We start from the raw sequence: 115,343 nt of genomic DNA, 5'->3' as shown, positions 1-115,343 counted from the left end.
GCAAGATCATCAACATCTGCTCGATGATGAGTGAGCTGGGCCGCGAGACCATCGCCGGCTATGCCGCGGCCAAGGGCGGCCTGAAGATGCTCACCAAGAACATCTGCTCCGAGTTTGGCGAGGCCAACATCCAGTGCAACGGCATTGGGCCCGGCTACATCGCCACGCCGCAGACCGCGCCGCTGCGCGAGACGCAGCCCGACGGCAGCCGTCACCCGTTTGACCAGTTCATCATTGCCAAGACGCCGGCCGCCCGTTGGGGCACGCCCGAGGACCTGAAGGGCCCCGCCGTGTTCTTGGCTTCCGATGCATCGAACTTCGTCAACGGCCACATCCTCTACGTCGACGGCGGCATTCTGGCTTACATCGGCAAGCAACCTGCTTAGGCGCTGCGCGGGCTTGAGACGGGCATCTTGCCTTTCAATCGTCGGTCGCGTACCCAAGTACGCTTCCCTCCTCTTTCAAGGCAACCTGCTCCGCCTCAAGCCCGCTCGCTCACCGCACGCCCACATTAAGGCCAATGTAATAGTTGCGGTGAAATAGTTCCTGTATAGGCCATCTATCAGGATAAATAGGAACTATTCCACCGCAAGTTAGAAATAGGAAGGTAATTCGCAATGAAAATCGCTCTGATCAATGAGAACTCTCAGAACTCCAAGAACCCTATGATCGAGGCTGCCCTTAAGAAGGTTGTCGAGCCCATGGGCCACACCGTCTTTAACTATGGCATGTATGCCGACGCCGACTCCAAGCCCCTCACCTATGTGCAGAACGGCATCCTGGCCGCCGTGCTGCTCAACTCCGGCGCTGCCGACTACGTCGTGACCGGCTGCGGCACCGGCGAGGGCGCCATGCTCGCCTGCAACTCCTTCCCCGGCGTGCTGTGCGGCCACGTTGCCGACCCGCTCGACGCCTACACCTTTGCCCAGGTCAACGATGGCAACGCCGTCGCCATGCCCTTCGCCCTCAAGAACGGCTGGGGCCAGGAGCTCAATCTCGAGTACACCTTCGAGAAGCTCTTTGGCTTTGGTTCGGGCAACGGCTATCCTGCCGAGCGTGTTGAGCCCGAGCAGCGCAACAAGAAGATCCTCGACGGCGTCCGCGCTGTGACCATGCGTCCGCTCGTCGACATCCTGGACGAGCTCGACCAGGACCTGGTGAAGGGCGCACTTGCCGGCGAGCACTTCCAGGAGTACTTCTTTGCCAACGCAACCGACGAGGCCATCATCGCCAAGGTCAAGGAGATCCTAGGCCTCTAATCGCACAACTCATTGCAGCTAACGCAAGCGGCGGTCGTCCCACGTACGGGACGACCGCCGCTTTTTACTATCTACCGACTGACGCCGCGGGGACAGGCCCCATGCACCAAGGGATTAACTAGAGCTCGCAGGCAACCTTATAGCCATCGCCGATGGCATCGCGGATGTTGCCACACTTGTTGGCATCGCCCAGCACGTGGGTGGCAACGCCGGCAGCGGCAAGGTCGTCGGCCAACTTGGTATTGGGACGGTAGCCCATCGCCAGCACCAGCGTATCGGCACCGGTGATGGTGTGGACCTCGCCGTCCTTTTCGTAGCTGATGGTGTCCTCGGTGATCTCGGTCACCTTGGCCTCGGTCAGCACGTGGACGCCCTTGGAGAGCATGCGCGTGATGAGCACCGCGCGACCGGCACCGCCCTCGTTGGCAGCGAGCGTCTTGGTCATCTCGATGACGGTGACATCGCGATTGGCCGGCGACAGGTCGTTGACCAGCGGGGCCAGGTAATCTGCTGTCTCGCAACCGACGGTGCCGCCGCCCACGATGACGATCTTCTTGCCCGGGAAAGCCTTGCCACCCAGCAGGTCGTCAGCCGTCATAACCTGCTTAAAGCCCTGCATGAAGGCCGGGGCGATGGGCTCAGCGCCATAAGCCAGGACAACCTCGTAGCCCGCGTAGTCGCGCTGAATGTCCTCGGCCGAGAGCTCGGTACCAAAGACGCACTTCACGCCCGCCTCGGCCAGACGACGATACTGATACTTGATCACACGGGTGAGTTCCTGCTTTGCCGGCGGAACGGCTGCGATACGCATCTCGCCGCCCGGTTCGTCCTGCTTGTCCACGAGCACCACGTTGTGGCCGCGCTTGGCGGCAATGAACGCCGCCTCCATGCCCGCAGGACCAGCGCCCACAACGAGCACGTTCTTGGCCTCGGCGGCAGGCTCGTAGCCAGCCTCGTCGCGCTCCACGTCCGGATTAACGGTGCAGGAGATGCGTTTGCCAAACATAATGCCGTTCAGGCAGCGCAGGCAGCCAATGCAGGGGCGAATATCGTCGGCGTTGCCGGCAGCGGCCTTGTTGCAGAACTCGGCATCACACAGATTGGCGCGGCCCATCATGCAGATGTCGGCGGCACCGTCCTCGATCAGCTCCTCGGCGATCCAAGCCTCGTTAATGCGTCCGACGGTGGCAACGGGAATGTTGACGTGCTTTTTGATCTCGCGCGAGCAGGCGGCATGCGAGGCCTGCTGAGTACCGGCGGCGGGAATTGCGGAACCGCGCTTGATGGTGGTACCGCCCGACACGTGAATCATGTCGACGCCGGCCTTCTCCAAGCGACGCGAGACATAGATCATGTCGTTGAGGGTCAGGCCGCCATCGGTGTACTCATCGCCCGAGATGCGGACGTCGATGATAAAGTCCTTGCCGCAGCGCTCGCGAATCTCGGCGATGACCTCGAGCAAAAAGCGCATGCGGGCGTCGAGCGAGCCGCCGTACTCATCGGTACGCTTGTTATAGAGCGGGGTCAAGAAACCGCCGAGCATGCCGTGGGCGTGCGCCGCATGGACCTCGACGCCATCGACACCGGCCTTCTGCATACGCACGGCAGCGTCGCCAAACTGATGCGTGAGCTCGTGAATCTCATCGACCGTAATGGGGCGCGGCGCCTCGCGGGCATAGGACGGGCCCACAAAGGACGGAGCGATCAGGCGCGGCGTACCCGGAATGTTAAAGGCCATGTAGGCGGGGTGGAAGAGCTGCGGCATGATCTTGCAGCCATACTCGTGGACGGCCGCGGCGAGCTTTTCCCAGCCAGGGATAAACGTGTCGTCGTAGCAGCACATGTCACCCGGCAGATAGGTATAGGTAGGCTCGACCGTCACGACCTCGGTGATGATGAGGCCCACGCCGCCCTTGGCGCGGGCACGGTAATGATCGACCAAGTCGTCGGTCACATAGCCATGATCGGCCAGGTTGGTGGACACCGGCGGCATAAAGACGCGGTTCTTGACCTCGGTCGTACCGACCTTGATCGGGCTAAAGAGCATTGGATAGGCAGAGGACTCCATACAGGGTTCCTTTCATTTGAGCCGCTCGGCGGCAGTTGCTGACGTACCTATCGTACCAGCAACCGTGCAGCACCCGACCGCACGCGCTCCCCCAGTCTCTGCTCAACCCCCAAAAAGTTGCGGTGGAATACGGAGTAGATAAGGCTTTTGACAGCCAAAACAGTCCGTATTTCACCGCAGCTGATGGGTGGGATGGAGTTAGAGGCCCAGATAGGTAGTCATGCCTTCGACGGCGAGCTTGGCGCCGGCTACGGCGTGAACAACCGTCAGCGGGCCGTTAACCACGTCGCCGGCGGCAAAGACGCCAGGCACGGTGGTCATACCGTTCTCATCGACCGAAAGCAGGCCACGATGGTCGGTCTCTAGGCCGCCCGTTGTAAGCACAAGCTTGTCTTTGGGCACCTGCGAAGCTGCAATCACAACTGTGTCGGCAGACGCATGGTCGAGCTCCTCCTCGTAGCCCACCACGTTGTTGTCCTCGTCAAAGATAGCCGTCTCGAACACCGGACCGTTATCGTCGATGGCGCAGATCGCCTTGCCGCACACAATCTCGGCACCGTCAAGCTCGGTCAGCTCGACCTCGTCGTCGATGGCCGAGATATGGCGCGAGCGTGCATACACAGTGACCTTGCGAGCACCCGAACGCAGCGCCGTGCGGGCCACATCCATGGCCACATTACCGGCACCGATGACCGCCACGTTCTGCCCGATCGCCACGCTCGAGGGATCGACCAGGTAATCGATACCAAACAGCACGTTGCCGCGCGACTCGCCGGGAATGCCCAGTTTGCGGGCACGCCAGGTACCGGTACCAACAAAGACCGCATCGTAGCCGTCGCGCAGCAGGTCGTCGATATGCAGCGCGCCACCGATGGTGGTCGAGGGGCGCACGCGCACGCCAAGCGAGCACATCACATGACGGTACTTTTGCACGAGCGCACGGGGCAGGCGGAACTCGGGGATACCGTATTCCAGCACACCGCCGATCTCGGGCCGCTGCTCAAAAACAGTGACGGCGCAACCCAGCTGCGCCATCTTAATTGCCACGGTAATGCCGGCTGGGCCGGAGCCGACCACGGCGACCTGCTTGCCGCGCGACGGCGCGGGTCTCCACCCTTTGCGGTCCAAATACGCCGTGGAGATATAGTTCTCGATGCTCGAGAAATGTACGGGTGTGCCCTTGCGGCCCTGGATGCAAGCACCCTCGCACTGGCCCGAATGGTTGCACACCATGGAGCAGACCGCACTCATGGGATTGTTCTGGAACAGCAGCTCGCCTGCCTCTTCTAGACGACGCTGTTTGAACAGGTCAATGACCTGCGGAATAGGCGTCTGAACCGGGCAGCCCTTAAGCTGACAGAATGCCCTTTTGCAACCTAGGCAACGATTCGCCTCTTCGACAATGTGGATAGCCACGCAACTCCCTTTTTTGATTCAATCCAATGGGGCGACGATAAAGACCCTTCACCGCCGCCCCCATACAGGTAATCTCAATCTGCCGACACGGCAAAAGCCAATGCTATAACTCGCGATGCGAAGCCCCGCAGCGAGCGGACATGTGCTCGAGTGTCGCCAGGCAGTCAGCCGCCGTCGCCGGCACGCTGTTCTCGACCACGCAGGGAATCCCAGGGCAGGCGGCAGCCGCCCAGGCCACCACGGGCTCAAAGTCATAGCGACCCGTCTCGCCCACGCCGTGGCACACCAGGCGTGAACCCGTACCGTCGCACCAACCTGCTTCGTCCTCGTTATCAACGACCTCAAAATCCTTGGCGTGCAGCACGCGGATCTTACTGCCGCATAAGTAGAGCATGCGCGCTGTGATTTCCTGCGCTTCGTCAACGACACTGGGATGCAGCAGCGACACTGGGTCATAGATCACGCCGAGCGACGGGCTCGAGACGCGCTCCAGTACCTCACGGCAGCGATCTGGCGTATTAACCGTCTCGTTCCAACCGGGCTCGATCAGTATTTGCCCACCCACGGCCTCGGCCCGATCGCAGACGCGTGCAAGCCCGTCTGCAAACGTATCGAGTGCCTCGTCGGTCATGCGGTCGTCCGCGACGCGGTTCTGCGCATTGGGGCGACCGGTCTCGGTGCCAACCGGGCATCCGCCGAGCATCTGGGCAAAGTTCAAGCATGCCTCGTACTCGGCAAAGTTATCCATGAGCTGTTGGCGATCGGGCATCGCCAAATTCTTATAGCAGCCGAGCACGGCGACCGAAACGCCCGCCTCGTCGAGCACCGCGCGCAAATGGTCGGCAAGCTCGCGGGTCAGGCCGCCTCGATCGATCCCCATCGATGCGTAGAGCACCTTGCTCGGCAGCTGAATGCACGAAAATCCCAGCTCTCCTGCCATGCGAATGCGTTCCTCTACGGTCCCCTGCGGAAGGTCGTGTAAACGTACGCCCGGAGTAATGGCCTCCATGCTATTCACACCCCTTACGGGCATTGATGCCCGGAGTGTATCCGCCAAACGGGTCCTCGATGGAGCACACGCCCGAGGGAGCAAGCGGGTCGTGCCTGCCGGCCAGTTTGTCGTGATGCATGGTCTCGATATAGGCAAGCACCAGCGGCGCCACACCCTTTGCATCGTTTTTGACGATAGGCTCGCTCATGTAGTAACCAAACGTGCCCTCGCGGTGCGCGGTGTTTCCCAAGCCCGCGACCAGGCAGATGTTGTCGAGCGCCAGCTGGCCATCGTGCTCGGAAAGGCAGGTCTCGCAGATGCCGTCGAAGGCGCGACGGCCGTACTGGTAGTAGCGCTCACCCAACACGCCCAGACGCACGCCCTTCATGATGGCGTTGGCAAAGATCGCGCTGCCCGACTCCTCCAGGTAGTTGGGGGCGATATTGGGCAGGTTGATGACCTGGTGCCACATGCCGGTCTTCTCGTCCTGATACGGCAGCATGGCGTCGATCAGATCGTGGAACATCTTGCGGATCTCGTCCTTCTCGGCCGACATCGAAGGCGGCATAAGCTCCCAGGTGTCGATGAGCGCCATGGCAAACCAGCCCTCGGCGCGCAGCCAGAAGTTAGCCGAAAGGCCGGTGACCGGGTCGCACCAGAACTGTTTGCGGCTCGCGTCGTAAGCGTGATAGTACAGACCGTTGAGGGGGTTGCGCATCAGGTCATGCACAACCTGGAACATATGGAAGCTGTCCGAGCAGGCACGACGGTTGTGGAAGCTCAGCTCATACTGCATGTAGAACGGCTGCGCCATATACATGCCGTCGAGCCAGATCTGGTTGGGATAGACGGCCTTGTGCCAAAACACGCCCTCTTTGGTACGCGGCTGGGTTTCGAGCTGACGATAGATGGTATCCATGGCGGCGCGATACTTGGGCTTGCCCACCAGGTCATAGAGCTTGTAGAGGGTCTTGCCCGCATTGACGTTATCGAGGTTGTACTCCTGCGGGTTGTAATGCTTGATGGTGCCGTCGTCCTGGACAAAGAAATCGATGTAGTCGTCGGCAAAGGTCAGGTAGCGCTGCTCGCCCGTGATCTCGTACAGTTCGATGAGCGCCTTGATCATGCAGCCGTCGATATAGTTCCAGGTGTTCTCCTTACCGGCACGAATCTTTTCGATATTCCAAGCCGGCGCCTGCGGCGTAGAGGTTTCGATCAACTGCTCGATATAACGGTCCAGGATTTGATTGCAACCCATTGCTGTCCCCTCTGACGTTAATGATAGGTGAACGTTACCCCTAGTGTAACGCGAACGGGGAATATAGGGTGAACGTTAACCCTATATTCCCCGCAAACGGCAGACTTTTAGCGGCAAACGGCGGTGAGACCCGCGGCGATGCGATGCGCCAGGCGCTCATAGCCGGCAGGACTGTAATGCAGACCGTCCGGCATATAGAGCTCGCGGTGCTCCGGCAAAAACGGGCTGATGCCGCTTTGCGCATACAGGTCAATCACCGGCACGGAGTAGCGGTCGCAGACTTCAAGCATCGCTCGCACGTAGGCGGCCTGCGTCAACCCCAGGTGGTTGAGCTCGTCGCTTGCCGGGATATCCTTCTCGTGCTTACCACTCGTCTTGCATGGCGTCATAAACACGAGCTTTGCCTGAGGTGAGCGCGCCGTGATGGTTCGGATCAGATAGTCGACCGCACCATAGAACTCATGCACATCGGTGCTGCCCAACTCGCCAAGCGGCACGTTGCGGCTAAAGTCGTTAACGCCGCCAAAGACAACATAGACATCGGCCGCATCGTCGATGCCGTCCAAGCGCTCGACAAATGAATCGCTGCGGTCGGCCTTGATGGCGATACGCGAACCCTTGATGCCAAAGTTCTCGACGACTGCACCTCCCAGCAACGCGCCCAGATGCGAAGTCCAAGAGATGTCGTTGCCGCCTGCGCCGCATCCGTTATCCCCCCATGTGGTCGAATCGCCAAAGCAGCAAATGGTCGATTCACTCAAGTTCTTCGTTTCCATAATCTTCTCCTCATCCGCCCATTGGCGGCCATACAGGTACGTACCGTTTATTTGCAGCATGCCGAGGGGCTATGCACGGTCGCATTTCGCAACGTGCGAATCGAGCCATTCGATATCCTCGACAAGATGTGTCACTCCCAGATGGTGTTCACCCGGACACACCTCGTGCCGCAGGCCATCTCTGCGACTCAGCAACTTGTAGGCATCGAGCACGATCTCGAGCTGTTCATCGACATTTTTCAGCCCGCGCGAACCGTTCAGATGATCTTCTTCGCAGCTCTGCACTAACAACGGGCGCGGCGCAATAAGCGAGGCAATATCGCCCATGTCGAGCAAGCGCCAAAGTCCGGGTGTGTAGTTGCAGCTGCAATTGCCGTTGAGGTGCAGCAGCGAATCATCGACACCGTACAGGTAGCCCGAGACAAACGTCTTACATACGCGTGGGTCGAGCGCCGCCAGATACAGCGTCATGTATCCGCCGCCCGAAAAGCCAAAACAGCCCAGGTCGTCCATGGCAATGTCGCCGCGCGCCTCTAGGTAATCGATCAGACGCATGTTGTCCCAGACGTTGAGGCCCGCGACCGTAAGACCCAGTGGCTCGGCCATACGTGCCTGGTTTAGGCACGTCCCTCGCAAGTAACTGTTCTCGTCATCGCCCTGACCCTTCCAGTCACGACGGTATCCCCAACCGCGTGCGTCGGGGCAGACGGTCACGTAACCCATACGCGCCAAACGTAGACCGTAGTCGTAATTGAACTTACGCACGGCATCATCGACCGCCGGCACGCCCGTCACGCCCGCAACACTTGCGGCGCCTGCTCCCTGATGGCCATGCGGGCAGATATAGCAACACTTGCGGCCGCGCGCATCGAGCTTAGGCGACTGCGGCTCGAGCAGGTAGAACGGCATCCAAACGTCGCGCTCCACCTGCAGCATCGCATGGGTGCGCACGATGCCGCCGGCAACCCGCACACGGCTGAGTTCACGAATCTCAATCGGGGCGCGGTCCATAAGCGAAAGGCCCAAAACATCGCACAGGCGAGTCCTGGTCGCAATCTTCCATGCCTCAAAATCTGCAGGAGTCTGGCCCGCAAATGCGGCAGAGCGCCCCTCGCGCTTCAGCCGGGCACGCAGCGCAGGCTCGTCTTCGCAGTACGTCTCGATGTGCACGGTGCGACCATTGGCAGATAGCCCAGCCGTCTCAACCGCATCACCGTCGCCGCCCTCGGGATCCCAGCCGTCCCCACCGGCAAGCACCTGCTCGCGAGCGTACCCGGCGGCAGCCATCACATCGAGTTCATTCGCCCACGGCACCCAGCCGGTAGTATCACCCGCCGGCCCATGCAGAATCGCGCCAGCATACTGCACGCAGTTGTGTGCCGCCGGCTTATTCCAATCCCACCAGCCTTCGCGCTTGATATGTCGCCCCAGCCAGCAATCGATCAGCACAGTTTGCGCCCATTCGCGCCAAGGACGACCCAGGTAGACCGAATCCGGCGCCACGCCATCCGGAGCTGTAAACGAACAGCCGTGGAACACAAAGCCGTGCGGCTCGCCTTCGGGCGTCGACGCCGCCGTCACGTAGCCGTTCACGTCCATATCGCGGTTGAGCGAGCGAATCTCGCACCCCTCAAAGTAGGCACGCGCGCCGCCAAAGATAAAGTCGACATCGCCCTCGATCCGGCAACGTCGAAAATACTGGCGCCCCACCCGGCGCGGCGCATACTGTTTGGGTCCTATAAACCCGCCCGGTTTGGCCTCATGCGGCGGCAGCGGACCCAAAAACAGCGTGTCTTGGTGTCCCTTAATGCAGCAGGCATCGACAACCAGACGGTCGCCATCAGCATACAGGGCAATCGCTTGACCGACCTCGCGCCCATCGCCCGCATCGTTTTCGATCGTGAGGTTCTCGAGCCGTACGTCGTCGGCATCGACAAAAACGGTATAGGTCCTAAACGTGCCGAGCGTGCCGTCGACGCCCGAGCCGTCCTCCGAAGGCATCTTGGCACCCAGACTGCCCACGATACGCACGCTGTCGGCCGTCTCTCCCTCAATCGTCACATGCGAGCGATGAATCTCGACCCGCTCGCAATACTCGCCCGGATCGACGCGAATCATCACCGGTTGCTCGGCATCCGGATAGAGCTGATCGGCTGCCGCCAAGGCATCGGAAATCGTTGGATACGCTCCTGCCGCAGCCCTCGAAACGCGCAGCGTATAGATACTTTCGCTCATCGTCCATCACGCTCCCATGCAACGAACTGCTCGGGCCAGCCCTGAACCTGTGGCTGAATATGCTCGGCGCAGCCCTTAAATGCCGTTTGGGCCGTGGCGAGCGATGCCCCATGCTTTCCATGCGGAAAGACATGTAGGCTAAAGCCAATCCCGTGGTCGGCAAGAGCCTGCGCAAGAAGGAGGCTATTTTGAACTGGTACCGATGCATCCTCGGCGGTATGCCACAAGAACGTACGGGGGAAGCCATCGCCCACCATATTCTCGATCGACAACTTTTGAGCCAAAGCGCCATCGGCACCCGTTAGGTGTTCAAACGAACCACGATGAGCATAGGCCCCCGAGCTTACGACCGGATAGCCCAAGCAAAGTGTGTCAGGCCGAATCGACTCAGGCGATGCCGAAATCGACTCTGCAAGCCAGGGTTGGTCCCAAAGCGCCCCGAGCAAGCCAACTAGATGCCCACCGGCCGAAAAACCCATGACCGTAATCCGATCAGGATCGACACAGTACTCTGCCGCATGGCTTCGGACGGTATCGACCGCCCGCGCGAGTTCTTGCAATGCCAGCGGATAGACAGCCGGAGCAACCGAATAGTTCAGTACAAACGCTTGGTAGCCCATCGCCAACAAACGGAGCGCTACCGGCTCGCCTTCGCGCGGCGAAACGTGATCGTAGCCGCCTCCTGGCACGACCACAACTGCAGGCAGCGGTTTTAAAGCATAAGCATCTTCGGTCGGGGCAAAAACAAAAGACGTAATCGTGGCAGACGAGCCATCGACCCCGACAGGAATCGTTTTATTGAGCATGTATTCCCTTTCACCATGATGCGTAGCGCAGCGCACACGGCCGTATCGCACAAGGGCTGCATTGCCGATTTATCCGACAATGCAGCCCTGGTCATCAACCCGAGTTAGGAACGGACAACCTTGTCGACGTTCTGGAGCTGCAGTTCCTCGCCGTCCTGGCCCTCGATCACCACATTTTGCAGGTCGAGTACCTTGACGTTTTGCGCGATGATGCCCTGGCGCACCATGGGCTCAACGCCGCAGGCCATGGCCGGGACAAAGGGCTCGGCATCCGGCGCGAAGGTCGCGTGGACATCCTGGAACGTCAGGCGCGTCACTTTGCTCTCGGGCAGGCCCGTGATGTAAGCAGCAGCCGCGTGGCAGTTAGTAGCCTCGATATCACAAAACGTCGTGGCACCAAAGCCAGGTGTGCGGTCGTCGACGGGCAGTGCCTCGCGAGACTGCACGTAGTCGGTCTTGCCGTCCTTGTCGCAGAAGTAGAACGAGTTGACCACGAAGGGCGTAAGCACCTCGTCCATACGAATGTGCTCGAAGGTGATGCCCTCGTTAACGGCGTCCTTGCCGCGACCGCGGCGGGTCTTGACGCGCAGGCCGCGGTCGGTGCGCTCAAAGAGGCACTTGCTCACGGTAAGGTCCTTGATGCCGCCGGCAGCCTCTGAACCCAGGACCACGGCGCCGTGACCATCGTGCATGTAGCAGTGAGAGATCAGCACGTCGTGCGTGGCGGGACGAAGCTCGGGCTCAATGCCCAGCTTGCCGCTCTTGACGGCGATGCAGTCGTCACCCACCGAGAACTGGCAGCCCAAGATGCGGACAAAGCCGCAGCTCTCAGGATCGAAGCCGTCGGTGTTGTGGGAGTTCTTGGGACCCTCGATGGACAGGCAGAGCGCATCGACGTGCTCGCACAGGATGGGGTGGATGTTCCACGCCGGGCTGTTGCGGACGGTGAAGCCAGCCAAGCTCACGTTTTGGCACTCGGACAGGAAGATCATGCGCGGACGGGCGACCTCGCGGCCCTCCTCCGGGCGAAAGATGTTCTTAAAGTCCTTGTTCCACCAGTTGTCCTCGGCAAAATCGGTCTGACCGTCAATCGCGCCGCGACCATAGATGCACACGTCGTGCACGCCCAGACCCGTAAAGGTAGAACAGTAGGTCGAGAAGCTCTCCCCCTCCCAGCGGCCCAGGGGCAGCATATCGGTACCGGCATAACCGGCGCCCTCGTTGCCCGTGACCGTTCCCGGAATGTAGGCAAGCGCGGCACGATCGTGGCGGGCCAGCAGCACCGCTCCCTCGGCGAGCTCGATGTTGATATTGCTCTTAAGGAAGAGAGACTTGATGCGATAACTACCGGCGGGGATCAGCACGCGGCCACCCTTGGGGCAGGCCATGATGGCAGCCTGGATGTTGGTGGTGTCATCATGCTCGGCATCGCCCTTGGCGCCACAGTCGCGAACGTTGATGGTAAAGGGCTCAGCCGGCGTGGTGACACCTACGCTCAGCTCACGCTCGCCACAGACAAAACGGACCAGGTTGCGCTTGCCGGGGGTCAGGCCGTCGACATAGGTCTCGACCGTATTCGTGGTACCGGCGGGCTCGTCGTTGACAAAGATCTCCCACGTATCGGCGCAGGTAAAGTAACCGCCGTCGTCAAGCTCGATAACCGCCGCGCGCGCGTTGCGCCAGATAACGTTCGTCTCCATGGGTTTCTCCCTCAAAATGATGCTCTAAAGGCAAATTGTACGCTGTTGAAAAAGGGCCGTGCCTGCCGGCGGAATTCCGGTGGCACGGCCCTGTGATTTGGACGATATGTCGGCCTTACTCGGCGGGAGTTACGCTACCGTCCTGGAAGCCAACGTTGTTGTGGGCAAAGCAGTCCTCGTACTTAAAGCCGGAGAGCTCCTCGCAAAGCGCCTTGACCTCGGGCTTGACGTCGGCCATCTTGCCACCCTCCTTGACTCGGTGAATCTCGTCGCAAAGGACGTCGCACTGCTCCTTGTCGATCTTGATGCCGCGGGCAAGGACGGCCGCAAGCAGGAAGAAGCCGGCGCAGCCGATGATCATGTAGCCGCAGATATACAGAGGCACGGTAGCGGGCTGGGTCACGGCGTCGCTATTGCCGGCGGTCTGAATGAAGCCGGAGGCAGCAAGGACGATAGCCCACACGTTGACGGCGATAGCCTGGGCGATCTGCTGGCAGAGCTGCTGCGCGGAGCTGTAGATGCCCTCGCGACGACGCAGGGTGATGAGCTCATCGACATCGGGGATGTAGTTGAGCAGAACATCGGGCAGGTACTGGAAGCCGACGTAGAAGAACTTCCAGATGGCGAAGATGATGGGGTAGGCGATCATGGCGATGGCGACCGTGGAGGTGCCATTGATCTGACCAAAGGCGAAGTAGTTGTAGGCGATGATGCACGCAGCGCAACCGACGTTGGCCAGGTACCAAGACTTGTGGAAGCCCTTCTTGGCCATGAGAGCGACCCAGATGGCGGTGCAGACGATAGCGACGACCTTGCCAGGCATCTCCATCACGGACTCGTAGGACTTAGGAATCTGCAGGCAGTAGACGATGAAGAAGGACAGGCAGGCAGACCAGCAGGCAGCAGCGAGCTTCGTGGAGACCTGTGCGTACAGGACCTTGCGGAAGGACTTGTTGCGGAAGGTGGAGATTACGTCGATGAAGAACTTCTTGATACCCTCGCCGACGCTCTCGATCTTCTCCTGAGCGACCTCCTCGGGGGTGTGCTCCCACGTGGACAGGTACACGCAGAGCAGCGAGATTGCCATGACCGAAGCGTTGATCGTAGCGATGATGAAGTAGCTGAACGGGTTGGTCTCGCCGAAGGTGCCAAAGCCGAAGCCCACAAGTGCAGCCATCAGGAAGCCGGCGGCGTTACCAAAGAGATGCTTGTAGCCGGTGAGGTACGTACGCTCCTTGAAGTCGTCGGTCATCTCGATGGTAAGCGGCGACAGGTTGGCGGTGCAGAACGTATACGCGACGTTGTAGATCAGGTACAGCACAAAGTAGTACGGGAAGCCAAACGGCGTAGCCACGAAGATGAGCGGCTCGGCGATCATCATCGGGATGGCCAGCAAGATCCAGAAACGACGACGACCAAAGATGCGGCCAATCTTGGTGGCATAGAAGTTATCGGCCACAAAGCCCATCAGCGGGCAAAGAATAGCGTTGACATAGATGGCAAACGAGCTGATCAGTGCAGCCTCGCCTGCGGACAGGCCACACTCCGTGGACAGGAACAGCACCATGTAGCTGTGCGTAAAGGTCAGGGCACCGGAATTGAGCATACCGCCCATACCAAAGCCCAAGCGCGTCCAGAATGTGATCTTACGCTTTTTTCCGATCTTATTAGTCATCGAGCTCCCTCTCTTTTCTCGATTGTCTTGCAGCAAGACATTGGAGTCCACACTGACATCTGTCTGCCCAGCGTTCAGGGTGAACGTTTAGTTAGATTATGCGCGATTGCTTATGACAGGTGAACGTTCACTTGAATAATATCCTTGAACGGTCGATTTTTACCGCTGAACGGACACAATTGAGATCCTCACACCTATTTTCTGCTGGTAAGGGTGCCATGCTGGACAGCCATGAGATAGGTGAACGTTTATCAGATTTTCCAACATATTCACTTAACCACGAAACGAAAAAGCCCCGCCGGGAACACTCCCGATGGGGCCGGTGACATCTCGCTATGCTTGGGCGCACTTGCCGCTACAAGCAGACGCCGTCCTTCCAGATACTGATCTCGTGACAGCCACGGCGCTCAGCACTCGTGAGCTTACCGCTCGCCGTCTCCAGCACCAGCTGGTACAGATCGTGGGCAGCCTCGTCGAGCGTACGCTCACCCGTGGCAATCACGCCAGCGTTAAAGTCCATCCAGTTGGCCTTGTGGTCGCACAAACGCTGATTGGTGAACACCTTGAGGGTAGGCGCCGGCGCGCCAAACGGTGTGCCGCGGCCGGTCGAGAACAGAATCACGTGGCAGCCGGCAGCCGTCAACGCCGTGGTGGATACCATGTCGTTGCCCGGACCGCACAGCATGTTCAGGCCGTGTTTATTTGCCTGGCCGGCATACGGCAGCACGTCGACGATGGGGGCAGATCCGCCCTTTTGCACGCAGCCGCAGCTCTTGTCCTCGAGCGTGGTAATACCGCCGTCCTTGTTGCCGGGACTCGGGTTCTCATAAACGACCTCGCCGTGGCTAATAAAGTAGTCCTTAAATCCATTGAGCATGTCGGAGGCAGCGTTAAAGACCTGCTCGTTCTCGCAACGGTCGAGCAGGATGCTCTCCGCGCCAAACATCTCGGGCACCTCGGTAAGCACCGACGTGCCGCCACGGGCGACGACCATATCGCTCACGCGACCGATCGTGGGGTTGGCGGTAATGCCCGAAAGACCGTCGGAGCCGCCACACTTAAGACCAATGACCAGCTCGGAGGCCAAAATGGGCTCACGCTTGGCTTGCTTGGCCAGGTCAGCCAGCTCGGCCAGAATCTTGTGGCCCTCGATTTGCTCGTCGGCTACATCCTGGCAGCTGAGAAAGCGAACGCGCTCGTGATCGAAGTCACCGAGCTCGTCGAGCACCTGCTGGTGCGTGCAGTTCTCGCAACCGAGCGACAGGAATAGCACGCCGGCCGCATTAGGATGACGCGAGAGCGCCACCAGCAGACGACGCGTCTGGGCATGGTCGGCGCCGGTCTGCGAGCAGCCAAAGGGATGCGGGAAGTAGTAAACACCCTCCAGCGAGCCATCGACCAGATCCTGGGCCTTCTCACACATGGCACGGGCGACTTCGTTGACACAGCCGACCGTGGGGATGATCCACAGCTCGTTGCGCGTCGCGGCACGACCGTCGGCGCGGCGGAACCCCATAAAGGTCTCAGGCTCAACGGGATCCACGACCGGATGCGTGGGGTTGTAGGTGTACTCGACCTCGCCCGAAAGGTTGGTCTTCACATTGTGCGTGTGGAGCCACTGACCGGGCTGGACATCGCCCGTCACGTGTCCGATAGGAAGGCCGTACTTAATGACGTCCTCGCCGGCGGCAATCGAGCGCACAGCCATCTTGTGGCCTTGCGGAATATCCTCCGCGGCCACGACCTCGCCCACCCCGGGAACCGCGACGGCGGTGCCCTTGGCAAGCGGCGACAGCGCGACGATCACGTTGTCGGCCGGATTGATCTGGATAGTGTTCATTGCAAATGGTCCTAACCCTACAGGTTGAGCAGAAGTCGAGACGCGGGCACGCCGTCCCGCGCCCGCGTCTGCGCCGGAAATTTACGCCTGAGCGTTGGCGAAGGCCTGCTTGGCACCCTCGGCACGCACGACAGCGAGCGCGCTGACGACAAACTCCTCAAGACCTGCGATCTGCGTAAGGTCCTCGCCCCACATCTGCTCGTTGGTGAGCACGTCGTGCACCAGCTGGGCATCGTCGGCACCGGCGTGGGCGGCGTAGAAATCGAGTACGAAGGCGTCGTCCTGAGCGGTGTACTCGGTGCCGTCGGAGCGACGCAGGTGCAGGCCGTCGCCCTCGCGGGACACGAGCTCCTGCGTGTAGAAGGAGATGAGCGTAGCGAGGCTCGTCGCCAGGCACTTGGGCAGGTTGCCGGTCTCGGCAACGTAGTCCTTGAGCGTGGGCAGGTCGCGAGCGCGCCACTTAGCCGTGGAGTTGAGGCAGATGGAGAGCAGCGCATGATCAATAAACGGGTTGTCGAAGCGGTTTTCGACGGCGGCGGCAAAGGCCTTGCAGTCCTCGACATCCAAGTCGGCGGCAAGCGTCGGAATGACCTCGTCGTAGAGCATGGTGTTCATGAAGCCGCGAATGGTCTCGTCATGCATGCAGTCGCGCACGATATCAAAGCCGGCAACCCAGGAACCCGGAACGAAGGCGGTGTGGGCACCGTTGAGGATGCGGACCTTGCGCTTTTTGTACGGGGTGACGTCGGGAGTCACAAAGACACCCGGAAGACCAGCCTTCACAAAGGGAAGCTTCTCGGCAAGCGACTCGTCACCCTGGATGCCCCACATCTGAAAGGGCTCGCGCACGGCCAGGAAGGGATCCTCGTAGCCCAGACGCTCAGCCACCGCGGCGGCCTCGGATGCGTCGCGGATACGGCCCGGTACGATGGTGTCGACGAGCGTGGTGCAGACGGTGCAGTCGTTGGCCATCCACTGCGCAAACTCGTCCTCCCAGCCCCAGTCGCTCACATACTGGTTCATGATGCGCAGCAACTCCTCGCCGTTGTGATCGATGAGCTCGCAGGCGAGGACGATGACGCCCGGTTTACCGGCAGCCCAGCGGGTGTGGAGCACCTGGGCAAGCTTGGCGGGGAAGCTCGCGGGTGGCATGTCGTCGGCCTTGCAGGACGGGTCATAGGCGATACCGGCCTCGGTGGTGTTGGAGACGATAATCTCCAGGTCGTCAGAGACGGCGACCTCCATCATGGCGCGGTAGTCGTCCTCGCGGTACGGGTTGATGCAGCGGCTGCAAGCGCTAATCACGCGGGACTCGTCGACCGTGTTGCCGTCCTCCTTGCCGCGCACCAGCACGGTATACAGGTCGTCCTGGGCATTGATACCGTCGGCAAAGCCAAAGGCGCCGCTGATGGGCTGGACCATGACGATCTTGCCATTCCAGCCGGTCGCCTCGTTACCCATGTCAAAGAAGCGGTCAACGAAAGCGCGTAGGAAGTTGCCCTCGCCAAACTGCAGGACCTTCTCCGGCGCGTCCTTGGGAAGAAGATAGCCCTCGTAGCCGATCTTCTCGAGCGTATCGTAACTGATGTTCTCCATCTATGTGTCTCCTTAGATAGCCGTTAGCGTGTAAGCAAAACGGGGGCGCCGCGTGTGGCGACGGCGCTCCCGGAACCAGGTTTGGATTTAGGCCTCGACGGTGTCCAGGTCAAAGCCAAAGTAGCGAACGGAGTTGTTGTAGCTGATGTCGCGCACGATGGTGCCCAGCAGCTCCATGTCGGCCGGGTACTTGCCCTGCTCGACCCACTCGCCGATCACGCTGCACAGCACGCGACGGAAGTACTCGTGGCGCGGATAGGACAGGAAGGAACGGGAGTCGGTGAGCATGCCGACGAAGTTGCCCAGAACGCCCTCGTTGGCAAGGGCGGTGAGCTGCTCGCGCATGCCGACTTCGTTGTCGTTGAACCACCAGGCGGAACCGTTCTGGATCTTGCCGGCGGTCGGGGCCTCCTGGAAACAGCCCATGACGGTATCGATCATGGTGTTGTCGATGGGGTTCAGGCTGTACAGGATGGTCTTGGGCAGACCGCAGGTCTCCTGAATGGAGTTGAGGAAATCAGCGAGCTGGTCGGACGGCGTGTAATTGGAGATGCAGTCGTAGCCGGTATCGGGACCGAGCTTGGCAAACATGGCACGGTTGTTGTCGCGCTTGCAACCAAAGTGCAGCTGCATGGCCCAGCCAAGGCGCACATACTCGCCGGCGACAAACTGCATGAAGGCCGTCTTGTACTTGAGGACCTCGTCCTCGGTAAGCGGCTCGGCGGCAAGGCCCTTGGCAAAGATAGCCTCAATTTCCTCGGCGGTAGCCGGGGCGTACATAACGTAGTCGAGCGCGTGGTCGGAAGCGCGGCAGCCCAGCTCGTGGGCGACATCGTAGCGCTTGGAGATGGCGGCCTTCATGCCCTCGAAGTCGCTGACCTCAACGCCGGCAACCTCGGAAAGGTGCTTGCAGTAGTCGGCGAACTCCTGGCCACGCTCGATGCGCAGGGCGGCATCGGGGCGCATGGCGGGAACGACCTGGACGTCAAAGCTGTCGTCGGCGGCAATCTTCTTGTGCCACTCAAAGCTGTCGGCGGGGTCGTCGGTAGTGCAGATCATGCGGACGTTGGACTGCTTGATCAGGTTACGGCAGGTAAAGCTAGCCTCAGCGAGCTTGGCGTTGGCAAGGTCCCAGACCTCCTGGGCAGTCTTGCCGTTGAGGACGCCCTCGTAGCCAAAGTAGCGCTTAAGCTCCAGGTGGCTCCACTCAAAGACGGGGTTGCCAACGCAGCGACCCAGGGTCTCGGCCCACTTTTGGAACTTCTCGCGAGCAGGGGCGTCGCCAGTGATAAAACGCTCGTCGACGCCGTTGGCACGCATCAAGCGCCACTTGTAGTGGTCGCCGCCCAGCCAAACCTCGGTGATGTTCTCGAAACGCTTGTCCTCCCAAATCTCCTTAGGAGAAATGTGGCAGTGATAGTCGACGATGGGCATGCCCTCGGCAAAGTTGTGGAACAGCTCCTCGCCGGTCTTGGTGCTCAGCAGGAAATCCTGATCGTCCATAAAGTTTTTCATCAAACAGCCCCTTTGCTGGCAAGGCGGGCGCACGGCGCGCTCGTTATCCTTTAGGTGAACGTTCACTATACTAATCCATTGCAACTCAAAAGGTGAACGTTCACCTAACCACCATGGGGTGAACGGTAGGTTTTGCCCGTTCAACGGTTGCCGGAGCCGTGGCTTGCATGTATTGCGGACTGGTTGGCGTCCCCGAACACCGAACTTGAGCGCTTTTGCTCAGGTGGGTCATGTCCCGACGTACATTTTTGGGAGTATTCAGCATTGGAGCGCGCCGTGCGCCATCCTCAGCGTCCTATTTGGAACGCAGATAGCGCCCGATCGGCATAAAAAGTGCCCCCGATGGCAAATTACGCCATCGGGGGCACTTAAAACAGTCGTTCTGCACCTCATTCAGGGCATGCCAATGCTGAATACTCCCAAAAATGCACGTCGCAAGAGGGGGTACCTGCTCAATCGGCTAAATACCCGCAAGTTCGCAGTAGCGGTCGACATTGCTGGCAAATACCATCTCGACGGCGCCCTTCTGGACGGGCACCGTCGGGGTCCTTCCCCACAGCAGATAATCGCCCAGCGTCTTAGCGCCGCGATACGCCAGGCTCGTCGGGTCCTTATAGACAATATTGGTAAAGATACCGCGGCGCAAGGCCAGAGCACTTTCGGGAAACAGGTCGTTGCCGATCACCATGACCTGACCGGCCTTGCCGGTCGAGACGAGCGCGTCGGCAACCACTTCGGAACCAACGGCAAAAACGCTACAGATAAGTTCGGGGGCGTCCGGCGCACTCAAGCGCTTTTCGAGCTCATGCTCGAGTTGTTTGACTTGCGCATGAGCACCTGCAAGATCCTCAACCTGCCATGGAATATCACGTTCGCGCAGGTAATTGTGGAAGGCGCGGGCGGTTAGATAGTGCGAATCGGTATATGGGTCGCCTGCCAAAAGGAGCACGCGGGCGTCGGCCCCAGAAGCATGGACCAGGTTTGCCGCCTGCTCGGCCATAAGGCTGCCTGCCGTCGAATAATCGGCCAAGCTCGCACCCAAACGATTCAAATGCGGACGGTCGCCATCGACAAGCTCAATCGTCACGCCCGCCTCGGCGATCTGCCCCAAAAGCTCAGTCGCACGATCGTCGCCCGGCGCATAGGCGAGCAAGCCATCAATCTTCTCGCCCACCTGCAGACGCTCGTCGATTTGCTCGAGTGCATCAGCGTAGCCGCCCACGCCAAATTCAACGCGCTCAACCGTAATGCCCCGGTCGATGACCTCCTGTTCAAAGCGATTGCAGCCTTCCCACAGGTAACGGAAAAAGTACGCTCCCTCGCGCGATGCGCGGGGCAGGCAAAACACCAGATTGATATCCTTGCGGCGCAGGCTTGAGGCACTTGTGTTGCGGTGATAGCCCATGGCCTCGGCCTTAGCGTTCACCTTGGCGCGCACGGATTCGCTCACGCCGGCCTTTCCCGTCAGAGCCTTGTGCACGGTATTGATGGAAACGCCAAGCTCGGCGGCTATGTCCTTCATGGTTACGCGAGCGCTCATGCGGTTACTCCGTTATAGATAAGTTGCCAATTAATAGTCCAGTTAACGATACCCCAAAAATACTCTTCGACTCGCCGTGCTCTCCCTCAAATGCACAAAGCGCCCCGCGAACGGATGCTCGCGAGGCGCTTAGATGTCTGGGCCTTACTTGATTCCGCGGCCCAAGTCTTCGGCGATTTTGTCTACGCCCTTAAGCGCGGCGCAGGTCTTTTTGTTGGAGCAATGCCCCGTGCAAACGCCACCCTGAGCGCAGTCGGCGCAGGTGCCCTTGCGGTAGATGCGCACGCACACGGCGACAAACGCAATACCGATTACGGCCAATACAACAATATCGATAGGTGCCATAGCAAGCCTCCTCTAGTTAACCACCACTTACTTTACCTCAATCTCCACCTACCAAAAAGGGACAGGTTTATTTTGGTCGGTTTTATCTGCGGAAACGTCACATCTCCCCCACCAAAAAGCCCGAGTGTCGCTGGGACACCCGGGCTCGTGGAAAGGGGTTAATCCTTATTCGGACTTAAGCGGAAACTGCGGCGGAGGCAGCGTTGGTCTCGTCCTCGTCGGTCCATGCATGCTTGGGCATGGGACGGAAGATCTGGAAGAGCATCGCAACCAGCAGCACGATGGCCACAATCGTCCAGATACCAAACTGTCCCAACACAAACAGGTTGTAGAACTGGTTGATGAACAGGCCGATTACCCAAGCAAAGGCGCACTCATAGCCGATGGCAATCGCAGTCCACTTGCCGGAATCCATCTGGTTGCGGATGGTGCCAATGGCGGCAAAGCACGGAGCGCACAGCAGGTTGAAGGCGCCAAAGGCAACGCAAGCGCCCATGGTGGGGAACATGCCGGCAAACGCGGTCCACAGGCTCGGGTCGGTCTCGCCCGCGTCGGCGACGGACAGCAGCGAGCCGGCGGTGGCGACGACGTTCTCCTTGGCGACGAGGCCAGAGACAGTCAGCGCGGTGGCCTGCCAGGTGCTAAAGCCGAGCGGGGCGAAGATCCAGGCAACCAGGTTGCCCAGCATGGCAAGCACGGAGTAGTCCATAAACTCCTCGGGGATGCCGTCCATCGCAGGCAGGAAGCCAAAGGAACCGTTGTAGCTACCAAAGTTGGACAGGAACCAAACAACGACGGTGGACGCGAAGATGACCGTGCCGGCCTTCTTGATAAAGGCCCAGCAGCGCTCCCACACGTGCAGCGCCCAAGAGCGGATCGCCGGGAAGTGGTAGGCAGGAAGCTCCATAACGAACGGCGTCGGGCGACCGGCGAAGAGCTTGGTCTTCTTGAGCATCAGACCCGAGCCGATGACGGCGAAAACGCCCAGGAAGTAGAAGAGCGGGCTGATCCACGCGGCGGTGGTGGAAGAATCGCCGATGATGGAACCCATGAGCAGGGCGATGATCGGCAGCTTAGCGCCACAGGGAATGAACGTGGTGGTCATGACCGTCATGCGGCGGTCCTTCTCGTTCTCGATGGTCTTGGTAGCCATGACGCCGGGGACGCCGCAGCCCGAGGACACGAGCATGGGGATGAATGACTTACCGGACAGGCCAAAGCGGCGGAACACGCGGTCCATGATGAAGGCGACGCGGGCCATATAGCCGCAGTCCTCCAGGAAGGACAGCATGACGAACAGCAGGAACATCTGCGGCACAAAGCCGAAGATGGCACCCAAACCACCGACGATACCGTCACAGACGAGCGAATCGACCAGGCCACCGTCCTCGGTGCCGCCCGCCACAAGGGCGTCGTGCACCATGGTGGTGATACCCGGGACATAGGGGCCGTACTGTGCCGGGTCGACCGAGTCGGCGTCGTCACCCGCGGCCTCGACAGCCTCATCGTAAGCATCGCGGCCCTGACCGAGCACATACCAACCGTCGGTGCCAAAGAGCTGATCGTTGGTGAAGTCGGTCACCGTTCCGCCCAGGGTGGAAACGGCGATGTAGTACACGCAGAACATGATGACCACAAAGATCGGCAGGCCCAGGATACGGTTGGTAACCACACGGTCGATCTTCTCGGAGGTGCTCATCTTGGCCGGGGCCTTGGTGAGGCACTCGTCGATGATGTGTGCGATCACGCCGTAGCGCTCACCGGTGATGATGGACTCGGCGTCATCGTCGCAGTCCTGCTCGCACTGAGCGACCAGCTCTTCGACGCGAGCGGCCTTCTCCTTGGTGAGGTTGATGAGCTTGCAGGCGTCCGCATCACGCTCGAACAGCTTGACGGCGTAATAGCGGCGCTTGTTAGCGGGAACGCTCGCAGGCAGATTGTTTTCGATGTGGTCAAGAACGTCCTCGATGGAGGAATCGAACTTGTGCTCCGGCACCTGGCCCTTGGAAGCAGCAGACTTCTTAACCTGCTCGAACAGCTCCTTGATACCCTTATTCTTAAGGGCCGAGATCATCATGACCGGGCAGCCGAGCTTCTTGGAGAGCTTGTCCGTGTCGATCTTGTCGCCGTTCTTCTCGACCAAGTCGGCCATGTTGAGGGCGACAACCACGGGCAGGCCGGTCTCGATGACCTGAAGCGCCAGGTACAGGTTGCGCTCGAGGTTGGTGGCGTCGACCACCTGAACGACAACATCGGGCTCGCCGCTCATGAGATAATCGCGCGAGCATTGCTCCTCGGGGCTGTAGGGGGAAAGCGAGTAGATGCCGGGGAGGTCCGTGATGGTAACGTTCTTGTCGCTTAGGAGCTTGGCCTCCTTTTTCTCAACCGTGACGCCGGGCCAGTTGCCAACGTAGCCGTTGGCGCCGGTGATCAGGTTGAAAAGCGTGGTCTTGCCGCAGTTGGGGTTACCCGCCAGCGCGACATGGATCTGAGAATCCGCCATTCAATCCTTCTTCCTTGTGTGCCCGCGCTGCTTTCTCCGCACGGGCTGGATAATGTGCTTCAAAAATGCTGCATTAAGTTAGAAAAACCTAACTTTATCTGCAGAAATATACGTCGCAAGCCCTTACTGGACCTCGACGACGGCCGCCTCCTCCTTGCGGATGGAAAGCTCGTAGCCGCGCACGTTGATCTCGACCGGATCACCGAGCGGCGCGACCTTCACGACCTTGAACGAAGTGCCCTTGATGAGCCCCAAGTCCATAAGGTGGCGGCGAAGCGCACCCTCACCGTGAAGCTTGACGATGGTAGAGCTCTCGCCCACCTTAACGTCACCCAACGTCTTCATTTACTTGTCCCCCTTTCAGTACTTGCAAAAATACCGTCATCTAGCCGACGGTCATGATGTGCATGGCCACTTTGGAATCGATACCAAAGCGGGCACCCAGCACGGTAACGATGATGTTGGCGCCACTCGAGCTCACTACGTGAATCTCATTGCCTTCGACAAAGCCGAGGTCCTTGAGATGGTGCTTCATGTCCTCGTTGCCCTTTACACGAGACACGCGCACGGTTTCGCCCGCCTTCACCATCGAAAGCGGCATGGCCGGCATCTGCGGTCCGCAAGACATGACTTGGCTCCTAACATCGATTCGTTCTCCACATCGGCGCAGTAAAAGTTAACCACGTCTATGTTCGCTCTAGTAAACTAACACGTGGTTAACTTTTTGGAAAGGGTTCCGATTCAGTTTTCGGAAAAGTTTCCTATACGAAACAAAAGGGCGCGGCAAAGGACCATCCTTTACCACGCCTTGTCATACCAATCTACGAGACAAAGGGACTGTCCCCTTGTCACATTGTTGAAGTTAGAGCGAGAGGTTTCTGATCGATGTGACGCAGGAGGCCTCATCCACGCCCGAAACGCGGAACACGATGTCTTCGCCACATTCGCCGCAGAGTGCCATGAGCCCTATAACGTCGCGGCCATCGGTGTGGCGGTCACCAATCGAAACCGACACGTCACTACGGTGCTTGGCAATGATGTCATAGAGCAGCGCGACCGGGCGGGCGTGAAGTCCCAACGGATCTTTAATCGTCTTCGTAAACTCGACCATGTCCCCTCCCGCGGCATCGCACATTCGGCCGGCAAACCCAGCCACGTGGTAGTTATTGTAGCGTTAGATGCTTGTTGAGGGCGGGACGGAAATCGCATCCCATTTCGAGCGTCAATGATGGGACACAGTTTCCGCCAGAAGGCTCAACCGGAAAGTGCGACCCGTTATTTGGCTGGATTCTGGGACGCAGTTTCCCAAAGGGGCCTGTTTGGGAAACTGCGACCCGTTCTGGACGCAAATTCCGGGTCGTAGTTTCCGCGACGCCCAGTCAACCTATGCCCTCGCAACGCCCGCGCATAAAAAACGAGGGAAGGCACGCGTCCTTCCCTCGTTACGGGCAATATGTAGCCGCTCGCCTACATCAGGCGCAGGCTGACGTCCTTGAGCTGGGCGCCGCTAACGGCACTCGGAGCGCCCGACATGAGGTCGGAGCCGCTGGCCGTCTTGGGGAACGCCATGACGTCGCGGATGGAGTCGGAACCGGTGAGCAGCATGCACACGCGGTCCAGGCCCAGAGCGAAACCGCCCATCGGGGGCGCACCAAACTTGAGGGCCTCCATGAGGAAGCCAAACTGAGACTCGGCGCGCTCCTCGGTAAAGCCCAGGAGCTTGAGCATGGACATCTGCATCTCGGCGTTGTGGATACGCATACCGCCGCCGCCGGCCTCAAAGCCGTCCATGACAAAGTCGTAGGTGCACGAACCGGCTGCCAGCGGATCGGCCTCGATCTTGGCGATGTCGGTCTCGGTCGGCAGGGTAAAGGGCTGGTGCTCGGCAGCATAGGCCTTGCGGTCCTCGTCCCAGTGGAACAGCGGGAAGTTGACGACCCACAGGAAGTCGTGGCCCTCGCGCTTGATCTCGAGTGCGTTGGCCATGTGAGAACGCATGCCGCCCAAGATCTCGTCAGAGAGCAGACGCGGGCCGGCGGCGAACATCACAAGGTCGCCGGGCTCGACGTCCATGCGCTCGCGCAGAGCCGCCATCTCCTCGTCCGAGAAGAACTTGACGATGGGGCTGTTGATGGAGCCGTCCTCGCGGAAGGCGATCCAAGCCAGACCCTTGGCGCCAAACGTGGAGGCCACGCCGGCGAGCTTATCGATCTTGGCACGTGCCCAGGCACCGGCGCCCTTGGCGTTGATGGCCTTGACGACAGAGCCCTCCTCGTTCGCAGCGGTCGCGAAGACCTTAAATTTGGAGTTGGCAAAGATGTCGGTCAGGTCGACCAGGTGCATGCCATAGCGGGTATCGGGCTTGTCGGAGCCATAGGTGTCCATGGCATCCCAGTAGTTCATGCGACGCAGCGGCGTAGGCATCTCGACACCCATGCGACCGAAGGCATCGGCCAGGACCTCTTCGAGCGCGCTCATAACGTCATTCTGGTCCACGAAGGACATCTCGATATCGACCTGAGTGAACTCGGGCTGACGGTCGGCACGCAGGTCCTCGTCGCGGAAGCACTTGGCAACCTGGTAGTAGCGCTCGACGCCACCGACCATAAGCAGCTGCTTCAGAAGCTGCGGGGACTGCGGCAGGGCGTAGAAGTTACCCGGCTGAATACGGCTGGGAACGATGAAGTCGCGAGCGCCCTCGGGCGTGGACTTAAACAGGGAGGGCGTCTCGACCTCCATGAACTCACGGTTGTGCAGCGCCTCGCGAATGGCAAAGGTAAAGTCGGAGCGCAGCTTGAGGTTGGCCATCATCTCGGGACGGCGGAGGTCCAGATAGCGATAGCGCAGGCGGGTGTCCTCGCTGGTCTCGATGCCGTCCTCGATCTGGAACGGCGGGGTGACGGACGTGTTGAGCACCTCGGCGTGGTCGGTCAGGACCTCGATCTCGCCGGTCGCGAGCTTGGTGTTGGTGGTCTCCTCGCCACGAGCGCGCACGACGCCGTGAATCTTGATGGGCCACTCGGGACGCATGGTCTCGGCGATCTTAAAGGCATCGCCGTCGGAGTGCTCGGGGTCGAAAGTGAGCTGCGTGATGCCCTCGCGGTCGCGAAGGTCGCAGAAGATAAGGCCGCCGTGGTCGCGGCGACGGCTCACCCAACCGGTGAGGGTGACCTCTTCGCCCACGTTCTCGAAGCGAAGCTCGCCGCAGGTACGGGTGTGCATGGAATGCTCGTCAATGGGACGGGTCTGGCTCATACCAGTGATCCTCCTTTATGGATCTGTGCCGCCCCGTGTCGTTCCGGGCGGCGTCGTACAGATTTGCCCAGCCTGCGTAAACCGCGCAGCCAGACATGGCGTTCTATCTTATCGCACCTGTGTCGATGTGCCGCGAAAAAGTAACTCTTGCCCAAAGACTTGACGGAGACGAAACAATTGACGCACCGTGGCCGTCGCCAAGGCGCGCCACGTGCGACAATGTGCCCCAATACAACTGCACTCGGAAAGGCCCGCCATGACTGCACGCCTCATCGTTATGGATATCGACTCCACACTCATCAACCAGGAGGTCATCGACCTGTTGGGCGAGGAGGCCGGCGTAGGCGAGCAAGTGGCGAAGATCACTGAGCGTGCCATGCGCGGCGAACTGGACTTTAAGCAGGCGCTCGAGGAGCGCGTGGGGCTGCTTGCCGGCTTGGACGAGAGTGTGTTCGAGCGCACCTTTGAGCGCGTGACGTTTACCCCCGGCGCGCTGGAGCTTGTGCGCTCGGCGCACAGCAAGGGCTGGAAGGTCGGCGTCGTGAGTGGCGGCTTCCACGAGGTCGCCGACAAGATCGTGGCCGCCGCGGGCATCGATTTTTGCCTGGCCAACCGCCTGGAGGTCGTGGACGGCAAGCTCACCGGTAAGCTGGCGGCAGACATTGTGACCAAAGAGTCCAAGCTCATCCAGCTGCTGGACTGGGCAGTTGAGTGCGGTGTCGACATGGCCCATACCGTGGCAATCGGCGACGGCGCCAACGACATCCCCATGATTCAGGCTGCGGGCACGGGCATCGCGTTTTGCGCCAAGCCCAAGACGCGCGAAGCCGCCCCGTTTGCCATCGACGAGCGCAACCTGATGCTCGCCATGGACATCATCCTGCGTGACTAGCCGATCCGTCTAACAATTGAATCAGTCTGTCCTATAGTTTCCGAACAATTTTGTCTTAGTGTTCGGAAACTTGCCCTTGAGTGCTAGACTTTGCGCCGTCGAAGGGAACATAGATGGATAAGCAAGATCTTGAGCAATTGCTGAGCGATGTTGCCGGCGGAGCAGTCACTCCGGCAGTCGCCCTCACGCGCATCCAGACGGCGCCAACCGCCGATTTGGGCTTTGCACAGCTCGATCTTTCACGCGGGGTACGCCAGGGAGCCGGCGAGGTTGTCTACGGTGCCGGTAAAACCGCCGAGCAGATCGCCGCCATTATCGAAGCGCTGCGCGATGCCGGTCAGGAGCGCATCCTGGTCACGCGCCTGGATGCCGAAAAAGCCACGCACACCGCTGAGCTTCTCGGCAACGACATCGACCTGGGGTATGTCCCGGACGCCCAGCTCGCCCTCGTGGGCGGCAAGCCCTCCCCTACCGGCAACGGACGCATCGTCGTCGCCTGCGCCGGCACGAGCGACCTGCCCGTCGCCGAGGAAGCCGCGTTGACGGCCGAGTTCTATGGCAACGAGGTCGACCGCCTCTACGACGTAGGCGTCGCCGGCCTGCACCGCCTACTCGCGCATGCCGAGGAACTTGCCCAGGCACAGGTGGTCATCGCCATCGCCGGCATGGAGGGCGCGTTGGCGAGCGTTATCGGCGGTCTGGTGAGCTGTCCGGTCATCGCCGTTCCCACCAGCGTGGGCTACGGCGCAAGTTTTGGTGGCGTAGCCGCACTGCTCGCCATGCTCAACTCCTGTGCCAGCGGCGTATCGGTCGTCAATATCGACAACGGCTTTGGCGCCGCTTACCAGGCAAGTCTTATCAATCATCTGAGCGCCGGCACACCCCGCGCCCGCTAAGGAGCATTCCATGTCCAATCATCAGCACACGCTTATCATCGACGGCACCTCGGGCATCAGCGGCGATATGACCGTCGCGGCCCTGCTCGACCTGGGCGCCAGCGAGGAGCACCTGCGCGAACAGCTCGCCACGCTGCCGGTCGACGGCTTTTCGATCGCCGTGACGCGCGTAAACAAGCATGGCATCGACGCCTGCGATTTCGACGTCCAGCTTGCAGAGGAGCTCGAGAACCACGATCACGATATGGCCTGGCTCTACGGCAACGAAGCAGCTGCCGAGCACACGCACGAGCACGAGCACCACCATCATGACCATGGCGAGCACGAACACGAGCACACACACGAGCGTGACCATGAGGCCCACGGCCATGGTCACGAGGGTCACCATCACGCCCACCACCATCACCACCGTTCTTTGGCGGACGTCACCGCCATCATCGATGGCTCGCAGCTAAGCGATGGCGCCAAGCGTCGCGCCCTCGCCATTTTTTCCGTACTCGCCGCGGCCGAGGCCAAGGCTCACGGCAAAACGCCCGAGACCGTCATGTTCCACGAGGTGGGCGCCGTCGACTCCATCGTCGACGTCTGCTCTGTCGCCATCTGCCTCGATGACCTGGGCATCGAGGATATTGTCGTCGAGTCGCTCTCCGAGGGCCACGGCACCATCCACTGTGCCCACGGCCTTATGCCCATTCCCGTCCCCGCTGTCATCAACCTGTGCCAGGCAGGCAATATCGCCCTCATGCCTGCACCGGTCGCTGGCGAGCTCGTGACGCCCACGGGCGCTGCCATCGTCACCGCGCTGCGCACGTCCGAGCACCTGCCGGCACGCTACCACATCGAAGCCGTCGGCTACGGCGCCGGCAAGCGCCCCTACGAGGGTTGCTCCGGCACGCTCCGTTGTCTGCTCGTTCACGTGGATGCATAGCCATGGATGCCCGCAAAGAAAAAAGCCGCGCTGCCATCGTTGCGGCGTTCTCTGAGCTGCTACGCGAAGAGGACTACGGCAAGATTACCGTCGGCGACATCATCGCTCGCGCCCATGTGGGTCGGGCCACGTTCTACGGCCTCTTCAAGAGCAAAGACGACCTGCTGGCCGAGCTCGTGAGCGACATCTGCACCCACGCCCTCGACGACGATGGCACACCGCTCGACGACCCACTCGTGCAGGTCAAGCATATCCTCAACAACCTCTGGGAGCGCCGTCAGGGCGTACGCGCCCTCGTAGCCGGCGCCGGCTCCCGCGTCTTCGCCGACTGTCTCCGCAAGACCATCATGTCACGAGCAGCCGAAACCGTCCCCGCCGACCCCACAGGCCCCGCCGGCACCATGGACCGCAGCTTCTTACTACACCACATAGCCTCAAGCTTCGTAGCCACCGTCCAATGGTGGGCCTGGCACAACTTCCAAGCAGACAAAGCCGACGTAGCCAAAGACTACCTCTCAGCCATAAAGCCCCTCTTCATATAGACGCTTCCTCCCAAGGCGTCATCCCTTCCCAAAGTATCGCCCTCATCTCAGCGCCCCCAACAGCCAAGCGCCCACCACATCCAAATTCAGACATATATGTTGGGCTGCTTGCTCGAGCGTAGCAAAGACCCCGCAGCTGGCCGCATGGGGTAACTTCCCAGCGCATTCCGCAGGACGAAAGAGCCCCCGCCGCACGAAGTGCGCAGCGGGGGCTCTTTCATGTCCGAGGACGCGCTGGGAAGTTACCCCATGCGGCCAGCGGACAACTATGTAGCCTTGGACTAGAACATGCCCAAGAAACCGTGCACAAACAGTGCGGCCAGAGCGGCACCGACAAACGGCGCGATGCCAGGAACGAGCAGGCCGTACTTCCAGTTGTTGTCGGCCTTGTTCTTGATCGGCAGCACCTGATAGGCCATGCGAGGACCAAGGTCACGAGCCTGGTTCATGGCGAAGCCGGTGATGCCGCCCATGCCCATGCCAACGGCCCAAACGATCAGGCCGACGCAGATGGCGAGCATCAGGACGTTCTCGCCAGCACGGTTAGCAGCAGCAAGGATGGCGCTGATGAACACAAAGGTGCAGATAGCCTCGCAGAAGAAATTACGGGCATAGTTCGTACCCTCGGTGGTGGGGTTGGTCGAGAAGATGTTGCGCTGGGCAATGGGATCGATGACACCATCGGAAGCCTTGAACTCATCGGCATACATCAACCACGCGATCACGGCACCCGCAAAGCCGCCGAGCATATCGGCAATCATGAAGGGGATGCAGCTGCTCCACGGCACCAGGCCTACGATGCACTGGGCAAGCACCATGGCGGGGTTCATGCACACGGCGCCGCCAAAGACAAACAGGCAAACCGAGATGCCAAAAGACCAAGTGGTGATGGCAAACATATGGCCGGAGCCCTGATACTTGGTACCCTTAAGCACGGTATCGCAGTGCACGCCCACGCCAAAGATGATCATGAGGGCCGTTGCGCCGAATTCGCAGAGGAGTTTGGTAAGCATAAAAACCTTATCTTTCTTGTCGGTTATAAACGATTCGTTTAGGCCGCGTACTAGTGCTGTGCGACGACAACGCCCAGGCCATCGGGAATGACGGCCACCTTGGCATCGGCACCCTTCATCTCAAAGGCGAGCTTGAGCGCCTCATCGAGGGTGTTGACCGGCGTCATGTGCATATCCTTGATCATCTGGTGATCGCACAGGTCGGTGACCATGATCACAGGGTGATGCGCCAGGATGCGGGCAAAGATCTGGCTCGTCCACTGGTCGGGCAGGGTCTCGTCCTTAGGACGGTCGATGCAGGCACGCTCAAACTCCGCCGGATCGTTGTCGGCGATGTTGTGATAGAAGCCCTCGCCACCGTGACCGTCGGCACAGCCGGCGACGTCGATGATCACGCCGCCCTCGGGAAGCGTAGCCTCGGCAGAGCACATGCCCTTCACGGCCTGATAGATGTTCTGGTCGAGCGGGTAGCCGCCGTTGGTGGTAATGGCAATCTCGCACTCGACGGGCTCAACGCCGGCAAGGCTCTTCACGAACTCGCAGCCAGCCTCGTGCGCCTTGTGGATGTCGCCGGCAAAGGAGCCGATGACCTCGTGCTTGCCGTTGAGCACCACGTTGAGCACAAAGGCAAGGTGAGCCATCTCGGCAGCGGCAAACATGTCCTCGCTCACGTGGTTGTGGCACAGGTTGCCGGCACGCGAATGGGAATCGTTCACAAACTGACCGTTGTGGTTGTACATGATGGTCTTGTAGCTGGCGATACCAGGCAGGACGGACTTGCGGCTGCCAGAGAAACCGGCAAAGAAGTGCGGCTCAATAAAGCCCTCGGCAAGCAGCAGATCGCAATCGGCAGCAATCTTGTTGATGATGCACTCGCCGCCAGAAGGCAGGGTGCCGATCTTTTTCATCATGCTGTCATCGGTCGCGACGTGCATAACGATTTCCTCGTTGGCAACGATCTCCTCGCCGTACTTGTTGACGAGCTCCTCGTGCGTCGACGGACGATGCATACCCGTAGCAACCAGAATACGCACGCGAGCCTCGGGCGCAGCAGAATGGATGTGATGCAGCAGAATAGGCATCGTCACACGCGAGGGAACGGGACGCGTATGATCGGAGCTAATGATGACAATATCCTTCTTGCCAGCACAAAGCTCCTCGAGCGAAGGCGAGCCATAAGGGTTGGCAAGCGACTCCTCCACCAGCTCTTCCTGCGATTTTGTAGTCTTAAACTCGTTTTGATGACCTTCCATCACACCCGCAAAGTTCTTATCCTCGAGCTCCAGATGCAACGTCTTGTGGTCAAACGGCAGTTCACATTCAAACAATGACGAGCGCCCTCTTCCTTTTCAACTGACACACTAGATAAACCGTTGGAAGGATACGCCGCTCACCGAAAAACACCACCGTCCACCGACTCATTAACACAACGTTCATATTTGCCCCACAGCAAAACGGCCACGACCCCAAACGGGACCGCGGCCGCTACAGTCGTAAGGCCAGAAGCGCCAAATGCATCTCAATCCCGATCGATAAGACGCGAGGCGCGAAGCGCCAAACGCGCCGCCGGGACAGACCCCATCCAAAACGCGCGTAGCGCGCCATTATTCCCTTCAGCTTTAATCCCCGAAGACCGGACATCGTAGGGCCCGCCATCAGTTTACTTTTAGGCACACTCCGCAGGACGCAAGAAGCCCTCGCCGCACGAAGTGCGCAGCGAGGGCTTCTTGCATGTCCGAGGACGTGCCTAAAAGTAAACTGATGGCGGGCCCGGACGACTACAGGGCTATCGATTACCCCGTGTTCTGCAATCCTGCCGAGACGCCGGTCACAGTCGAAAGAATCAGGCTCATGTATTCGGCCTTCTTCTCCTCGGCCATCTCGTCCTGGTTCATACGCACCTCGCGAAGGGCGCGGACCTGGGCGATGGACAGAGCGTCGACGTAGGGGTTACGCACGCGAACGGCGCAGCCGAGCACGCGACGACGCTGCAGCGGCCACTCATCACCGACGATGGCAAGGACCCACTTACGCGTGAGCTGCATCTCGGTGAAGACCTTCTCGGACAAATCATCGCGGTCGCCCAGGTGCAGATACATCTTGGCGATGCGCTGGTCGGTCTTGGCGATCGACATCTCGATGTTGTCGATAAAGGTGCGGAAGAACGGCCACTCCTGGTAGGCAGCCTTGAGCTGGTCAAGATCGCCAAGCTGCTCGCAGGCGGTGCCCAGACCGTACCAAGCGGCCAGGTTAATGCGCGCCTGGCTCCAGCTGAAGATCCACGGGATGGTACGCAGGTCGTCGAGCGACTTGGCACCCAAGCCGCGCTTGGCGGGACGCGAGCCGATCGGCAGCAAGCCGACCTCGGTCAGCGGCGTCACGGTCGAGAACCACGGTGTAAAGTCCTTGGTGTTCAGCAGGTCCAGATAGCGCTCGTGGCTTGCGGCGTTGAGCTTCTCGGCCATATCCCAGAACTTCTGCGTGGTCTCGGTGTTGGTCTTCTCGACACTCGGGGCCGACTGCAAAAGCGTTGCGGCGGCAACGGACTCAACATGACGCTGAGCCAGCGTGCGGTTGCCGTAACGGGCAAAGATGACTTCGCCCTGCTCGGTGAGCTTAAAGAAGCAGTTGACCGAACCCTTGGGCTGCGCCAGCACGGCCTTGTTGGCCGGGCCGCCGCCACGGCCCACGGCACCGCCGCGGCCGTGCATGAGCACCAGGTCGATATCGTTCTTCTCGGCCCACTTGGCGATGCGCTCCTGCGCGGAGTGCAGTGCGAGCATGGCCGTGGTAGGACCGGCATCCTTGGAGGAGTCGGAGTAGCCCAGCATGACCTCCATGCGGCGGTTGGTCTGGGCAAGGCGCTTCTGCACCACGGGCAGCGTGAGCATCTGGTCGAGCACGTCGACGCAGCCCTCGAGGTCCTCGAGCTGCTCGAACAGCGGGATCACGTCGAGCTCGGGGACATCCTCCTCGTGTGCAAAGGACAGGTGGGCGAGCTCAAAGACGTCGGCCACATGCTGGGCGCTCTTGGTAAACGAGATGATGTAGCGGTGCGCCATCTTCTTGCCGTAACGCTTTTGGATGGAGCCGATAGCGCGGAAGGTATCGATGACCTCGCGCGTCATGGGCTGCAGATCGCCATGGATACCGTTCTCGTGGATATCCTTGAGGGCGCGGGCATGCACCACGGAGTGCTGACGGAACTCCATCTCGACCATATGGAAGCCGAAGGACTCGACCTGCCAGATGATGGTCTGGACCGGGCCGTAGGCGGCACGGACGGCACCGCAGGCAGCCAGCGAACGCTGGACGACGCGCAGGTCATCCAGGAATTCGTCGGCACTGTGATACATGGTGTCGGTGATGCGGCGCACGGTGGCGTTCAGACGGTCGGCCATGACGAGCATGACGGCGCGATGCGGCTCGTGCTCGGAGATCAGCTCGGCGCGAGCCGTGTACCGAGGGCTCATCTCGACCTGATGGTTCCACAGGTTAATGAGCTCGGCAGAAGGCTTACTGTAGGTGGCCTCGAGCGTGAGGTTGCGGCCGATGCGGCGGCACTTGTCCTCGAGCTTGAGCACCATGTGGGTGAAGTACTTGGCGGCGACCTCACGGCTCACCTTGGCGGTGACGTTGGGGTTACCGTCGCGGTCGGAACCGATCCAGCTGCCGGGATGGAAGAACGCCGGGCACAGCGGCGGCACGGTACCGGCCTTGTCGCCCAGCACCCAGTCGTCAAAACGACGGTAGATGACGGGGATAACGTCGAACAGCGTGTTATCGAAGATGTCGATGATGGTATCGGCTTCCTCGACCGGCGTGGGCTTCTTGAGCGCGATGGGGCTCGTACGCACCAGGGCGTCGATCTCCTGCAGCATATGGCGCTCGTTCTCCACCAGGTCGGAGCCGCCCAGACGCGGACGCTCCTCCAGCAGGTTGGAGATACGGCGAATCTTGCCCTCGACGGCCTTACGACGGGCCTCGGTGGGATGTGCGGTAAAGACAGGGTGGAACTCGAGCTTGCCGAGCAGCTCATTGGCACCCTCGACGCCCATCTCGTTTACCAACTGGTGATAGGCGACGGTGAGTTCGTTGGCGGGATCGACCTCGGTATCGGTCGATGCGCCGGCCTCGCGCTCGCGCAGCTGCGCCACACGGTAGTTCTCCTCCGACAGGTTTGCCAAGTGGAAGAAGCTCGTAAAGGCGCGAACGATGACCTGCTGCTTATCAAGCGGCAGGCTGTCAATCAGATCGACGACTTCGCGAAACGCCACGGCGGTGGGCTCGTCGGCAGTGGGCACGCCCTGTTCGTCAACGGACTCGTCGGCAGCGCGGCTGCCGGGGTTGCCAGCATTGGCCACAATCTCGGCTGTCAAAATCTTGTCGAACAGGTCCGCGATCTCGGGATCATACTCGCTAAGCACACGACGTTCCAGGCGCAGGAACAGCGCCAGATTATCGCGCAGCTCCTCGGGGATCTCGATCTCGGCGAGACGCTCCCTGGACTCGGCATTCGAGCCGATTCGGTTAACGAGGCGGTTGACCACGGCAGCGACGCGCGCCGCGGCTTCGGGTACAGACTGGTTGCTTAGGTTCTCAGCCACGTTTCCTCCCATTCCTCCTTCTATGCACGTAACATGCGGTATTCATTATAGGCGCTTGAGAAATACTTTCGACACTGATTGCGCTTTACCACACAAAAGTATTTTCTGCATTGCAAGGGTTTTTGCTCTAAATGGTCGTATTTCTCGGTGGACGGCATACACAAACGGGGGCATTCCGCATAAATGCGAAACACCCCCGTAACAATCGCTCGTCGCGAGCGGGACATGTTAGCGGGTCCGCAGCTCAAAAATCATGCGCTACAGACGCTCGCGAACCGCCTCGACGACGTTGGCCAAATCGACCAGTACCTCGTCATGGCTCTGCATGTCGCGCACCTTGACCTTGCCGGCGGCAAGCTCGTCGCCACCCAGGACTAGGATGAGCTTAGCGCCCACCTTGTCGGCCTGCTTAAACTGGGCCTTGAGCGAACGGCCCTGATAGTCGGCCTCGGTCACAATCCCTGCGGCGCGAAGCTGCTGCGTAATGGTAAAGACGTTCTGACGCAGCTCCTTGCCGGCGTTGGCGACGTAGACGCACGGGACCTCCTCGGCACCCAGGTCGCTGCCAAAGGCCTGCAGGGCCAGCAGGGCGCGCTCAAAACCGACAGCGAAGCCGACGCCTGCCGTGGGCTTGCCGCCCTCGAGCTCGACCAAGCCGTCATAGCGACCGCCGCCACCGATGGAGCCGACGCCGGCACCGGGAGCCTCGACCTCAAAGACGGTACGGGTGTAGTAGTCCAGGCCACGCACCAAGGTGGGATCCTCGACATACTCGATACCCGCCGCATCCAGATAGCGCTTGACTTGCTCGTAGTGCTCGCGGCACTCGTCGCACAGGTTGTCGCCCATCAGCGGAGCCTCGGCCATGATCTCGCGGCAATGGTCGTTCTTGCAGTCGAAGGCGCGCAGCGGGTTGAGCTCGGCGCGCTCGCGGCACTCGTCGCACATCTCGTCGGCGTGGTCGAGAATGAACTGCTTAACCTGCTCGCGATAGGCCGGACGGCACTGCGCATCGCCCATCGAGTTAATGAGCAGACGGAGCTTGGAAAGATCGAAGCCCAGGCGCTTGTAGAACTCCATGAGCATGATGATGCACTCGGCGTCTGCCGCCGGATCGGGAGCGCCGAGCCACTCGATGCCCACCTGGTGAAACTGGCGCAGGCGACCCTTCTGGGGACGCTCGCCACGGAACATGGCCTCGGCATAGTACGCCTTAAACGGCGTGGAGCCCTGGGGCACTAGGTTGTTCTCCACGACGGCGCGCACCACACCGGCCGTGCCCTCGGGACGAAGGGCCAGGCGCTGCTTGGGCTTAAGCTTGGTATCGGTGCCCTCGGTAAAGACGCGCTCCAGGTTGGCGCCGCTAAACACGCGGAACATCTCCTTGCGAACGACGTCGGTCGACTGGCCGATGCCGTGGACAAACACGTCCACCTGCTCGATGGCGGGCGTCTCGATGGGCTTAAAGCCAAACGGCTCGAACACGCCGGCAGCGATCTGCTGCATCTTTTGCCAGGCGCGCATCTCGGCGCCGATAAGGTCGCGGGTTCCCTCCGCCTTCTGTGCCTGCATGGGCAAACACCTTTCTTTTGTATCGCGTCATAGGTAGTGGTCATTATACGGCACAAACACAAACAGCGGCGGCGCGTCTGACCGAACGAGGGTATGGGGACTCGTTCGGCCAGATGCGCCGCCGCTGTTTGCGATCCGTTTTCCTCCGTCCCCTTCGGATCACGCGACCCCTTGGGGACGGAGGAAAACTGATCATTTCGTAGGCCCGTGGCCGCCTTGGAAACCGAATGATGGTACGAGCATCCATTCGGCTTCCAAGGCGGCCACGGATAGAACGGGGCGAACAGAAAAGAGCGACGGACGTCTACTCCCCCGCCACGCTCGCGCGCAGCTTGACGGCGATGGGCTCCGAGGCCAGCAGGAACACGAGCATGACCACAGAACACACCAGACACACGATCCAGGTGCTCGCAAAGGAGCCCGAGACGGCAAAGAGCACGTAGACCTGCCACAGCTCACCGACAAAGCTCATGCCAGCAAGCACCGCCGAGGTAGCGATAACGGTGAGCGAGCCCAATACGCGGCCACTCACCTTATCGGCAACATGACCGATAACGAGCGAACCCACGACACTCACCACGGTGGAGATGGCATTGGAGACGTTGTACTGCGCAAGGGAAATACCCAGGTCGCTGACGATCAGCGGCTGGAACAGGCTCATGCAATTGACAAAAATCGTGTAACACGTGGCCATGATCACGAAGCCGGAGGCCACCACGAGCCAGCCGGGGAAGAACTTACGCTGCTGGGGCATACTGCTCCTTATTTAACAAACGAATAGCCGGCGCCGGGCGCCGGTAGTGCCCAAGATTGCCTTGAAAGACAAGGGCATAGGCCTTACGGCCATGCCCGCAGGCTTGAAAGGCAAGGTTGGATGCTACCGGTGGTCAGCGATATAGCCCAAAGCGACGGCGGTATAGGCCGCGGCACCGAGCGGCAGCTCGGCATCGTTAAAACGTGCCTTGGGATGGTGCTGGGCAAAGTGTTCGTCCGTGTCGGTTACGGCCGCGCCCACGGTAAAGTACGCACTCGGAATCTCGCTCGAGATAAGCGCGAAGTCCTCACTCGCCATGGCATGGAGAAGCGGCAAGAAAGCCGCCTTGGGCAGCACTGCGCCCACGTAGCCAAGCGACGCCTGAGTCATATCGCTGTCGAGTACAAGCGGCGGAACATCCGAAAGTGTCTCGATGGTCGCCGGCGTACGATAGGTCGTGGCAACGCCGTTAACGACCTCCGCGATGCGGGTCTTTAGGTGAGCCATGAGCTCAACATCAAAGCCGCGCAGCGTTCCCTCGAGCACGCAGGTGTCGGGGATGACGTTGGCCGCTTGGCCACCGGCAAACTTACCCACGGTAAGCGCGACCTCCTTGGCCGCCGGCACTTCGCGAGCGATAAGCTCCTGAAGCGCCAGATGCACATGCACGCCGGCCGTGATGGGGTCGATGCAAATCTCGGGGCTCGAGCCATGGCCGCCCTTGCCCTGAAGCGTGATACGAAAACCGTACACGCCCGAGAGCGCCGGGCTGCCGTAGAGCACCAGGCCGAGCGGCGACTGGCTATTGACATGCATGGCAAAGGCGACCTGAGGACGCGGGTTTTGCAGCAGACCGTCGGCGATGGCGGCGCGGGCACCCTCAAAGGTTTCCTCGCCCGGCTGGAACAGCAACTTAACCGTAGCGTTGGCATCAACAAGCTCTGCCTCGCGCGCTTTGAGCATACGAGCCGCACCAAGCAGCGCCGTCGCGTGCATATCGTGACCGCAAGCGTGCATGCAGCCGTTGGTGGATGCAAAGGGCTCGCCGGATTCCTCGGCAACGGGCAGGGCGTCCATGTCGCCACGAAGCATGATGACCGTACCGGCCTGCTCATTCGTGCAGACGCCATTGCCTTGGGCCGCGGCGGCACCGGCGCCGACAAGGCCCACAACGCAGGAACCATCGACGAGCGTAGCAAATGGGATGTCCATCTCGGTCAGGCGCGCTTGGATATACGTAGAGGTCTGTGGGAGGCTATTACCCAGCTCGGGCATCTGATGTAAATCGTGTCGCCACGCAGCGAGCTCGTCTGCAAAAGCCTGAGCTTCTGCGACAAGACCGTCGCCAATGGCGGATTGCGCCGCCGCGGTGGCCTTGGGCGCTGATTGCGGTTGAAGATCGGACAGTGCTGGTGCCATAGATGCCCTCCAGTAACGTTTTTGCAGCAAGCACTTTGATAGCGTAAAGTGCAAGGTACTACTTTAAGGGCGACGCATAAAAAATGCCGCCCCGGGAGGCGGCACAACAAATTGTTTACAATTGCGGACGCGGCTTTCGACGCAAAAAATCGAAATGCGTCTCGCTCAAGATAATCGAAAGAAAGATGAGCGCGAAGCCGGCGAGCAGGCGCGAGGTGAGCGCCTCCCCCATCAGCAGCACCGAGAACAGCACACCCGAAGGCGACTCCATCGAAAGGAGCAGCGAGCCCGTTGAGGCCGGGACATGCGCCAGGCCAACGTTTTGGATGAGCAGAGCCACACACGTACAGCCCACCGATAGAAACGCCATCACACCGATAAAGCTCGGCGTCCACACGGACAGCGGCGCTTGGGTCTCGAATAACAGCGACGAGATCAGGCTCAGCACGCCGTTGCCCACAAACATCCAAAACGTGATGACGTTGATGTCCATCTTGCGGCCATACTTGGCGGTCACCGCCATCTGGATGGCAAAGAAGACCGCACCGCCCAGTGTGATGACATCGCCGACATTGAACTCGACGCTATCGAGCGCCACCAGACCAATGCCCGCCAGGCACAGCAACGCGGCGCCCAAGTTGTAACGGGTAAGCTTTTCGCCGCTTAGGACGTAGCTCGCAAACGGCACGAGGATGCAATAGGTACCCGTCAAAAATGCACTCTTGCCCGCCGTGGTCTGTGCCAGGCCAATCGTCTGCAAACCGTACGCGCCCCACATAAGTGCGCCCATACCAAGTCCGACGATAAGGTTGCGGGCATTAAAGTGCGCGATGATGCGTTTGTGGAAGATGGCGAACATAACCAGCGAAGCCGGAAGAAAACGAATATAGAGCAGTTCGAACACCGGAATGGTGTCGAGCGCATCTTTCATGGTGGTAAAGGAATAGCCCCAGATGACCGCCACCGATAGCAGCAAGACCTTCCAGAAGAACGGGGAACGCGCGCCGGCGCCGCGGGAGGTGCCGCCGGCGCCCAGGTCCTCCCGTGCGACAGGGCTATCGGGCATGTTTTCGATTTCGTTGGCAGCGTATTGGGCCATGGAACATCCTCACACTCAATCTGGGCGTGGTGTCCGCACGCGTATGGCTGCGTGCCGCCTCATGGTCAAATAAAAACGGGGCGCACCGGACCCCCGGCACGCCCCGCTACTGTAGCAACAACCGGCGTTGCATCGCAATCCAGCCCACTAAAGCGTTTTGTTCCGCCGTTCTACCGAACGGCGGACCGGCCGACGCTGCGCGAGCCGCATTCACACCAATCTGACGTTCAATTTCAAGGGCGCGACCAGAAGGTCAGCGCCCTTTCATTTCACGTCACCTTGGCGCAAATGCGGCTCGCTCGCTGACATTGCCGCAGTATCAGCGTTTACATTGTTGCACTAGATTAATTTAGTACTCTCCAGCTTTTCGATAATCCAGTCGTTGGCTTTGATGACCGGACGGCGGAAGACGACGCCCAGGGCCAGCGACGGAATCAGATAGCTCGCCAGAATGCCCAGCTCAACCCAGTACTCCATATGGTAGGCGCCAGCCATGGCGGCATGCATGGCGTTAATGCCATGGGTAAACGGCAGGAACGGATAGATCGCCTGGAACACAGGGCCGGTCATCTCGATGGGGAACGTACCGCCCGAACCGCCGACCTGCATGACCAGCAGCACAACGGCCAAAGCCTTGCCGATATCGCCAAACGACACCGTAAGCGTGTAGACGATATTGGAGAACACGAGACTCGCGACCCAGCCCGCCAGCACAAACTGCAGCGGGTTGTCGCACTGGATGCCAAAGAACAGGATGTCGCCCGCGCACACGAGCGTTGCCTGCAGCAGAGCCAAACCGCCAAAGAACAAGTAACGACCCAGGTAGATCTCGTGTAGGCGTACGGGGATGAGCTCGTTGATAAGCTCATCGTCAACCGACACCTTCATCATGGCCGCCAGCACGATCGAGCCGACCCAGAGCGACAGAATCGTGTAGAACGGCGCCATGGCCGAGCCGTAGTTGCGGATCGGATAGACCGGTTTGCGATCGAGCGCGACGGGACCGGAAAGCGACACGGCCAAACCCTCGGGATCGTTGCCAATCATCGTCTTGATCGTGGCAAGGTCGTCCGACATCAGGGCGCCATCGAGCTCATCCTTAAACGCACTGATCTTATCGGACGCTTCACCTAGCTGATCGGAAGCCTTGTTGACCAGCTTGGCGGCCTTGGAGAGGCCCTTCGCCAACGAGCCGGATGCGTCGGTCAGGCCGCCTACGGCGCTATCCAGGTCGCCCGAGATGCCATCAAGCGAGTCCAGAATGCCCGAAACCGTCTTCTTGAGCTCCTTGGCCTTAACCGAGAACGTGGAATCGTAATCGGATTTGGCATCCGCGATGCCGGCCTTGGCATCAGCGATGGCCTGATCGACCTCGGCACGCAAGTTGTTGACCTCGGCCATGCTATCGGAGAGAGACTTCGCGGTAGCCGCCAGATCCTTGGCATTGTTGCGGTACTCAACGGCGATTCTGCCCAGCGACGTCGCGGCGGACTTGAGGCCGTCCTTCAAATTCTCATCGCTCACCTGGTCGGCAAGGCTGCGGAGCTGATCGGCCATCGCATCGATATCCTTGGCGCGCGCATTGAGGGCCGCAGCGGCATCGTTGAGTTGGGACACCGTAAGGTCGACATGCTGGTTTGCGGTGTCGAACGCCTTCGCGAGCTCGGCAGACACATTGTCGAACGAACCCGCACTTCCATCGATTGCGGCATCGATGGCATCGTTTGCCGCCTTAAGCGCTTCTTTGGAATCATCGATGCCGCTTTTGGCATGTTCCATGAGCTGCTTTGTCGACTCATCGACGGCACCGGTCTGCTTGAGCATGCCGCTCGCCGACGTCAGCGAATCGGACGTGGAGCTCAAAATGCCCGCCAGCGACGAAGCATTTGCCTGAACGTCTCGCAGGTCCTCAATCGAATCGCCGAGCGTCGAGGACAGGTTGGCGATAAAGTTGCTGACCTGGTCGGTGCTCATGTAATCGAGCAGGCTGGACACCGTCTTAAGACCGATCGTCGTAATGGTCTCGGTAAAAGTTTTGTTAACCTGGCTCTGGACGGCGCTCGAACCCTTCTCGGTCACGATCTGCGCAATGGCGTTGGCCTTCTGATTCTCGTAGAACTCGATATCGGCATGCTTCACGTCGGTCGAGAAAAGCGTCATCATGTCAGCGCTAAACGTTTTGGGGATAACGACGGCAGCATAGTACGCGCCCGACTTAACGCCCTCGATAGCCTTTTCGCGATTGTTGAGCACAACCCAATCGAAGCTCTCGTTGCCGCGTAGGGTGGCGGTCACGTTTTCGCCCACGTTAACCTCGACGGGGATCAAATCGCTCTCGTAACCCTCATCGGTGTTGACCACGGCGATCTTAAGATTGCCGGTGTTGCCGTACGGATCCCAGCTGCCGGCGATGTTAAACCACGCGTACAGACACGGTACGATAATGAGGCCCATCACGACAACCAAGCCGATCACGGAGCGAGACACGTTTTGGACATCGCGCTTAAACAGATGCAGGATGTTCTTCATTTATGCCTCACCTCCTTTGGAGTGCTTGCCAAGCGCGGTGGTATCTCCATCATTTGTGGCTGTGCTGTCGCTGCCCTGAGATTTATGGTGCGAGCCGATATGCGGCAAGCGGCCCGTGGACTGATCGCCGCCCTTGGCACCACGCTCGCTGGCGTTGAGGCCAAACATGTGGCGGGCGGCAGGAATGGCGGCCGTGTGTTCGCGCATCTCGCGACGCAGGTCCTCATCCGAAAGCGCCGAGATGCGCATCTGGGTATTGAGGCTCGCTCGGATATATTCGATATTGATAAGCCAGCCGCAGATGGCAATAACCGAGATGATCCAAATGACAAGCAGGATGATCTTGCCGTTATTGTCGATATCGAGAACCGTCGACAGGACAAAGAGCAGGACCTGAACGCCCACCACGGCGGCAAAACCGCCCTTGATGTAGTACGGGTAGCGATGTTCAAAGGCGACCGCATGATCGAGCAGTTCGCGACGGTACGAATCGGAATCGAGCATGACGCGCATGGCCGTGCGCAGCGAGTAGCGCTGGCGCGGCAGGTCGTTGGACTCGCAAATCATCATACCGGTCGTGGAGAGCTGTTTATCAAAGAGCAGGTTAAGGTTGAGCAGCAGCGGACGCAGCTGCAGGCCGATAAAGAGCGCCACGATCAAGAACACGCCCAGAATGCACAGGTTAAACAGGTAGTTGAACGAATACATGCCGCCGACCGTCTCGCGCAGCAGATTGATGCCGTAGGTAAAGGGCAGCAGCGGGTGCAGCCACTGGAAGAAGCCGGGCATCATCTCGATGGGGTACATGCCCGACGAACCCGGGATCTGCACGATGACGAGAATGACGCCGATAGCCTTGCCGATATGCTTAAACGTGGTGGACAGCGCATAGATGATATTGACGTAGGTGAACGAAATGGCGATGCCGCCCAGCACGAACAGCAGCGGGCTGACGCACTGCACGCCAATCACCAGATCGCCTACCGTAACGATGATGGCCTGCAACGCGCCCAGGATCACCATGAGCAACCAGCGGCCAAAGTAGCCTTGGCGCGCCGTAAAGCTGCCAACACCTTCACGGTCGACTTCGAGCTTATAGATGGCGATGAGCACATAGCCGCCCACCCACAGCGCCAGATTGGTGTAGAAAGGAGCAATGCCCGAGCCGAAGCTCTTGACCGGATAGATCGACTTAGACGTGAGCTCAACCGGAGATGCCATGAAATCTGCGACGTCATTGACATCGACGCCCATCAGATCGGCCAGCTCGCCCATGGACTCGGAGGTCTGCAGCGCCGCGATGTCATTGGCGGCGGTTGCAAGCTTGTCCTGGACCTTGGCAAGCGAGGAATCGGTCTGGGACAGCGTGGTCTTGGCCTGGCCGAGCGTAGCGCTAAGCTGCGCCAACGTGCCGCGCGCATTTGCAAGTGTAGGTGTCATACCCGAGACGATACCGGTCAGGTCGCCCGAAACGGCAGCAAAAGAGTCGAGCGCGCTCGAGGCCTTCGGCAGCGCGTTTTGGCCCAAGTCCGTCTGGGCTTGGCCAAGGTTGGTCGCACCGGTATGAATTGCGTTATTGATAGCGTCACTGGCACCCGAAACAGCCGCTGCGTCATTCGCCATGGCGCTCGACTGCGCGGACAGACCGTCCTTGATGCTCTGAAGCTTTTCATTCTGCTCTCGAAGCAAATCGATGGTCGATACAATGCGCGCGTCAATTTCCTCGGAACCTGTCGACGTGTCATTGGCGAGAATCTCCAAGTGCCCGATAACGGCCTTATTGTGGTCGATCGTCGCTTGAAGAGACTCGAGCGAGTTGTCGATACGGGTGGTCGTAGATGTGACCGCGCCCGTCAGCTTGCCGATGGCAGCGTTCGCAGAGGCCGACGTCTTGGTGAGCGCAAGGCTGCCTTCCGAGAGCGCCTTGGAGAGCGAGGTGATGGAGTTGCCCGCCGTGGTGCGAGCTTCGCTCAGCAGGTCGTTGCCCTGGGAGATCGCCTGCGTCAGCGACGGTGCCTGACCCTGCAGACCGGCAAGTGCCGCATCTGCCGAGGCAATGGAACCACTCGTCTTATCGATGGCGGCATTCATGTCGCCAATCGAATCACGCACTTCGCCCAACGTATCGGAAGCCTCTGATACCGAACCGGCCAACGAATCCTGAGTCTGGGTTGCCTTGTCCTTTAAATCGACTCCGGCATCCTTGGCAATACTGGCAACGGTCTCGCCCACCGTGGAGACAAATTCCGAGTTGATCTGCTCCTCGATGGTGTTTGCACCGGTGTCGGTAACCTTGGGCGCAATAGCGCTCTTCTTCTCATTGACGTAGTACGTAAGCTTGGGCTGATGGTAGTTGCCGTCGAGCATCGAAACCAGGTTATCCGAGAAGTTCTTGGGGACTACGATGGCCGCATAGTACTCACCGCTCTCGACGCCCTCTTTGGCATCGGCCGCAGAATCGACGAAGGTCCAGCCCAGCTGATCGTTCTCCTTGAGCTGATCGACGACCTGATCGCCCGCGTTGAGCTCGCCCACCAGGTCGTTTTGGGTGCCCCGATCGTTGTTGGCGATGGCAATCTTGATGCCCTGGGTGTTTCCGTACGGATCCCAGTTGGCCACGATGTTGTACCAGGCATACAGCGAGGGAATAACGCACACGCCTAGGGTAACCACCAGGGCGACGGGGTTCACAAGCAGTCGCTTAATGTCGCGCTTAAATATCGCATAGGACACCTTTGCATTGGATAGTTTGCTGCCGAGACTCACGCTTGGACCATCCATCCTGTCGTTAAATCGAATCGTACTATCGACAACCATTGTACGTAGGCGCTTTAGCGTCTCGGAGCACAATGGTATTGACTTTTGCGGGTAGCAATATACTACGAAGATGAGTTAGCGTACAGTTGTACAGTATCCTAAATTTCAGCAGGTCACAAAACCACAACCCCGACAAATAATTGATCTCTTAGGGACGGAGGAAAACGGATCACCTGATCAGACCGACCCCCTCGTTGATCCGTTTTCCTCCGTCCCCAAGGGAGCAATCAAAAGGAAACGAGAGTGGAAAATCTCCCACTTCAAGCCCGCATTCGAGCCAAAAGTGGGAGATTATCCACTCTCGTTCTAATCTAGTTACGGTGCCGTATCCCCGAACTACATCAAGTTGCAAACAGCTGCTGCGAAGGCAACGGGGTCCTCGGGGAGGATGCCCTCGACCAGCAGAGCCTGGTCATAGAGCAGACCGGAGTACTGCTTGATCTTGTCGGCGTCGCCTGCCTTCTGGGCAGCGACAAGCTTGTCAAAGACCGGGTGCTTGGCGTTGAGCTCGAGCACGCGTTGGCTCTTGGGCATGCCGTCGGGCGCGCCCTCGGGTCCCTTCTGGAGCACCTTCTCCATCTCGAGCGAAAGTGGGCCCTCGGTGGTGATACAAGCGGGGGCATCGGTCAGGCGCGCGGAGACGGCGACTTTCTCGACCTTGTCACCGAGCGCCTCCTTCATAGCGCTAAAGAGGTCCTCGTTCTCCTTGGTGGCGTCCTCGGCCTCCTTCTTCTCGTCCTCGGTCGCCAGGTCAAGATCACCGGTCGCAACGTTCTTGAGCTCTAGATGACGATCCTCGACCTCGGGCTCGGCACCGTCGGCCACGGCCTTTTCGGCAGCCTCGCGAGCTGCGTCGTCCTCGTAGATCTTGGGCATATCGGCGGCAACGTACTCACGCATAGCTTGGAACGTGAACTCATCCACATCCTGCGTCAGCAGCAGCACGTCATAGCCGCGGTCGAGCACGCCCTTTACCACGGGCATCTTGGCCAAGCGCTCACGCGAGTCGCCGGCGGCGTAGTAGATGGCCTTCTGATCCTCGGGCATGCCCTTGGCATACTCGGCCAGGGTAATCATCTTCTGTTCCTTGGCAGACCAGAACAGCAACAGATCGGCGAGCTCATCGGCCTTCATGCCATAGCTCGAGTAGATGCCGTACTTAAGACCGCGGCCAAAGTTCTCAAAGAACTTCTCGTAGGCCTCGCGGTCGTTGTCACGCATATCCTCAAGGTCGGCGGTGATCTTCTTTTCCACACGCTTGGCGATGGCCTTGAGCTGACGGTTCTGCTGCAGCGTCTCACGCGAGATGTTGAGCGACACATCGGCGGAATCCACGACGCCGCGGACAAAGTTGTAGTAGTCGGGCAGCAGGTCGTCGCACTTCTCCATGATCAGGACGTTGGAGCTGTAGAGTGCCAGACCCTTCTCGTAATCCTTGCTGTACAGATCGAACGGCGCGCGGCCCGGCACAAACAGCAGGGCATCGTACTCGAGCGTGCCCTCGGCATGGAAGCTGATGGTGCGCGCAGGATCGTCAAAGTCGTGGAACGTGGACTTGTAGAACTCGTCGTAGTCCTTCTGCTCGACATCGGAGCTGCGCTTCTTCCAGATCGGTGTCATGGAATTGACGGTCTCGAGCTCCTGGTAGTCCTCGTACTCGGGCTTGTAATCGTCGCCGGCGTCCTCGGGCTTGGGTTTCTGGCGGCTCTTGGACACCATCATCTGAATCGGGTAGCGCACATAGTTGCTGTACTGCTGAATCAGGCTCTTGAGACCCCACTCGGTCAGGAAGCGATCGTAGGTCTCGGCCTCGCCGTCGGCATCGAGTTTCTCGTTCTCGCGCAGCGTCAGGATGACATCGGTACCGTGCTCGGCGCGCTCACCGTCCTCGATGGTGTAGCCCTCAAGACCGTCGGATTCCCACACATGGGCGACATCCTCGCCATAGGCGCGGCTGACGACCTTCACATGGCTGGCAACCATAAAGGCAGAGTAGAAGCCCACGCCAAACTGGCCGATGATGTCGACATCGGAGCCCTGCTGCTCGGCGTTCTCGGTCTTAAACTCCTCGGAGCCGGAATGGGCGATGGTGCCCAGATTGCGCTCGAGCTCCTCGGCGGTCATGCCAATGCCGTTATCCGAGATGGTAATGGTGCGGGCGTCTTTATCAAAGGAGACGCGAATGGCCAGGTCGCCCTGGTTGATCTTGACGCTCGGATCCTGCAGGCTCTTAAAGTTGAGCTTGTCGACGGCGTCGCTCGCGTTAGAGATAAGCTCGCGCAGGAAGATTTCCTTATTGGTGTAGATGGAGTTGATCATGAGGTCGAGCAGTTTTTTGCTCTCGGTCTTAAATTGACGCATGTGCAGTCCTTTCGCGCTACCCCCGTCCGCAAAAACGGCCCGGTTGCCCGAGCCGCATCGCAGACCTGCTATGTTCAGACTTAGATTTTATAACCCAATAGCGCGCATATATACATACGGAATCGAAAAACTGTATGTCCGAGCGCTCCAATGCGTCAATTGCCAAGGAGTGTCCCCAGCTGCCGGCAGAAAAGGAACGTCCCTATCAGCCATCTACGCGCTTGGCCATCCAGACATGGGGCTGGCCCTCGTCTTCGTAATCTACCGGGGCAATTTGCGTGTAGCCCGCCTTTACATAGAGCGGCAGCACGTATTCCTGCGCATGCAGCTTAATAAGCTTGGCGCCGGCATCGCGTGCACACGAAGCACTGGTCTCCACGATCGCACTCGCCAGTCCGCGACGACGCATAGCCGGCAGCACGGCGACGCGCCCCATAATGTAGGTCTCCCCCGCCGCAACGCCTTCGTCCATGTCGCATGCCGGCAACACCGGGGCCTCTGCGTCAGCCACGCGCTCAAGCTCTTCGGGAAACACGCGCGAGCAACCGGCAAGCTCGCCGTCTACATAGAGCGTCACATGAATGCAGTTTGGATCCTCGTCGATAGCGTCGAACTCATTCTCGTAGCCCTGCTCGTCCATAAAAACGACGCGGCGCACCAACGCCGCGTCATCAAAGCATCCCGTCTTAAGTTGGATATCCATAGCTGCCCTTTCATTCAATGCGAACGTTAGGGACAGATATTAGCGAAAATGAGCTCCGCGCACGCTAAACTTCGCGCGAGCCTTCGCCAGGCAGTCGTAATGACCCACGTTATGGGCATCGCTCGCGATGAAGCTGTACAGGTTCTGATCGAACAGGCGCTGTGCCGGCTTTTTCTCGCGACCAAATCGACCGCCGGCAATAAAGTCCGCCGAAGCCTGCAGCTTGCAGCCCATATCGACCAGGCGCTCCGCCACGCTTACATCCTTTTGAACCGCACGATAGCGCTCAGGATGAGCGATGATCACCTGGTAGCCACGGCACTGCAAATCGTAAATCGTGTTCTCGTACTCTCTAAACGCATACGCATCGGCATGCGTCGAAAGCTCGAGCAGAAACTCGTTGGTCCCATCGAAATGCAAGTGCTCCGCGGCATCGATACCAAGCTCAACGAGCTTTCGATGGTTGACCTCGAAGCCCATCTGGAGCGGAAAACCGTCAGCGTTATCACGCAGCAGCTCAAAGGCATCCCACATCTTGTCGTAATCAAAATAGGGATCACGGCAGTGAGGAGTGCAAACGATTCTGGTTACACCGGCCCGCTTGGCAGCCTCGAGCATCGCCAAGCTCTCATCGAGATCGGCGGCGCCGTCGTCTACACCCGGCAAGATATGGCAATGAATGTCACGCATAGGTCAGCCTTAATCAACTAAACGTTTGCTCGGTTGGTGAAGATGCCCTTTTTGGAAGTCCCCTGATCGTCGGAGCCCTTCTTCACCTTCTTACCGTCCTTGGTGTAGTAGGAGTAGTAGTACTCGCTGGTCTCGGTCTCGCAGTAGTTCATAACGGTACCGATGAGCTTGACCTTCTCGGACTTCTTAAGCTGACCGATGGCGTTGAGCGCCTCCTCGCGCTTGGTGAAATCCTCACGCACGACAAAAAGCGCACCGTCGGTCAGACTTGCGATCTCGGCAGCATCGATGAAGGTGCCGACCGGGGGAGCATCAAAGATGACGTACTGGAACTTGGCGGACAGTGCCTTTACCAGCTTGGCAAAGCGGTGAGAGACGATGATGTCGGCAGGATTGGGAATATGCGGCTCGGCATCGAGGAAGTAGAAGTTCTTCTGACCCGTCTCGACAATCGCCTGGTCAATGGAGATCTGCTCGGAAAGGACCGCATAGAGTCCGCCGCGCGAACGAACGCCGAGCATATCGGAAAGAGACCTGCGGCGCATATCGGCCTCGACCAGGAGCACGGACTTGCCGCTCGTGGCGATTGCCTGAGCAAGGTTAATGGAAACCGTAGACTTGCCCTCGTTGGGAATCGAGGACGTGACGGTAATGGTACGAATGGGGTCGTCCACGCTCGCAAAGCGGATGTTGGCCAGAAGGGTCTTGGCGGCATTCTGTACAACGAGCTTATCGGTGTTCTTTGCCTTAGCCATGCCTATTTACCACCTTTCATAGCCGGAATTCGGCCAACAACGGGAATGCCCAGGAGCTCTTCTGCCTCTTCGGCACCGCGGATGCGGGTATTGAGCATGTCTGCCAAAACGACATAGGCAACTGCGATAAAGATACCGGCGAGGAACGCGACAGCAACGTACAGCGTGCGCTTGGGGCCGCTGGGGACTTCGGGAGTCTTAGCCTCGTCGATAACGCAGATGCTCTGGGCAGCGCCGACGTTCTGAGCGACCGTGCTCACCGAGCTGGCCATGGCCTTTGCGACCTTAGCCGTCTCCTTGGCATCGGTGCCGGTAACCGAAAGCGTAATGACACGCGTGGTGGTCTCGGAGGAAACAGACACCTTGTAGTCATCCAGGTCAGCAAGGCCCAACTCATTGGCAGCGCCGCTCTTAACGCTATCGCTATCCAGCAGCGTGGCGATATCGTTGGAAAGCATCTGGCTCGCCGAGAGATCGTTGTAGCTCATCTGGCCGCTATCGTCGGTCTTGGCGAGAATGTACATGCTCGTCGTCGCGGTATAGGTGTTGTCCATCGCGGCGAAGGACACGATGCCCATGGCGATCGCGCAGACCACCGGAAGGGTGATGACCAGCTTGAGGTGCTTCTTCAGCAGCTGGAACAGTTCGAGAAGGGTCATGCAGCTTGCCTTTCATTTCCCCAGTTCGGATTGACAAAACTGTCCGTATGTTATCGCATCTTTTTACCGAGACCAAACTCTATACATAAGAAACAGGCTCTCCTGTAAAAATGTCGGAAGCAATCGTAAAATTGCACAACAACGCCGCACCCGAAAGTCAAATGCGGCGTCTGCATCAATATCTATGTTGTATCGCTATGCGAATGGCTCGTCCTGCCGTATGGGAAACGTCACCGTAATGGTGGTTCCCACGCCCAACTCGCTCGACAGATCGAGCGTGGCGTGATGATACAGGGCCGCATGCTTGACAATTGCAAGCCCCAGACCGGTTCCGCCGCGCGCCTTGGACCTACTCTTGTCCACGCGATAGAACCGCTCAAATACCTTGCCCTGTTCTTCAGGCGCGATACCGATTCCCGTGTCGGCGACCGCAAGGAACGGATGGCCTTCGTCGTTAGTGCCGCACTGCAGCGTAACCGCACCGCCGGGTCGATTGTAGCGGATGGCGTTGCTCGCCAGATTATAGATGAGCTCGTCAATCAAGCGCGACACGCCTTCGATGACCACAGGCTTGGTCTCATGACTTATCGTCACATTCGCCTGACGGGCGACCTGTTCAAGACGCTGCTCAACCGCGTAGATGGCACGCGAGAGCTCAATAGGCTCCGTGGAACCAATGGGCACCGCCTCGCCCTCAGTTGCACGCTCGGCCTCGTCCAAGTTAGACAGCGTAAGGATATCGTTGACAAGCGCTGCCAAGCGGCCCGCCTCACGATAGATGCGACCGCCAAAGTTGCGCAGGTCGCCCTCACCCTCGACCATGCCGTTTGCGATGAGCTCGGCATAGCCCGAAATCGCCGTAAGCGGCGTCTTGAGCTCATGGGTGATATTCGCCGTGAACTCGCGGCGCATACGGTCGTTGTCCGCCAGCACCGCCATTTGGCGCTTGAGCTCCTGGCGCTGCGACTCAATACGCTCAAGCATGGGGACCATCTCGGCATAGGCGTGCTCATAGCTACGGCGTGGGTGGTCCAAATCCACCTCTTGCAAAGGCGCGATGATGGCACGGGACTCGCGGCGCGCCATAAAAAACGAGAGTACCGCACCCGCTGCTGCGATAAGCAGCATCGGCGCCACCATCGACAGCAAAATCGCCGCAACGCCAGGCTGGGCCTGCGCCAAGCGGACAACCTGGCCGTTATCAAGGGCGACGGCGCGATACAGCATAATCTCGTCGAGCGTAGAGCTTGCGCGCTCCGCGGAACCCGAACCACTCTCAAAGGCCTCGATGACCTCGGGGCGATCGCCATGGTTGGGCAGTGTGGAAGGCGACGCCTCGTTGTCGTAGGCAACCGATCCATCCTTGTTAATCAGCGTGATGCGCAAGTCCTCTCGATCGAGGCTACGCAAGAACGGGATGGGCTCCTGCTGCTCGTCGAGGGCGGCAGCAATGAGCTCGGTTTCTTGCGCCAGGTTGGCACTCGTGGCATCCGCCAAGGTGTTTTGCACAAAGAACGCACCCAGCACCGTAAACGCCACGATAACCGCCATGGCGCAGACAAAGATCGTCACAAAAACGCGGTGCGACAGCGTATGTTTTCCCTGGGGGGCGAAGACCACGGGTTACTCCTCCGATGCGGTGGCCGCGGTGTCGTCACCTTCGGCACCATCACCGGCAGAAGGCTCGGCCAAGCGGTAGCCCACGCCGCGCACGGTCTCGATGGCGCTGGCATGCTCGCCCAGTTTTTGGCGAAGCGTCTGCACGTGCACGTCAACGGTGCGCGAACCGCCGTCGAAGTCCCAGCCCCACACGCTCTGCAGCAACGACTCGCGGGTAAAGACCACGCCGGGCTTGCGCATGAGGTACTCGAGCAGGTCGAACTCGCGCAGGGTGAGCTTAAGCGACTCGCCGGCAACAGTCACCTCACGATGGCTGGGCGAGAGCACGATGTCGCCCACGCTGAGCACATCGCTTGCCTGTTTGACCATGCCGCCGCGACGCAGCAGTGCGCGGCAGCGGCTGGCGAGCTCCATGAGCGAAAACGGCTTAGTCAGGTAATCGTCGGCACCGCCATCGAGCGCCATCACCTTGTCGAGCTCGGTATCCTTGGCGGTAAGCATCATGATGGGCACCGTCGCCGTCAGGCGATCGGCACGCAGTCGACGCATAATCGCCAAGCCATCGGTATCGGGCAGCATGATGTCGAGCAGGACGGCATCGGGTACCCGTCGCGCCACGGCAGCCTTAAACTCACCGTCGCACGAAAAGCCTTCGGCCTCAATCCCCTGCTTGCGCAGCGCATAGACCGTCAAATCCCTGATGTTGTCATCGTCCTCGACGTAATAGATCATGTTGAACCCCTTTGCGGCCGGCATGACCGCATCTTAACCCTAAAGGTACCTTTACTAGATGGTATCAGCCAAAACGCCCCGTCAAATAATCCGCCGTGCGCGGATCGGTCGGATTCTTGAAGAGTTGCGCGGTGGGCGCGTGCTCCACCAGCTCACCCAGCAAAAAGAATGCGACCGAATCGGAGATACGCGCCGCCTGCTGCATATTGTGCGTAACGACCACGAGCGTGCAGGTCTCTTTGAGCTCGCAGGCCAGCTGCTCCACCACCAGCGTCGACACAGGATCGAGTGCCGAGGTCGGCTCGTCCATCAGCAGAATGTCGGGCTGCACGGCAAGTGCGCGGGCGATGCACAGGCGCTGCTGCTGGCCGCCCGAAAGACCCAGACCCGACTCTTTGAGCTTGTCCTTGGCCTCGTCCCACAGGGCGGCGCGTCGCAGGGAGTCTTCGACCAGCTCGTCGAGCACGACGCGATCGCGCACACCCATACCGCGCGGCCCATAGGCGACGTTGTCGTAGATGCTCATGGGAAACGGGTTGGGGCGCTGGAACACCATGCCCACGCGCTGGCGAAGGCGGCAGATGTCGTAGTCGCCCAGGATATCTTGACCATCGAGCGCAATCTTGCCCTCGATTCGGCAGTCCTTGATGCCGTCGTTCATGCGGTTAAAGCAGCGCAGCAACGTGGACTTTCCGCAGCCCGAAGGCCCGATGAACGAGGTAATCTGCTTGTCGCGGATCTTGATATTCACGTCCTTGAGCGCATGGTGGTCGCCATAGAACAGGTCGAGGCCCTCAACATCGATTCGCGTCGGCGAGGCGGCAAGATCCTCTGCCGTGGGGCGAGTCGCATCCCCAACCTCGCGCTCGTGCGCGGCCTCGGCCTGCGCTTTCATGAGTTCTTCAAGCTCCGTGGGCTCCACAGCCGCAGCAGCCGTCATACCGCATACCTCCACATCGATATCAATTCAGCAGTATCGATAGTAGGAATCGCGGCTCATATGCACGTGAGCGCATTGTCAAGTGTTTGTAAGGGCACGCTGGCTATGCGGCGGGCAGCTCGATGGTGAATATCGTGTGTTCGGGCGTCGATTCACATGCAACGGTACCGCCGTGCGCGCATACGATCTCCTTGGCGATGGCAAGCCCCAGTCCAGCGCCGCCGCGATTGGTCGCACGCGCCGCATCCAGGCGATAGAACTTCTCAAAGATCACCTTGAGCTTAGCCGCAGGGATGGGATCGCCCTGATTGATAAAGCGCACGCGCACGCCACCGCCGTCCCGGCGTCTGGCCTCGATCGTGATGGTCGAGCCCTCATAGCTATAGGCAATAGCGTTTTTCATGATGTTGTTGAACACGCGAGCCATTTTGTCGCCATCCACGAGCACCGTCAGGTCCTCGCGAATATCAACTTGGACTTCCTTATGCTGCTCGTTGAGGATGGGATAGAACTCGTCAGTCACCTGAGCCAGCAGCAACCCCAGATCAACATAGCCGCGCGTGAGCACGATATCGTGGAAGTCAAAGCGCGTGATATCGAAGAACTCTTCGATGAGCGTATCGAGCCGGTGCGCCTTGTCGAGCGCCACGCCCGTAAAGTGCGCACGTTGCTCAACCGGCAGCTCGGGAGCCTCTTGCAGCAGCGAAAGATAGCCCACCACACTGGCAAGCGGGGTGCGTAGGTCATGTGCCAAGTACGTGACCAAATCGTCCTTGCGATGCGACTCGTCACGCAGAGCTTGCTGCACCTTGCGCTCACGGTCACGCACGCGGTTAAGGGCGCCCTCGACCTCCAAGAAGTCGCCGTCGATGTTATCCCAGGTGTCGGGGTGATCGATCAGGCGATCTTGAATACGAGCGGCCAGCACACAATCGGCATGCTGCTCGCCCTGCTCGTAGCCCTGGTAGTACAGGGCGCGGCCACACAAGAACAGCACGCACGCGGCAAGCGCCAGCACAAAGCCAAGCATGTTGAATACAAAGCCGGCATCGAACAGCACCGGCCCTTCGATGCCGCCGAGCGCCATGGCGCCAATCGCCAACGTCATGGCCCACGCGGCGCCGCCAATCACCACGCAGCGGCACACGATCTCAAATCGATCGATCAGCAAAAAGCCGACAAGCAGCACCGCCAAGATTCCGACGATGTTGTCGATGCCAATCAGCAGCAGGCTCAGCAAAAAGAGCAGCACCGTTGCAAGCGCGCGGTTGTCGACGACCGACCTCACGTATTCAAAGAGCCGATCGGGCACCTCGAACGCTTGCCTATCGTCTTTTGTCATATCAAGATCCTCACAAGCGAAAAGCGTTATTCGATGATGTAGCCGACGCCCCAGACGTTTTTGATAAAGCGCGGCTTTTGTGCGTCATCGCCGATCTTTTCGCGCAGGTGGCGAATGTGTACCATCACCGTATTGTTGGAGCCGGGCATAAAGTCCTCGTTCCACACTGCGCGGAACAGGTCCTCCACGGCCACCACGCTGCCGCGATGCTCGACCAGATACAGCAAGATTGAATACTCGGTGGGCGTGAGGCGTACCGGTGAACCGTCCACCGTCACGGAACGAGCATCGCGGTTGATCTCCAAGCCGTCGAGCTGAATGGTCGGCGACTCGGCCGCCTGCGCACGGCTACCGTAGCTGGTGTAGCGGCGAAGCTGAGCGTGCACACGCGCGATGAGCTCCAGCGGGCGGAACGGCTTGACCACGTAATCGTCCGCGCCAAGCGAAAGGCCCTCGATCTTGTCTTGCTGGGCATCGCGCGCCGTCAGCATGATCACGGGATAGGTATGGCTGGAACGGATCGTACGCAGCAGCTCAAACCCATCGATATCGGGCAGCATGACATCAAGCAGCGCCAGATCGAACTCCTGCTCCAAAATCGCCTTGGCAGCATCGGCCCCGCTATAGGCAATCTGGACATCAAAGCCCTCTTTTGTAAGGTAGATGCCAACCAAGTCGGCGATGGCCTTCTCGTCATCAACTACCAAAATGCGCTCGTTCATGCGTGCTCCTCTCGCGCTCCATTATGCCTGAGGCGACGCACGCCACACACAACAAGCGTGGGTGATTAAGTCGGCCTTAAGCACCCTTGTGCCCGTTCGGGTGCGGATGTGGGCCAAGCGCGCACGCGATGATCGCCGACGCCGGCAAACGATATACTCTAGTTTCAGAAGAGACCATCCCGTCGAAAGCGAAATCTGTGAAGTCCCTCACCTCTTTTGCAAAGCGCTCAGCCCAGCTTGCCGCCGGCTTTGTCTGCGCTATCGCCCTTGCCGCCGGCGTGCCCACCGTCGCCGGCGCCCAAGTGCTCACGACCGACAATGTTTGCGGCAAAACCGCCGATGTGCGCGGTATCACGGCCGAAAACCTGCCCGATATCGATGCGACCAATGCCCTCGTCATGGGCAAAGACGGCACCGTCTACTATGCCCGCGGCGCCGATGAGCAGGTCAAGATTGCCTCGATCACCAAGGTCATGACCGCAATCCTAACCGTCGAGAATTGCAAGATGGACGAGAAGGTCACGGTGAGCAACGCCGCAGCCACCGTGGGTAATTCGACCGCCGGCTTGCTCGAAGGCGACGAGCTTACCGTGGAGCAGGCACTACGCGGTCTGATGATTCCCTCGGGCAACGACGCCGCCATCGTGCTCGCCGAATATGTGGGCAAGAAGATCGACCCCAAGACCAAAGACGCCGAGGCCACATTTGTGAAGGCCATGAACGAGCGCGCTAAGAAGCTCGGCTGCACCGGTACGCTTTTCGAAAACCCGCATGGTCTGGACTTTGATGAGTGGGCTGGCGATATGCACTCAACCGCACACGACGTAGCGCTGATGATGCAGGAGGCCATGAAAAACGACACGATCCGCGAGGTCGTAGCGAGCGAGGATTCCTGGATCGAGGTCACGGGCGCCGACGGCACCGACCATTCGCATTCCATGGACACGCATAACTATTTGCTGGGCCAAGATGGCAACATCGGCGGCAAGACCGGCACCACCGACGACGCGGGCTATTGCTTTACGAGCGCCTACAACCGCGATGGCGACGAGATCTACACCGTCGTTTTGAACTCCACCACCACCGACCAGCGCTTTACCGATACCGCAACCCTTGCCAATTGGTACTACGGTCACAAGATGACGGTCGCAATCGCCAACACGCAGGAAAAGACCGCCAACGACAACCCGCTTATGGCACGCATTAGCCAGACAGATTGGACGGACAAGACAATCGACGCCACGCTCGCCGACCCCGCCGCACAGGCAACGGTGTTCTCACTCGCCGGCGAAGTGACCGAAAAGGTTAGCTACGACGATCTTTCGGGCACGGTGCATGTGGGCGACAAGGTGGGCAGCGTTACGCTCAAGCAGGACGGCACCAAGATCGCCGTCATGGACCTGGTTGCCGACGAGGAAGGCGCAGGGCCGAATCCCATTGAATGGCTCCTTGTGAAGCTCGACCGCCTGGGCCGCCGCATCGACAACCGTCCGCTCACAGCTGAGAGCGAGACCGTAGCCAAGGCTCCTGAGGTGTAAGCCGGAGCGATATCACATCGAACCAAATGAGGCGTCCAACGGGGCGCCTCTTTTTGAATACCTCTTAAACGGGATGCGTCAGAATCACCAAAGCGACATTGCTAGCCGTTTACCTTCGCTGTGTCTTTTCGGACCTTGAAAACGGGTCCACCGGGCATGCTAGTAGATCCTTTCGACCTCCTTGGTCAAGGCCCTGAAAAGATCCCCAGCTGAGGGGTCTGCCCCAGGACACAGCGATTGCCAGGCACCCGTTTCTCCGATGGTGCCCGCACTCGTCATAACAAGATCGTCGCTCCGCCTGCGAATGGAGACACTAACGGAGCGGCCATTATGGAACCCATGGATATCGACTTTATTTATGCGCCCATCAGCTAGATAACTAATCATGACATTGATGCTGTCACCATACTCCGGCAATTCGAAGCCGTGGGAATCCATCAATAGCTTCACGTCCTGATGGTAAATGCGGGCCTCGACGACATTCTTGGGCATCTTCCCCGTCTTTGTTGGAGAGCAAAAGCTGATGCTTGGCTCCTCTTCGCTCATGCCTCGGTCAAACCTAAGCATGCACGGGCATACCGACTCAATGGTTCGCAAGGCGTCCGCCGCGACCTTTTCCTCGGTAAACATCTCCACATCGATGCCGTTTTCTTCCATATAGGCACGGTTTTTACGTTGAAGCTCTAGCCGAGCCGCAGCCTCCCCATCTCCACGCTGTTCCCAATTTCCGGAGTCGGCGACATTTCGATCGAATGTGGAATCAACGGAACATGGCGCTTGCTGTTGAGTCGGATCACTGTCGCCGAGACGCCTTAGCTCGGAGCGTCTCATCAGTAGTGTCACAATATCAAACAGCCAACCAAATCCAAAAAGGCCAAAGGTAAAGAGATATAGAAAGAAGCTACCCCACATCCGTGCATACGCCCTATGAGCGCCCGACCACCCAAGAAGGAAGCATAGCAAAAGCGCCTTGTTTGCCCTGTCAACCGACGTAATCTCTCGAGTGAGAGATTTCTGTTCAGGCTTCGCCAAAGGTGTAACTTCATGCGATGAAACAGTAATTGAGGACGTCCTTGACGCCGAGCTCCGAGCGCCTGATTTAGCAACGGCGCGAGCGACATCCCCAACTCCGACGGTCGTTCTGCTGTATACGGCATTGTAAGCAGCCTTCTTCGGATTTTTGATCCACCCCATGCCCCTCTTACCATAGTCGGGGATTATCGCCCGCTTTACCGCGCGCTTCGCTCTGCCGGTCGTTCTTGCCTTGAGTGATGTCTTTAGATTCGGCTTACGCAGCCCGACCTTTACCATATTTCTACTCCATCCCCTCGGAACCCCACACCGGGATGCACGAGCACGCCTGGGTCTCCCCGTTTTCAAGCGCCCCGTGTTTGCCTAATGTTCACGCCCTTTCGGACTCTAATCCCCAGCTGCCATTCTTGATAATAAAAAAGGGCCCCAAATGGGACCCTTCTTCAAAGTCATACTGGCGGAGAGCTGGGGATTCGAACCCCAGATGCCCTTTTGGGGCATACTCGCTTAGCAGGCGAGCACCTTCGGCCTCTCGGTCAGCTCTCCGTAACAGCCGTTCTATAGTAACCAAACAGCCGAAGTTGGGCAAGGGGAATTTTGAGGCGTTTCCTCTTTTACCTCTCTTTTACCAGTAAACGTCTCAGTCAATCATCTCAACCTGTAACATCTGCAGGCCGTAATCCCCTCCAGATGTTACAGGTTGAGACAAAGATACAAGGACGGCCCCAGCGACAGCGCGGACAACCCATTCTTTATTAGTCCTCTCGAACGGTCTCCAACAGATAATCGCGCATGTACGGAATTGCAAACGAAACACAGCCATAGCCCGCGGGCTCAATCAACCCCGCATCGATCAGACGCTTGCGATATGACCCAACTTTGTTCGCCGACAAACCCATCTTCTTGGCGATATCGCCGTTGGCGATATCGACGCCCTCGCATTGAGCCATCGCCGCGAGATACTGAAACTGCCGTTCCGACACCCTGCGCAGCGCTGGGGCAATCACCATAGCATTAAAGCTATCAAGAGCCGCCTGGATACCCTTACGAGCCGCCTCTTCACTCACGCTCTCCGCCCCACTGCGCGCAGCAACCTGCCAAGCGTAATATCCGACCAGCTGGACCATAAAGGGATAGCCTGCCGAAGCTTTTGTTAATAGCTCAGCGGCACCTTTGTCGAGCTCCTTGCCCGCTCGTCTCATCGTATCCTCAAACGATCCGCCAACTTCAAAATCGGAAAGCCGAGTAAGTTCAACATGTTTGGCTCGCTGAAGGAACGTCAACGTATCATCCACCACCACGCCATCTACCGATGTCGGCAGCCCGGCGAAAGCGAAAGCGACATTCGCTCCTTGGCGGATCAAGAGCTGCATCTCATTGCCTAGCTCGCGCATTTCCTCAGTTGAGGCATCCTGGATCTCGTCGAGCGTAATGAGCAGACCACCGCGCTTCGCAGCATCGTACATCGCCTCGCCCAGATGAGAGGCCGACTTCGACATCTCCATGGAGCCAAGGCTGACCCCTAAAATCGATGGGGAAATCGAGATTGATTCAAGACGAACGTTTCGCTGCAGAGCCTCGAGGATTCTATTGCAAAAACCAGCATTGGAGGCAACGTCAACGACCTCGAATCCTTTTTTGCGTGCAAGGTCACCCAATGCATTAAGGAGCACCGTTTTACCTGTGCCTCGGACGCCCGAGATGCGCATGAGTCGATCGGGGGCACCAGGACCATTCTCAAGAGCCTCGGCAAAGTCATCCAAAACAGTGTCCCGTCCGATGAGCTCAGGCGGATTCATGCCCGCCGTTGGCTTAAAGGGGTTAACAGCTTTCGTCATTCTGCCCTCCTCTGCTAGTTTTAACAACTTTAACAAAGTTTAGCAACTTTAGCAGAGTTTAACAGTTTTAGCAGGCTCGGCGGCTTTATGCCTTACCGATCCTGCCGGGTCCTCCCGCCCGCGCCGATACAAATAGCGCGGTGCGGCCCCTCTATATCGCCCCTACCCCAGCGAGCGGTTGAGGGAGCCGAGCTCGTCGTTGCCCATAGTGCGCCACATTTGGAAGATGCAACCGCGTGCCAGGAAAAAGAAGCCGTTGTCGACCAGTTGAACAGCGGCATCTGCCAGCTGATTCGTCACGGCGGACACTGGCGGCAGCTCGAGTCCAGCCTTGTGGATGGTCTCAACCGCTTCTTCGAACGTCGGAGGCTCGCTGACGCCCATCTCGTTCATAAGGCCCTGCATTTCTTCCAGCGCGCTGCTGCCCGACTCCTCGCCGCGCGGCACTAGACGGTAACAAGCCAGCGCTAGGTCGAGCTGATCGCAATTCCAATAGGCAAACGCCAAGCGATAGAACAGGTAGCCAATTGCAGAACGATCGCTGGCAATACGTAGGCCGTGGCGCGCCACCTCGATAATCTCGTCAAAGCGCTCCAGACGCGCAAGCACGTTGATGAGCGCAAAGTGCGATTGCATGGACGAGCGCGCCAGATCGTAAAGATGGCGCACCTCGGGCAGTGCTCGTTCAAAGTCCTCTTGCTCGGCGTAAAAGCTGCAGATCTCGTGCTGGGCAAAGTACAGCGCATCGGGCGCACGAAGGATTCGCACAGAGTCGTCTTCTTCCAATACCGGTAACACCATGCGCACCAGCTGGTTATCGCAAAACTGCGTTTGAACCGGACCTGTCGCCAAAAGCTCGGCGACGGCGCACTTAGCCTCCAACTCCTCGACAAGACGGGAAAAGCCTTCAAAAGCACCTGTACGGTCTACTTTTGCCTGCTCGCGCAATTCAACAACACGGGCCACGTATGGGTCATCGTCCTCTTCCATGACCTCCAACTCGTCAGCCGTATCGGCAAGCAGCAGATCGCGCAGCGCCGGCGGCAGCGTGCGATGGTCATCACGCGGACGAGCATGAACCTCCGCAGGCTCAATCGTCTCCGGAGCGGTTGACTCATACGCCTCAAGCACACGCTTGCACGGCATATCGTCCATGTCCATGCTCTCAAGATCCTTGGCGACAGGCACGCAATCGGCCAGATAGGCCGCGCGCCCAAAGAAATACGTTGCAACAACGCGCTCGCCCTGCTCACTGTCGGGAGCAGCAATCTGCACATAGCAGCGCGTGATGCAGGTGCCCGCGGCAAAACACGCTGCCGCAAGCGTGAGTGCCACGCGCGCATCGTGCTCCGCGGCCCAGATCGCGCGCGTGTCCTCGTCCAGCTCGCGCCAGGCGTCATCTTGAGCGTCGTATTCACGTTGCGGCATGGCATCAACGACAGACTGCCCAAACCGAACGAGCATAATCCCCTCGGCAACGTTTGCCCGATAGGTATAGTCGAGCCGCGTGACCACGTTGAGCGCCTCAACGATTCGCGCAAAACGCGTGCGCACGTCCCACTCGCCGCCCGGCTGGCACGAAACCGTTCCCGGCTTGGCCCACGGGTTATCGCTCGAAGCCGTATCGAGCAGTCGGGGAACATCGTTGGTCGTCTTGGCGATATGCCACGCATCAAAGAGCGCGCAGCCCTCAAGGCTCGGCGAGGATGCCGCAGGGACCAATCCGGCCCCGATGCGCTCAAGGATGCCGGAGAGGCGGTTGAGACGGCACTCGATGGCAAGCAGCATGTCAATCTCGTCCTGGTCCAACAGGCTACGATCAAAATTGAGATAGAAAATCTTTGAGCGATCAATGCGAGCCAGGCTCATCTCGGACTTGGCAGCGATGGTGCGCAGGCGGGGCAAGTCAATTTCGCTCATAAGGGCGGCGGCATAGCGCTCGATACCGCTCGGATTCTCGGCATGGTCAACGCGGTAAAGCAGCGTCTCGATAGCATCGGGGAGCGGTGCCGTGTTAAAGCCCAAAAACACCTCGACCGGCTCGGACAACTTTACGAGCTTGATCTTGTCGACAACGTTTTGCATACCCTCGTCGAGTCCGCCGGCGTCCGCCGTGTTCACAATAGCGCTTTCGGAGTTGGCAAATATCACGTAACGCAAGAACATCGAGGCCATGAACTCGCCGTAAGGAAGGGCGCGGGTCGAATTCCATGTCTCGTGGTCGGACTGCTCGCGCATGGGGCCTTCGGGAGAGCCGGCAGTTTGCGCACACGCGCGCATTGCACCGTTGGCTTCCCTTACCATGATCTCACCAATACCGGAATCCGACTCGTCAAGGACCAGTTCCATGTCGGGATCGTTGGGCAGCGGAGCCTCGCTGACGGGGCGGTCCACCTTGTACACCTCACCCGAAACGCTTACGTAGCCCAAAAGCGACACATGACTTTTGCCAACGAATTCGACGACATAACAAGATTCATGCTGATCCTCGCCAAAGAGTTTCCAGACCACGCCATATGAGCGTCCCGCAGGCTGCTCGGGCATCGCCGGAAAGCGCTTCTTAGAATCGAGAAACCTGAGCTTGTATGTCGGACGCTCTGCCACGAAATATCACCCTGATCGGTCGTTTGAAGAAGGAGTGGTCGCGAATAAGTCGCGACATCTACTCGGAATCTTACACGAGTCGACAGGAAATCGTCCCTTTGGACGAAAGCACTCAAGCTGGCGTAAAAGAAAAGCCCCCGTTGCCGGGAGCTTTAATCTCAAATGGTGCGGCGTATAGGATTCGAACCTATGACGTTCTGATTCGTAGTCAGACCCTCTATCCAGCTGAGGTAACGCCGCAACGCACGGATTATTATGCACGTGACCCCTCGATGGGTCAAGCGACAATTTGGAAAAATTTTACGAAGTGATGATTAAGACGCTCGCGCCTCGACCGAGGTTCGAATCCATGCAGCGGCGGCATAGAAGAAAAGCCCCCGTTGCCGGAGGCTTCAAGTTCGATTGGTGCGGCGTATAGGATTCCGCGCATCCGCTTCGCGGATCCGCACCGGCTTCGCCCGCCTGCCGGCGCGCTCGCCCGCGGGCTAAAAACGCTCCGCGTTTTCTTTACGCCCGCGCCTCGACCGAGGTTCGAATCCATGCAGTGCCGACGTAAAAGAAAAGCCCCCGTTGCCGGAGGCTTTCGATTTCAATTGGTGCGGCGTATAGGATTCGAACCTATGACGTTCTGATTCGTAGTCAGACCCTCTATCCAGCTGAGGTAACGCCGCAGCGCAAGACATATAAAACCACTTTAGCTTATTGGAGTCAAGCACAATCTCAAACTTTTTTGTGGAACGCAGTTTTGTCATGCTGCTCCGCATATACCGACGTTCCCCGTACGATCGATTGGCTTTTCGATCACGTCAAACTTGGCATCAAGTTCCCTCAGGAGCGATCTCACCCGCTGGGCACAATCATAATCGGCAAACGAGATGCTCAGCATGCGCGCGACCTGGTTGGAAGTCCCAACTCCATAGAAGTGCTCCAGCGCCACAAGCCCCTCGTGCGTCACAAAGGTCTCGACCACATGCGGCGACTCCTCAAAGCACCATTGAGTCAACGGACCCTCACTCGTCTGTCGAACCACCAGGCCACCCATGCCAGACGGCTCACACGTTACAAGTAGGTACTCCCCGCCCTCGTCGCTCTCAAACAAAACCACCCGATCATCAAACAGCTCCATCGCGTCCCCTTTCTCTCGCTCTTATTTAGCAAAAGCATAGCAGGTAGATGGCTGTATGCAGAACAGTTGTTCGTGTGCTTTCTATTGAGCTGTCCGCACGGCATGGTATGGACCTGCGCACGAAATAGGGCGCCCCCGAAGGAGCGCCCTTGCATATCCCCTATGCAGCCAACTTACGCGACCGGCTCGATCTTCTCGAGACCGCCCATGTAAGGACGCAGAACCTCGGGGATCGTGATGGTGCCGTCGGCGTTCTGGTAGTTCTCCAGAATGGCGGCCATGGTGCGGCCGGCCGGCAGACCGGAACCGTTGAGAGTGTGCAGGTAGCGCGAACCCTTGAAGTTCTCGGGGTCGCGATACTTGATGTTGGCGCGACGGGCCTGGAAGTCGCCGCAGTTGGAGCAGGAGCTGATCTCCTTGTAAGCGTTGTAGCTCGGCAGCCAGACCTCGATGTCGTAGGTCTGACGGGCGGAGAAGCCCAGGTCGCCGGTGCACAGGCTAATCACGCGATACGGAAGGCCCAGCTGCTGCAGCAGGTACTCGGCCTCGGCGGTCATGCTCTCGAGCTCCTCGTCGGACTCCTCCGGCTTAGCGAACTTGACCATCTCGACCTTGTCGAACTCGTGCTGACGGATAATGCCGCGGGTGTCGCGACCGGCGGAACCGGCCTCCTCGCGGAAGCAGGGGGTGAAGGCGGTGTAGCGGCGCGGCAGGGTGTCGGCATCGAGGACCTCACCGGCGTGCAGGTTGGTGAGCACGACCTCGGCGGTGGGGATCAGGAAGTTGTCGCCCGAGACGTGGTAGGCGTCATCCTCGAACTTGGGCAGCTGACCCGTGCCAAACATGGTCTGACGCTTGACGACGATGGGCGGCCACCACTCCTTAAAACCACGGCTGGTGTGCGTATCGAGGAAGAAGTTGATGAGGGCACGCTCCAGGCGGGCGCCGGCGCCACCGAGAACGGTGAAACGACTGCCGGAGAGCTTGTTGCCGCGCTCGAAGTCGAGGATGTCCAGATCGGTGCCCAGATCCCAGTGCGGCTTAAAGTCGAAGTCGAACTCGCGCGGGGTGCCCCAACGACGGCGCTCAATGTTCTCGTCCTCGTCCTTGCCGTACGGCGTGGCCTCGCAAGGAATGTTGGGCAGGTGAGCCATGAAGTCGTACTGCTCCTGCTCGAGAGCAGTACGGCGCTCGGCCAGACCGTCAATCTTCTCGTTGACGGCGCGCACGGCCTCCTTGGCGGCCTCGGCCTCGTCCTTCTTGCCCTCCTTCATCAGGGCGCCGATCTTCTTGGACTCGGCATTACGCGTAGCCTGGAGCTCCTCGACCTCGGTGATGACGGCACGACGCTCGTCGTCGAGCTCAAAGAACTTCTCGCGATCCCAAGACGTCTGGCGGTTAGCCATGGCGACATCGATGGCATCGGGGTTCTCGCGAACAAACTTGATATCAAGCATTAGATCCTCCGGCGATATACATTCCATTTAGGTTGCAACCTTGTACATGTATGGGCAAGTATATACTTATGAGCGTTTACGACCCAACTCAACTACGCAAGAAGGCACCCAATGGACGCAGTTTTTTCCTTTTTGTTTGGCACCCGCACCGGTTTTGCCATCCTTTTCGCCGGCGGCATCCTGTTATTTGCGATTCTTGCCTTTGTAATGGAGAAGCGTACCCATAAGATGTACGTCGACCGCGGACCCAAGTCCGAGGATGAAGAAGACAGCTTCTGGGACTAACCTGCCAAAAAGGGACAGGTTTATTTTGGTCTGTTTTATCTGGGCAAACGCAAGCGCCCCGCAACTGGAATTGAGCCAGTTGCGGGGCGCTTTTCACTAAAAGGACAAAACCGCAGGAAAAACCTGCCAAAATAAACCTGTCCCTAAATGGCAGGTTTTACTGGAGAGTTGCGTCGATTGCCTTGACCAGGGCGCTGCGCATGCCGGCGTCCTCGAGCGCAACGACGCCCTTGATGGTGGCACCACCGGGCGAGCATACGGCATCCTTCATCGCCGCAGGATGCTGGCCAGTTGCAAGCTGCAGCTTTGCCGTACCCAGCACCATCTGGCTCACAATGCGATAGGCATCGGCACGCGGGATACCGTGCTTGACCGCCGCATCGCCCAGGGCCTCGATTGCCATGGCGACAAATGCCGGAGCGCAACCACCCACCGTGCCGCCCACAAACAGCAGGCTCGTATCAAGCTCGACCACCGCACCGAGTTTGCCAAGCAGATCAAGCACCACGGCGCTCTGCTCATCACTAAGCGTGGAAGCCTTCTCGCAAGCGATGACGCCCTCGCCCACCGAAACCGGTGTGTTGGGCACCGTCGAGATATGCGCGACGCCCGGCAGGACCTGCTCCCACTTGGCACTGTCCCAGGTCCAGGCAACCGACAGAACGACCTTTTTGGCAAGAGCATCCTTGAGCGGGGCGAATACCTTCTCGATCATGTACGGTTTGACCGCAGCGACCACGATATCGGATGCGGCGACAACCTCGGCGGCATCGTGGCAGGCGACCATGCCGCGTGCCTCGCAGCGCTCAACCAGTGCGTCGTAGCGACCCGCGCAGGCGCACATGTCGCTCGCAGCTACACCGGCAGCGATCCAGCCATCGGCCATAGCGCTCGCCATATTGCCAAAACCGACAAATCCAATCTTCATATCTCATAGTCCTTTCAGACACATTCCTCAAAACGAAAGGTATTGTCCCACGCCATTGTTTCGTATTGCCGACCTATTTGTGATACGGCTCGCCACGACTGATCTTGCAGGCACGGTAAATCTGCTCTAGCAGCACCACACGCGCCAGGTTATGCGGCAAGGTAATGCGTCCAAAGCTGAGCATCTCATCGGCGCGGGCGCGCACCTCATCACTCACGCCGTCCGAACCGCCGATTACAAAGGCAATGTCGCTGCTGCCTCGCAGCATAAGATCGTCGAGCCGCGCCGAGAGCTCCTCACTCGAACGCTCCTTGCCCTCGATAGCTAGCAGGATCACATGCGCCCGAGACGGCAATGCAGCAAGAATTGCCGCCCCCTCCTTGTCGCGTGCGGCATCCACGCCGCCCGCCTTAGCCGGGTCGATATCGGCCACCTCGCGGATATCAACCTTGGCATAGGCACCTAGGCGCTTGGTGTACTCAGCGCACGCGTCCTTCCAAAAGCGCTCCTTGAGCTTACCGACGCAAACGACGGTGTATTTCACGCGCGTCTACTCCTTCGAATCGTTTTGAACTTTGCTGGCTGTCAGCATCTGCTCGAACATCGAGGCCGACTGCGAGAAATCGCTCGGCAGCACGACCGTCGAGGTTTTACCCGTACGAGCGAACTCCGTCATCATCTCGGACCACTGCGTAAACATGAACAGCTGGTTGGCCTCGTCGTTACCGACTCCCGTCTCCTGGATGATCTCGAGCGAATCCTTGATGCCCAGCGCGATGGCCTTGCGCTGGTTGGCGATGCCCTCGCCCGCCTTTTCCATCGCCTCAGCCTCGGCGGTCGCCTCGGTGACGCGCTTGATGCGGTCGGCCTCGGCGAGCTCCTGCGCGGCAGCGCGCTTTCGCTGGGCGGCATTGATGTCGTTCATGGAGTTCTCGACCTCGGTCGGCAGCGCGATTTTGGTGATGAGTGTCGACACGAGGGTGAAGCCGTAGGCAGCCATCTGCTCGGACACGGTAGCGTTGACATCCTTGGCGATGTCATCCTTCTTGGCAAAGACCTCATCGAGTGTGTAGACGGGAATCGAAGAGCGCAGGGCGTCGGTGATGAAGTCACGCATCTGGTCGACGGGCTCCTGCAGCATATAGTAGCTCTTGTAGATGCCCGAATCCGCCGGGCCAGCACCCATGTCATAACTCACGTGATATTGAGCAGAGACCTCGAGGCCGATGGTCACATTGTCCTGAGTCTTAACGTCGATACCAAAACCGTTTTTCATGGTGCGTAGACTCACCGTGGCGGCTTTGCGGTCGATTACGGGCACCTTCATGTGGAAGCCCGCGTTGACGATGCGGTTAAACTTGCCCAGGCGCTCGATGATTACGGCATGCTGCTGTTCAACGACATAGCAGGCGTTGGGGAGCAGCAGCAGCAAAATGATGATGGGAAGCAGAAGACTCGTAAGGGCGGCAATGATTCCGGACAACAGCATGGTCTCTCCTCTGATAGGCACACGTTGGCACTAGGATACCCGCACGAAGCAGCAACGTGACATCAACAAGAGGCCCATAACAAAAAAGCTCCCATTGCTGGGAGCTCTTTCATTTAATGGTGCGGGCGAAAGGACGTCCGCGTATCCGCTTCGCGGATCCGCACCGGCTTCGGCCGCCTGCCGGCGTCCTCGCCAGCTCGCTAAAAACGCTCCGCGTTTTCTTTACGCTCGCTCCTTCACAGGTTCAAGTCCCTGTGATGGGCCCATAACAAAAAAGCTCCCATTGCTGGGAGCTCTTTAATTTAATGGTGCGGGCGAAAGGACTTGAACCTTCATGGGGTTGCCCCCATACGGACCTGAACCGTACGCGTCTGCCAATTCCGCCACGCCCGCGTTCAGGAATTAGAATAACGGAGCGCCATCGCGAACGCAAGAACTATTTTTGAAAAAGTTTGCAGGCATTTTCCCAAGCTGCTCGCGCGATTGCCTCAGCATCCTCGCCGGTACGATCGACACGGTCGTTGACCAGCGTGTTTGCCGTAATGGAGATCATTGCGGGCTCGCATTCAAGACCGCGGATGGGCTCCGGAGCCATATACGGGCAATCCGTCTCGAACAAAATTCGATCGAGTGGGGTTGCCGCAAATGCCTCGCGCACATCGTCGTTGCGCTTAAAGGTGGCCGCACCGCCATAGGCGATATAGCAGCCCAAATCCACAAAGCGCTCCATCGTGGCGCGGTCCTCGCCAAAACAGTGCAGCACACAACCAGCCTGGGGCACACCCACCTCGCGCAGTACGTTGTACGCATCAACGTGCGAGGTGCGCTCCCCATCCGAGTCCTCGTGACGCAGGTGCAGCTCCACCGGCACATTGCGGCGCACGGCAAGCTCGAGCTGGCGCGCCATGCAATCAATCTGCACGTTATGGGGTGCCGGCGCGATATCGTCGTCATAGTCCATGTGATAGTCCAGGCCGATTTCGCCAATACCGGCGCATAAGGGGTCATCAAGTGCCGCAACGACCTGTGCATGAACGTCGTCGGTATAGTCCGGCGCGCCATACGGATGCACGCCGGCAAGATACTTGATCTGCGGGATATCCTGCATCGGAAGAATCTCGCGCACCAGCCAGTCGCTATAGTCCGCCACGCTGCGCTTGTCGGCAATGGGGTCGAACATCGTCACCAACAGGTCGACGCCCGCGGCTTTGGCGCGCACGAGCGTCTCGGGCACATCCTTGCCCCAAAACGAAAGCAGATGTGCATGCGTGTCGGCAAGCGGCGCCAAGGGCACGGGACAAGCAACCGTCTTCTTTTTCTTGGTAAACGTCACGCGTTCGGCATTAGGCGTCATGGATTAGCTCCCGGGCCAGACGGACAAAGTCGGCAACATCGAGCGTCTCGGCGCGCGTGGTGGGTGCGATACCGCAAACCTCAAAAGCGGCATCGAGCACGTCCTTGGCAAAACCGTTGGCGCTCATGGAATTGCGGATGGTCTTGCGACGCTGAGCAAATGCAGCATCAATCACGCGGGCCACAAATTCGCGATCGAGCCCCTCGGGCACCACGCCGTCAACACGGTCGATACGCACGACGGCCGAGTCCACGTGCGGCGCCGGCATAAAGCAACGCGGCGGCACCTCAAAGCGACCCGTCACCTGCGCATACAGGCCGAGCTTTGCCGTATAGCCGCCATAGGTCTTGTTGCCCGGCACTGCGGCAATGCGATCGGCAACCTCCTTTTGCACCATGACGACGGCACGCTTGAGCGCGGGCATCGTCTGGAAGAACTGCAGGATGATCGTCGCCGCCACGTTATAGGGCAAGTTCGCGACAAATACCGTCGGCTCACCGCCGGCGGCCTGCTCAATCTGCTCCGGCGTCACCTTAAGCGCGTCGCCCATGATAAAGCGGAAGTTGGCGTAGTCGGCGGCGTGAGCATCGAGCACCGGCTCGAGCTCGGGATCGGCCTCGATCGACGTGACGCACGCCGCCTCCTGCAACAGCGCAAGCGTGAGCGTACCAACGCCCGGACCAACCTCGAGCACGCGCTCATCGCCTGCAAGCTCGGCAAGCTCGCAAATGCGCTCAATTACATGGTTGTCGATCAGGAAGTTCTGGCCCAGGCGATGCTTGGTCGCAAGGCCAAACTCCTCCAGCAGCTCCCTGGTGGCCGTGGGGTTTGCCAAAGGCGAAGTTGTCATGGTTGCCTCCTTAGCATGATGGCGGCGTCTTGAAACAAAAGGGCATGGACCGTGGCGGCCATGCCCTTACAGCTAAACAGCAAATTGCCGATATGGCGCGCTGCGTCTTAGCCCAGACGCGGGAACAGCGGCTCGCCCTTCTCGACAGGCTGACCGCCGGCAAGCAGGCCCCAAGCGCAAATGCCCTTGAGGTCGTCGGTCGCGGCCTCGTCCTCGCAGGACAGGCGGCGCAGGGCCTCGGCAGAGGTCTGAGGCATGAGCGGCATCAGCAGGTGGGCGGCAATGCGGATGGCCTCGAGCAGGTTGTAGATCACAAACGCCAGCTCGTCAGCCTTGGCCTCGTCCTTGGCAAGTGCCCAAGGCTCGGAGTCCTCGATGTAGTGGTTGGCGGCATGGATGAGCTCCATGACCTCGTCCTTGGCTCCGCCGTAATCGAGCACGTCCATCTTGGCCATGTAGCGCTCGACCAGACCATCGGCGATCTTTGCCAGCGGGTTGTCGAACGCATCGAACGATGCGGGCTTGGCGGGCGCGCAACCATCAAAGTACTTGCCGCTCATGTTGAGCGAACGCGAGATAAGGTTGCCCCAGCTGTTGGCCAGGTCGGCGTTGTAGACCTGCTCCATGCGATCGAAGCTGATGGCACCGTCGGTGCCGGGGACGACGTCGGTCATAAAGTAGTAGCGATAGCCCTCGACGCCCAACATGTCGATAACGTCCTGCGGAGCGATGGCGTTGCCGCGGCTCTTGGACATCTTCTCGGCCTTGCCGGTCTCGGCATTGCGCACGGTCAGGAAGCCGTGGGCAAAGACGTGCTCGGGCAGGGCCTCGCCGATGGCCATGAGCATGGCGGGCCAAATGACGCAGTGGAAGCGGATGATGTCCTTGCCCACGATGTGGAACTGCGCGGGCCAGCGATAGGCCAGCTCGGCACGCGCCTCGTCGGTGTCGACACCGTAGCCGACGGCCGTCATATAGTTGAGCAGCGCATCGAACCACACGTAGGTCACGTGACCCTCGTCAAACGGGACCTGAATGCCCCAGTCAAAGCTCGTACGGCTCACGGAAAGGTCATTAAGGCCGCCCTCGACAAAGCTACGTACCTCGTTCATGCGGAACGCAGGCTCGACAAAGTCGGGGTGCTCGTCATAGAGCTTGAGCAGCTTGTCCTGGAAGGCGGAAAGCTTAAAGAAGTAGGACTCCTCCTGCACGCGCTCAAGCGGACGGTGGCAGTCGGGGCACAGGTGCTGGCCGACGCTGCCGTACTCCTCGTCGCCCTTCTGGACCTGCGTATCAGTGAAGTAGGTCTCGTCAGGCACGCAATACCAACCGTCGTAGCTGCCCTTATACAGGTAGCCGGACTCCTTCATGCGCTCCCACAGGTACTGCACGGCATGATGCTGGCGCGGCTCGGTGGTGCGGATGAAGTCGTCGTTGGAAATCTCGAGCTTGCTCCAAAGCTCCTTGAAGTGCGGAGCCTGGCTGTCGGTCCACTCCTGCGGCGTCATGTTGTGCTTGGCCGCGGCCTCGGCGACCTTCTCGCCGTGCTCGTCCATGCCGGTCAGGAACTTGACGTTATAGCCGGCGGAGCGGCGATAGCGAGCCTGAACGTCGGCGATGATGGTGGAATAAGCCGTGCCCAGGTGCGGATCGGCGTTGACGTAGTAGATGGGCGTCGTGATAAAGAACGAAGGCTTGCTTTGATCCATGGGGTTTGTCCTCCAGAAAAACGTTGCATACAGGGGATGATTCTAGCGCAAGGGCTGGATATCCTCCATCTATTGCATATCGAGCACCATGGCATAGACATCGCGCTTGCGGCGCGAATACTTCTGAGACAGGCGCTTGGCCACCGCAGAGGCGGGCTCCCCCTCCTCGAGCGCGGCGCGGATATCCTCGCGCAGGGCCTCGTCGGGATCCGCTGCCGCGGCGCCAACCGGCACGATACCGGCCTCCTCATCCTCGCTCGGCGGCGCGATGACCAGCGCAATCTCGCCCTTTACCTCGCCGCGAGCATGCAGCTCCTCGGCAAGCTGAGCAGCGGGCCCGCGCAAGACCTCCTCGTGCAGCTTGGTGAGTTCGCGGCAGACGGCAACCTCACGCTGGGGAAAGACCTCCGCCACGGCCTCGAGCGTCGCCACGATGCGATGTGGAGACTCGTAGAAGATGAGTGCGCCGGGCACCACGGCAAGGCGCTGTAAACGGCGCACGCGGTCGCCGTGCTTTCGGCCCAAAAAGCCCTCGAAGAAAAAATGCTCGCAGGGAATGCCGGACGAAACGAGCGCCGTGACGCAAGCAGAGGGCCCGGGAATAACTTCAACGGGCACATCGGCCTCACGCGCCGCCTCGACCAGCGCCTGTCCGGGATCGGACACACTCGGCATGCCGGCGTCCGAGGCAAAAGCGAGGGTCTCCCCCGCCAGCAGACGGTCGACCAGGCCGACGGCGCGGCTGGCGATCACATTCTCGTCGCAACGGACAAGCGGCTTGGAAATGCCCAGATGCATCAGCAGCTTTGACGTCACACGCGTGTCTTCGCAGCAGATGGCATCGGCGGCGGCAAACGCCTCGCCAACGCGCGGGGACAGGTCGCCCAGGTTGCCGATGGGCGTGCCGACCACATAGAGTTTGCCCGTATGGGTGCTGTTTTGCGTCATATCAACCTATTCAATCATGCCGCGCTCGAGCGTACCGAGCGCCGCGCGGGCGTCCCATGCTGCAATGCGCTTCTCGGTCTTCCACGTTTGGAAGAACCAACCGGCAGCCGGCGCAAACGAAGCCAGCTGGTTGGCGATAAACACGCGCTCGTAGGCATTGCGGCCCTCGGGCGTAACCGACGAGTTGGCAAAGATCGCCGCGCCCGACCATTCGCCCACCAGCACGGGGAACCCAGTCGAAATCGCTTCTTTAAGCTCGCGCTTGTTACGGGAAATCGCCGTCGTCAGCCCGCGGGGGCTCGTGATATCGAGCGCATACTCGTCGCGGTAATGGTACAGGTGAAGGTCCATGTAGACGTTCTTGTACTTGGCGCCGCGCATAAAATGCTTCCACTCGCTGGGATGCCCCGAAGACGAAAAGACGACGATCTTATCCTCGGGCATATACGAACGGACGAGCTCGTAGGCATCGCGATAGAAATTGCGCAGGTAGTGAGCCGGAATGCCATCCGTCATGGCAAAGAGACTCTTGCGGACGCTCATCTGCGGCGTATCCAGCAGCTCAATACCCAGCAGGCTCTCGGCCTCGCCGTAGCGATCGGCCAGGCGCTCGAGCACGTCGAGTGCCACATGACGGCCGTTGGTGGACGAATGCCACTCGGCAACAGCCTCTGGCGTGGTGGGCGAATCATTGGAATCGCCCTGGCCACCGGGCACAGTTGCCAGATCGAGCAGCACGCGGATGTCGTACTTGGCAGCCCACTCAATTGCACGGTCGATGTAGTCGACAACCGAGATGTAGGAGGCATCGGACTCCTGTGAGCCAAAGGCATACCAAGGCACCGGCAGGCGCACGGCGTTGAGGCCGATCTGCGCCATGCGACGGAAATCATCCTCGCTCACAAACGTCTCGTAATGACGGCGCATGCGCTCGTTATAGGCGGCGGTGCCCATGGCCTCCTGCAGCTCGGCCGCGTTGGATGCACCGGTCGCCGCGTACAGCGACGGGGTCACCCAAGGCTCGGGAATAAACCAGCCAGAGAGATTAACGCCGAGTATCCTCTCCATCACTGCCCCCTTTTGAATCATACGGGCTAAGCCCGCATCGCTCTTGCATGACATATCTATCGATTTGAGTATACCCGCGCATGCAGACAGGCGACCGAACGGTCTACAAAGTGGCGCAAAAGTGGGAGGAATGTCTGGGACAGGTGGGCAGGAGCTGGTGCGCCGAGATGTGCGCGCACGTCGGAAGTAAGCGCCGGAAAGCGCATCCCGTTTTTCGCAAAAGACTGGGATGCATTTTCCGCTCGAGGCCTCAATCGGAAAATGCATCCCGTTCTGAGCGCGAGATCTGGGACGCAGTTTCCGCCAAAGGCCGCAAAAGGAAAGCACGTCCCATTCTGACGCCGGATTCCGGGTCGCGCTTTCCCAAGCGACATCAAAGCGGAAAACGCATCCCACTCTGAAGCCAAATTCCGGGACGCAGTTTCCGCAGAACCCTACATAAAAGAAAAGGACCCCTTTGCAGAGGTCCTAGTCAATTCAAGGTGGCGGGGAAGGGAATCGAACCCCTGACACGAGGATTTTCAGTCCTCTGCTCTACCAACTGAGCTACCCAGCCATTTGAGGTGTGCCTTGTTTCAAGGCTTGATTAGTATAACCAAGGACGCGTTCCGGTCAACCGAGAATTTTAAAAAAGTTTTTGAGCACAGCCTCGGTTCTATAAATCGGCACGTCAGAGGCATCAGCCGGCAGCAAGAAGTTTTTCACTCAGAGCCGCACGGGCAAACTCACTTGGCGTCATCCCCTCGGCAGCCGCCCGTCGACGAATGGCCTCCTTCATTCCCAGAGGAATCTTGACCGACAGCGTTGCCGTCCCCTCACCTGAGAGTGGGGGCCGTCCATGCACGATCCCACCAACGGTGTGTTCGCCATCCGGAAACTCTCCGCGCTCGTACGACTCGCACCACGCGTCAATCATTTCATCCGTTACAACCTGACCATTAGCGGCCGTATACGTCTTGCCCATCATCGACCCCTCTGCCGAGCTCGCTCGATCTCTTGCCAGAATTTCTTCTGAACCGGAGACAGGGCATGAATAATGAGCCATCCACGAATTAGTTCGACCGCAACAAGTTCCACACTTCGACCATCTGGAAGCCATCCAATGGCAAGCCATCTCGGCGGCTCGTCCTCCGACTCGCGGCGAATGCACTCAGTAACCGCGAACCAGGCACCTAGTACCTGCTTTTCCGTCAAGTGTTTTTTGGCGTTCGGATGGATCTCAACATCCATGCATCTTCTCCTCCATCTTACCCAATTTCGTATGACGAAAGTCCGCTGTCGCCAATCTCTTACGCCGGCACTTGTTGGAGGGCGGGAGGTGTAGCGAGGATTGAAGGGCGTTCCAATACCGCCCAGGCACCGGGACAGGAACACATGTGCCAAGGACGGACGTTTTCGTAGCGCGCGAGGATATTGCCGTCGCGATCGATGAAGGCGATGTCGATGGGATAGGCCATAAAACACGTATGGACCGAAGAGCAGCGTGGAAACGCCATGACGAGCGGCAGGCCGTTGGCGGCAACCGGACGCCGTCCCAGCATGCCGCGCAGGCGCACGACAAACGACTCCGCCACCGCAAACTCGGCCGGCGTCCAACCCAGCCTGTTGAGTGCCCGCGCGTAGGCGACGTAGGACGAGACCGCGGTCACATGACCACCCCCGGACGCCATGGATCGACCGTCACCGCACGCTCGTGCGACAACGTTGTCGGCGCCCCCAGCGGAACGCCAGCGATGCTGAGAGAAGTCGGCCACGGCTCATAGTGCATGGTGCAGGTGTAGGTCCTAAACGTACCGGATAGGGAGAGCAGGCCACCATCCGATGCCTCCGCGCCTTGCTCGCTCGACACTTCGATCTGCAAGTCATAGCCTTCCATGGCATTCAGAATTTGAGTCTGAACCGTCGCCGAGGCATCGGCAGAGCTTTCGTCGCCCTCCCCCTCCGACGCCACGGCATGCGCTAGCACGATGTCGGGCACCACGCGGTCGAAGCGCGCGACAGCGCTGGCAAAGATCATGACGTTGTACACGATGAGTGCCAGCACCAGCAAAACGGGCGTAACCACTGCCATCTCCACCGTCGCTTGGGCGCGCTCCTCGCGCAGACGCATGCGGATACTCATTACGACCCACCGCCCAGAGCGCCAACCAGCGTGGCGACATCGACGGTGAGCGGGATGGAGCCGCCGCCGGGCAGAGGAATCTCCGCAAGTGTGAACACCGTACCGCTAATGGTGCGTTCGACTTGATATTCCAACGCCTCGCAAAGCGCCTTGGGATCGGTCACGCCCAACGGAATACTTCGCAGTTTGTCTTGCGCTTGAGAGAGACCCGCAATGTCAGACCCCGGACTCTTAATGATATTGGCGGAATCGGTCAGCACCGGCTTTCGCAGGCGCAAGTCGCACGGTTCCAAACCCAGCGCCGCCACGGACGCCGAAACGGTATCGCCGAGCCACGATGCGATGGAGCCCAACGCGCCGCTACCCCCTCCTAGGCCTTTAATCATCTCGTCCATAAGTTCGTCGGCTGAGCCTTGGATATCACCGTATCCCACGAGTAGCCGTCCCCAAACATCCATGACGCCGTCGAGCACGCCGGCAACGCCGCCCGAGCGTTCCTTCAATGTCGAGAAAAATCGCGAAAGCACGTTGTTTTGCGCCGTCGCCTCATCGGGCGCCAGCACCGCGGCAGAGATAGCACCGCGATCGCCAAGCCTGACTGCCGCGTTAAACGAGGAGTTAAGTTGATCGGGGCTGGTAATGTCGCCCGAAACTGCAAAGGCGACCACGCCGTTGCGGCCAGGTGGGGCGATACGCGGGCGCTCGCCGGAAAGCGCTTTAATGGCCTGGTCAAACGCATTGCCCGCACGGTCGGCCTCATCCTCGGTCTGACGCTCAAGTTCGAGTTCTTTGTTGCGGCATTCGACGTAGTCTTCCAGAGCCTCTTTGAACTTATCGAAGTGGTACTCGAAGCCCCTTTCGACAGAAGTCGTTGCAATCGCAACGTACCCTAAAGACGACACACCGAAATGGCATTCGCTACACGTTTCGTGACCGTCAAAATCTGCGACGGATGCCAGCCCACCCGGCTTTCCTTTTTTGTAATTTGGACAGTCAGTCCCATAATGCAAATAGGTAACTTTATCTACTTCACTCGTGGGCCAACGCGCATCGGTATAGAGTTCAGTCGTCCGCGCCTCATCTGGATTTCGCGGAAGGAAAGGGATGCGGGCGGAAACTTTGCCGTCCTTTTCAGTTATATATGCCCGCTCGACTTCTTCGCCCGCATAAGCGAAGAACACCTTTCGTGCAGCAGAATCTGCCTGTTTTTCCGGACCCTCGCCAAGCGGTTTCTCATTTGCCAGGCGCTGGCGATAGTAGGCCTTCGCGCGATCGAGCGCCACTTGCGGTTCCCACGTAACGCTCGAAGCGTAATGCGGATTTTGAGCACCAGAGAGATCCGTTAGACTTTTCACACGCTCCCACATGCAAGAACAGCTGCTGACCGAGCCCTTGTCAGACCCGCCACAATCCGCCAGCCAAGCGCGCTCTTTAGCCTTCGCCGTGTCCTCTGAAGCCTTCCGCAGCTCCTCGGCCGCACGCTCTAAATCATCTGATGTGTCTTTAATGGTATCGGTCGAGATCTCTGACCCTTTGAGCGCAGCGAAGTCCGACTCGGATGTCCTGGGCACGGCAAGCGCCGTACCGGTATAGGCCACACTATCGGTATCCTGCGCCGACACCGCCTGCGTGGCACGCGCGGCAATCAGATACGGCAGAGCCGTCTCGATTTTCTGCAAGCCTTCCGATGCGCTTTTGGCAAACTTGTTGCGCGTTTTAATGATCTCAATCCCGGTGTCGACCATATTGCCGGCAACTGGTTCGGCACCTGGGATGAGAATGGCAACCAGGCCCGTCCCGATTGTGGCAAACCCCGCTAGCCCCAGACTCAAGATGCTCGCATCAACCACCGTGGCAGCCGTGTGATAGGACGACACCACGTTGGCACCCGCCAGCGCGCCGCTATCGGCCGCCACCTGGGTATCCCCGGCACGCGACATGCTCCATATCGCCGCGGTCGACGAAAACAACAACGTGAGCACCACCAGGATGACCACGGCAGAAGAAAGCGTGGTGTAGGCACCGTCTTCGATAAACAGGTCGATACCGGCGCGGCCCATAAAGCCGCCTCGCTTGCGATGGCAGCTCGGACGGCGCGTCAAAACGCATCTAGACCAGAAACGCTTAATCCCATGCAGCAATCCACGAATCATAATCTCCCTCCAGCCATTCGGGACGCGATTGATACGAGACATCGACCTTGAGCTCAACGTAGCCGCCCTCGGCGGTACCACCCATAGCCTGCGCAAACGCACCGATCACAGGCAACGGCTTGACCTCGCCGGAAACGGACACGGACGAGACACCACCCGCACCGGCCCGGCCAAGCTCGATATCCCACGACAACGGCCCGCCGGCATGAAAGATCGAAACGTTAGGCACTGCGGCAAGCCGGCGGCGGGTGAACTCCTTAAGATCGTCGTCCTCCGCCGTCGTCGTGGTCATGAGCCGCGCGGTCTCGGCAGCGGCAGACTCCATGACCGCGCGCGTATAGAGCAAACACACCGGTTGCAGTGCGAGAAGAATGAGCATCAGAAACGTCGGCAGCAAAAAAGCAGCCTCGACCGTAGACTGCGCCCGGTCCTCGCGCGCGATATCAATACAACGCGATGTCCTTAGCGCCCGCAGCGGCGTCGATAACCGACGTCGAGGCAACGCCATGGGATGCCGCCCGCTCAACCAGCGCCGCCAAGTGCCCATCGGTGCCAGCACGCCAAAGCCCCGCAATCGCCAGCACGATCGATAACAGCGCCACCGTGACGATGGCGTATTCGACCGTCGCCTGGGCAGATTCCTCGCGCAGGACGTCATGCATTTCACGACCCCTCCTTTGAGCTTATTGTTTGCGGGGCCAGGCGCACCGCGCGCAGACGACACGAAGCATCGCCAGTATCCGCGGCAACCGTCACCATATCGACCCAGCCGCGCCCATCGCGCACAATGGCGCCCCATACGTTACCCTTAATATCGAGATAGCCGCTCAGGGCGAGCTGGGCCGTTGGCACCTCGCGGTAGGCGCGTAACATATCCGCCGCTGTCTCGGTCATCGGTCGGTCCTCGGACCATGCAAGCCGGACCGCAATCGCGTTGTCCTCAGGCGAATCCGTCGCAGTGCCAGACCGCTTGTCGAGCATCCGCAGAAAGGTTTGCGCCGTGACAGCGACATCCGAATCGTCCGCATCTCGCATCTCATCTTTTTGAGACGCCACCGCCGAATCTGAGCCCGAATCGAAGGCGGCCCCAGGACGCTGCTGCCGCGCGGCGTTTAGCCCCCAAAGCACCGCCGCTATCGCCACGGTCAGGCAAGCAAACACCAGCAGCACCCCGATGGGGCGCTCGCCCTCTACAGGCTGTTGATGCCCTCGCTGATCGCATCCCATAGCTCTTTAACCTTGCCCTTAAATGCGACGATGGCGATAATCGCGATCACCACGAGCACGCCGACCAAGATGGCATACTCGGTGGTACCCTGTGCACTCTCCTCCTGCAGTAGCTCCTTGGCGCGCTGACGAACATGTGCCGCCCGGCAAAACGCCCAGCCCTGGACCTTGCCAGCAGCGTCAGTCATCGTGTTCATGTATTCCTCCCTACATCATCCCGCCTGCTCCCAGCAGCGGGCCCAATATGGACAGAAGCAACGCCGGCAAGATGAGCGTGCCGGTGGGAATCAGCAGCTTGACGGGCGCACGCTCAATCTCACGCTCGACCGCGGCGCGATGAGCCGCACGGATCTCGCGACTTTGAGCGGCCAGTGTCTCGGCAAGTGGGGCACCCAGAGCGAGCGCCTGCCCCACCGTGATGGCAAAGGTCTCGAGCGCTCGCACGTCCAGGTCGCGTGCGGCGGCCAACAACTCGTCCTCACGCATGCCCACGCCCACCTGCCACGCCATGCAGGCCCGCTCAAGGCGAAGAGCCAGCACTGACCGGCGGTTGGCGCAGAAAATCTCAAGCGCTGCATCAAACGAAAGACCGGCCGAAAGACCCAAGCGCACAACATCGATCATCTCGGACACTTCGCCGAGCGAAACTCGCGCCGGGCCGCCCGCTCCAACCGCGCCCTTCACTCGCGCGGTCAGGGCATCGACCACCGAGCGACCCGCGGCAGCGACCAGCACCGCCTCGCGCTTGCAGGCCCCTGCGATCTTGCGCGCATCCGCCCGATCCAAACCCGTCGCGACAAATACACTCAGGGCGCACAGGCAAGCCGCAACTGCAACTGGGGCGCTCATAGCTCCACCCTCATAATGCGCCGGATAACCACCAGGGCAACGGCGTTGAGGGCAAGACCCAGCACCACAGCGCCCGCGCCGGCAGGCGTCGCAAGACCGCGACGAAAATCTGCCGAAAGCAGCGCCAACACCGCGCACATGCCCGCCGGCATCGCCGCGACCATATGCGCAGACATGCGAGCCTGCGACGTCTTAACATCCAGGCGGCGCTTGAGCTCAATGCGCTCCCCCACCATGCTCGACGCCTCGGACAGTAAGTCGGCAAGCGGAGCGCCAGTGCGCTGTGACACCTTAAGCGCCAAGGTCACAAGCGAAAGACCGGGGGCGTCGATGCGCACGAGCAAGTCATCGAGCGCGTCGGTCGCCGAGATGCCGCAATCGATCGCCGCCGCTACCCGCAAAAACTCGGTATGTACCGGCTCTTGCGCATGAGCGCCCACAAAGCGCATGCCCTGGGCCAGCGAATGTCCCGAGGCAAGCGACATGGAAAGTGCGGTAAACGCCTCGGGCATGGCCTCTTCTGCATCGTGTTGCTCGCGCCGGCTCTCAAAGCCATCCCGAGCGGCGCCAACGGCAATCGGAGCAACAAGTCCCAAGGCAAATCCGAGGGGCGATAACGACACCATCGTTAGTAAAACGCAGCAGACACCGCTCGATAGCAGCAGAAACGCCAAACACCCCGAAGCATCCTCGATCACGAGGCCAAGGCGATGCGCCGGAGCCAGCGATGCCCACGAACGGGCGATCTTTTTCAGCAGATCGTTTTCCACCAGCTCACGCGGCAGCTTCTCTGCCACCGTCTCGAGCGCCTGACGCGCCAGCTCCGCCGGCGGCACCTGCGGCACACGAGGTTCCGCCCCGCACGCCGTCGCAACAGAAAACCCTGCCAAACCCCCTACGACGAGGGGCACAGCGACCTCCATTCGTCCACCTCCTCTTGTGTGAGCGTCCCCGACCGCAGGCCTTCTGCGATAAACGGCGGCTCGCGGTCAAGCGTCCAGGTTCGCTCGGCGGCATCGAAAGTCACATAGCGCTCGAGTTCTACGCCGCCCGACGCGGCGCGACGCACCCCCGAATACGAGGAGACGAAACGCCTGCCATCGGCGTGGCGCTCGGACATCACGATGCCGTCGAGCGCCATGGCAATCTGCTCCTCGATGAGCTCGCTCGGCAGATCGATGCCATAACGTGCAAGCAACGTCAGACGCACCACGGTCTCCTGTTCTGAACCCGCATGAAGTGTGGTGAGCGACCCATCGTGGCCCGTGTTCATGGCCTGCAACATGTCGCAGCACTCGGCACCGCGCACCTCGCCCACCACGATGCGGTCGGGGCGCATGCGCAGGGCATTGGTCACCAGGTCGCGGATCGTCACCGCGCCCTCGCCCTCAATTGAAGCCTCGCGCGCCTCTAGGCGCACCACGTGCGGATGATGCGCAAACTTGAGCTCGGCAGAGTCCTCGATCGTCACGATGCGCTCGCCGGTGGAAATCTCGCATGACAACGCGTTGAGCAGGGTGGTCTTACCAGATCCCGTGCCTCCCGCAACCGCCAGGTCCTGTCGCAGCGACACCGCGCACGACAGCAGCTGCGCATACCAAAGCGGCAGCGACCCCAGCCCCACAAGCTCGTCCAGCGAGCAGATACGGTCCGAGAACTTTCGGATGGTGAGAATCGGTCCGTCAATCGCCACAGGCGGAATCACCGCGTTGACGCGATAGCCCGTTTTGAGGCGGGCGTTGACGATGGGGCTGCGCTCGTCGATACGGCGGCCAAGTGGCGAGATGATGCGGTCGATAAGCACACGGATCTGCTCATCATCCTCAAACGCACGCTCGATGGGGTACAAGACGCCGCCGCGTTCAAAGAAAGCCGAGCGGCAGCCGTTGATCATGATCTCGGTAACGGTGTCGTCCTCGATAAGCGGCTGCAACGGCCCCAAGCCCACCACGTCATCCAAAATCTCGTCGATGATGGTCTCGCGCTCGGGCGCCGCGAGATCGGTCGGCTCCTCAACATTGAGCGCCGCCTCCACCGCGGGACGCAATTCCGAGCGGGCAAGTACCGGGTCGGCATAGGCGCTGATACGCGCCACTTCGTCGTAACCTATGCGGTCCATCACGGCGCGCTTAGTGCGTCGTTTCACCGCGCGGCGACGCCCCGCATCTACAGGCGCTGCCGCCGCTGCAGCGCCGGCAGCCTTAATCCTCGTTTGCAGGCTCATCGCTGATCATCCTCGCGCGACCAGGGAAGGCGGATACGCGGGCGTTCGGTACGCGTTGCACGGTCGGCGACCATATCGCTCCAAGGGCCGACGGCGCACCCCAGTTCCACGAGCATCTCGCGCGTGGCCTCGCGCACGCTGGTCGCGAAAGCGCTCGTCTGACCCACTGCCTCGTCAGCGCGCCCAAACGCCATGAGCGCGGCGAGATCCTGCCCGCCATCGGCGATACGAATCTTGGAGCTCAACGCACAGGCAATCTCAAAGCGCATGGCGACGTCCTCGTCTGCTCCGCGCGCACCGAACCGGTTGAACACGGCGCTCATGCGCGTGCGCGGCACACCTACTCGACTCGCCAGTTCAATGACGCGCGACGCCGATGTCGCGGACGACACCGCAGCATCGCCAACGACCAGGCAACGGTCGCTCGCCGCCACCGCAGCCGCCACGGCGTCGCCCCAAAAGACCGAGGTATCGATAAAGACCACGTCGGATTCGCGACGCAGAACATCAAGTAGTAGCTCCACCGGACGTGCCATGAGCTCGGCTTGCTCGGGCGCCGCGACGGGACCCCAGAGCGTAACGCCTGGCGCCACGCGCATCGATGTGGCTACGATATCCGGCTCGGTGAGCGCGCCCGCCGCCGACGGCTCGATAAGTGCCGCCATATCGCGCGGAGCATCGACGCCTAACAAGTCGTAAAGGTTTCCAAACATCAGGTCCAGGTCGAGCACGGCGGCACGCAAGCCCAACAGCGACGATGTGTGTGCCATGGTGGCAACGATCGTCGACTTGCCGCAACCGCCCGAACCCGAAATGGCGCAGATGACCGGAGCTCGATGCTGCGGAGCGGCAGCGTCTGCCGGCGGCATCGGAGGCGGCGGGGCGGGCGTCGGCGACAGCGTCCCCGTCTCCCCCGCCGCAACCACACGCTGCGTCCAAGCCGGCATGGCAGCTTGTTCGGTCTGCAAGGCAGGCTCGTTCTGCGCAATCTGCTCATGCTGCATCAGCGACAACTCGCCGCACCCGGCAAAGCCCTCAACTTCGTCGAGTTCATCCGCCAGATTCACGCCGTGCACGTATCCCATATCTACAGCCGGGGAGTCGCCAGCATGCTGTGCCGGCCCTCCAGCGTCATCGTATACAAGGGGGTTCCGGGGGCGCCGACCATGCTCGGCTTCCGCTTTTCCATAATCATCAACACGCGGGCCTCTTGTAGCGCGAGGCGCCCCGGGTTCCCTATCAACAAAAGCATCGGGCTCAATCGTCATGCGCCGATCGGAATCAACCGCTCCCTCGCCCGCGCGCCCGTTGCCGCATATACTGTGCGCAGCGATGACCTCGGTCGCCCCCGCGCGAAACAGTCCCTCGATATCCGACGGATCGAGCGCTTCTATCAACACGACCACGCGACTCACGCGGCCTTCGGCCGTCAGGCGCGCAACAGTCTTGCGCACATCTTCGGTATCAAACAGAGACGCCGCGATGATGGCAGCCCCGCGGCGCGACGGAAACGCCCGCGCCATGGAAACCAGCCCGTCCAGGTCACCCACGCGAAGCACCTGTGCACCCGCATCACGGCCCTCGACTTCCTGCTGCAACAGCCCGTAATCGCCGCACGCGCAGCACGCAAGCCAGATCGCCTTCATCACTCGTCGCCTCCGCTCTTTTTGCCGCGCGCCGTGGCGGGAATCGTCAAGCTGACCGTTCCCTTGCCCGATGCCCCCAGCAGTTCCTTGACGTCTTCGGGGTCAGCCGCCAGCGTCACCCATTCGATCTTGCCCTCGCGCGTGGCACCGGAATCTTCACTGGTATCGATCACGTACGCGCCGCACAGCCGATCGGTTACGCCGTCTTTTTGCACATACACATCCACGTAGCTGCCCACGCCCGTAGCACCGCCGACCGAGTGCTCGGCATCGACCGCCACCGAAACGGCGACCTTGCCCTTAGGCACCTCGAGCTTGTGGCTCTCGGCCTTGGTGTAGACATTGCAGATCACGGCGTTTTTGGGAATACGCGAAGTCGTCACGTCGCCGCGCACCTGGCGCAGCTCGGTCGCCGCGTCACGCGGCAGCAAACTCGTCAGCCATTCCTGGGTTATGACATTGGTCTCATCGAGGGTCTCGCCCACATCGATATCGCGCGCCGCGACGCATACCTCGACGCGATCGCCACCGTACTTGGCCAAGGTCTCAGCCTGGACCTGTTCGGCTTGCGAGCGGATCGACGAGCCGTAAACCATGCAGAGCAGAGCAGCGAGCACGCCCGCGACCAGACTGATGGCGATGCGCTTGCTCTTGTTCACGGCCGCTCCTCTCATGGCAGTGCCGGGCGAATGCCCGTACCACCATTGTCTGGGTGGTCAGAGTGCAAAGCGGCGCAATCGCGATCTTGGTTTTCGATGTCAAACCAATCGCTGACCAAAAGCTGACCAGCCCGTCAAGCTCGTGGCAAGGTTTTGGTCAGCACGTCAGCAAACTGCATGTTTCGAGGCTTTTCCGCAGCAAAAAAGCCGTCTCCCGAACAGTTGGGAGACGGCTGTCATAGGAAAAATCAATTACAGATGAACATCGGGATCGAGCATTTGAGCGCTCACGCGCATGGATGACGCCAGGTTTTGGAACGTTTCCAAACGCAGGCTGTCAATCTGTCCGGCGTCCTCGGCCTCGCGAACGGCGCAACCCGGCTCATGGGTATGCGTGCAATCGCCAAACCGGCACGCGCGCGATGCCTCGACAATCTCGGGGAAGGCGCGCGCCAGACCCCGCTCGTGACCCACGAGCGGTAGGCTGCGCAGGCCCGGGGCATCGGCGATCACGCCGGCGTCGCCCGGCAGCGCCACCATCACGCGCGCGACGGTAGTGTGACGGCCCTGGTCGTCGCGTTCGCGCACACCGCCGGTCGCCAACGTATCGTGGCCCAGCAGTGCATTGAGCAGCGTCGACTTGCCGGCACCCGACTCGCCCAGAATCATGGCGCAGCTCCCGGCAGGCACGCAGGAACGGACCTCGTCCAGGCCGCGGCCCTCGGCAGAGGACGTAACGATCACGCGTACGTCCGGACCCACCAGGCGGCGCACGCGGTCCAGATCGCGCTCGAGCTCCCCGGCATCGCAGCGGTCAGCTTTGGTGAGCACCACCGCCGGCTCGGCATCGCAGTCGAGCGCCAACACCAGTGAGCGCGCCACGCGATCGAGCAGCACCTCGCCGGCACCGAGCGCCTGCACGATTAGCACGCTATCCACGTTGGAGCAGAGCACCTGGCGCTCTCCGCGGGCACGACCGCGCCAACGCTCAAAGCTCGTACGGCGCGGCAGCACGCACTCAATCACGCCCATATCGTGCCCGGGAGCGCGGCGCACCGCCACACGGTCGCCCACGGCAGGCAGCAGGACCTCGTCCTCGCCGCGCGACTTGGCAAACCCCACGGCATGCTCGGCGCGAAAGGTGTCGTCGGCAGTCGCCACCAGCGGAAACCCGCGATCCAAGCGCACCACGGCGCCAAGCTGCATCTGCTCGGGCTCCTCGGCATGTGCGCAAAAGTCGTCAAATGCCGCCTGCTGAGCTTCATCGACCGGCAGGTCATCGAACGCCGGAACATCCTGCAGCGCATCGAGTCCCGGCACGCTTGCCAGCAGCTCCTCAGCAGACGCGGGGGCCTCGGTCGCAAGCTTCCGACGACGATCGCGCTTAGCCCGCGCCCCCGTCGTCTTTTTCTTCGCCTTAGCCTTCGCCTTGCCCACAAGCGCCTCCCAGCACCATAAATCACAACTGAGCAGGTATTTTACCCACAAAAAAGAGCCGGTCGAGCAAACGCTCGACCGGCTCACACACTTTCCCTCAGCCAATGGTCCCGAGAGGCTATTCAAAGGCCCGACGCCGGGAGGGGTTTCTTCTGAGCGATCCCGCAGCGCGAAGCGCGAGGACCAGCGAAGAAGAAACCCCGCAGGCGGTCGGGCCGGTGGGAAGGATGGCCTTTCGACCTACTCCTTCTCCACAGCGCGCATGATCGCCTTGTAGATCTCCATCAGCGGGATGATCAGGAAGGCCAGGCCCAGCGCGGCAAGAACGCCCTTGAGCTCAAGCGTCACAGGGCCAAAGAACATCTCGGCAAGCGTCGGCTGCACGGTCACAATCACCGTCAGCACCAGTGCCAGCGCGGCAGAAGCCCACAGCCACTTGTTCTGCTTCTTCATGGTGAACAGCGACGCACGACGGCTGCGCATATTGAAGCAGTGGAAAATCTCGACCATGTTGAGTGTGATGAACGCCATCATCACGCCTTCCTCGTCGGCATTGCCGGCGATCATATCGGCGATGTGGATGTAGCCCATGTCAAAGTACACGCCCACAAAGAAGCTCGCCAGCACCAGCACGGTGATGATCAGGCCTTGGACCACGCAGTCCAGACCCATATGTCCGGCAAAGACGCCGTCCTTGGCGTTGCGCGGCTTGCGCTTCATGATGTCGCCCTCGGCGTCCTCCATGCCCAGCGCGAGCGCGGGGAAACAGTCGGTGACCAGGTTCACCCACAGCAGCTGCACCGGCTGGAAGATGGTAAAGCCGATGAGCGTGGCGATGAACACCGAGAAGACCTCGGCAAGGTTAGCCGAAAGCAGGAACTGGATGACCTTACGAATGTTGTCGTAGATACGACGGCCCTCTTCGCAGGCACCGATGATGGTGGCGAAATTGTCGTCGGCGAGCACCATGTCGGCGACGTTCTTGGTGACGTCGGTACCAGTAATGCCCATGCCCACGCCGATGTCGGCGCGCTTGATGGACGGGGCGTCGTTGACGCCGTCGCCCGTCATGGCCACGATCTGGTCGCGCGACTTCCAAGCCTCGACGATGCGGGTCTTGTGCTCGGGTTGGACGCGGGCGTACACGCCGTAGTCCTCGATGTGCGCGTCGAGTTCCTCGTCGCTCATGCGATCGAGGTCGGCACCGGTGATGGCATGGTTGCGATCGGTGACGATGCCCAGCTGCTTGGCGATGGCCACGGCGGTGTCGATGTGGTCGCCCGTGATCATGACGGTGCGAATACCGGCATCGTGGGCCTCGCGGATGGCGTCGGCGACCTCGGGGCGGACAGGGTCAATCATGCCGGACAGGCCGCAGAAGACCAGGTCGTGCTCGAGCGCAGCGGGGCTGCAGTCGCTCGGGACCTCGGTGTAGGTGCGGCTTGCCAGCGCCAGCACGCGCAGGGCCTCGTCGGCCATGGCCTTGTTGGCGGCCACGAGCTCGGCGCGACGCTCCTCGGTCAGCGGAACGACCTTGTCGCCGTCGTAGATATGGGTGCACAGGCCGATCACCACGTCGGGCGCGCCCTTGGTGTACTGCTCATACTCGCCGTCCAGGGTCTCGACGACCACGGACATCATCTTACGGCCCGAGTCGAACGGGGCCTCGCCCACGCGCGGGTGCTCGGCAGTCAGGCCAGTGAGGCCCGCCTTGCCGGCGTCGTTGACGAGCGCGCACTCAGTCGGCTCGCCCACGGCCTCGCCCAGCTCCTCGTCCCACTGGGCATCGGAGCACAGAGCCATGCCGGCCAGGAACTTCTCCTTAGGCGCGGCGAGCTCGTGCTTGACGACGGTCATCTTGTTTTGGGTAAGGGTACCGGTCTTGTCGGAGCAGATGGTCTGCGTGCAGCCGAGAGTCTCGACGGCAGAGAGCTTGCGGATGATTGCCTGACGCTTGGCCATCTTGGTCACGCCAAGCGACAGCACGATGGTCACGACGGCGACCAGGCCCTCGGGGATGGCAGCGACGGCAAGCGAGACGGCGACCATAAAGGTATCGAGCAGGGCGGTCGGGTCGGTAAGAACGTTGCCCACGCCGTGGCGGATGATATCGACGCCAAAGATAACGACGCAGATGACGATAACCATGATGGTGAGGATGCGGCTGAGCTCGGCAAGCTTCACCTGCAGCGGCGTGAGCTCTTCCTTGGCCTCGGCCAGGGCGCCGGCGATCTTACCCATCTCGGTGTTCATGCCGGTGCCGACCACGACGGCGCGGCCGCGGCCGTATACCACGGTGGAACCCATGTAGCACATGTTCTTGCGGTCGCCGAGCGGCACGTCGTCGGTGCCGGCGGCGAGCTCGATCACGTTGGCATGCTTCTCGACGGGCACGGACTCGCCGGTAAGGGCGGCCTCCTCGATCTTCATCGTGGCGCTCTCGAGCACACGGCAGTCGGCCGGGACGGAGTCGCCCGCCTCGAGCATGATCACATCGCCGGGCACGAGCTCGGCGCTCGGCAGGTGCACGAGCTTGCCGTCGCGCAGCACCTTGGACTGCGCCGCGCTCATCTCCTGCAGGGCTTCGAGGGCCTCCTCGCTTTTAGCCTCCTGGACCACGCCCAGCACCGAGTTGACGATAACGACGAACATGATGATGGCGACATCGGCAAAGTCCGCCTCGCCCTTGACCATGCCCGTGAGCGCGCTGATGACGGCGGCAACGATCAGCATGATGACCATGGGGTCGGCCATCTGCTCAAAGAAGCGCTTCCACAACGGGGTCTTCTCGGCTTCCTCGAGCTTGTTAGGGCCTGTCTTGGCGAGGCGCGACGACGCCTCGTCGTTGCTCAGGCCGAGGTTCTCATCGACACCTTGGTCGCTGAGAACCTCCGCCGCGGCGGACAGGTATTCCTTTTGCATATAGAGTCCCCTCCTGGGATTCGGGCCACTCAGCAGATTGATGCCCGATCATAATTCCCAGGAGAAGGGCAAGGGCTCATCAAGGCTGCCGTGCTGAGCGGCAGTTGATAGTGGGGCTATGGTACCCCAAAGCGGCGCGTCTAGCCAAAACATTCCAATTGGAAACACGGCTCGAGTGCAACGATGCAGACCGTGTGATGCTCAACATTGATAAAACGTTTTTTCTTCGGTGCATCATCAAACTGAAATATCGCCCAGATAGCAGCGGTTAGAACGGTTGGTAAAGTTTTTGCATATACCGTTTTTACCGCAAAAAATGAACTTCTAATTCGGCATACGGTCGATTTTTTGGGGTATTCGGTCGGCATTTCGTTATAATCATCTCAGTTTTATTTCTTATGGTTTATCTATCAGCGCAAGACGATGTCAGATGGAGGTCTGAATGTACAAGCGCACCAAGATTGTATGCACCATGGGTCCCGCCTGCGATAGCGACGAGACCATCCGCGAGATGATCAAGGCGGGCATGAACGTCGCCCGTTTTAACTTCTCGCACGGATCCTACGACGAGCACCACGGTCGCATCGAGCGCGTCCGTCGTATTTCCAAGGAGCTCGGTCTGCCCGTCGGCATCCTGCTCGACACCAAGGGCCCCGAGGTCCGCACCGGCCTTCTGGTCGATGGCAAGAAGGTTGCCGTCAAGACCGGCGATAAGATCGTCGTCACCGCTCAGCCCACGTCCGAGGATTTCCACGGCACCGCTGAGCACATCTCCCTCGACTACCTGGCTCTGCCCTCCGAGGTCGAGAAGGGCTCCCTTATCCTGATCGATGACGGTCTGGTTGCCCTCGAGGTCGAGTCCGTCGACGGCCAGGACATGACCTGCGTCGTTAAGAACGACGGCCTGATCGGCGAGCGCAAGGGCGTCAACATGCCCAACGTCAACATCTCGCTGCCCGCCATCACCGAGCGCGATCGTCAGGACATCCTCTTTGGCCTGACCGAGAACATCGACTACATCGCCGCTTCCTTCATCCGTGACGGCGAGTCCGTCCGCGGCATCCGCGAGCTTTGCCGCGAGAACGGCGGCGAGCACGTGACGATCTTCCCGAAGATCGAGTGCGCCCTGGGCGTCGAGAACTTCGACGAGATTCTCGAGGCTTCCGACGGCATCATGGTCGCCCGTGGCGACCTGGGCATCGAGATCAAGCCCGAGCTCGTTCCGCACATCCAGAAGGAGATCATCGCCAAGTGCAACGCGGCCTACAAGCCCGTTATCACCGCTACGCAGATGCTCGACTCCATGCAGCAGAACCCGCGCCCGACGCGCGCCGAGGTTGCCGACGTTGCTAACGCCATCTACGACGGCACCGACGCCGTTATGCTCTCTGGCGAGTCCGCTGCCGGTAAGTACCCGGTCGAGGCCGTCAAGATGCAGGCCAGCATTGCTCTCGAGACTGAGAAGTACCTCCCGGCTCACGCTCCGCTCGAGGTTCCGGCTGACGCTCACGGCACCCGCGTCGTCAACAACGTTGTGGGTATGTCCGCTGTGAACATGGCTACCACCGTTGGCGCCAAGTGCATCACCGTGCCGACGACCACCGGCCGTACTGCTCGCCTGATCTCGCACTTCCGTCCCAACATGCCGATCTGCGCGTTCTCCCGCCACGAGTGGGCCGTCCAGCAGATGATCATGTACTGGGGCGTTATCCCGCACCAGGCCGAGATTACCCAGGGCACCGTCAACGGCACGATCGTCAAGGCGATCGAGACCGCTAAGGAGCTCGGCTACGTCGAGGCCGGCGACCTGACCGTCGCCACCGCTGGCGATCCCCGCATGAGCGTCCAGCTCGAGGACAAGGTCTCCTCGACCAACGTCGCTTACGTCGCTCAGGTGCGCTAAGTCGTACTTGCAAGCACACTTGCATCGCAAAGGGCCCGGAAGGCGAAGCCTTCCGGGCCCTTTTTCTGTGCCAATGCCGGCGCACGGCAAAACACACACTCATTTCTTTACCAAAAGCGCGAAATCCACCCTTCGAGACCCAATGAATAAAGTCCCAAGCGCTAAAAGTGTTCGCCCGGTGGCAAACCCACACCTTAACCGACGCTGCTAAATCGTTTTAGCAAGAGCCGGATTGACCTGCTTTTCGGAAGTATGCGGCAAATTCTGATACCTCCGAGCACACCCCGTTTTTTCGCAACAAAATGCCTGATAAACTAGCCTCAAAAGCCAGGTCTGCTCACAAGGTTTAGATTTTGCCGCATACTTCCGAATTGACACTGGCATCGCACGGTCCAAAAGCATATTTCGACCAGGAGGACGTCATGGACCTGACGCTATGCGGTCAATCCGCTTTTTACTATCACCGTATCCCGCCACAGATATTAGGCCTTTACCCTGCCATTAGCCTTGGCAATATGGATCGCAGATGTTGCGGCCTCGGAAGTCATGCAGTTGTAAAAGACCTGCTTCACGCACCGCTTCACAGGATTGCATTCACTCGGGCACAATCCGGGTCGCGAAGCCTGTTTAAATCGCACCTCCTGACCCAAGAGCCGCCTCCCGGGTCGTTTAGGCAAACCGAGCATGGGTTTGATGTCACATCGCCCGAGTTCACACTGCTCAACCTTGCTACGCAGGTCTCACGCAACCAGCTGCTTATGGCGTGTTATGAGATGTGCAGCTCGTTTGCTGTGTATACACCCTGCAAACGAGCGCAACGGCAACTTGATGAAGCTATTTCGCTTAAGCTCATTCCACCCAACTGCGGCTGGGAGCGGGTTATCGACGTCAACGGCAAGGATACCAACCTGTGGAAGCGCACGCCGCTTCTTTCCGCAGCGGATATCGCCGCGTTCGCCAAGCAGGCCGCAGGCCTGCGCGGTGTTAAGCAGCTCCGCTGGGCCGCCGAACGCATGACAGGACAGACCGCCTCGCCCTTCGAAGTACAGACCTCCATGCTTATCTCGCTCCCCCGCGACGAAGGCGGCATGGGCATCAACATCGCAAACAACGTGCGCATCCCACTCAGCGACGCCGCGCGCTCGCTGTATGACAAAACCTGCTGCTACGCCGATATCCTCATCGAAAGCGCCACCGACAGCATGGGTGTCATCCTTGAATGCCAAGGCCGCTCCGCCCACGACAGCGAAGCCGCGAGCCTCTCCGATGCCGAGCGCGCCACCGCGCTCACAAGCATGGGCTACGACGTCATCCAAATTACCTTTGGCCAGATTAAGGACAAGAAGAGCTTCGACCACATAGCCGAGCTCATCCATAAAAAGGCTGGACTTTCCTACACCCCAAAGACCAAACAGGAGCGCGCCGCCGAAGTCACCCTGCGGCAAGAGCTACTTGTCAATTGGGATGAACTGTTCACCGTCAAGCCGGCCAGCTAGCAGCTAGCAATCAGGGGCAGCGCAGGCACATCGGGCGATTCGACACGGGCGGCAAAACCCGCCTCGGTCAGCTCGATCACCTCGGTAAACGTTGCGTCGAAGAACTCCTCGGTCAGCAGGCGGTATGGCGGATGGTCGGGCTCACCGGGGTTTTCGCGCACGATCTCGTGCATAACGCCGATGGTCTTGAGCACATACTCCTTATGGATGGGATACTGCCCAAAACGCGTCGCAGCAGTATACAGGCGATCGGTCGCACGCGGAATCGAAACAATGCCGAGCGTCTTGCCAAACCAGTCAAAGTCGCCTTGCTTTTTAATGCGGAATTCCTCGCACGGCTTGCCGCCGTGCGCCTCCAGGTACTGATTCACGCGCGTATTCCACACGGTATCGGCCACGAGGTGAGACCAAACTCCCAGCGTAAGATCGAGCAGCGACTGCGCCACGTCATCGGGCGCGAGCGAAAGCTCGCTAGCACCGGGACCGACAACCGGCTCGGCATCCCTGTAGCGCTGGGGATAGTGCACGCGATTCAGTCGCTCGCGCTCCTCGATAATCGAGGTCGCCGCGGCTAGCGCACCGGTGGGTGAACTTTTAAGCAACGGTGCCACATAGGTATCCCAGAACTCATGCTCACGAGGCTTAGGGATGGGTTCAGGCTTGGCAAAGTGCGTAATGCGGTACGGGATGGGATCGGCAATGCCAGGGACCATATAGCCCACGAAGATATCCGGAACCACGCAGCCAAACAAAAAGGCATTGCGGTCGCGCACGCTCTTGGCAAGCGCACCGGTGCGCTCCAGCAAACGCTCCGTCTGAGCGATATGAATGTTCCAGCTTGGCATAGCCACCCCCATAAAAAACCTGGATAACTATACCATCACGGCAAAGCCGCGCGGGCGGCTACGCACGCTCTACGCAGCAACTAGTCCGTAGCACCGCTTTCGGTTCCATACGACGGCGAAGGCGCCTCGACCACATGGTGATATCGATCGATATAGATTGCACGGGCACCCAGGCGTCGCACCAAATCCTGGTGATGTGTGCTCATCAAGACCGTCTTACCCGCCGCGACGTAGGCCAGCAAGAAGTTGACCACGATGTCGCATGAATCCTCGTCGAGCCCATTGGTAGGCTCGTCGAGCACCAGGATATCCGGGTTCATCGACATCACCGCAGCCAGCGCAACGCGCTTCTTTTGCCCGCCCGAGAGCTGATAGGGAGAGACGTCGACAAGGTCGGCAACCTGGAACAGCTCCATGGCATCGCGCACGCGGCGCTCGAGCTCGTCTGCCGGCAGCCCCATCTGCGCGGGACCAAAAGCAACTTCCTCGCCCACCGTAGCGCAGAACAGCTGGGCGTCGGCATTCTGGAACACAAAGCCCACGCGCTGATGAAAACGCTGAGCGGCCGCAGAATCCTTTAGAAACGCCGCATCGACCGCATGCCCGTCGAACAGGTACGCACCCGCGTCCGCAAGCTCAAGGCCGTTGATAAGACGCATAATCGTCGTCTTGCCGCAGCCGTTAGGACCAAGCAGAGCAACGAGCTCTCCACGGTTCACCTGCAATGAAACGCCATCGACCACCGTATGACCCGCATAGGAAAACACCACGTCGCGAAACTCGATGAGCGGCGTGACCTCGGCGCCGGCAGCACCGCTCGCACCCATCGCGTTATTCGTATCGTTTGCCAAAACGTCGCCCTTCCCTACTCACATCAACGGTTCGACCGTCCGCGCTACAGCACCGCGCACAACACGGCGAGCAACGCCACAACGGCCGCGTAAACCGCATCGTGCCAGCCAAAGCCGCTCCGTGCAAGCGCCGGATACACGCCGGCGAAGCCGCGACACAGCATGGCCTCGTCCATCGCGCGGCTGCATTCCATCGCCTTGATAAACGTCATGCCCATGATACCCGCCAGCGAATCGGTGCGCGAAAAACCCGCAGGCGCGGAACCGACGCTGCGCAGCATGACCGATTCGCACAGATCGTGCGCCGTGCGTCCCAGCACCTCAATATGCTTGAGCGCCATATCAAACGTAAAGATAACCTCGTCGGGCAGGTGCAGCATTTTGAGCGCCGCCGACATGCGGCTCCAGGTGAGCGTCCACGAAACACCCAGCACCAGCGACACATTAATAAACGTCTTGAGCGCGATCTTGAGCATGGCGCCCATGGCAGACGCGCTCAGCAACAGGGCAGGCAGCGCCAGAACCACCGCAAGCCCCGTGGCGCCAAGCGCCGGTACAAAAGTCGCGCGCAACCCGCGCGCGGGGCGCACCGCGACCAGCACCAGCGCGATAGCCGCCATCAGCATCAGGTACAGCGGGCTCTGCGTCAGACACACGCACAGGACGCAAACGAACATCCCCACCAGGCGCACCGGAGCCGAAACGCAAGAAAGGGCGCGGTCGACCATCGACCCGCCCTCGTGCGCGCCCCCACCCAGGCGAACCCGCTCAAGCAGGCTCGCCAGGTGCAGGACGTTCTTTTGCATCACACGATGCCGAGCCCCCACGGGCTCGTATCGCTCCTCGGCCGCAAGCCAGCTAGGCAGCTCGGCTATTGCCATGAGCACCGCTTTCCTTAACCGTCAGCGAGATCAGACGGAATGCGATGGTGAGCACCGCCACGCCAATCACGCCGGACAGGATATACATGGCAGCCTGACCGGCAAAGCCAAGACCCTGCTCCTCGGAATAGGCCTGCAGGTAATCACCCGTAGGCAGCGCATCGGCAAAGGTCGGGGTGTCGAGACCGACCGAAGCCTGCAGGCTGTCGTCGCCAACCTCCTGAACGGCGGTCGCGGCGCCCTCGGCGTCCCACTCACCCCAGGCGTCATCCGTGGCCAGCAGGCCCAGCGGCGTGGCCACGACAAGCACGGCAACCAAGATGAGCGTGGGGACCAGCGAGGTCTTCTTGGCAGCAGCGCCCTCGGCAGCAAGCTGTCCATCGGCGGCTTCGGGGCCGACGATAACGCTCGGCGCCGTCTTCTTGATAAAGCCGTAGATCGCGGCAGTCGCCACGCCCTCGACCACGCCGGCTACCAACATATGCGGGATCATCATGGCCGGAATGGCAATGGACAGCGGGAAGGGGCAGTACAGCGGAGCGCCCGAAGCATTCGTGAAAAGCATCGGCTGAATACCAAACTCGATTGCTGCGCACAGGGCCGCCAGGCACAGGCCGACCCAGCCGCTTACGATGGCCGAAACCGAGGTACCCCAGCTCTTGTCGTGCAAACGGCTGTTAAGCGCGCGGAACACGATGGCTGCGGCAAACGGCAACACGAAGGCCATGTTAAAGCAGTTAGCGCCAAAGGACAGGATGCCGCCGTCGCCAAACAGCAGCGCTTGCAGCGCCAGCGCGACCGAAACCGCGATAGCCGCGGCCTCGGGGCCCAGCAGCAGCGCGATGAGTGCGCCACCAACGGCGTGGCCTGTGGTGCCGCCAGGCAGCGGCACGTTGAACATCATGAGCAGGAAGGAGAACGCGGCGCAGATGCCCAGGAACGCCATGTGCTCGCGATCGAGTGTGGCGCGCACCTTTTTGATGCAGTGGATCCAAACGGGCACCATCGCCACCGCCATAACGGCATCGGTCTGCGGGGACAGATAATTATCTGGAATGTGCATGTACGCCTCCCGGTTATCGGCGCACGGAATTGCAACGCCGCTTGAATCACCTTTCCAGTGTTACGTAATGTCAGATTCGTAACACTCCGCGGGCTATCATAGCAAAACGGCGCACTGCCGACAAAGCAGCACGCCGTTATGTAATGCGCGTGTCATATATGCAGGCTCAACGGTGCCTTATACCGAAAACAGCAGTCACGTAAGACTCGGCGGCAGCCGACGCTGGCCCATATCCGGCGCAGGACCTAGCCGCGGACCTCGCCGTTTACGCCCTTGCACACCTTGGTGACGATCTTCTGGTGCGCCTTTTCGACCTCTTCGCTGGTGAGCGTGTGGTCGTCGGAGCGATACGTAAGCGCAAAGGCCATGGATTTCTTACCCTTGCCGATGCGGACCGGATCGCGGTAGACATCGAACAGGCGCACGCCCTCGAGCAGCTTGCCGCCGGCACTCGTAATACGACGCTCAAGATCCTCGCAGGTCACAGTGTTGTCGACCACGATAGCAAGGTCGTGCTCAACGGCCGGGTACTGCGAGAACTCACGGTAGTTATCCTGGTTGCGGGCGCCCTTGATCAGCTTGTCCAGGTCAAGCTCAAAGGCAACGACGACCTCGTCGATGCCCATAGCCTCGCGCGCCTCGGGGTGGATCTCGCCAACCCAGCCCAGCACGGTACCGCCCGAGAGCACCTCGGCAGCACGACCCGGTTGCAGGAAGGCATAGCTCTCGCCCTCGACGGGACGGAAGCGAACCTTCTCGATGCGCAGCTGGGCAAGCAGCTCCTCAACGATGCCCTTGCCAAAGAAGAAACGCAGCTTGCGGTACTTCATGTTCCAAGACTGCTCGCTCCACTGGCCCGAGAGCACACCCGCCACGGACTTGGTCTCCTTGGGCAGGCTGGCGTTCTCGCGGCCATGGAACAGGCTGCCGACCTCGTACAGGTGCACGTTGGGCGTGCCGTGGGCCTCGTTGTAGGCCACAGACTGCAGCAGACCCGGCAGCAGCGAGCGGCGCATCTCGGTCTGCTCGGCCACCAGCGGGTTCATGAGAACCACGGGGCAGCCGCGGCCCTCGGTGGACATACCAATCTTCTCCAGGTCGCCCGGGGCGGCAAAGCCAAAGGTCGTGGTCTCGTTGAGGCCGCAGGCGCGCAGGATCTCGCCGACCTTACGGGTGAGCTTCTGCTCGCGGGTCAGGCCGCCGATGTGGTTCTTGGCAGCCGGGATGGTCGCCGTAACGCGGCCCATGCCCCATAGGCGCAGAACCTCCTCGATCAGGTCGATCTCACGCGGCAGGTCGGGACGGAAGCTCGGCGGGGTAACCATAAAGTCCTCGCCGTCGCGCTCGACGGTGCAGCCCAGACGGGTGAGCGAGCGCTCGATAAAGTCGGGCTCGATGTCGGCGCCGCAGATGGCGTGCACGCGGGCCAAGCGCAGCTTGATGCTATCGATGGTCTTGGGCGCGGGGAAAACGTCGACGTAGCCGGGAGCGACCTCGCCGCCGGCGATCTCCTCGATGAGCGCGCACGTGACGTTGGCGACATCCACGCAGCCGGTCTCGTCGACCTGGCGCTCAAAGCGAATGGAGGCGTCGGAGATCAGCGAAAGGTCGCGGCTGGTGTGCGAGGTGCGGCCGGCGTTGAAGCAGGCGCTCTCGACCATCACGTCGACGGTGTCGTCCTCAATCTCGGAATCCATGCCACCCATGACACCGGCCAGCGCCACGGGACGCTCGCCGTCGGTGATGAGGCCCATGCCGGCGTCAAGCGTGCGCTCCTCGCCGTCGAGCGTCGTGAACTTCTCGTCCTGCTGGGCGGCGCGAACCACCACACGACGGTGGCCATCGCGCTCGGCAAAGGTGTCCAGGTCAAAGGCGTGCAGCGGCTGACCGGTGAGCATCATCACATAGTTGGTGATGTCGACGATGTTGTTGTGCGGGCGCACGCCCAAGGCGTTAAGGCGCTTGACCATCCAGTCGGGCGACGGGCCGACCTTGACGTTGCGCACGATGCGGGCAACGTAGCGGTCGCACAGGCCCTCGTCGGCAATCTCGACCGAAAGCTCGTCGTCGGTCGCGCGGCCGGTCTCGGCCTTGATGGCGGGCAGCTCAACGTGGAAATCGCGGTCGAAGATGGCGCCGGTCTCGCGGGCCATGCCGATCATGGACAGGCAATCGGGACGGTTGGGCGTGATCTCGCAGTCGAGCACGGTATCACTCGAGCCCACGTACTCGGCAAACGGCATGCCGCAGGGCGTATCCTCGGGCAGGATCATGATGCCGGAGTGGTCGCCGCCCAGGCCGAGCTCGCGCGCGGAGCAGTTCATGCCCATGGACACGACGCCGCGAAGCTTGCTCTTCTTGATCTTGACGTCGCCGGGCAGGACAGCGCCGATCATGGCCGTGACGATGTGGTCACCGGCCTCGAAGTTCTGCGCGCCGCAGACGATCTGCAGCGGAGCGGGGTTGCCGTCGGCGTCGAGGTTCTTGTCACCCACGTCGACCGAGCACACATACATGTGGTCGCTATCGGGGTGCGGGGTCTTGGTGAGCACCTTGGCGGTCACCACGTGGTCGAAGGACTCGCCCACGGTGTCGATCGCCTCGACCTCGGTGCCGGTACGGATATATTCGTCCGAAAGGGTCTTGGGATCCTCCGGAATATCGATCATGGTCTTGAGCCAGTCGTAAGAAACACGCATCTAGCTCTCCTTTCATACTGAAAGCCTGCGAAGAGATGCAGGTGGAAACTTCAACTTTGTGAACATTCCTTACAAAGCGAGGGTTGTCCAAGTGCGGCAGATCGGCCCGAAAGAGGAGCGCCGCGTACTTTGGTACGCAAGCGACGAATGAGCGCCGAGGTGCCGTGCTTGGGCAAGCCGCAGCCTAGAACTGATTCAAGAAGCGCATATCGCCCGTCATGAGCGTTCTGAGGTCCGGCAGGTCGTAGCGCAGGGCCGCGACACGCTCGGCGCCAATGCCAAAGGCGAAGCCGGTGTACTTCTCGGGGTCGATGCCGCAGTTGATCAGGACGTTGGGGTCGACCATACCGCAGCCCAGGATCTCGATCCAGCCGCTGTGCTTGCAGAAGTTACAGCCCTTGCCGCCGCACACGTGGCAGCTCACGTCCACCTCGCAGCTCGGCTCGGTGAAGGGGAAGAAGTGAGGGCGGTAACGCGTCTTGCGATCCTCGCCAAACATGCACTTAACAAAGTAGTCGAGCGTGCCCTTAAGGTCGCCAAAGGTGATGCCCTCGTCGACGACCAGGCCCTCGATCTGGTTGAACTGCGGCAGGTGGCAGGCGTCGGCCGTGTCGGGACGATAGACGGTGCCCGGGCAAATCATATAGATGGGCGGCTTCTGCGACTCCATAGTGTGGATCTGCACGCCCGAGGTCTGGGTGCGCAGCAGCACGTCGGACTCGCCGTGAGCATGTGCCTCGGGGTGCGCGACGCTGCCGGGGTTGTTGTCGACCACGTAGAAGGTATCGCGGGCCGAGCGGCTCGGGTGATCCATGGGGGCGTTGAGCGCGGTGAAGTTGTAGTAGGAGGTGTCGACCATGGGGCCGGACTCGACGGTGTAGCCGATGCCGCAGAAGATGTCCTCGGCCTCCTCGATGATCTGCTTGATCAGGTGCTGGTGACCGATCTGCGGACGGATGCCCGGCAGCGTGATGTCGACGGCGTCGTGCTCCAGTGCGTGCTTGAGGGCGGCGGCCTTCATCTCGGTAGTGCGCTCGTCGAACATGCCCTCGATCAGCTGGCGCATCTCGTTGGCGCGCTTGCCCATCACGGGACGATCCTCGGGGGCGAGCTTGCCCATCATGCGCATCAGGCCGGTGATGCGGCCCTTGCGGCCGAGCAGCTCAACGCGCGCAGCCTCGAGCTTGGCGGCGTCGTCGGCGCCTGCAACGAGCTCCTTGGCCTCTTCCTCGAGTTTGACCAGATCATCAATCAGACTCATGTCTTCCCTTTCGTCTCTCGCGCATTCGCTTGCCGGGGCGACCGATGCCGCTTGGCGCTGCGAAAACGCGGCCCGGTTCGGTAACAAAAAACCGCCCTCGGGCATGTGCATTGCCCAAGGACGGTTGAATTCCGCGGTACCACCTTGTTTGACCCGGCGGATGTCTGGCCCGCCGTGCCCACTCTGCGCCCCTTATCGCGAGGCTCACGGCTTCCCTACTGGGGCTTCGCTGCCGCTGGCCGCGCGCCCGTTGAGGTTGCTGCTCGGGAGTGAACGCTTGGCCCTTGCCACCGTAGGAAGGCTTGCAGCCCATGACCTTCCCTCTCTTGCCGGCGACGCGGCGGGCAAAACCCTCTCCGTCAACGCATTGGGCTATAGGATAACACATTCTGCGAGTATATCGCCGCGTTCCGTTTTGTTCGCACTGGGTACAAGACAGGTAGCTGTGCAAACTGGCCGCACGCCCACCCGTGGCGTCCGGTCTGCGAGATCAAGGATATAGGTATGGGAAAGAAGTACGATAAGAAGGCCAAGCCCGCAGCGGGCAAGACGCCCAAAGGCATGAAGGTCGACAAGGCCGTCAAAAAGTTCCGCAAACTCGAGGGCAAGCTGTGGACTCGCGAGTACCTGCTCAAGATTGCCGAGTTCGATGGAGCGACGATTGCTCCTGCCAACGGCGCTGCCGCCCGTGCCGACGCCATGGGCACGCTTGCCGGCGAACATCACAAGCTACTGACCAGCGAGAAGTCCGTTGAGCTCGTACGCTCGTTAGCGCGCGAGACGGTTGCAGGCGGCAAAATCGACGACCCGCAGCTGCTCGACGAGATCCGCGTGCTCGGCCGCGACCAGCGCGAGGCAAGCGTTATTCCTACCGAGGAGGCCGAAGCCTGGACCAGGCTCACCTGCGAGGCCGACGCCGTGTGGCACAAGGCCAAGACGGCCAACGACTGGGCGAGCTTTGAGCCCTATGTGGATAGAATCGTCGCCCAACTTAAGCATCAGGCCGAACTCATGGACCCCAAGCGCGACCCATACGACGTTTGGCTCGACCAGTACGAGCGCGGCCTTTCTGCCGAGAGCTTCGACGCGTTTTGCGAGGAGGTCAAGGCCGCGGTCGTGCCGCTCGTGCACGCCATCGGCGAGCGCGGCCAGCAGCCCGATGCCGACTTTTTGCACGCCCGCGTGCCCGAGGCCGCCCAGCGCGCCATGAGCTTCGACCTGATGAAGCTCGTCGGCCTGAACCTGGACGACACCACGCTTGCCTTTACCGAGCACCCGTTTAGCGAGGGCTTTGCCGTGGGTGACGCGCGCATCGCGACACACATCTACGAGGACGATTGCATCTCCAACGTCTACAGCATCATCCACGAGGCGGGGCACACCATGTACGAGCTGGGCGTCAATCCCGCCTATGCGCGTACCTGCCTGGAGGGCGGCACCTCCATGGGCATCCACGAGAGCCAGAGCCGCTTCTTTGAGAACACCGTGGGCCGCAGCCGTGCCTTTATGGGACCGCTGCTCGAGGTGCTGCGCCGCCACGCGCCCGAGGTCTACGGCAACGTAGACGAGGACACGCTCTACCGCGCCGTGAACATCGCGCAGCCGTCGTTGATCCGCACCGAGGCCGACGAGCTCACCTATCCGCTGCACGTTATGGTGCGCTACGAGATTGAGCGCATGCTGTTTGCCGGCGAGGCCACGGCCAAGGACATCCCCGCGCTTTGGAACCGCTTCATGAATGAGTACCTGGGCATTCCGGTTCCCGACGACACGCGTGGTTGCCTGCAGGATACGCACTGGAGCGGTGGCTCGTTTGGCTACTTCCCCACCTATGCGCTGGGCAGCGCCTACGACGCCATGTTTGTGCCGGCCATGTGCCGCGACGGTGTCGACCTTACCGGCGCCTGTGCGAGCGGCGACCTGACACCCGTCCGCGCATGGCTGGGCGAGCACATTTGGCAGTGGGGCCGCGCCAAAGACGCGCCGGAACTCATCAAGGGCGCATGCGGCATGGCGTTCGATGCCCGCTACTACTGCAGCTACCTGCAGGACAAGTTCACCACGCTGTACCAACTGTAAGGATTGACCAGCACGCCATCGCCACCGCCAACCATGTTGACGCCGATGTCTTGGCGACGTCAGCGAAAACGACCCTAAGCGAGCAAGGTGACGTGAAATGAAAGGGCGCTGACCTTCTGGTCGCACCCTTGAAATTGAACGTCAGATTGCCGCTTGGGGCCGTTTGCAGCGTCGAGCAGTTACGCGGTTTGGTAAAACCGCGTAACTAAAGAGCCTCGAGCGCGTTGGCGATGCGCTTCATGGCGGCATCGGCGGATGCTTGGTCGGGCGCCTCGGCCAGCACGCGGATAACCGACTCGGTTCCGCTCTTGCGTACGAGCACGCGGCCCTCGCCCGCCAGCGACGCCTCGGCCTCGGCGATGGCGTTCTGCACGCCCATGTTCTCGAGCGCGGCGTCCTTGTCCGCCACGTGCACGGCCACCTGCGCCTGCGGCAGCAGCTTGCACGGAGCCGTGAGCTGCGAGAGCGCCTCACGCTCGGCGCGAATCACTTCCATCACGCGCAGCGAGGTCATAATGCCGTCGCCCGTGCGCTCGATATCGCCAAAGATCGTATGGCCCGTCTGCTCGCCGCCCAGGCTGTAGCCGCCCTCGCGCATCTTGGCATACACGTGACGGTCGCCCACGCCGCTGGTCACGGCGCTCAGACCGGCAAGCTCCAACGACTTGATCAGGCCAAAGTTGCTGGCAATCGTCGGCACCACGGTACCGCCCGAAAGGCGACCGTGTTTGTTCAGATACACGCCGCACACGTACAGGATCTGGTCGCCGTCTACCACGCGACCGCGCTCATCCACGGCCAGGCAGCGGTCGGCATCGCCATCGTAGGCAAAACCCACGTCCAGGCCCTGCTCCACCACATGGCGCTGCAGGCGCTCCATATGCGTGGAGCCGCAATCGACGTTGATGTTAAAGCCATCGGGCGCGGCATTGATCACGCGCACGTCGGCGCCCAGCGCGTCGAACACCGGCTTGGCCACCGAGGAAGCCGAGCCGTTGGCGCAGTCGATACCGATCTTGACGCCCTGCAGCGAAAAGTTCGCACTTGCAATGAGCGAAGCAATGTAGCGGTTGCGGCCCTGCATGTAGTCCACCGTGGCACCGATGTGGTTGCCCGTGGCCAACGGAACTTCGCTCTTGCCATCGATGTAGTCCTCGATGAGCTCCAGTACGTCCTCGTCCATCTTAAAACCGTCGCTATTGACGAGCTTAATGCCGTTATCGCAAAACGGGTTGTGGCTCGCGCTGATCATGATGCCGCAATCGAAGCAGCCCTCCACGGTCTGATGTGCCACGCCCGGCGTCGGGATCACGTGCAGCATATAGGCGTCCGCACCGCTCGCGACCAGACCGCTCACCAGCGCCGCCTCGAACATATAACTCGAGCGACGTGTGTCCTTGCCCACGATAACGCGCGCCTTAGCACTGCGGTTGGCGCCGTAATACCAGCCCACAAAACGGCCAATCTTATAAGCGTGCTCTACCGTCAGCCCAACGTTGGCCTCACCGCGAAAGCCGTCGGTGCCAAAGTACTTCATGCGCTCTCCTTACAAAATAGGGGCGGACAGATTGCCTGTCCGCCCCAAAATGGTACTCGATTATCTGCACTACCAGAAAAACCCTACGCCGACGCGCTGTCGCGAGCCGCCTGGCATGTAGGAGTCTGACGCAGCGTAAGCGGCTTGTCCCCCGCCTCGGCCGACGTGGTCAGCGTATACGTGATCGTCGTCGTCTCGCCAGCATGCAGGTCAACGGTTCCTGAATAGCAGGGAACTCCGTGCCAAGTGGCAGCGAACAGTCCAAACTGAGTCCCCTCGACGGTTAGATCGGTAATGCTGCCGCCTGTCGGCGCAAACAGTGATACATACAAGCGCTCATCGTCACGCGAGGTCCCAGGCGCACTGGCCGCTACGTAGTCGGGCAGCTTACCTGCCTCCTCCTGCGTCATGATGTTCGTCAGGGTAACGGTGATGCGATACGAGCAAGCGCCGTCGCCGTTCTTCACGCCCTGACCAATCTGCGTATCGGCGTTCAGATACCAGTCGAGCTTGGAGAAGCTCAGGTTGTTAAAGTAAACGCCGGCAACGGGATCGGCACTCGGATCATCCGGATCGGGCAGCGAAGCGTCAATGCCCGTCTCTTTGATGGCATTCTGCTCATCATCGTTTCTCATCCAAGCGATCAGGCGGCCCTCTTCGGCACCGCGCTCAACGGCGCTGACAAGGTTCGCAACATCGACGTCGCCGATACCGCCAAGGATCTTGTCAAAGGCAGCGCTGGCGACGGATGCAAAGATGCCGTCCGACTCCTCGACCGGATAGTTCCAGTACACATCGTGCATGAGGACCTTTGCGGCGTTGGTGCCGTCGACAACCGTTCCGTCGGGCAGCGAGACATTACCGACCAGGCCCAGCAGATACTGCAGGAACACCGGGTCGATACCGATGACGCCATCAACATCCTGTCCATACTGGGACTTCCACAGCGCGGCGACACGCTGCGAGTTGCGGGGCCAATCAGGCGAATAGGTATTGCCCGAGTTGTACAGGTTGCTGTGGTTGCCGAACAGCGCCTCATCCTCTTCGTCGACGCTCTCGACTGCCTCATCCTCGCTGAGTCCAATGCGGGGAACAAACTCGCCAATCGACATCTGGCCGTCGGTGACCGAAATCAGGCCCTGCGAACCGCCAAAGCCGCCGCAGGCACGAATCTCGACGTTGTTCATGGCGTACACAAGGTAGTTGCGCGTCTGGCCGTTGGCGCCGAGCATCTGGGGAAGGACGGGGGCGACCTTCTCCGCCGCGTCGACCGCACCGTTGAGGGTGGCAAAGCCGTCCTTGGCCTTATCGACCAGCTCGGTCACCTGGGAAATATGAGTATCGCCAATGCCCTGGACCTTCTCGTTGGCGCTCTTGAACACCTTCGAGCTGCTGGAAAGCGAATCGGCGACCGCCTGCAGCGCAGACACGTTAATCATGCCGTCCTGGAACAGCTTGCCGGGCGTAGCCTGCGAAAGGTTATCGGCCATGGGAACCAGCGCGTTGCTCGAGACATCGGACAGGGCATCAATCATGGTGCGGGCTGCGTTGATGTCACTGCCATACACCGGGATAAACGAAGCCGCCGTCCACAGCGGGCTCGAGGTCTCCGCCTTCATGCTGTTGCAGAGCTCATCGATCTTCTTCGCGTCGTCAGGCAGCGTCGAAAAATCTCCCGACGTGACCTTGTCCTTAAGGCCACTGACGATCTCGACAGCCTCCTTCGCTTCACTCTTTACGGTCTTTGCCGAGTTAAGCAGCATAAAGCCGCTTGCGCCAAACGCAACGAGAAGCACCGCGACCACAGCGGCAATAATGGCGCCGGTGTGACGCTTTTTGCGCTCGCCCTTGCGATGGCGATGACGGACCAGACCGTCAGAGGTCGAACTCGACGAAGCGTCGCTACCGTAGTTCAAGCCAAAATCGTAATAATCTTCCTTGGAACCCGAGCCCGCAAACTCGGCACCGCTATCATCCAGGCGGGCGAACGTACCAGTCTCGGAGGCGCCGGTGTAAATCGTGCCAAGGTTACCCGTAAGCCCCGCGCCACCGGCAGAGGGAGTATTGTTGTCGGCCTTGCCGGCATTAACGTTGCCGGCGGCATTCGCGGCGTTGGCAGCACCTGCGTTGTTCGCAGGTACCGAAGGAGCCCCGCTCGGCTGCGACGTGGAGGTTGCACCGCCCGCAAAGACATTCCCTTTTGCACGGCCGGTCTTTTTTGCCTTTTGAGACTGCTCGTACAGAGCGGTAAACATCGCCGTCTCGCCCGGGGACACGCGCTTACCGGAACCGCCCTGTCCAGCGCCGCCCGGCGTGCCGGCCTTACCAGCCCCGTTCGGACGCGGCGGAACTGCAGGGCGGCCGCTATCGCTGCCCTTAAAGTGATTACCAGCCATAAAGAAATCCTCGCAATTGAGTCGCAATAGAAAAGTCCATAACGCTATTAGTTTATGGCATATTGAGCATCGACAGCTAAATTCCAGACACGGATATCAATTGGCGAAAATGTGGCACAACACCTTATCTGTCTTGGCGGCGGCGCCAGCTACACCGTAAGGAACATCATCACGATGATCATGGCGAAGCCGATAAGGTCGGTCGGCAAAAACACCGTGCCCAGCATAACAGCGCTGGTGATGGTCGCCGAGACCGGCTCCACGGTTCCGATAAGGCTTGCACGCACCGAACCGATGTCCTTAACGCCCTGCATATAGAGCATGTAGGCGAAAAACGAACCGATGACCACGAACACCGCGAGAGCCTCGATACCGACAGCGTCAAGTGCCGGCATATGCGCCCAGGGCTGAACCACGGCGCACGAAACGATGCCTGCCGTGAGCATGGCCGAACCCGTGACGATGGGGCTGCCGTATTCGGGCAGAATCTTAGCGGGAATCACTGCCATGCAGGTGGCGCTGACCGCACACATGAGGCCCGCGATCAAGCCGAGCGGCGAGATGTTCAGGCTGGTGGGATCACCTCCGGTAGCGATTAAAAAGGTGCCGCCCAGGGCCAAGCCGATGCCGACCGCCTCGCGCACGCGCGGCATGCGGCGGTCGACCACGCAGGTGTAGCCCATGATAATGACCAATTGCAGACACTGAAGCACCGTTGCGGTTCCGGCATTGGTCAGGCGCACGGCCGAAAGATAGCAAAACTGGTTAAACAGCAGGCCAAAGGCGGTAAAAAGCAGCAGCTGCCTTCGATCGGCAGGTGTGGTCCAGAGCTTAACCAGGCGCTCGCGGTCGCGCGTAACGACCACGGCCATAAAGAGTAGACCGGCGAGAATCTGACGCACGCTCATAAGCCACAGCGTATCGACATGGTAGGTATCGAACAAAAAACTCGCGCTGGTGCCCGAGAAGCCCCAAAACGAACCGCCCACCAGCGTAGCCAAGACGCCCGTGATCATCTTGCGCGTCGAAGCGCTGTTCAGGCGGTCGCGCCATGCGCGACGGGTGTTGCGGCTGAGCTCGTCGGTGCCCTCGGGCACATCAATGTTCGATATATCGGTCATCGGCACCGAAGCCCCTGCGCCTTCGACCTGCTCGACACACTCTTTGCTCATTCCACTCCCCCGAAACAGCCTGGAAACAATTCGGCTTACCTTACCACGGCGAAGTCACCAGCTGGAGGCTTGTCCGCTTATCGGTAGGACAATTCCGCAGGCGTCTTTCCATAGCTCGATACCGCAATGGCCTTGCATTATGCGACAGCCAAATCGCGGCAGCAGGCTCTTTTGAAATGGATGCGACAAAGCCCCCGAATTCCACAATGTAAGCGATTTTTAAAAATGTTCTTGCCACCGAGTTCAGGCTCCGTTATATTATCCCTTGCGCACTTGCGCACCCTTGATCGGGCGTTTAGCTCAGGGGGAGAGCGCTTCCCTGACACGGAAGAGGTCAGAAGTTCAAATCTTCTAACGCCCACCAAATGTTCGCAGCTCAGAGGCTATGTCCTCTGGGTTGTTTTGTTTTATGTCGCCAAATCCGCTGGCAGCTCCAACCGCCCAACTAGCCAAAATCCGACCATCTACTTGCCGATCTATCCATCGGCATAACCAATCAGTCCGCACCGCAACTTCTCAGCAAAACGCCGCGATGTCTGCGCCCTGCGGTATCCTTGAGTCACTTGCACCTGCAGCACCAAGGAGCCGCCATGCGCACCGAGCTCGATGTCCCCTTTTCGCACAAAGAAGAAGCCAAGGCGCTGGGCGCCAAATGGGACCGGACCAAGAAGATCTGGTATGTACCCAGCGGCGTCAACCCCGAGCCCTTTGCCGAGTGGCTGCCCGGTGTTGACCGATCCGACCCCTCAGCGCCGTATATATATCTAGTACTGGGCAAGCGCGAGTGCTGGAAGTGTCACAAAGAGACCTCGGTCGCGGCCTTCGGCATTCCCTATCGAGCCGATAACGACGAGAGCATCGCCATCGCGCACGCGCCCAACGAAGCCGGGCACATTGCCATCGACACGGCCAACGCCAACGCACTCGCCATCGTGCCCGCTCTTGGCTGCGTGCCGGGCGAGATCCGCGACTACCTTCATAAGCGCTGCGGCTACAAGCCCGTAGGCGCGCGAGCCTCCAAAGCCCCGTCGCTCGGCAACACGTGCACCAGTTGCGACGCGCTGCAAAGCAGCCGCTATCTGTTCGAGGAGCCCTCGTCCCCGTTTGCCCTCACTGCCATCAACAAGCTGCCGGCACTGGAGTTTATACGCGTCGAAGTTGCCGGCGTCTTTGGCGTCCCGGCCACGCGTACCGACTTTGACCAGGCGCTCTTTACCTGGGCACGCGACCATCACGCCGAGTTCCACAAGCAACTCGGTGAGGGGATTTATTTGTAGAGACGGAGAAGCCTTCACAGCCAGCTCCTCCACATCACCTATCCCTCGTCGCCGGCGTCATACACGATATCGAGGCCACAAACAGGGCATTTCTCCGGATACACCGGCATATGAACGCCTGTCTGTTTTCTCACTTCGTCGCTGAGCCTGTCGCGCGCATCGATGAACCGAATGTCGAGACACGGTATTTGCGAGCCGCAGCAAGGACAGGCGACAGCAAACGACCCGCAATCAACTTCTACGCCCGGAAACATATTGTTGTCGATAAGGGCGCACGGCAATTTTCCGTACTTCCCCATCGCAATATCGCCTCGCCAGCTCACACACGCTCCCCTCTCGCTATCCAAATCAGGAAGAGCATGCACCGGCGGGCGGGCGCGAGATTGCATCGCCACGCGATCCGATCAAACAACACGATCGTAAAAGACCGCCAAAGCCAAAAACGCTAATACGGCAGAAGCCCCGCCTTTTCACGCTTCTTTTCCGAGCGATCGAACTCAATGCGATGGGCCTCAAGAAACACCGTATTGGGTCGCCACTGACGCTCATTCGGCTGCCTTAGCGTCGTACCCGCAAAGGAAGCGTAGTCGGTCTTATCCAGCAGGTACGATCCGCACAGCCGATATTCGCCGCAAACAGGCTCAAACGAAATCAGATGAGCATCGAATAAAGCATGTAAGTCGCGCCGAAGCAGAATGCCGTTGCTGGCAACCTGCGATTTGGGTCCCGAGTAATTCTCGATATGTGCAGCCTCCAGAGCTTCGCTGACGCCACAGTCCGACACCGCGCAACGGCCATCATAGGCGGCAACGAGCTGCTTGCGGAACCATTGCTGCCCCAATCGCTCGCGCCTTAACGCATAGCGGACCTTTTCGTCGTCGGTCGTACCCTGTCCGGCAAACTCAATATCGACGGGCATGTGCTTCAGATAGCTCATGTCGGGCGCAAAACGAGGGTCCGGTCCGCCTTTATGAACAGGACCGTGCAGAATAAACCATCCGTTTTCGGGCTCGAACCGTTCAACAAACGCAAGGCCGAGCACCTTGTAGCCCACCTCGGTTGCAAATATGACTCCGACTGGAACGCCACATTCCATGCAGTTGAGCATTTTACGGTTGTAATTCTGGTCTCGAAAACCAACGGTACCCGGCGCTTGAACCGAGTACTTAATGACCCACGTACCATCGTCCAAATAGAGCGGAGGCACATCGGTGTAGAAGCTCTTTTTAGAGTTATGGACCGAAAGCGCAAAGATCTTATTGGGATCTTGCTTCACCCGATCCTGGCCCGGCCAGAAGATCCCTGAATCCCGCGTTACGGGAAAGAAGTCCGAGCCAATTCTCAAACGATACTGATACTGAGGGCTATCTTCCTTGGTGTGGTGCGGAAGGCTGGTCCAAACGCCGCCGCGCTGTTCCTCACCCAGAAACCACTCCCATGCCTCAACGTATTCGGAAGGCACGAGACTGCAGGCGCGGTCATAGCTTGGTCCATCCATCAACGGAACAGCAAGGTCAATGTCGTTCATCGCCAGCACCTACAACCATACGAACGCGAGTCATGCCCCTCAATAATATGGCCGAGAGTCAATTATTACGAGATCTCATTCCGCGATCGGCACATCGTTGATGCTCTCGGTTTGCCGCTGGCGCGCTTGTACCCCGCTACCCCACTTCCCTGTATACTGATGTAGCACGTGTTTCATCCGGGCTTGTTGGGCCGGGTCGTTCATGGGAGGTTCTTGTGGCTGCTTCGAATCCGCCTAAGGGAAGCGTTTCTTCTTCGTCCATCAAGCCGGTGACGCGCAAGGCCGTGCGTTGCCAGCGCGAGGTCGCTTGGCTTGTCACACAGGCGGCTGGCAGGCTTGTGGCGACCACTCAGGACGTCAATGCACCTACGCCGAGCTTTGTGTTAGCGGCGGCGCTGGATTTTGTGCGCCAATTGGAGCTTGCCGCGCAGGATGCCAACGGCCACCTCGACTACCAGAACGTTATGGCGCCCGACCTGCAAACGTTCTGTCACATGGCCAAGTTGCCTGCCGCGCCCAATGCGCTTTCGGACGCAGGCTACATGTTTACGCTCTCGGGCGCGGACCTTATCCGCAACATCTATGCATACTGCAGCGAGCTCGCCGAGCGCCACGTCTTTGACGCGGCAGAAGTCAAACCGGGAAATGTCATCAAGCTGGTTCTTAGGCTGTTCTTGATAGACGGGTTTGGGGCCATGCCGGCGTAAGCCGAGTCTTTAGCATCACCGTCGACTGGGCAACAACCGCTTTACCTTAATGGACGCCAATCGAGGGTCGATTATTGGGTCGCCTCGTCCACTAACGCATCTATCCCACGCGCTCCGACAGTCGATACTTGCGGTTGCGGCTCGTCGCCGGCGCCGTGGGCTCAAGCTCGCCTTGAGCAATGAGCGCGTTGACGCGCGACCTAACCTGGGAAATTGTGAGCCCTGTGTGCTCTGCCAGCTCGCGCGTCCCCAGCTCGCCGTAGTGTTTGAGCGCCGTCACAATTAAGCCCCCGCCATGATCGACCGGCTCGATCTTTGAACGGTAAAGTACGACCTTGAACCGATCGAATCCCAGGCAGAACAGGGGCTCGGCCAGACCATGCGCGCGCATGGCATCGATCATCATCGGGATGCCCGAGCCATTGCCCTCAGCCGGCGAACCTGCGCCATCCGGCAGCGGAACAATCGACATGAGCTTCACAAGCGTCGCGTTACGGCATCGGGAGCTGCCGTCAAACAAGTTCTCGCGAGTCTTTCCCCCGTAAAGGCCGCCAGGATTCGTCACCTCGACACGATCGTCAAAGACGTCGACGGCAATCGATTGTCCACAGAACCGATCCCCGTATTCTCGATGGATTACGGCGTTGGCGATTGCCTCGCGCAGAACCTCCTCAGGAATCTCAAGCGAGTCGACACGCGAGACGCCTTGGACGGTCGAGGTTCGCCGCAAATTCTTGGCGACGGCCGCGACGGCATCCGAGATCATCTCGCCCAACGTTCCCTCACAGATTGTGCGGTCCATGAATCTCAGCGACCCCGCCATGCCCTTCTGAGTTCCCGCATGGACAGCCACGTCAATGAAGAGCTTGGGATAGAACTGCTGAGGGTAGGTGCCCACAACTAGGAGTCCAGCCTTGGTGACATTGCCCTGGGAATCAAGGATATTTAGGCGCTCCAACTTCGTTTGCTTATCCGACGCGCCGCGCATTGCCCGGGGCGTCAACGAAAAAGCCCGATCTATTGTGCGGTCGACCAACGTCTCGTCGAGATCGTCCGCACCTGCACCCGGCACCGCGTCGCGATCGCTCGGAGTCGCTCGACCGTATGACGCCAATGCGAGCACCTCGGTCGACGAAAGCGGGACATCTTTGTCATCGATGCGTTTGTAGCTGCCACCTTGAGCGCCCCGCTCTATGACATAACAAGGCTTGCTCGACGGGTCGAGCTCCTCAATCGTGATGACCAGAACCACGGTGCCCTGGAGCTCCACGCGCTCAATGGTGTATTTGGGCGGATTGGCCAGTTTTCCGCGACCGCCGGCATCGCCCATGCCCGCTACGAATTGGTTGAGCACCTTCTCGGTCTCAAAGTTCTCAACCGGGACAAAGCCCGCGCGCTCGCTCACGCCGAGCACGATAATTCCGCCAGCAGTATTCGCGAATGCACTAACCGTTTCCCATACGTCGCGGGAAAGCGTCGTGGCGCTCTCCTTGACCTCGACGTTAAGATCGTCCGAGCCCATGCGCCTTAAAGACTCGAGCAGACCGGTCAGCTCGTTTTCGTTCATCTGCACGTCCTTTCGCTCGGCCCGGCGGAGAATGCCGCGAATAGATTTCCTTCGTCTCTCAGTTATCTCTCGTAATTATCTCTCATCTTTCTGCTATCTCTCATATTAGAGATAAGTGAGAGATGAAAGATAAGATATCTGCCATTTGTTTCATTTAAACATGTTTTTGCTGGTAGAACAATCAGTATTGAGACAATACCATGATTGCTTGTCTCTTTGCTGATCAGTTATCTCTCATATTTATCTCTCGTCTTTTAGCTATCTCTCATATTAGTGACGAATGAGAGATGAGAGATACGTGGGTGATGGGCGAGCGTGGATTATTGGACGGTCGGAAAATCCCTCAAACAAAAAACGGGGCCGGTCTTACGCCGAACCCCGTTTTCAAACGGTCAGTTAGTTATCCAACGCGCGAGCATAGCAGTCAACATTACGCCGCTGCAAACACTCCCAAGCCCGTTCCGATGATGCAGATCGCGAAGATGCCAATAATAATCCAAATGGTCTTGACACCCTTTTTATAGAGGGCAACGCAAGCGAACGTTGCCAGCAAGGGCAGCAGGCCGGGGAAGATCGAATCGAACAGATCCTGCAGGACAATTTCCGAACCACCCACATCAAAGGTCAAAGCCGTGGACAGCGAGACCTGTGCCGCAATCATTGCGCCGATAACGGTCATTCCGAGAACGCCGGCAGCATGCGTCATGCGAGACATAAGGTTGTTCTCTTCGGACTGCTGCAGGAACTTGGTTCCCAGGTCGTATCCCAGATGGGCGGCGACGATACGCGTTGCAAAGTTAATCACCGAGTAGATGAGCGCGTACACGATGGGGCCGAGCGGGTTGCCCGTCGACGCGATGCCAATACCGATGCCGGCGGCGACCACGCGGAACGTGCCCCAGTAGAACGAATCGCCGATGCCGGAAAGCGGTCCCATGAGGCCGACCTTCATGGCGTTAATCGAGGACGTGTCGAAGTTCTTATCGGCAGCCGCCTGCTCTTCCATCGAAACCGTTAGGCCGGCTACAAACGGAAGCACATGAGGCGTGATGTTAAAGAACTCGGTATGGCGATCGAGCGCCGCATAGTAATCGTCGTCGTTGGGATAGATCTTTCGCAGGGGCTTCTGAATGGTGTACATGAAGCCCATTGCCATCATCTTGTCGTACGACTGCGAGCACTGGCTCGTAAACTGGCGAAGGAACATGCTCCGATACATATCGGGAGTCATAATCGCGTCCTTCTTGGCCTCTTTGAGATCGGTGTTCTGGGTAGCCATTAGAAGTCCTCCTCTTCATCCTCGGCAACCGCCTGCGGACCGGCCGAGCCCTCGCGGAAGGCCAGGAGCAGCGCGACGCAGATAGCGGCAGCGGCAACACCGACAACGTCCATCTTGAGGTAGATGACCATAATGAATCCCAGGAACAGCCAGGGAAGAAGCTTGTTGTCGCCCATGGTCCTAATAAGAAGTGCGAAGCCGATGCAGACCATGACGCCGGATGCAACGTTGAGGCCGTCCATCACAAACTGCGGAATCGCGTTGAGCGCATTGTTGATGAGGTCGGCACCAAAGAACAGCGAGCAAAACACCAGCAGTGCAGACGGAATGCCAATCGACAGCGGCACGGCGGTCAGATGGTACAGGTTCGCCTTGGCAAGATCGCGATTTGCCAGAGCGGTCTCAATCTTCTTGCAGGCAAAGGCACCCGGAACGGCGTAGCAGAAGTTGCGCCACACCTGAAGGAAGACGGAGACGGGAAGGGCGAGCGCGACGGCAGTTGCCGTGCCCGTACCCGTAATGACGGCAAACGCGCAGCCAAGCACGCCGGAGGCATAGACCTCGGGAGGAACCGCCGCGCCGACCATGATGGCGCCCATGAACATGGACTCCAAAGCAGCGCCGACGATAACGCCCTGCTGGACATCGCCAAGGATCAAGCCGACAAACAGGCTTGTAAACAGCGGACGACCAAGCATCGTAATGCCAAATAATTGCTCGTCCATGGACGCAATAAATGCGACCAGTGCAACTAGGAGGTACTGGGCAGCTATTCTGATTAACCCCAGAAATAAGCCTGCAGGCGAGACGTTCAGAACAGCTCGCCTGCAGGCAACAGCAGCAATTTGAAAGGATTAGTAGTTCATCTGGTGGTAGTAGCGACGCGTGGTGAGCGGGTGGTTGCGGACGTGCTCGAGATGGCAGCTCAGGCGCTCGGTGATGGTGTAGGTGACCATCGGGGAGACGA

The 115,343-nt window shown here is 59.9% G+C and carries 94 protein-coding genes and 6 tRNA genes (1 of these 100 running past the window's edge); 14 read left to right on the top strand and 86 right to left on the bottom strand.

Annotated elements, in window-relative coordinates; genetic code table 11:
• Window positions 1-386 carry the 3' end of a gluconate 5-dehydrogenase gene (locus ARB25_RS04070; RefSeq protein WP_055286000.1) on the top strand. Its footprint begins 424 nt before the window's first position, so 386 of the gene's 810 nt are visible here — the last part of the coding sequence; its start codon lies beyond the left edge, outside the window; its stop codon occupies window positions 384-386.
• A gap of 231 nt (window positions 387-617) precedes the next feature.
• Window positions 618-1,259 (top strand): RpiB/LacA/LacB family sugar-phosphate isomerase, encoded by a 642-nt coding sequence (locus ARB25_RS04065; RefSeq protein WP_055285999.1) that lies wholly within the window; start codon window positions 618-620, stop codon window positions 1,257-1,259.
• Between the two features lie 118 nt (window positions 1,260-1,377).
• Here the strand turns inward: ARB25_RS04065 and ARB25_RS04060 are convergent, their stop codons facing one another.
• The 19 genes from ARB25_RS04060 to aspS all read right to left on the bottom strand — a co-directional run bounded on the left by ARB25_RS04060 (window position 1,378) and on the right by aspS (window position 26,778).
• Window positions 1,378-3,327 carry an NAD(P)/FAD-dependent oxidoreductase gene (locus tag ARB25_RS04060; protein ID WP_055285997.1) on the bottom strand — a complete coding sequence of 650 codons (1,950 nt, stop codon included), beginning with the start codon at window positions 3,325-3,327 and terminating at the stop codon, window positions 1,378-1,380.
• A gap of 198 nt (window positions 3,328-3,525) precedes the next feature.
• Window positions 3,526-4,743 (bottom strand): FAD-dependent oxidoreductase, encoded by a 1,218-nt coding sequence (locus ARB25_RS04055; RefSeq protein WP_055285995.1) that lies wholly within the window; start codon window positions 4,741-4,743, stop codon window positions 3,526-3,528.
• A gap of 103 nt (window positions 4,744-4,846) precedes the next feature.
• On the bottom strand, window positions 4,847-5,752 hold the full coding sequence (locus ARB25_RS04050) for a sugar phosphate isomerase/epimerase family protein (protein ID WP_055285993.1): 906 nt from the start codon (window positions 5,750-5,752) through the stop codon (window positions 4,847-4,849).
• A 1-nt stretch (window position 5,753) separates the two neighbouring features.
• Window positions 5,754-6,992: a glycoside hydrolase family 88/105 protein gene (locus ARB25_RS04045; RefSeq protein ID WP_055285991.1), complete on the bottom strand. Its 1,239-nt coding sequence runs from the start codon at window positions 6,990-6,992 to the stop codon at window positions 5,754-5,756.
• Window positions 6,993-7,099: 107 nt separating this feature from the next.
• Window positions 7,100-7,768, bottom strand: coding sequence for an SGNH/GDSL hydrolase family protein (locus ARB25_RS04040; RefSeq protein WP_229090562.1), 669 nt, complete (start codon window positions 7,766-7,768; stop codon window positions 7,100-7,102).
• A gap of 69 nt (window positions 7,769-7,837) precedes the next feature.
• Entirely contained in the window at window positions 7,838-10,003 is a 2,166-nt protein-coding gene (locus ARB25_RS10135) for a pectinesterase family protein (RefSeq protein WP_070100731.1), read from the bottom strand.
• Complete coding sequence (locus ARB25_RS04030) at window positions 10,000-10,809, bottom strand: alpha/beta hydrolase (RefSeq protein WP_055285987.1); 810 nt, start codon at window positions 10,807-10,809, stop codon at window positions 10,000-10,002. The genes ARB25_RS10135 and ARB25_RS04030 overlap by 4 nt, the downstream gene beginning before the upstream one ends.
• Window positions 10,810-10,913: 104 nt before the next feature.
• Window positions 10,914-12,509: a glycoside hydrolase family 28 protein gene (locus ARB25_RS04025; protein WP_055285986.1), complete on the bottom strand. Its 1,596-nt coding sequence runs from the start codon at window positions 12,507-12,509 to the stop codon at window positions 10,914-10,916.
• A 115-nt stretch (window positions 12,510-12,624) separates the two neighbouring features.
• Window positions 12,625-14,184, bottom strand: a complete 1,560-nt coding sequence (locus tag ARB25_RS04020; RefSeq protein WP_055285984.1) for an MFS transporter — start codon at window positions 14,182-14,184, stop codon at window positions 12,625-12,627.
• A 355-nt stretch (window positions 14,185-14,539) separates the two neighbouring features.
• Window positions 14,540-16,024 (bottom strand): UxaA family hydrolase, encoded by a 1,485-nt coding sequence (locus tag ARB25_RS04015; RefSeq protein WP_055285982.1) that lies wholly within the window; start codon window positions 16,022-16,024, stop codon window positions 14,540-14,542.
• Between the two features lie 81 nt (window positions 16,025-16,105).
• A complete protein-coding gene (locus ARB25_RS04010) occupies window positions 16,106-17,620 on the bottom strand; it encodes a tagaturonate reductase (protein WP_055285980.1) in 1,515 nt (504 codons plus the stop codon).
• Window positions 17,621-17,707: 87 nt separating this feature from the next.
• Window positions 17,708-19,135: a glucuronate isomerase gene (gene uxaC / locus ARB25_RS04005; protein ID WP_055285978.1), complete on the bottom strand. Its 1,428-nt coding sequence runs from the start codon at window positions 19,133-19,135 to the stop codon at window positions 17,708-17,710.
• A 460-nt stretch (window positions 19,136-19,595) separates the two neighbouring features.
• On the bottom strand, window positions 19,596-20,675 hold the full coding sequence (locus tag ARB25_RS04000) for a substrate-binding domain-containing protein (protein ID WP_055285976.1): 1,080 nt from the start codon (window positions 20,673-20,675) through the stop codon (window positions 19,596-19,598).
• Window positions 20,676-20,819: 144 nt separating this feature from the next.
• Complete coding sequence (locus ARB25_RS03995) at window positions 20,820-21,020, bottom strand: hypothetical protein (RefSeq protein ID WP_035136858.1); 201 nt, start codon at window positions 21,018-21,020, stop codon at window positions 20,820-20,822.
• Between the two features lie 175 nt (window positions 21,021-21,195).
• Entirely contained in the window at window positions 21,196-23,523 is a 2,328-nt protein-coding gene (gene feoB, locus ARB25_RS03990) for a ferrous iron transporter B (protein ID WP_055285975.1), read from the bottom strand.
• Between the two features lie 123 nt (window positions 23,524-23,646).
• A complete protein-coding gene (locus tag ARB25_RS03985; RefSeq protein ID WP_006234774.1) occupies window positions 23,647-23,868 on the bottom strand; it encodes a FeoA family protein in 222 nt (73 codons plus the stop codon).
• 40 nt (window positions 23,869-23,908) lie between these two features.
• Window positions 23,909-24,151 carry a FeoA family protein gene (locus tag ARB25_RS03980; protein WP_022094360.1) on the bottom strand — a complete coding sequence of 81 codons (243 nt, stop codon included), beginning with the start codon at window positions 24,149-24,151 and terminating at the stop codon, window positions 23,909-23,911.
• A gap of 234 nt (window positions 24,152-24,385) precedes the next feature.
• Entirely contained in the window at window positions 24,386-24,634 is a 249-nt protein-coding gene (locus tag ARB25_RS03975; protein WP_055285973.1) for an HPr family phosphocarrier protein, read from the bottom strand.
• Window positions 24,635-24,990: 356 nt separating this feature from the next.
• Complete coding sequence (gene aspS / locus ARB25_RS03970) at window positions 24,991-26,778, bottom strand: aspartate--tRNA ligase (RefSeq protein WP_055285971.1); 1,788 nt, start codon at window positions 26,776-26,778, stop codon at window positions 24,991-24,993.
• Window positions 26,779-27,034: 256 nt separating this feature from the next.
• Here aspS and serB point away from each other — a divergent pair, with 256 nt between their 5' ends.
• The 4 genes from serB to ARB25_RS03950 all read left to right on the top strand — a co-directional run bounded on the left by serB (window position 27,035) and on the right by ARB25_RS03950 (window position 30,036).
• Window positions 27,035-27,670 carry a phosphoserine phosphatase SerB gene (gene serB / locus ARB25_RS03965; RefSeq protein ID WP_055285969.1) on the top strand — a complete coding sequence of 212 codons (636 nt, stop codon included), beginning with the start codon at window positions 27,035-27,037 and terminating at the stop codon, window positions 27,668-27,670.
• A gap of 113 nt (window positions 27,671-27,783) precedes the next feature.
• Window positions 27,784-28,566, top strand: a complete 783-nt coding sequence (larB, locus tag ARB25_RS03960; protein ID WP_055285968.1) for a nickel pincer cofactor biosynthesis protein LarB — start codon at window positions 27,784-27,786, stop codon at window positions 28,564-28,566.
• 10 nt (window positions 28,567-28,576) lie between these two features.
• Window positions 28,577-29,494, top strand: coding sequence for a nickel pincer cofactor biosynthesis protein LarC (gene larC, locus ARB25_RS03955; RefSeq protein ID WP_055285966.1), 918 nt, complete (start codon window positions 28,577-28,579; stop codon window positions 29,492-29,494).
• 2 nt (window positions 29,495-29,496) lie between these two features.
• Window positions 29,497-30,036 carry a TetR/AcrR family transcriptional regulator gene (locus ARB25_RS03950; protein WP_055285964.1) on the top strand — a complete coding sequence of 180 codons (540 nt, stop codon included), beginning with the start codon at window positions 29,497-29,499 and terminating at the stop codon, window positions 30,034-30,036.
• 281 nt (window positions 30,037-30,317) lie between these two features.
• On the opposite strand, the gene larD is transcribed toward ARB25_RS03950, so the two are convergent.
• The 19 genes from larD to ARB25_RS03855 all read right to left on the bottom strand — a co-directional run bounded on the left by larD (window position 30,318) and on the right by ARB25_RS03855 (window position 56,370).
• Window positions 30,318-31,049, bottom strand: coding sequence for a D/L-lactic acid transporter LarD (larD, locus tag ARB25_RS03945; RefSeq protein ID WP_006234784.1), 732 nt, complete (start codon window positions 31,047-31,049; stop codon window positions 30,318-30,320).
• A gap of 50 nt (window positions 31,050-31,099) precedes the next feature.
• Entirely contained in the window at window positions 31,100-32,377 is a 1,278-nt protein-coding gene (gene larA / locus ARB25_RS03940) for a nickel-dependent lactate racemase (protein WP_022093875.1), read from the bottom strand.
• A gap of 465 nt (window positions 32,378-32,842) precedes the next feature.
• Window positions 32,843-35,656, bottom strand: a complete 2,814-nt coding sequence (locus ARB25_RS03935) for a phosphoenolpyruvate carboxylase (protein WP_436197773.1) — start codon at window positions 35,654-35,656, stop codon at window positions 32,843-32,845.
• Window positions 35,657-35,914: 258 nt separating this feature from the next.
• The gene (gene hisS / locus ARB25_RS03930) at window positions 35,915-37,228 is read right to left on the bottom strand and encodes a histidine--tRNA ligase (RefSeq protein ID WP_055285961.1); all 1,314 of its coding nucleotides are present in this window, start codon (window positions 37,226-37,228) and stop codon (window positions 35,915-35,917) included.
• Between the two features lie 304 nt (window positions 37,229-37,532).
• The gene (locus ARB25_RS03925; protein ID WP_055285959.1) at window positions 37,533-37,982 is read right to left on the bottom strand and encodes an MFS transporter; all 450 of its coding nucleotides are present in this window, start codon (window positions 37,980-37,982) and stop codon (window positions 37,533-37,535) included.
• Window positions 37,983-38,105: 123 nt separating this feature from the next.
• A complete protein-coding gene (locus tag ARB25_RS03920) occupies window positions 38,106-39,401 on the bottom strand; it encodes a M20 family metallopeptidase (RefSeq protein ID WP_082421853.1) in 1,296 nt (431 codons plus the stop codon).
• A 115-nt stretch (window positions 39,402-39,516) separates the two neighbouring features.
• The gene (locus ARB25_RS03915) at window positions 39,517-40,500 is read right to left on the bottom strand and encodes a DMT family transporter (RefSeq protein ID WP_055285957.1); all 984 of its coding nucleotides are present in this window, start codon (window positions 40,498-40,500) and stop codon (window positions 39,517-39,519) included.
• Between the two features lie 339 nt (window positions 40,501-40,839).
• The gene (locus ARB25_RS03910; protein ID WP_055285955.1) at window positions 40,840-43,029 is read right to left on the bottom strand and encodes a YhgE/Pip domain-containing protein; all 2,190 of its coding nucleotides are present in this window, start codon (window positions 43,027-43,029) and stop codon (window positions 40,840-40,842) included.
• A complete protein-coding gene (locus tag ARB25_RS03905) occupies window positions 43,030-45,795 on the bottom strand; it encodes a YhgE/Pip domain-containing protein (protein ID WP_253276042.1) in 2,766 nt (921 codons plus the stop codon). It abuts the gene before it with no gap.
• 387 nt (window positions 45,796-46,182) lie between these two features.
• Window positions 46,183-48,207, bottom strand: coding sequence for a molecular chaperone HtpG (gene htpG / locus ARB25_RS03900; protein ID WP_055285952.1), 2,025 nt, complete (start codon window positions 48,205-48,207; stop codon window positions 46,183-46,185).
• A gap of 205 nt (window positions 48,208-48,412) precedes the next feature.
• On the bottom strand, window positions 48,413-48,910 hold the full coding sequence (locus ARB25_RS03895) for a GNAT family N-acetyltransferase (RefSeq protein ID WP_055285950.1): 498 nt from the start codon (window positions 48,908-48,910) through the stop codon (window positions 48,413-48,415).
• A gap of 39 nt (window positions 48,911-48,949) precedes the next feature.
• On the bottom strand, window positions 48,950-49,600 hold the full coding sequence (locus ARB25_RS03890; protein WP_022094060.1) for a tyrosine-protein phosphatase: 651 nt from the start codon (window positions 49,598-49,600) through the stop codon (window positions 48,950-48,952).
• Between the two features lie 17 nt (window positions 49,601-49,617).
• On the bottom strand, window positions 49,618-50,355 hold the full coding sequence (locus tag ARB25_RS03885) for a CpsD/CapB family tyrosine-protein kinase (RefSeq protein ID WP_055285949.1): 738 nt from the start codon (window positions 50,353-50,355) through the stop codon (window positions 49,618-49,620).
• Window positions 50,356-50,357: 2 nt separating this feature from the next.
• Window positions 50,358-51,014, bottom strand: coding sequence for a YveK family protein (locus tag ARB25_RS03880; protein ID WP_055285947.1), 657 nt, complete (start codon window positions 51,012-51,014; stop codon window positions 50,358-50,360).
• A 195-nt stretch (window positions 51,015-51,209) separates the two neighbouring features.
• Complete coding sequence (locus tag ARB25_RS03875; RefSeq protein WP_055285945.1) at window positions 51,210-52,634, bottom strand: sensor histidine kinase; 1,425 nt, start codon at window positions 52,632-52,634, stop codon at window positions 51,210-51,212.
• 3 nt (window positions 52,635-52,637) lie between these two features.
• Window positions 52,638-53,366, bottom strand: a complete 729-nt coding sequence (locus ARB25_RS03870) for a response regulator transcription factor (protein WP_050766101.1) — start codon at window positions 53,364-53,366, stop codon at window positions 52,638-52,640.
• 64 nt (window positions 53,367-53,430) lie between these two features.
• On the bottom strand, window positions 53,431-54,306 hold the full coding sequence (gene pstB, locus ARB25_RS03865) for a phosphate ABC transporter ATP-binding protein PstB (RefSeq protein ID WP_006234803.1): 876 nt from the start codon (window positions 54,304-54,306) through the stop codon (window positions 53,431-53,433).
• Between the two features lie 103 nt (window positions 54,307-54,409).
• A complete protein-coding gene (locus tag ARB25_RS03860; RefSeq protein WP_055285943.1) occupies window positions 54,410-55,648 on the bottom strand; it encodes a sensor histidine kinase in 1,239 nt (412 codons plus the stop codon).
• A gap of 26 nt (window positions 55,649-55,674) precedes the next feature.
• Window positions 55,675-56,370, bottom strand: coding sequence for a response regulator transcription factor (locus ARB25_RS03855; RefSeq protein WP_055285941.1), 696 nt, complete (start codon window positions 56,368-56,370; stop codon window positions 55,675-55,677).
• A 197-nt stretch (window positions 56,371-56,567) separates the two neighbouring features.
• Here ARB25_RS03855 and ARB25_RS03850 point away from each other — a divergent pair, with 197 nt between their 5' ends.
• Complete coding sequence (locus ARB25_RS03850; protein WP_055285939.1) at window positions 56,568-57,908, top strand: D-alanyl-D-alanine carboxypeptidase family protein; 1,341 nt, start codon at window positions 56,568-56,570, stop codon at window positions 57,906-57,908.
• Window positions 57,909-58,067: 159 nt separating this feature from the next.
• Here the strand turns inward: ARB25_RS03850 and ARB25_RS10130 are convergent, their stop codons facing one another.
• From ARB25_RS10130 to serS, 8 genes are all read right to left on the bottom strand, one after another.
• Entirely contained in the window at window positions 58,068-59,102 is a 1,035-nt protein-coding gene (locus ARB25_RS10130; RefSeq protein WP_082421862.1) for a TM2 domain-containing protein, read from the bottom strand.
• 293 nt (window positions 59,103-59,395) lie between these two features.
• Window positions 59,396-59,486: transfer RNA gene (locus tag ARB25_RS03840), tRNA-Ser, on the bottom strand.
• Between the two features lie 209 nt (window positions 59,487-59,695).
• Window positions 59,696-60,778 carry a DUF8462 domain-containing protein gene (locus ARB25_RS03835; protein ID WP_055285935.1) on the bottom strand — a complete coding sequence of 361 codons (1,083 nt, stop codon included), beginning with the start codon at window positions 60,776-60,778 and terminating at the stop codon, window positions 59,696-59,698.
• Window positions 60,779-60,940: 162 nt separating this feature from the next.
• The gene (locus ARB25_RS03830) at window positions 60,941-63,382 is read right to left on the bottom strand and encodes a tetratricopeptide repeat protein (RefSeq protein ID WP_055285933.1); all 2,442 of its coding nucleotides are present in this window, start codon (window positions 63,380-63,382) and stop codon (window positions 60,941-60,943) included.
• Window positions 63,383-63,545: 163 nt separating this feature from the next.
• Window positions 63,546-63,622: transfer RNA gene (locus ARB25_RS03825), tRNA-Arg, on the bottom strand.
• Window positions 63,623-63,976: 354 nt separating this feature from the next.
• A tRNA-Arg gene (locus ARB25_RS03820) sits at window positions 63,977-64,053 on the bottom strand.
• Between the two features lie 77 nt (window positions 64,054-64,130).
• Window positions 64,131-64,508, bottom strand: coding sequence for a hypothetical protein (locus ARB25_RS03815; protein ID WP_055285931.1), 378 nt, complete (start codon window positions 64,506-64,508; stop codon window positions 64,131-64,133).
• 173 nt (window positions 64,509-64,681) lie between these two features.
• Window positions 64,682-65,965: a serine--tRNA ligase gene (serS, locus tag ARB25_RS03810; RefSeq protein WP_055285929.1), complete on the bottom strand. Its 1,284-nt coding sequence runs from the start codon at window positions 65,963-65,965 to the stop codon at window positions 64,682-64,684.
• Between the two features lie 111 nt (window positions 65,966-66,076).
• On the opposite strand from serS, the gene ARB25_RS10125 reads away from it, so the two are divergent.
• On the top strand, window positions 66,077-66,250 hold the full coding sequence (locus tag ARB25_RS10125) for a DUF6724 family protein (RefSeq protein WP_006235069.1): 174 nt from the start codon (window positions 66,077-66,079) through the stop codon (window positions 66,248-66,250).
• A 157-nt stretch (window positions 66,251-66,407) separates the two neighbouring features.
• Here ARB25_RS10125 and proC read toward each other — a convergent pair whose 3' ends face one another.
• The 26 genes from proC to ARB25_RS03680 form a co-directional block, all read right to left on the bottom strand.
• On the bottom strand, window positions 66,408-67,178 hold the full coding sequence (proC, locus tag ARB25_RS03805) for a pyrroline-5-carboxylate reductase (protein WP_055285927.1): 771 nt from the start codon (window positions 67,176-67,178) through the stop codon (window positions 66,408-66,410).
• 73 nt (window positions 67,179-67,251) lie between these two features.
• Window positions 67,252-67,722, bottom strand: a complete 471-nt coding sequence (gene rlmH, locus ARB25_RS03800) for a 23S rRNA (pseudouridine(1915)-N(3))-methyltransferase RlmH (protein WP_035136824.1) — start codon at window positions 67,720-67,722, stop codon at window positions 67,252-67,254.
• A 6-nt stretch (window positions 67,723-67,728) separates the two neighbouring features.
• Complete coding sequence (locus ARB25_RS03795) at window positions 67,729-68,667, bottom strand: SPFH domain-containing protein (protein ID WP_055285926.1); 939 nt, start codon at window positions 68,665-68,667, stop codon at window positions 67,729-67,731.
• 306 nt (window positions 68,668-68,973) lie between these two features.
• Window positions 68,974-69,060, bottom strand: a tRNA-Leu gene (locus ARB25_RS03790).
• Window positions 69,061-69,103: 43 nt separating this feature from the next.
• Window positions 69,104-70,021 (bottom strand): TatD family hydrolase, encoded by a 918-nt coding sequence (locus ARB25_RS03785; RefSeq protein WP_055285924.1) that lies wholly within the window; start codon window positions 70,019-70,021, stop codon window positions 69,104-69,106.
• On the bottom strand, window positions 70,011-70,871 hold the full coding sequence (gene rsmA, locus ARB25_RS03780; protein ID WP_055285922.1) for a 16S rRNA (adenine(1518)-N(6)/adenine(1519)-N(6))-dimethyltransferase RsmA: 861 nt from the start codon (window positions 70,869-70,871) through the stop codon (window positions 70,011-70,013). The genes ARB25_RS03785 and rsmA overlap by 11 nt, the downstream gene beginning before the upstream one ends.
• 107 nt (window positions 70,872-70,978) lie before the next feature.
• On the bottom strand, window positions 70,979-72,580 hold the full coding sequence (metG, locus tag ARB25_RS03775; protein WP_055285920.1) for a methionine--tRNA ligase: 1,602 nt from the start codon (window positions 72,578-72,580) through the stop codon (window positions 70,979-70,981).
• 69 nt (window positions 72,581-72,649) lie between these two features.
• Window positions 72,650-73,528: a 16S rRNA (cytidine(1402)-2'-O)-methyltransferase gene (gene rsmI / locus ARB25_RS03770; RefSeq protein ID WP_055285919.1), complete on the bottom strand. Its 879-nt coding sequence runs from the start codon at window positions 73,526-73,528 to the stop codon at window positions 72,650-72,652.
• 6 nt (window positions 73,529-73,534) lie between these two features.
• Window positions 73,535-74,596, bottom strand: coding sequence for a glycoside hydrolase family 5 protein (locus ARB25_RS03765; protein WP_055285917.1), 1,062 nt, complete (start codon window positions 74,594-74,596; stop codon window positions 73,535-73,537).
• Window positions 74,597-75,079: 483 nt separating this feature from the next.
• Window positions 75,080-75,152, bottom strand: a tRNA-Phe gene (locus ARB25_RS03760).
• Window positions 75,153-75,275: 123 nt separating this feature from the next.
• The gene (locus ARB25_RS03755; protein WP_035137167.1) at window positions 75,276-75,560 is read right to left on the bottom strand and encodes an ATP-binding protein; all 285 of its coding nucleotides are present in this window, start codon (window positions 75,558-75,560) and stop codon (window positions 75,276-75,278) included.
• Window positions 75,560-75,826, bottom strand: coding sequence for a hypothetical protein (locus tag ARB25_RS03750; RefSeq protein ID WP_035136816.1), 267 nt, complete (start codon window positions 75,824-75,826; stop codon window positions 75,560-75,562). The genes ARB25_RS03755 and ARB25_RS03750 overlap by 1 nt, the downstream gene beginning before the upstream one ends.
• 59 nt (window positions 75,827-75,885) lie before the next feature.
• Window positions 75,886-76,266, bottom strand: a complete 381-nt coding sequence (locus tag ARB25_RS03745; protein WP_070100730.1) for a DUF192 domain-containing protein — start codon at window positions 76,264-76,266, stop codon at window positions 75,886-75,888.
• Window positions 76,242-76,718 carry a TadE/TadG family type IV pilus assembly protein gene (locus tag ARB25_RS03740; protein ID WP_055285913.1) on the bottom strand — a complete coding sequence of 159 codons (477 nt, stop codon included), beginning with the start codon at window positions 76,716-76,718 and terminating at the stop codon, window positions 76,242-76,244. The genes ARB25_RS03745 and ARB25_RS03740 overlap by 25 nt, the downstream gene beginning before the upstream one ends.
• Window positions 76,718-78,871 carry a hypothetical protein gene (locus ARB25_RS03735; protein WP_253276041.1) on the bottom strand — a complete coding sequence of 718 codons (2,154 nt, stop codon included), beginning with the start codon at window positions 78,869-78,871 and terminating at the stop codon, window positions 76,718-76,720. The genes ARB25_RS03740 and ARB25_RS03735 overlap by 1 nt, the downstream gene beginning before the upstream one ends.
• On the bottom strand, window positions 78,843-79,379 hold the full coding sequence (locus ARB25_RS03730) for a TadE/TadG family type IV pilus assembly protein (protein ID WP_082421851.1): 537 nt from the start codon (window positions 79,377-79,379) through the stop codon (window positions 78,843-78,845). Before ARB25_RS03730 ends, ARB25_RS03735 begins: the two co-directional genes overlap by 29 nt.
• The gene (locus tag ARB25_RS03725) at window positions 79,315-79,533 is read right to left on the bottom strand and encodes a hypothetical protein (protein WP_055285909.1); all 219 of its coding nucleotides are present in this window, start codon (window positions 79,531-79,533) and stop codon (window positions 79,315-79,317) included. The genes ARB25_RS03730 and ARB25_RS03725 overlap by 65 nt, the downstream gene beginning before the upstream one ends.
• Before the next feature lies 1 nt (window position 79,534).
• The gene (locus tag ARB25_RS03720; protein WP_055285908.1) at window positions 79,535-80,098 is read right to left on the bottom strand and encodes a hypothetical protein; all 564 of its coding nucleotides are present in this window, start codon (window positions 80,096-80,098) and stop codon (window positions 79,535-79,537) included.
• On the bottom strand, window positions 80,062-80,295 hold the full coding sequence (locus tag ARB25_RS03715) for a hypothetical protein (RefSeq protein ID WP_138374415.1): 234 nt from the start codon (window positions 80,293-80,295) through the stop codon (window positions 80,062-80,064). Before ARB25_RS03715 ends, ARB25_RS03720 begins: the two co-directional genes overlap by 37 nt.
• Before the next feature lie 10 nt (window positions 80,296-80,305).
• On the bottom strand, window positions 80,306-80,947 hold the full coding sequence (locus tag ARB25_RS03710) for a type II secretion system F family protein (RefSeq protein ID WP_055285906.1): 642 nt from the start codon (window positions 80,945-80,947) through the stop codon (window positions 80,306-80,308).
• Entirely contained in the window at window positions 80,944-81,837 is an 894-nt protein-coding gene (locus tag ARB25_RS03705) for a type II secretion system F family protein (protein WP_253276040.1), read from the bottom strand. Before ARB25_RS03705 ends, ARB25_RS03710 begins: the two co-directional genes overlap by 4 nt.
• Before the next feature lie 5 nt (window positions 81,838-81,842).
• Window positions 81,843-83,171, bottom strand: a complete 1,329-nt coding sequence (locus tag ARB25_RS03700; protein ID WP_156327675.1) for a TadA family conjugal transfer-associated ATPase — start codon at window positions 83,169-83,171, stop codon at window positions 81,843-81,845.
• The gene (locus ARB25_RS03695; protein ID WP_055285902.1) at window positions 83,168-84,817 is read right to left on the bottom strand and encodes a nucleotide-binding protein; all 1,650 of its coding nucleotides are present in this window, start codon (window positions 84,815-84,817) and stop codon (window positions 83,168-83,170) included. The genes ARB25_RS03700 and ARB25_RS03695 overlap by 4 nt, the downstream gene beginning before the upstream one ends.
• Window positions 84,817-85,476, bottom strand: a complete 660-nt coding sequence (cpaB, locus tag ARB25_RS03690; protein WP_022094089.1) for a Flp pilus assembly protein CpaB — start codon at window positions 85,474-85,476, stop codon at window positions 84,817-84,819. The genes ARB25_RS03695 and cpaB overlap by 1 nt, the downstream gene beginning before the upstream one ends.
• Before the next feature lie 252 nt (window positions 85,477-85,728).
• Window positions 85,729-86,682 carry a ribosome small subunit-dependent GTPase A gene (gene rsgA / locus ARB25_RS03685; RefSeq protein ID WP_172676317.1) on the bottom strand — a complete coding sequence of 318 codons (954 nt, stop codon included), beginning with the start codon at window positions 86,680-86,682 and terminating at the stop codon, window positions 85,729-85,731.
• Window positions 86,683-87,153: 471 nt separating this feature from the next.
• Entirely contained in the window at window positions 87,154-89,835 is a 2,682-nt protein-coding gene (locus tag ARB25_RS03680; RefSeq protein ID WP_055285896.1) for a cation-translocating P-type ATPase, read from the bottom strand.
• Between the two features lie 442 nt (window positions 89,836-90,277).
• On the opposite strand from ARB25_RS03680, the gene pyk reads away from it, so the two are divergent.
• Both pyk and ARB25_RS03670 read left to right on the top strand, forming a co-directional pair.
• Window positions 90,278-91,738: a pyruvate kinase gene (pyk, locus tag ARB25_RS03675; protein ID WP_055250555.1), complete on the top strand. Its 1,461-nt coding sequence runs from the start codon at window positions 90,278-90,280 to the stop codon at window positions 91,736-91,738.
• Window positions 91,739-92,160: 422 nt separating this feature from the next.
• A complete protein-coding gene (locus ARB25_RS03670) occupies window positions 92,161-93,234 on the top strand; it encodes a hypothetical protein (protein WP_156327674.1) in 1,074 nt (357 codons plus the stop codon).
• Here ARB25_RS03670 and ARB25_RS03665 read toward each other — a convergent pair.
• The 6 genes from ARB25_RS03665 to pheS all read right to left on the bottom strand — a co-directional run bounded on the left by ARB25_RS03665 (window position 93,231) and on the right by pheS (window position 100,834).
• Window positions 93,231-94,079: a hypothetical protein gene (locus ARB25_RS03665; RefSeq protein WP_055285893.1), complete on the bottom strand. Its 849-nt coding sequence runs from the start codon at window positions 94,077-94,079 to the stop codon at window positions 93,231-93,233. The two genes, ARB25_RS03670 and ARB25_RS03665, sit on opposite strands and share 4 nt — an antisense overlap.
• A gap of 80 nt (window positions 94,080-94,159) precedes the next feature.
• Window positions 94,160-94,930 (bottom strand): energy-coupling factor ABC transporter ATP-binding protein, encoded by a 771-nt coding sequence (locus tag ARB25_RS03660; protein WP_156327673.1) that lies wholly within the window; start codon window positions 94,928-94,930, stop codon window positions 94,160-94,162.
• Window positions 94,931-94,974: 44 nt separating this feature from the next.
• The gene (locus ARB25_RS03655; RefSeq protein ID WP_055285890.1) at window positions 94,975-95,811 is read right to left on the bottom strand and encodes an energy-coupling factor transporter transmembrane component T family protein; all 837 of its coding nucleotides are present in this window, start codon (window positions 95,809-95,811) and stop codon (window positions 94,975-94,977) included.
• On the bottom strand, window positions 95,789-96,874 hold the full coding sequence (gene cbiM / locus ARB25_RS03650; protein ID WP_055285888.1) for a cobalt transporter CbiM: 1,086 nt from the start codon (window positions 96,872-96,874) through the stop codon (window positions 95,789-95,791). Before cbiM ends, ARB25_RS03655 begins: the two co-directional genes overlap by 23 nt.
• A 245-nt stretch (window positions 96,875-97,119) precedes the next feature.
• The gene (gene pheT / locus ARB25_RS03645) at window positions 97,120-99,573 is read right to left on the bottom strand and encodes a phenylalanine--tRNA ligase subunit beta (protein ID WP_055285887.1); all 2,454 of its coding nucleotides are present in this window, start codon (window positions 99,571-99,573) and stop codon (window positions 97,120-97,122) included.
• Between the two features lie 184 nt (window positions 99,574-99,757).
• The gene (gene pheS / locus ARB25_RS03640) at window positions 99,758-100,834 is read right to left on the bottom strand and encodes a phenylalanine--tRNA ligase subunit alpha (RefSeq protein ID WP_055285885.1); all 1,077 of its coding nucleotides are present in this window, start codon (window positions 100,832-100,834) and stop codon (window positions 99,758-99,760) included.
• A gap of 504 nt (window positions 100,835-101,338) precedes the next feature.
• Between pheS and ARB25_RS03635 the strand changes: the two genes are divergently transcribed.
• The gene (locus ARB25_RS03635; protein WP_082421849.1) at window positions 101,339-102,913 is read left to right on the top strand and encodes a carboxypeptidase M32; all 1,575 of its coding nucleotides are present in this window, start codon (window positions 101,339-101,341) and stop codon (window positions 102,911-102,913) included.
• 205 nt (window positions 102,914-103,118) lie between these two features.
• Here ARB25_RS03635 and glmM read toward each other — a convergent pair whose 3' ends face one another.
• The 3 genes from glmM to ARB25_RS03620 form a co-directional block, all read right to left on the bottom strand.
• Window positions 103,119-104,450, bottom strand: coding sequence for a phosphoglucosamine mutase (gene glmM / locus ARB25_RS03630; RefSeq protein WP_055285882.1), 1,332 nt, complete (start codon window positions 104,448-104,450; stop codon window positions 103,119-103,121).
• Window positions 104,451-104,533: 83 nt separating this feature from the next.
• The gene (locus ARB25_RS03625; protein ID WP_055285880.1) at window positions 104,534-106,846 is read right to left on the bottom strand and encodes a DUF4012 domain-containing protein; all 2,313 of its coding nucleotides are present in this window, start codon (window positions 106,844-106,846) and stop codon (window positions 104,534-104,536) included.
• A 149-nt stretch (window positions 106,847-106,995) separates the two neighbouring features.
• Window positions 106,996-108,018, bottom strand: coding sequence for a DMT family transporter (locus tag ARB25_RS03620; protein ID WP_172676314.1), 1,023 nt, complete (start codon window positions 108,016-108,018; stop codon window positions 106,996-106,998).
• Between the two features lie 289 nt (window positions 108,019-108,307).
• On the opposite strand from ARB25_RS03620, the gene ARB25_RS03615 reads away from it, so the two are divergent.
• Together ARB25_RS03615 and ARB25_RS03610 are read left to right on the top strand one after the other, a co-directional pair.
• A tRNA-Val gene (locus tag ARB25_RS03615) sits at window positions 108,308-108,382 on the top strand.
• 226 nt (window positions 108,383-108,608) lie between these two features.
• Window positions 108,609-109,295: a DUF5710 domain-containing protein gene (locus tag ARB25_RS03610; protein WP_055285878.1), complete on the top strand. Its 687-nt coding sequence runs from the start codon at window positions 108,609-108,611 to the stop codon at window positions 109,293-109,295.
• Between the two features lie 38 nt (window positions 109,296-109,333).
• On the opposite strand, the gene ARB25_RS10220 is transcribed toward ARB25_RS03610, so the two are convergent.
• Both ARB25_RS10220 and ARB25_RS03600 read right to left on the bottom strand, forming a co-directional pair.
• Window positions 109,334-109,594: a hypothetical protein gene (locus tag ARB25_RS10220; RefSeq protein ID WP_055285876.1), complete on the bottom strand. Its 261-nt coding sequence runs from the start codon at window positions 109,592-109,594 to the stop codon at window positions 109,334-109,336.
• Window positions 109,595-109,740: 146 nt separating this feature from the next.
• Window positions 109,741-110,823: an HNH endonuclease gene (locus tag ARB25_RS03600; protein WP_055285874.1), complete on the bottom strand. Its 1,083-nt coding sequence runs from the start codon at window positions 110,821-110,823 to the stop codon at window positions 109,741-109,743.
• Between the two features lie 215 nt (window positions 110,824-111,038).
• Here ARB25_RS03600 and ARB25_RS03595 point away from each other — a divergent pair, with 215 nt between their 5' ends.
• Window positions 111,039-111,530, top strand: coding sequence for a hypothetical protein (locus ARB25_RS03595; protein WP_055285872.1), 492 nt, complete (start codon window positions 111,039-111,041; stop codon window positions 111,528-111,530).
• A 100-nt stretch (window positions 111,531-111,630) separates the two neighbouring features.
• Here ARB25_RS03595 and ARB25_RS03590 read toward each other — a convergent pair whose 3' ends face one another.
• The 3 genes from ARB25_RS03590 to ARB25_RS03580 all read right to left on the bottom strand — a co-directional run bounded on the left by ARB25_RS03590 (window position 111,631) and on the right by ARB25_RS03580 (window position 115,149).
• A complete protein-coding gene (locus tag ARB25_RS03590; protein ID WP_055285870.1) occupies window positions 111,631-113,097 on the bottom strand; it encodes an ATP-binding protein in 1,467 nt (488 codons plus the stop codon).
• A 430-nt stretch (window positions 113,098-113,527) separates the two neighbouring features.
• Window positions 113,528-114,376, bottom strand: a complete 849-nt coding sequence (locus ARB25_RS03585) for a PTS system mannose/fructose/sorbose family transporter subunit IID (protein WP_055285868.1) — start codon at window positions 114,374-114,376, stop codon at window positions 113,528-113,530.
• Window positions 114,376-115,149 carry a PTS mannose/fructose/sorbose/N-acetylgalactosamine transporter subunit IIC gene (locus ARB25_RS03580; RefSeq protein ID WP_156327671.1) on the bottom strand — a complete coding sequence of 258 codons (774 nt, stop codon included), beginning with the start codon at window positions 115,147-115,149 and terminating at the stop codon, window positions 114,376-114,378. Before ARB25_RS03580 ends, ARB25_RS03585 begins: the two co-directional genes overlap by 1 nt.
• Window positions 115,150-115,343: the final 194 nt, after the last annotated feature.

Origin of the sequence: Collinsella aerofaciens (genome assembly GCF_001405375.1) — a bacterium.
Lineage (GTDB): Bacteria > Actinomycetota > Coriobacteriia > Coriobacteriales > Coriobacteriaceae > Collinsella > Collinsella aerofaciens_F.
Note: the sequence above shows the minus strand (reverse complement) of the source record. Positions and strands in the feature narration are given on the sequence as shown.

Excerpts from the sequence above, each read along its gene's own strand:
- larC (WP_055285966.1), top strand. The coding sequence starts at position 28,577 with ATGTCCAATCATCAGCACACGCTTATCATCGACGGCACCTCGGGCATC.
- ARB25_RS03795 (WP_055285926.1), bottom strand. The coding sequence starts at position 68,667 with ATGCTGTTGTCCGGAATCATTGCCGCCCTTACGAGTCTTCTGCTTCCC.
- ARB25_RS04060 (WP_055285997.1), bottom strand. The coding sequence starts at position 3,327 with ATGGAGTCCTCTGCCTATCCAATGCTCTTTAGCCCGATCAAGGTCGGT.
- uxaC (WP_055285978.1), bottom strand. The coding sequence starts at position 19,135 with ATGAAAAACTTTATGGACGATCAGGATTTCCTGCTGAGCACCAAGACC.
- ARB25_RS03785 (WP_055285924.1), bottom strand. The coding sequence starts at position 70,021 with ATGACGCCTAATGCCGAACGCGTGACGTTTACCAAGAAAAAGAAGACG.
- cbiM (WP_055285888.1), bottom strand. The coding sequence starts at position 96,874 with ATGCACATTCCAGATAATTATCTGTCCCCGCAGACCGATGCCGTTATG.
- rsmA (WP_055285922.1), bottom strand. The coding sequence starts at position 70,871 with ATGACAACTTCGCCTTTGGCAAACCCCACGGCCACCAGGGAGCTGCTG.
- proC (WP_055285927.1), bottom strand. The coding sequence starts at position 67,178 with ATGAAGATTGGATTTGTCGGTTTTGGCAATATGGCGAGCGCTATGGCC.
- ARB25_RS03755 (WP_035137167.1), bottom strand. The coding sequence starts at position 75,560 with ATGGGCAAGACGTATACGGCCGCTAATGGTCAGGTTGTAACGGATGAA.
- larB (WP_055285968.1), top strand. The coding sequence starts at position 27,784 with ATGGATAAGCAAGATCTTGAGCAATTGCTGAGCGATGTTGCCGGCGGA.
- ARB25_RS03670 (WP_156327674.1), top strand. The coding sequence starts at position 92,161 with ATGGACCTGACGCTATGCGGTCAATCCGCTTTTTACTATCACCGTATC.
- ARB25_RS03985 (WP_006234774.1), bottom strand. The coding sequence starts at position 23,868 with ATGAAGACGTTGGGTGACGTTAAGGTGGGCGAGAGCTCTACCATCGTC.
- metG (WP_055285920.1), bottom strand. The coding sequence starts at position 72,580 with ATGGATCAAAGCAAGCCTTCGTTCTTTATCACGACGCCCATCTACTAC.
- ARB25_RS04045 (WP_055285991.1), bottom strand. The coding sequence starts at position 6,992 with ATGGGTTGCAATCAAATCCTGGACCGTTATATCGAGCAGTTGATCGAA.
- ARB25_RS04050 (WP_055285993.1), bottom strand. The coding sequence starts at position 5,752 with ATGGAGGCCATTACTCCGGGCGTACGTTTACACGACCTTCCGCAGGGG.
- ARB25_RS03740 (WP_055285913.1), bottom strand. The coding sequence starts at position 76,718 with ATGAGTATCCGCATGCGTCTGCGCGAGGAGCGCGCCCAAGCGACGGTG.
- ARB25_RS03610 (WP_055285878.1), top strand. The coding sequence starts at position 108,609 with ATGCGCACCGAGCTCGATGTCCCCTTTTCGCACAAAGAAGAAGCCAAG.
- ARB25_RS03600 (WP_055285874.1), bottom strand. The coding sequence starts at position 110,823 with ATGAACGACATTGACCTTGCTGTTCCGTTGATGGATGGACCAAGCTAT.
- ARB25_RS03665 (WP_055285893.1), bottom strand. The coding sequence starts at position 94,079 with ATGCCAAGCTGGAACATTCATATCGCTCAGACGGAGCGTTTGCTGGAG.
- htpG (WP_055285952.1), bottom strand. The coding sequence starts at position 48,207 with ATGCGTCAATTTAAGACCGAGAGCAAAAAACTGCTCGACCTCATGATC.
- ARB25_RS03925 (WP_055285959.1), bottom strand. The coding sequence starts at position 37,982 with ATGCCCCAGCAGCGTAAGTTCTTCCCCGGCTGGCTCGTGGTGGCCTCC.
- ARB25_RS03590 (WP_055285870.1), bottom strand. The coding sequence starts at position 113,097 with ATGAACGAAAACGAGCTGACCGGTCTGCTCGAGTCTTTAAGGCGCATG.
- ARB25_RS03725 (WP_055285909.1), bottom strand. The coding sequence starts at position 79,533 with ATGCATGACGTCCTGCGCGAGGAATCTGCCCAGGCGACGGTCGAATAC.
- ARB25_RS03920 (WP_082421853.1), bottom strand. The coding sequence starts at position 39,401 with ATGGCACCAGCACTGTCCGATCTTCAACCGCAATCAGCGCCCAAGGCC.
- pheT (WP_055285887.1), bottom strand. The coding sequence starts at position 99,573 with ATGCGTGTTTCTTACGACTGGCTCAAGACCATGATCGATATTCCGGAG.
- ARB25_RS04065 (WP_055285999.1), top strand. The coding sequence starts at position 618 with ATGAAAATCGCTCTGATCAATGAGAACTCTCAGAACTCCAAGAACCCT.
- ARB25_RS04020 (WP_055285984.1), bottom strand. The coding sequence starts at position 14,184 with ATGACTAATAAGATCGGAAAAAAGCGTAAGATCACATTCTGGACGCGC.
- ARB25_RS03975 (WP_055285973.1), bottom strand. The coding sequence starts at position 24,634 with ATGGTCGAGTTTACGAAGACGATTAAAGATCCGTTGGGACTTCACGCC.
- ARB25_RS03620 (WP_172676314.1), bottom strand. The coding sequence starts at position 108,018 with ATGAGCAAAGAGTGTGTCGAGCAGGTCGAAGGCGCAGGGGCTTCGGTG.
- ARB25_RS03980 (WP_022094360.1), bottom strand. The coding sequence starts at position 24,151 with ATGTCTTGCGGACCGCAGATGCCGGCCATGCCGCTTTCGATGGTGAAG.
- glmM (WP_055285882.1), bottom strand. The coding sequence starts at position 104,450 with ATGAAGTACTTTGGCACCGACGGCTTTCGCGGTGAGGCCAACGTTGGG.
- ARB25_RS10125 (WP_006235069.1), top strand. The coding sequence starts at position 66,077 with ATGGACGCAGTTTTTTCCTTTTTGTTTGGCACCCGCACCGGTTTTGCC.
- pstB (WP_006234803.1), bottom strand. The coding sequence starts at position 54,306 with ATGACGGCTGCTGCGGCTGTGGAGCCCACGGAGCTTGAAGAACTCATG.
- ARB25_RS03995 (WP_035136858.1), bottom strand. The coding sequence starts at position 21,020 with ATGGCACCTATCGATATTGTTGTATTGGCCGTAATCGGTATTGCGTTT.
- ARB25_RS03735 (WP_253276041.1), bottom strand. The coding sequence starts at position 78,871 with ATGATTCGTGGATTGCTGCATGGGATTAAGCGTTTCTGGTCTAGATGC.
- ARB25_RS03915 (WP_055285957.1), bottom strand. The coding sequence starts at position 40,500 with ATGGCCCAATACGCTGCCAACGAAATCGAAAACATGCCCGATAGCCCT.
- ARB25_RS03655 (WP_055285890.1), bottom strand. The coding sequence starts at position 95,811 with ATGGCAATAGCCGAGCTGCCTAGCTGGCTTGCGGCCGAGGAGCGATAC.
- ARB25_RS03885 (WP_055285949.1), bottom strand. The coding sequence starts at position 50,355 with ATGGCTAAGGCAAAGAACACCGATAAGCTCGTTGTACAGAATGCCGCC.
- ARB25_RS03835 (WP_055285935.1), bottom strand. The coding sequence starts at position 60,778 with ATGACGAAAGCTGTTAACCCCTTTAAGCCAACGGCGGGCATGAATCCG.
- ARB25_RS03815 (WP_055285931.1), bottom strand. The coding sequence starts at position 64,508 with ATGGAGCTGTTTGATGATCGGGTGGTTTTGTTTGAGAGCGACGAGGGC.
- ARB25_RS04030 (WP_055285987.1), bottom strand. The coding sequence starts at position 10,809 with ATGCTCAATAAAACGATTCCTGTCGGGGTCGATGGCTCGTCTGCCACG.
- ARB25_RS03720 (WP_055285908.1), bottom strand. The coding sequence starts at position 80,098 with ATGGGATGCGATCAGCGAGGGCATCAACAGCCTGTAGAGGGCGAGCGC.
- ARB25_RS03695 (WP_055285902.1), bottom strand. The coding sequence starts at position 84,817 with ATGAAGGCGATCTGGCTTGCGTGCTGCGCGTGCGGCGATTACGGGCTG.
- aspS (WP_055285971.1), bottom strand. The coding sequence starts at position 26,778 with ATGAGCCAGACCCGTCCCATTGACGAGCATTCCATGCACACCCGTACC.
- ARB25_RS03895 (WP_055285950.1), bottom strand. The coding sequence starts at position 48,910 with ATGGATATCCAACTTAAGACGGGATGCTTTGATGACGCGGCGTTGGTG.
- rsgA (WP_172676317.1), bottom strand. The coding sequence starts at position 86,682 with ATGCAGCTTGGCGCCGTGGTGCGCTTGGATCGCGGGTTTCCGCTGGTG.
- ARB25_RS03625 (WP_055285880.1), bottom strand. The coding sequence starts at position 106,846 with ATGGCTGGTAATCACTTTAAGGGCAGCGATAGCGGCCGCCCTGCAGTT.
- ARB25_RS03860 (WP_055285943.1), bottom strand. The coding sequence starts at position 55,648 with ATGACAAAAGACGATAGGCAAGCGTTCGAGGTGCCCGATCGGCTCTTT.
- ARB25_RS03680 (WP_055285896.1), bottom strand. The coding sequence starts at position 89,835 with ATGCAAAAGGAATACCTGTCCGCCGCGGCGGAGGTTCTCAGCGACCAA.
- ARB25_RS03880 (WP_055285947.1), bottom strand. The coding sequence starts at position 51,014 with ATGACCCTTCTCGAACTGTTCCAGCTGCTGAAGAAGCACCTCAAGCTG.
- ARB25_RS10130 (WP_082421862.1), bottom strand. The coding sequence starts at position 59,102 with ATGGGGTGGATCAAAAATCCGAAGAAGGCTGCTTACAATGCCGTATAC.
- ARB25_RS03750 (WP_035136816.1), bottom strand. The coding sequence starts at position 75,826 with ATGGATGTTGAGATCCATCCGAACGCCAAAAAACACTTGACGGAAAAG.
- feoB (WP_055285975.1), bottom strand. The coding sequence starts at position 23,523 with ATGGCGGATTCTCAGATCCATGTCGCGCTGGCGGGTAACCCCAACTGC.
- rsmI (WP_055285919.1), bottom strand. The coding sequence starts at position 73,528 with ATGACGCAAAACAGCACCCATACGGGCAAACTCTATGTGGTCGGCACG.
- ARB25_RS03765 (WP_055285917.1), bottom strand. The coding sequence starts at position 74,596 with ATGGAGAGGATACTCGGCGTTAATCTCTCTGGCTGGTTTATTCCCGAG.
- ARB25_RS03700 (WP_156327675.1), bottom strand. The coding sequence starts at position 83,171 with ATGAGCCTGCAAACGAGGATTAAGGCTGCCGGCGCTGCAGCGGCGGCA.
- ARB25_RS03870 (WP_050766101.1), bottom strand. The coding sequence starts at position 53,366 with ATGATCTATTACGTCGAGGACGATGACAACATCAGGGATTTGACGGTC.
- hisS (WP_055285961.1), bottom strand. The coding sequence starts at position 37,228 with ATGCAGGCACAGAAGGCGGAGGGAACCCGCGACCTTATCGGCGCCGAG.
- ARB25_RS03730 (WP_082421851.1), bottom strand. The coding sequence starts at position 79,379 with ATGGCGTTGCCTCGACGTCGGTTATCGACGCCGCTGCGGGCGCTAAGG.
- pheS (WP_055285885.1), bottom strand. The coding sequence starts at position 100,834 with ATGAGTCTGATTGATGATCTGGTCAAACTCGAGGAAGAGGCCAAGGAG.
- ARB25_RS03585 (WP_055285868.1), bottom strand. The coding sequence starts at position 114,376 with ATGGCTACCCAGAACACCGATCTCAAAGAGGCCAAGAAGGACGCGATT.
- ARB25_RS03910 (WP_055285955.1), bottom strand. The coding sequence starts at position 43,029 with ATGAAGAACATCCTGCATCTGTTTAAGCGCGATGTCCAAAACGTGTCT.
- pyk (WP_055250555.1), top strand. The coding sequence starts at position 90,278 with ATGTACAAGCGCACCAAGATTGTATGCACCATGGGTCCCGCCTGCGAT.
- ARB25_RS10135 (WP_070100731.1), bottom strand. The coding sequence starts at position 10,003 with ATGAGCGAAAGTATCTATACGCTGCGCGTTTCGAGGGCTGCGGCAGGA.
- ARB25_RS04040 (WP_229090562.1), bottom strand. The coding sequence starts at position 7,768 with ATGGAAACGAAGAACTTGAGTGAATCGACCATTTGCTGCTTTGGCGAT.
- serB (WP_055285969.1), top strand. The coding sequence starts at position 27,035 with ATGACTGCACGCCTCATCGTTATGGATATCGACTCCACACTCATCAAC.
- ARB25_RS04025 (WP_055285986.1), bottom strand. The coding sequence starts at position 12,509 with ATGGAGACGAACGTTATCTGGCGCAACGCGCGCGCGGCGGTTATCGAG.
- ARB25_RS04015 (WP_055285982.1), bottom strand. The coding sequence starts at position 16,024 with ATGAACACTATCCAGATCAATCCGGCCGACAACGTGATCGTCGCGCTG.
- ARB25_RS04000 (WP_055285976.1), bottom strand. The coding sequence starts at position 20,675 with ATGAGCGCTCGCGTAACCATGAAGGACATAGCCGCCGAGCTTGGCGTT.
- larD (WP_006234784.1), bottom strand. The coding sequence starts at position 31,049 with ATGCTTACCAAACTCCTCTGCGAATTCGGCGCAACGGCCCTCATGATC.
- ARB25_RS03710 (WP_055285906.1), bottom strand. The coding sequence starts at position 80,947 with ATGAGCGCCCCAGTTGCAGTTGCGGCTTGCCTGTGCGCCCTGAGTGTA.
- serS (WP_055285929.1), bottom strand. The coding sequence starts at position 65,965 with ATGCTTGATATCAAGTTTGTTCGCGAGAACCCCGATGCCATCGATGTC.
- ARB25_RS03855 (WP_055285941.1), bottom strand. The coding sequence starts at position 56,370 with ATGAACGAGCGCATTTTGGTAGTTGATGACGAGAAGGCCATCGCCGAC.
- ARB25_RS03745 (WP_070100730.1), bottom strand. The coding sequence starts at position 76,266 with ATGGCGTCCGGGGGTGGTCATGTGACCGCGGTCTCGTCCTACGTCGCC.
- ARB25_RS04010 (WP_055285980.1), bottom strand. The coding sequence starts at position 17,620 with ATGGAGAACATCAGTTACGATACGCTCGAGAAGATCGGCTACGAGGGC.
- ARB25_RS03635 (WP_082421849.1), top strand. The coding sequence starts at position 101,339 with ATGGGAAAGAAGTACGATAAGAAGGCCAAGCCCGCAGCGGGCAAGACG.
- ARB25_RS03715 (WP_138374415.1), bottom strand. The coding sequence starts at position 80,295 with ATGAACACGATGACTGACGCTGCTGGCAAGGTCCAGGGCTGGGCGTTT.
- ARB25_RS03950 (WP_055285964.1), top strand. The coding sequence starts at position 29,497 with ATGGATGCCCGCAAAGAAAAAAGCCGCGCTGCCATCGTTGCGGCGTTC.
- ARB25_RS10220 (WP_055285876.1), bottom strand. The coding sequence starts at position 109,594 with ATGGGGAAGTACGGAAAATTGCCGTGCGCCCTTATCGACAACAATATG.
- ARB25_RS03890 (WP_022094060.1), bottom strand. The coding sequence starts at position 49,600 with ATGCGTGACATTCATTGCCATATCTTGCCGGGTGTAGACGACGGCGCC.